General features: G+C 60.4%; 111 protein-coding genes and 1 tRNA gene (1 of these 112 cut by a window edge). 46 read left to right on the top strand and 66 right to left on the bottom strand.

The features are described 5' to 3' along the window. Both CKW21_RS18890 and CKW21_RS18885 read left to right on the top strand, forming a co-directional pair. Positions 1-156 carry the 3' end of a tripartite tricarboxylate transporter permease gene (locus CKW21_RS18890; protein WP_095195468.1) on the top strand. Its footprint begins 1,359 nt before the window's first position, so only the last 156 of its 1,515 coding nucleotides appear in the window; its start codon lies beyond the left edge, outside the window; the stop codon is at positions 154-156. Then, positions 149-1,189 carry an AbrB family transcriptional regulator gene (locus CKW21_RS18885; RefSeq protein ID WP_095195467.1) on the top strand — a complete coding sequence of 347 codons (1,041 nt, stop codon included), beginning with the start codon at positions 149-151 and terminating at the stop codon, positions 1,187-1,189. The genes CKW21_RS18890 and CKW21_RS18885 overlap by 8 nt, the downstream gene beginning before the upstream one ends. Before the next feature lie 113 nt (positions 1,190-1,302). Here CKW21_RS18885 and ung read toward each other — a convergent pair whose 3' ends face one another. Beyond that, on the bottom strand, positions 1,303-1,995 hold the full coding sequence (gene ung, locus CKW21_RS18880; RefSeq protein ID WP_095195466.1) for a uracil-DNA glycosylase: 693 nt from the start codon (positions 1,993-1,995) through the stop codon (positions 1,303-1,305). A 132-nt stretch (positions 1,996-2,127) separates the two neighbouring features. Between ung and CKW21_RS18875 the strand changes: the two genes are divergently transcribed. Then, the gene (locus CKW21_RS18875; RefSeq protein ID WP_095195465.1) at positions 2,128-3,243 is read left to right on the top strand and encodes an enoyl-CoA hydratase/isomerase family protein; all 1,116 of its coding nucleotides are present in this window, start codon (positions 2,128-2,130) and stop codon (positions 3,241-3,243) included. Between the two features lie 115 nt (positions 3,244-3,358). Here the strand turns inward: CKW21_RS18875 and CKW21_RS31645 are convergent, their stop codons facing one another. Together CKW21_RS31645 and CKW21_RS18865 are read right to left on the bottom strand one after the other, a co-directional pair. Next, the gene (locus CKW21_RS31645) at positions 3,359-3,808 is read right to left on the bottom strand and encodes a hypothetical protein (protein WP_095195464.1); all 450 of its coding nucleotides are present in this window, start codon (positions 3,806-3,808) and stop codon (positions 3,359-3,361) included. Between the two features lie 167 nt (positions 3,809-3,975). After that, positions 3,976-4,221, bottom strand: coding sequence for a hypothetical protein (locus tag CKW21_RS18865; protein ID WP_095195463.1), 246 nt, complete (start codon positions 4,219-4,221; stop codon positions 3,976-3,978). 331 nt (positions 4,222-4,552) lie between these two features. Here CKW21_RS18865 and CKW21_RS18860 point away from each other — a divergent pair, with 331 nt between their 5' ends. From CKW21_RS18860 to CKW21_RS18830, 7 genes are all read left to right on the top strand, one after another. Next, a complete protein-coding gene (locus CKW21_RS18860; protein ID WP_095195462.1) occupies positions 4,553-6,046 on the top strand; it encodes a sensor domain-containing diguanylate cyclase in 1,494 nt (497 codons plus the stop codon). Beyond that, positions 6,033-6,251, top strand: a complete 219-nt coding sequence (locus CKW21_RS18855) for a cysteine-rich CWC family protein (RefSeq protein ID WP_095195461.1) — start codon at positions 6,033-6,035, stop codon at positions 6,249-6,251. The genes CKW21_RS18860 and CKW21_RS18855 overlap by 14 nt, the downstream gene beginning before the upstream one ends. 34 nt (positions 6,252-6,285) lie before the next feature. Next, positions 6,286-6,978, top strand: coding sequence for a pseudouridine synthase (locus tag CKW21_RS18850; RefSeq protein WP_095195460.1), 693 nt, complete (start codon positions 6,286-6,288; stop codon positions 6,976-6,978). 312 nt (positions 6,979-7,290) lie between these two features. Then, positions 7,291-8,175, top strand: a complete 885-nt coding sequence (locus CKW21_RS18845) for an alpha/beta fold hydrolase (protein ID WP_095195459.1) — start codon at positions 7,291-7,293, stop codon at positions 8,173-8,175. A gap of 180 nt (positions 8,176-8,355) precedes the next feature. Further along, positions 8,356-8,429, top strand: a tRNA-Gly gene (locus tag CKW21_RS18840). Between the two features lie 432 nt (positions 8,430-8,861). Continuing rightward, positions 8,862-9,041, top strand: coding sequence for a type II toxin-antitoxin system HicA family toxin (locus CKW21_RS18835; protein ID WP_095195458.1), 180 nt, complete (start codon positions 8,862-8,864; stop codon positions 9,039-9,041). Positions 9,042-9,077: 36 nt separating this feature from the next. After that, positions 9,078-9,485 carry a type II toxin-antitoxin system HicB family antitoxin gene (locus CKW21_RS18830; protein ID WP_095195597.1) on the top strand — a complete coding sequence of 136 codons (408 nt, stop codon included), beginning with the start codon at positions 9,078-9,080 and terminating at the stop codon, positions 9,483-9,485. A gap of 322 nt (positions 9,486-9,807) precedes the next feature. Here the strand turns inward: CKW21_RS18830 and tam are convergent, their stop codons facing one another. Both tam and CKW21_RS18820 read right to left on the bottom strand, forming a co-directional pair. Further along, positions 9,808-10,578, bottom strand: coding sequence for a trans-aconitate 2-methyltransferase (gene tam, locus CKW21_RS18825; RefSeq protein WP_095195457.1), 771 nt, complete (start codon positions 10,576-10,578; stop codon positions 9,808-9,810). Between the two features lie 271 nt (positions 10,579-10,849). Beyond that, positions 10,850-11,935, bottom strand: coding sequence for a type I restriction endonuclease (locus CKW21_RS18820; RefSeq protein WP_095195456.1), 1,086 nt, complete (start codon positions 11,933-11,935; stop codon positions 10,850-10,852). A gap of 262 nt (positions 11,936-12,197) precedes the next feature. On the opposite strand from CKW21_RS18820, the gene CKW21_RS18815 reads away from it, so the two are divergent. Continuing rightward, on the top strand, positions 12,198-12,608 hold the full coding sequence (locus CKW21_RS18815; protein ID WP_095195455.1) for a low affinity iron permease family protein: 411 nt from the start codon (positions 12,198-12,200) through the stop codon (positions 12,606-12,608). Between the two features lie 45 nt (positions 12,609-12,653). Here CKW21_RS18815 and CKW21_RS18810 read toward each other — a convergent pair whose 3' ends face one another. From CKW21_RS18810 to CKW21_RS18775, 8 genes are all read right to left on the bottom strand, one after another. After that, positions 12,654-13,157, bottom strand: coding sequence for a DUF4142 domain-containing protein (locus CKW21_RS18810; protein ID WP_095195454.1), 504 nt, complete (start codon positions 13,155-13,157; stop codon positions 12,654-12,656). Between the two features lie 71 nt (positions 13,158-13,228). Beyond that, complete coding sequence (locus CKW21_RS18805; protein ID WP_095195453.1) at positions 13,229-13,396, bottom strand: KGG domain-containing protein; 168 nt, start codon at positions 13,394-13,396, stop codon at positions 13,229-13,231. A gap of 117 nt (positions 13,397-13,513) precedes the next feature. Continuing rightward, positions 13,514-14,860: a sensor domain-containing diguanylate cyclase gene (locus CKW21_RS18800; protein WP_095195452.1), complete on the bottom strand. Its 1,347-nt coding sequence runs from the start codon at positions 14,858-14,860 to the stop codon at positions 13,514-13,516. 87 nt (positions 14,861-14,947) lie between these two features. Then, complete coding sequence (locus CKW21_RS18795; protein WP_095195451.1) at positions 14,948-15,586, bottom strand: LysE family translocator; 639 nt, start codon at positions 15,584-15,586, stop codon at positions 14,948-14,950. 382 nt (positions 15,587-15,968) lie between these two features. After that, on the bottom strand, positions 15,969-17,300 hold the full coding sequence (locus CKW21_RS18790; protein ID WP_095195450.1) for an MFS transporter: 1,332 nt from the start codon (positions 17,298-17,300) through the stop codon (positions 15,969-15,971). Between the two features lie 183 nt (positions 17,301-17,483). After that, on the bottom strand, positions 17,484-18,410 hold the full coding sequence (locus CKW21_RS18785) for a hydroxymethylglutaryl-CoA lyase (protein ID WP_095195449.1): 927 nt from the start codon (positions 18,408-18,410) through the stop codon (positions 17,484-17,486). Then, the gene (locus CKW21_RS18780) at positions 18,407-19,600 is read right to left on the bottom strand and encodes a CaiB/BaiF CoA-transferase family protein (RefSeq protein ID WP_095195448.1); all 1,194 of its coding nucleotides are present in this window, start codon (positions 19,598-19,600) and stop codon (positions 18,407-18,409) included. The genes CKW21_RS18785 and CKW21_RS18780 overlap by 4 nt, the downstream gene beginning before the upstream one ends. A 237-nt stretch (positions 19,601-19,837) precedes the next feature. Further along, complete coding sequence (locus CKW21_RS18775; RefSeq protein ID WP_095195447.1) at positions 19,838-20,746, bottom strand: LysR family transcriptional regulator; 909 nt, start codon at positions 20,744-20,746, stop codon at positions 19,838-19,840. Positions 20,747-20,896: 150 nt separating this feature from the next. Between CKW21_RS18775 and CKW21_RS18770 the strand changes: the two genes are divergently transcribed. After that, a complete protein-coding gene (locus CKW21_RS18770; protein ID WP_095195596.1) occupies positions 20,897-21,916 on the top strand; it encodes a DUF4917 family protein in 1,020 nt (339 codons plus the stop codon). Between the two features lie 123 nt (positions 21,917-22,039). On the opposite strand, the gene CKW21_RS18765 is transcribed toward CKW21_RS18770, so the two are convergent. Further along, positions 22,040-22,582, bottom strand: coding sequence for a helix-turn-helix domain-containing protein (locus CKW21_RS18765; protein WP_095195446.1), 543 nt, complete (start codon positions 22,580-22,582; stop codon positions 22,040-22,042). Positions 22,583-22,693: 111 nt separating this feature from the next. Here CKW21_RS18765 and CKW21_RS18760 point away from each other — a divergent pair, with 111 nt between their 5' ends. Continuing rightward, positions 22,694-23,476 carry an aldolase gene (locus tag CKW21_RS18760; protein ID WP_095195445.1) on the top strand — a complete coding sequence of 261 codons (783 nt, stop codon included), beginning with the start codon at positions 22,694-22,696 and terminating at the stop codon, positions 23,474-23,476. A gap of 30 nt (positions 23,477-23,506) precedes the next feature. Then, positions 23,507-24,394 (top strand): dihydrodipicolinate synthase family protein, encoded by an 888-nt coding sequence (locus CKW21_RS18755; RefSeq protein WP_095195444.1) that lies wholly within the window; start codon positions 23,507-23,509, stop codon positions 24,392-24,394. A gap of 132 nt (positions 24,395-24,526) precedes the next feature. Here CKW21_RS18755 and CKW21_RS18750 read toward each other — a convergent pair whose 3' ends face one another. The 3 genes from CKW21_RS18750 to CKW21_RS18740 form a co-directional block, all read right to left on the bottom strand. Next, entirely contained in the window at positions 24,527-24,871 is a 345-nt protein-coding gene (locus tag CKW21_RS18750) for a YegP family protein (protein ID WP_095195443.1), read from the bottom strand. 171 nt (positions 24,872-25,042) lie between these two features. Next, positions 25,043-25,348 carry a ribbon-helix-helix domain-containing protein gene (locus CKW21_RS18745; RefSeq protein ID WP_095195442.1) on the bottom strand — a complete coding sequence of 102 codons (306 nt, stop codon included), beginning with the start codon at positions 25,346-25,348 and terminating at the stop codon, positions 25,043-25,045. 14 nt (positions 25,349-25,362) lie between these two features. Further along, a complete protein-coding gene (locus CKW21_RS18740; RefSeq protein ID WP_095195441.1) occupies positions 25,363-25,944 on the bottom strand; it encodes a DJ-1/PfpI family protein in 582 nt (193 codons plus the stop codon). A 303-nt stretch (positions 25,945-26,247) separates the two neighbouring features. Here CKW21_RS18740 and CKW21_RS18735 point away from each other — a divergent pair, with 303 nt between their 5' ends. After that, on the top strand, positions 26,248-27,153 hold the full coding sequence (locus CKW21_RS18735) for a DMT family transporter (protein WP_095195440.1): 906 nt from the start codon (positions 26,248-26,250) through the stop codon (positions 27,151-27,153). 73 nt (positions 27,154-27,226) lie between these two features. Here CKW21_RS18735 and CKW21_RS18730 read toward each other — a convergent pair whose 3' ends face one another. The 3 genes from CKW21_RS18730 to CKW21_RS18720 all read right to left on the bottom strand — a co-directional run bounded on the left by CKW21_RS18730 (position 27,227) and on the right by CKW21_RS18720 (position 29,217). Then, entirely contained in the window at positions 27,227-28,441 is a 1,215-nt protein-coding gene (locus CKW21_RS18730) for an SAM-dependent methyltransferase (protein WP_095195439.1), read from the bottom strand. Positions 28,442-28,573: 132 nt separating this feature from the next. Continuing rightward, the gene (locus CKW21_RS18725) at positions 28,574-28,936 is read right to left on the bottom strand and encodes a hypothetical protein (protein WP_095195438.1); all 363 of its coding nucleotides are present in this window, start codon (positions 28,934-28,936) and stop codon (positions 28,574-28,576) included. A 2-nt stretch (positions 28,937-28,938) separates the two neighbouring features. Next, positions 28,939-29,217 (bottom strand): ogr/Delta-like zinc finger family protein, encoded by a 279-nt coding sequence (locus CKW21_RS18720; RefSeq protein WP_095195437.1) that lies wholly within the window; start codon positions 29,215-29,217, stop codon positions 28,939-28,941. A 300-nt stretch (positions 29,218-29,517) separates the two neighbouring features. On the opposite strand from CKW21_RS18720, the gene CKW21_RS18715 reads away from it, so the two are divergent. Then, complete coding sequence (locus tag CKW21_RS18715; protein ID WP_095195436.1) at positions 29,518-29,943, top strand: helix-turn-helix domain-containing protein; 426 nt, start codon at positions 29,518-29,520, stop codon at positions 29,941-29,943. 24 nt (positions 29,944-29,967) lie between these two features. Here CKW21_RS18715 and CKW21_RS18710 read toward each other — a convergent pair whose 3' ends face one another. The 5 genes from CKW21_RS18710 to CKW21_RS18690 all read right to left on the bottom strand — a co-directional run bounded on the left by CKW21_RS18710 (position 29,968) and on the right by CKW21_RS18690 (position 32,777). Next, positions 29,968-30,324 carry a putative holin gene (locus CKW21_RS18710; protein ID WP_095195435.1) on the bottom strand — a complete coding sequence of 119 codons (357 nt, stop codon included), beginning with the start codon at positions 30,322-30,324 and terminating at the stop codon, positions 29,968-29,970. Beyond that, positions 30,311-30,613 carry a helix-turn-helix domain-containing protein gene (locus CKW21_RS18705; RefSeq protein ID WP_095195434.1) on the bottom strand — a complete coding sequence of 101 codons (303 nt, stop codon included), beginning with the start codon at positions 30,611-30,613 and terminating at the stop codon, positions 30,311-30,313. The genes CKW21_RS18710 and CKW21_RS18705 overlap by 14 nt, the downstream gene beginning before the upstream one ends. A 142-nt stretch (positions 30,614-30,755) precedes the next feature. Further along, a complete protein-coding gene (locus tag CKW21_RS18700) occupies positions 30,756-31,373 on the bottom strand; it encodes a TPM domain-containing protein (protein ID WP_095195433.1) in 618 nt (205 codons plus the stop codon). Between the two features lie 31 nt (positions 31,374-31,404). Further along, a complete protein-coding gene (locus CKW21_RS32085) occupies positions 31,405-32,163 on the bottom strand; it encodes a YgcG family protein (protein ID WP_095195432.1) in 759 nt (252 codons plus the stop codon). Positions 32,164-32,171: 8 nt separating this feature from the next. Next, entirely contained in the window at positions 32,172-32,777 is a 606-nt protein-coding gene (locus CKW21_RS18690; protein ID WP_095195431.1) for a LemA family protein, read from the bottom strand. Positions 32,778-33,023: 246 nt separating this feature from the next. On the opposite strand from CKW21_RS18690, the gene bglX reads away from it, so the two are divergent. Next, positions 33,024-35,315: a beta-glucosidase BglX gene (gene bglX / locus CKW21_RS18685; protein ID WP_095195430.1), complete on the top strand. Its 2,292-nt coding sequence runs from the start codon at positions 33,024-33,026 to the stop codon at positions 35,313-35,315. Between the two features lie 132 nt (positions 35,316-35,447). Here the strand turns inward: bglX and CKW21_RS18680 are convergent, their stop codons facing one another. The 9 genes from CKW21_RS18680 to CKW21_RS18640 all read right to left on the bottom strand — a co-directional run bounded on the left by CKW21_RS18680 (position 35,448) and on the right by CKW21_RS18640 (position 45,022). Then, on the bottom strand, positions 35,448-36,605 hold the full coding sequence (locus CKW21_RS18680) for a phosphatidylserine/phosphatidylglycerophosphate/cardiolipin synthase family protein (protein WP_095195429.1): 1,158 nt from the start codon (positions 36,603-36,605) through the stop codon (positions 35,448-35,450). A gap of 1 nt (position 36,606) precedes the next feature. Then, a complete protein-coding gene (locus CKW21_RS18675) occupies positions 36,607-37,197 on the bottom strand; it encodes a YceI family protein (protein WP_095195428.1) in 591 nt (196 codons plus the stop codon). Between the two features lie 243 nt (positions 37,198-37,440). Further along, positions 37,441-38,211 carry an IclR family transcriptional regulator gene (locus CKW21_RS18670; protein WP_095195427.1) on the bottom strand — a complete coding sequence of 257 codons (771 nt, stop codon included), beginning with the start codon at positions 38,209-38,211 and terminating at the stop codon, positions 37,441-37,443. A 71-nt stretch (positions 38,212-38,282) separates the two neighbouring features. Further along, positions 38,283-39,725, bottom strand: a complete 1,443-nt coding sequence (locus CKW21_RS18665) for an amidase (protein WP_170948695.1) — start codon at positions 39,723-39,725, stop codon at positions 38,283-38,285. Positions 39,726-39,727: 2 nt separating this feature from the next. Next, on the bottom strand, positions 39,728-41,038 hold the full coding sequence (locus tag CKW21_RS18660; RefSeq protein WP_095195425.1) for a citrate-proton symporter: 1,311 nt from the start codon (positions 41,036-41,038) through the stop codon (positions 39,728-39,730). Between the two features lie 78 nt (positions 41,039-41,116). Further along, the gene (locus CKW21_RS18655; RefSeq protein WP_095195424.1) at positions 41,117-42,292 is read right to left on the bottom strand and encodes a M20 aminoacylase family protein; all 1,176 of its coding nucleotides are present in this window, start codon (positions 42,290-42,292) and stop codon (positions 41,117-41,119) included. Between the two features lie 285 nt (positions 42,293-42,577). Next, the gene (locus CKW21_RS18650; protein WP_095195423.1) at positions 42,578-42,907 is read right to left on the bottom strand and encodes an amidase; all 330 of its coding nucleotides are present in this window, start codon (positions 42,905-42,907) and stop codon (positions 42,578-42,580) included. After that, complete coding sequence (locus tag CKW21_RS18645; protein WP_095195422.1) at positions 42,904-43,998, bottom strand: serine hydrolase; 1,095 nt, start codon at positions 43,996-43,998, stop codon at positions 42,904-42,906. Before CKW21_RS18645 ends, CKW21_RS18650 begins: the two co-directional genes overlap by 4 nt. A gap of 145 nt (positions 43,999-44,143) precedes the next feature. After that, positions 44,144-45,022, bottom strand: coding sequence for an acyl-CoA dehydrogenase family protein (locus tag CKW21_RS18640; protein ID WP_095195421.1), 879 nt, complete (start codon positions 45,020-45,022; stop codon positions 44,144-44,146). Between the two features lie 155 nt (positions 45,023-45,177). On the opposite strand from CKW21_RS18640, the gene olsB reads away from it, so the two are divergent. Together olsB and CKW21_RS18630 are read left to right on the top strand one after the other, a co-directional pair. Further along, the gene (gene olsB / locus CKW21_RS18635; RefSeq protein WP_095195420.1) at positions 45,178-45,933 is read left to right on the top strand and encodes an L-ornithine N(alpha)-acyltransferase; all 756 of its coding nucleotides are present in this window, start codon (positions 45,178-45,180) and stop codon (positions 45,931-45,933) included. Continuing rightward, positions 45,933-46,724: a lysophospholipid acyltransferase family protein gene (locus tag CKW21_RS18630; protein ID WP_095195419.1), complete on the top strand. Its 792-nt coding sequence runs from the start codon at positions 45,933-45,935 to the stop codon at positions 46,722-46,724. The genes olsB and CKW21_RS18630 overlap by 1 nt, the downstream gene beginning before the upstream one ends. 106 nt (positions 46,725-46,830) lie before the next feature. Here the strand turns inward: CKW21_RS18630 and CKW21_RS18625 are convergent, their stop codons facing one another. Further along, positions 46,831-47,409, bottom strand: coding sequence for an ACP phosphodiesterase (locus CKW21_RS18625; RefSeq protein ID WP_095195418.1), 579 nt, complete (start codon positions 47,407-47,409; stop codon positions 46,831-46,833). Between the two features lie 172 nt (positions 47,410-47,581). Here CKW21_RS18625 and CKW21_RS18620 point away from each other — a divergent pair, with 172 nt between their 5' ends. From CKW21_RS18620 to CKW21_RS18610, 3 genes are read left to right on the top strand one after another with little or no spacing between them, the layout of a single operon-like run. Next, entirely contained in the window at positions 47,582-47,884 is a 303-nt protein-coding gene (locus tag CKW21_RS18620; RefSeq protein WP_095195417.1) for a helix-turn-helix transcriptional regulator, read from the top strand. A 36-nt stretch (positions 47,885-47,920) separates the two neighbouring features. Further along, positions 47,921-49,087 carry an MFS transporter gene (locus CKW21_RS18615; protein ID WP_095195416.1) on the top strand — a complete coding sequence of 389 codons (1,167 nt, stop codon included), beginning with the start codon at positions 47,921-47,923 and terminating at the stop codon, positions 49,085-49,087. Positions 49,088-49,108: 21 nt separating this feature from the next. After that, the gene (locus CKW21_RS18610; protein ID WP_095195415.1) at positions 49,109-50,158 is read left to right on the top strand and encodes an alkene reductase; all 1,050 of its coding nucleotides are present in this window, start codon (positions 49,109-49,111) and stop codon (positions 50,156-50,158) included. Between the two features lie 1,280 nt (positions 50,159-51,438). Here CKW21_RS18610 and emhR read toward each other — a convergent pair. Next, a complete protein-coding gene (gene emhR, locus CKW21_RS18605) occupies positions 51,439-52,071 on the bottom strand; it encodes an efflux system transcriptional repressor EmhR (RefSeq protein ID WP_095195414.1) in 633 nt (210 codons plus the stop codon). Between the two features lie 267 nt (positions 52,072-52,338). Between emhR and emhA the strand changes: the two genes are divergently transcribed. From emhA to CKW21_RS18585, 4 genes are all read left to right on the top strand, one after another. Further along, a complete protein-coding gene (gene emhA / locus CKW21_RS18600) occupies positions 52,339-53,496 on the top strand; it encodes an efflux RND transporter periplasmic adaptor subunit EmhA (protein ID WP_095195413.1) in 1,158 nt (385 codons plus the stop codon). Positions 53,497-53,499: 3 nt separating this feature from the next. Further along, complete coding sequence (gene emhB, locus CKW21_RS18595; RefSeq protein WP_095195412.1) at positions 53,500-56,661, top strand: efflux RND transporter permease subunit EmhB; 3,162 nt, start codon at positions 53,500-53,502, stop codon at positions 56,659-56,661. Continuing rightward, the gene (gene emhC / locus CKW21_RS18590) at positions 56,661-58,121 is read left to right on the top strand and encodes an efflux RND transporter outer membrane subunit EmhC (protein ID WP_095195411.1); all 1,461 of its coding nucleotides are present in this window, start codon (positions 56,661-56,663) and stop codon (positions 58,119-58,121) included. The genes emhB and emhC overlap by 1 nt, the downstream gene beginning before the upstream one ends. 439 nt (positions 58,122-58,560) lie before the next feature. After that, complete coding sequence (locus CKW21_RS18585; protein WP_095195410.1) at positions 58,561-59,820, top strand: OprD family porin; 1,260 nt, start codon at positions 58,561-58,563, stop codon at positions 59,818-59,820. A 130-nt stretch (positions 59,821-59,950) separates the two neighbouring features. Here CKW21_RS18585 and pcaC read toward each other — a convergent pair whose 3' ends face one another. The 11 genes from pcaC to pcaR form a co-directional block, all read right to left on the bottom strand. Continuing rightward, entirely contained in the window at positions 59,951-60,343 is a 393-nt protein-coding gene (pcaC, locus tag CKW21_RS18580) for a 4-carboxymuconolactone decarboxylase (RefSeq protein WP_007976697.1), read from the bottom strand. Positions 60,344-60,353: 10 nt separating this feature from the next. Further along, on the bottom strand, positions 60,354-61,160 hold the full coding sequence (pcaD, locus tag CKW21_RS18575) for a 3-oxoadipate enol-lactonase (protein WP_095195409.1): 807 nt from the start codon (positions 61,158-61,160) through the stop codon (positions 60,354-60,356). Positions 61,161-61,171: 11 nt separating this feature from the next. Next, complete coding sequence (locus tag CKW21_RS18570; RefSeq protein WP_095195408.1) at positions 61,172-62,536, bottom strand: 3-carboxy-cis,cis-muconate cycloisomerase; 1,365 nt, start codon at positions 62,534-62,536, stop codon at positions 61,172-61,174. 45 nt (positions 62,537-62,581) lie between these two features. Next, positions 62,582-63,886 (bottom strand): MFS family transporter, encoded by a 1,305-nt coding sequence (locus tag CKW21_RS18565; RefSeq protein WP_095195407.1) that lies wholly within the window; start codon positions 63,884-63,886, stop codon positions 62,582-62,584. A gap of 190 nt (positions 63,887-64,076) precedes the next feature. Then, positions 64,077-64,643 carry a protocatechuate 3,4-dioxygenase subunit alpha gene (gene pcaG, locus CKW21_RS18560; protein ID WP_095195406.1) on the bottom strand — a complete coding sequence of 189 codons (567 nt, stop codon included), beginning with the start codon at positions 64,641-64,643 and terminating at the stop codon, positions 64,077-64,079. Position 64,644: 1 nt separating this feature from the next. Next, a complete protein-coding gene (pcaH, locus tag CKW21_RS18555) occupies positions 64,645-65,349 on the bottom strand; it encodes a protocatechuate 3,4-dioxygenase subunit beta (protein WP_095195405.1) in 705 nt (234 codons plus the stop codon). A gap of 37 nt (positions 65,350-65,386) precedes the next feature. Beyond that, positions 65,387-66,592 (bottom strand): 3-oxoadipyl-CoA thiolase, encoded by a 1,206-nt coding sequence (gene pcaF, locus CKW21_RS18550; RefSeq protein ID WP_170948691.1) that lies wholly within the window; start codon positions 66,590-66,592, stop codon positions 65,387-65,389. Further along, complete coding sequence (locus CKW21_RS18545) at positions 66,589-67,368, bottom strand: CoA-transferase subunit beta (protein WP_095195403.1); 780 nt, start codon at positions 67,366-67,368, stop codon at positions 66,589-66,591. The genes pcaF and CKW21_RS18545 overlap by 4 nt, the downstream gene beginning before the upstream one ends. Next, positions 67,368-68,225 (bottom strand): CoA transferase subunit A, encoded by an 858-nt coding sequence (locus CKW21_RS18540; RefSeq protein WP_084321749.1) that lies wholly within the window; start codon positions 68,223-68,225, stop codon positions 67,368-67,370. The genes CKW21_RS18545 and CKW21_RS18540 overlap by 1 nt, the downstream gene beginning before the upstream one ends. A gap of 270 nt (positions 68,226-68,495) precedes the next feature. After that, the gene (locus CKW21_RS18535) at positions 68,496-69,842 is read right to left on the bottom strand and encodes an MFS transporter (RefSeq protein ID WP_095195402.1); all 1,347 of its coding nucleotides are present in this window, start codon (positions 69,840-69,842) and stop codon (positions 68,496-68,498) included. A 123-nt stretch (positions 69,843-69,965) separates the two neighbouring features. Beyond that, positions 69,966-70,808 (bottom strand): pca regulon transcriptional regulator PcaR, encoded by an 843-nt coding sequence (gene pcaR / locus CKW21_RS18530; RefSeq protein WP_095195401.1) that lies wholly within the window; start codon positions 70,806-70,808, stop codon positions 69,966-69,968. Positions 70,809-71,496: 688 nt separating this feature from the next. On the opposite strand from pcaR, the gene CKW21_RS18525 reads away from it, so the two are divergent. After that, positions 71,497-71,697, top strand: a complete 201-nt coding sequence (locus CKW21_RS18525; protein WP_008056863.1) for a hypothetical protein — start codon at positions 71,497-71,499, stop codon at positions 71,695-71,697. A 376-nt stretch (positions 71,698-72,073) separates the two neighbouring features. Continuing rightward, positions 72,074-73,549: an inorganic phosphate transporter gene (locus tag CKW21_RS18520; RefSeq protein ID WP_095195400.1), complete on the top strand. Its 1,476-nt coding sequence runs from the start codon at positions 72,074-72,076 to the stop codon at positions 73,547-73,549. Between the two features lie 261 nt (positions 73,550-73,810). Here the strand turns inward: CKW21_RS18520 and ccoM are convergent, their stop codons facing one another. The 3 genes from ccoM to CKW21_RS18510 form a co-directional block, all read right to left on the bottom strand. Beyond that, positions 73,811-73,927, bottom strand: a complete 117-nt coding sequence (gene ccoM, locus CKW21_RS32080; RefSeq protein WP_008056860.1) for a cytochrome c oxidase subunit CcoM — start codon at positions 73,925-73,927, stop codon at positions 73,811-73,813. Positions 73,928-74,069: 142 nt separating this feature from the next. Then, entirely contained in the window at positions 74,070-74,243 is a 174-nt protein-coding gene (locus tag CKW21_RS31530; RefSeq protein WP_095195595.1) for a hypothetical protein, read from the bottom strand. A gap of 100 nt (positions 74,244-74,343) precedes the next feature. After that, a complete protein-coding gene (locus tag CKW21_RS18510; RefSeq protein WP_095195399.1) occupies positions 74,344-74,685 on the bottom strand; it encodes an aspartate-semialdehyde dehydrogenase in 342 nt (113 codons plus the stop codon). Positions 74,686-74,903: 218 nt separating this feature from the next. Between CKW21_RS18510 and rapA the strand changes: the two genes are divergently transcribed. Beyond that, positions 74,904-77,750 (top strand): RNA polymerase-associated protein RapA, encoded by a 2,847-nt coding sequence (gene rapA, locus CKW21_RS18505; RefSeq protein WP_095195398.1) that lies wholly within the window; start codon positions 74,904-74,906, stop codon positions 77,748-77,750. Positions 77,751-77,901: 151 nt separating this feature from the next. On the opposite strand, the gene CKW21_RS18500 is transcribed toward rapA, so the two are convergent. Next, positions 77,902-79,251, bottom strand: a complete 1,350-nt coding sequence (locus tag CKW21_RS18500; RefSeq protein ID WP_095195397.1) for an MFS transporter — start codon at positions 79,249-79,251, stop codon at positions 77,902-77,904. A gap of 290 nt (positions 79,252-79,541) precedes the next feature. Between CKW21_RS18500 and CKW21_RS18495 the strand changes: the two genes are divergently transcribed. Then, on the top strand, positions 79,542-81,758 hold the full coding sequence (locus CKW21_RS18495) for a bifunctional diguanylate cyclase/phosphodiesterase (protein ID WP_305885268.1): 2,217 nt from the start codon (positions 79,542-79,544) through the stop codon (positions 81,756-81,758). Here the strand turns inward: CKW21_RS18495 and CKW21_RS18490 are convergent. Continuing rightward, positions 81,715-82,611 (bottom strand): NAD(P)-dependent oxidoreductase, encoded by an 897-nt coding sequence (locus CKW21_RS18490; protein WP_170948690.1) that lies wholly within the window; start codon positions 82,609-82,611, stop codon positions 81,715-81,717. The genes CKW21_RS18495 and CKW21_RS18490 overlap by 44 nt on opposite strands. A gap of 197 nt (positions 82,612-82,808) precedes the next feature. Here CKW21_RS18490 and CKW21_RS18485 point away from each other — a divergent pair, with 197 nt between their 5' ends. Beyond that, the gene (locus CKW21_RS18485; protein ID WP_095195395.1) at positions 82,809-85,004 is read left to right on the top strand and encodes a hypothetical protein; all 2,196 of its coding nucleotides are present in this window, start codon (positions 82,809-82,811) and stop codon (positions 85,002-85,004) included. Between the two features lie 268 nt (positions 85,005-85,272). Here the strand turns inward: CKW21_RS18485 and CKW21_RS18480 are convergent, their stop codons facing one another. Then, the gene (locus tag CKW21_RS18480; RefSeq protein WP_095195394.1) at positions 85,273-85,578 is read right to left on the bottom strand and encodes a DUF2288 domain-containing protein; all 306 of its coding nucleotides are present in this window, start codon (positions 85,576-85,578) and stop codon (positions 85,273-85,275) included. Between the two features lie 349 nt (positions 85,579-85,927). Here CKW21_RS18480 and CKW21_RS18475 point away from each other — a divergent pair, with 349 nt between their 5' ends. The 5 genes from CKW21_RS18475 (at position 85,928) to CKW21_RS18450 (ending at position 90,930) form a co-directional block, all read left to right on the top strand. Next, complete coding sequence (locus CKW21_RS18475) at positions 85,928-87,055, top strand: branched-chain amino acid ABC transporter substrate-binding protein (protein ID WP_095195393.1); 1,128 nt, start codon at positions 85,928-85,930, stop codon at positions 87,053-87,055. 232 nt (positions 87,056-87,287) lie between these two features. Beyond that, entirely contained in the window at positions 87,288-88,211 is a 924-nt protein-coding gene (gene livH, locus CKW21_RS18465; protein WP_095195392.1) for a high-affinity branched-chain amino acid ABC transporter permease LivH, read from the top strand. After that, the gene (locus CKW21_RS18460) at positions 88,208-89,464 is read left to right on the top strand and encodes a high-affinity branched-chain amino acid ABC transporter permease LivM (protein ID WP_095195391.1); all 1,257 of its coding nucleotides are present in this window, start codon (positions 88,208-88,210) and stop codon (positions 89,462-89,464) included. Before livH ends, CKW21_RS18460 begins: the two co-directional genes overlap by 4 nt. Next, entirely contained in the window at positions 89,461-90,228 is a 768-nt protein-coding gene (gene livG, locus CKW21_RS18455; RefSeq protein ID WP_095195390.1) for a high-affinity branched-chain amino acid ABC transporter ATP-binding protein LivG, read from the top strand. Before CKW21_RS18460 ends, livG begins: the two co-directional genes overlap by 4 nt. Beyond that, the gene (locus CKW21_RS18450) at positions 90,229-90,930 is read left to right on the top strand and encodes an ABC transporter ATP-binding protein (protein WP_057716104.1); all 702 of its coding nucleotides are present in this window, start codon (positions 90,229-90,231) and stop codon (positions 90,928-90,930) included. A gap of 183 nt (positions 90,931-91,113) precedes the next feature. Here the strand turns inward: CKW21_RS18450 and CKW21_RS18445 are convergent, their stop codons facing one another. Then, a complete protein-coding gene (locus CKW21_RS18445; protein WP_095195389.1) occupies positions 91,114-92,022 on the bottom strand; it encodes a LysR family transcriptional regulator in 909 nt (302 codons plus the stop codon). Positions 92,023-92,127: 105 nt separating this feature from the next. Here CKW21_RS18445 and CKW21_RS18440 point away from each other — a divergent pair, with 105 nt between their 5' ends. The 3 genes from CKW21_RS18440 (at position 92,128) to CKW21_RS18430 (ending at position 95,296) form a co-directional block, all read left to right on the top strand. Beyond that, a complete protein-coding gene (locus tag CKW21_RS18440) occupies positions 92,128-92,727 on the top strand; it encodes a short chain dehydrogenase (protein ID WP_095195388.1) in 600 nt (199 codons plus the stop codon). 194 nt (positions 92,728-92,921) lie between these two features. Beyond that, positions 92,922-93,587, top strand: coding sequence for a COG3650 family protein (locus CKW21_RS18435; protein ID WP_095195387.1), 666 nt, complete (start codon positions 92,922-92,924; stop codon positions 93,585-93,587). A gap of 95 nt (positions 93,588-93,682) precedes the next feature. Next, positions 93,683-95,296 (top strand): NAD(P)/FAD-dependent oxidoreductase, encoded by a 1,614-nt coding sequence (locus CKW21_RS18430; RefSeq protein ID WP_095195386.1) that lies wholly within the window; start codon positions 93,683-93,685, stop codon positions 95,294-95,296. 118 nt (positions 95,297-95,414) lie between these two features. Here the strand turns inward: CKW21_RS18430 and CKW21_RS18420 are convergent, their stop codons facing one another. Continuing rightward, on the bottom strand, positions 95,415-96,509 hold the full coding sequence (locus CKW21_RS18420; protein WP_095195385.1) for a PLP-dependent cysteine synthase family protein: 1,095 nt from the start codon (positions 96,507-96,509) through the stop codon (positions 95,415-95,417). A gap of 238 nt (positions 96,510-96,747) precedes the next feature. Between CKW21_RS18420 and nhaA the strand changes: the two genes are divergently transcribed. Next, complete coding sequence (nhaA, locus tag CKW21_RS18415; protein ID WP_095195384.1) at positions 96,748-97,935, top strand: Na+/H+ antiporter NhaA; 1,188 nt, start codon at positions 96,748-96,750, stop codon at positions 97,933-97,935. An 85-nt stretch (positions 97,936-98,020) separates the two neighbouring features. Here nhaA and CKW21_RS18410 read toward each other — a convergent pair whose 3' ends face one another. Continuing rightward, a complete protein-coding gene (locus CKW21_RS18410) occupies positions 98,021-98,485 on the bottom strand; it encodes a glycine zipper 2TM domain-containing protein (RefSeq protein WP_095195383.1) in 465 nt (154 codons plus the stop codon). A 166-nt stretch (positions 98,486-98,651) separates the two neighbouring features. Between CKW21_RS18410 and CKW21_RS18405 the strand changes: the two genes are divergently transcribed. Next, the gene (locus CKW21_RS18405) at positions 98,652-98,888 is read left to right on the top strand and encodes a hypothetical protein (protein ID WP_095195382.1); all 237 of its coding nucleotides are present in this window, start codon (positions 98,652-98,654) and stop codon (positions 98,886-98,888) included. A 5-nt stretch (positions 98,889-98,893) separates the two neighbouring features. Here the strand turns inward: CKW21_RS18405 and pdxH are convergent, their stop codons facing one another. From pdxH to dinG, 5 genes are all read right to left on the bottom strand, one after another. Continuing rightward, positions 98,894-99,541, bottom strand: coding sequence for a pyridoxamine 5'-phosphate oxidase (gene pdxH / locus CKW21_RS18400; RefSeq protein WP_095195381.1), 648 nt, complete (start codon positions 99,539-99,541; stop codon positions 98,894-98,896). 24 nt (positions 99,542-99,565) lie between these two features. Then, positions 99,566-100,681, bottom strand: coding sequence for an OmpA family protein (locus CKW21_RS18395; RefSeq protein ID WP_095195380.1), 1,116 nt, complete (start codon positions 100,679-100,681; stop codon positions 99,566-99,568). A 115-nt stretch (positions 100,682-100,796) separates the two neighbouring features. Beyond that, positions 100,797-101,942 carry a serine hydrolase domain-containing protein gene (locus CKW21_RS18390; RefSeq protein WP_095195379.1) on the bottom strand — a complete coding sequence of 382 codons (1,146 nt, stop codon included), beginning with the start codon at positions 101,940-101,942 and terminating at the stop codon, positions 100,797-100,799. A 225-nt stretch (positions 101,943-102,167) separates the two neighbouring features. Further along, positions 102,168-104,675, bottom strand: coding sequence for a beta-galactosidase (locus CKW21_RS18385; protein ID WP_095195378.1), 2,508 nt, complete (start codon positions 104,673-104,675; stop codon positions 102,168-102,170). Between the two features lie 95 nt (positions 104,676-104,770). After that, on the bottom strand, positions 104,771-106,915 hold the full coding sequence (gene dinG, locus CKW21_RS18380) for an ATP-dependent DNA helicase DinG (protein ID WP_095195377.1): 2,145 nt from the start codon (positions 106,913-106,915) through the stop codon (positions 104,771-104,773). Between the two features lie 368 nt (positions 106,916-107,283). On the opposite strand from dinG, the gene CKW21_RS18375 reads away from it, so the two are divergent. After that, a complete protein-coding gene (locus CKW21_RS18375; protein ID WP_095195376.1) occupies positions 107,284-107,748 on the top strand; it encodes a CopD family protein in 465 nt (154 codons plus the stop codon). A 152-nt stretch (positions 107,749-107,900) separates the two neighbouring features. Here the strand turns inward: CKW21_RS18375 and CKW21_RS18370 are convergent, their stop codons facing one another. The 4 genes from CKW21_RS18370 to CKW21_RS18355 form a co-directional block, all read right to left on the bottom strand. Beyond that, positions 107,901-108,659 (bottom strand): collagen-like protein, encoded by a 759-nt coding sequence (locus tag CKW21_RS18370; RefSeq protein ID WP_095195375.1) that lies wholly within the window; start codon positions 108,657-108,659, stop codon positions 107,901-107,903. Then, complete coding sequence (locus CKW21_RS18365; protein WP_095195374.1) at positions 108,652-108,930, bottom strand: DUF1145 domain-containing protein; 279 nt, start codon at positions 108,928-108,930, stop codon at positions 108,652-108,654. Before CKW21_RS18365 ends, CKW21_RS18370 begins: the two co-directional genes overlap by 8 nt. Positions 108,931-109,077: 147 nt before the next feature. Next, positions 109,078-109,791: an OmpA family protein gene (locus tag CKW21_RS18360; RefSeq protein WP_095195373.1), complete on the bottom strand. Its 714-nt coding sequence runs from the start codon at positions 109,789-109,791 to the stop codon at positions 109,078-109,080. Between the two features lie 89 nt (positions 109,792-109,880). Continuing rightward, complete coding sequence (locus CKW21_RS18355; RefSeq protein WP_095195372.1) at positions 109,881-110,576, bottom strand: OmpA family protein; 696 nt, start codon at positions 110,574-110,576, stop codon at positions 109,881-109,883. A 190-nt stretch (positions 110,577-110,766) separates the two neighbouring features. Between CKW21_RS18355 and CKW21_RS18350 the strand changes: the two genes are divergently transcribed. The 4 genes from CKW21_RS18350 to CKW21_RS18335 all read left to right on the top strand — a co-directional run bounded on the left by CKW21_RS18350 (position 110,767) and on the right by CKW21_RS18335 (position 112,517). After that, the gene (locus CKW21_RS18350) at positions 110,767-111,264 is read left to right on the top strand and encodes a DUF6231 family protein (RefSeq protein ID WP_095195371.1); all 498 of its coding nucleotides are present in this window, start codon (positions 110,767-110,769) and stop codon (positions 111,262-111,264) included. A 4-nt stretch (positions 111,265-111,268) separates the two neighbouring features. Beyond that, on the top strand, positions 111,269-111,745 hold the full coding sequence (locus CKW21_RS18345; RefSeq protein ID WP_095195370.1) for a YchJ family protein: 477 nt from the start codon (positions 111,269-111,271) through the stop codon (positions 111,743-111,745). Between the two features lie 80 nt (positions 111,746-111,825). Continuing rightward, complete coding sequence (locus CKW21_RS18340; RefSeq protein ID WP_095195369.1) at positions 111,826-112,320, top strand: LEA type 2 family protein; 495 nt, start codon at positions 111,826-111,828, stop codon at positions 112,318-112,320. Continuing rightward, positions 112,317-112,517, top strand: a complete 201-nt coding sequence (locus CKW21_RS18335; protein ID WP_034146774.1) for an SEC-C metal-binding domain-containing protein — start codon at positions 112,317-112,319, stop codon at positions 112,515-112,517. Before CKW21_RS18340 ends, CKW21_RS18335 begins: the two co-directional genes overlap by 4 nt. 203 nt (positions 112,518-112,720) lie before the next feature. Here the strand turns inward: CKW21_RS18335 and CKW21_RS18330 are convergent, their stop codons facing one another. Then, entirely contained in the window at positions 112,721-113,275 is a 555-nt protein-coding gene (locus CKW21_RS18330; RefSeq protein WP_095195368.1) for a cysteine hydrolase family protein, read from the bottom strand. Between the last annotated feature and the right edge of the window lie 210 nt (positions 113,276-113,485).

The raw sequence follows: 113,485 nt of genomic DNA, 5'->3' as shown, positions 1-113,485 counted from the left end.
CGGGCTTTGTCGATTTCCAACGGTTCGCTGGATATTCTCTGGTCGAGCGGAATCACCATGGGTGTCTGGGGGTTGATCGTGGTCATGTTGCTGGTGCCGATTGTGCGCATCTGGCGCAAACGTTCGGTTGCCCGGCGCGTCATTGCCGATGTCTGACCGGACACCGTTCAAAGCGTGGTGGGGCACCCCACTGGTCGGCCTGCTGGGCGGTTACCTCGCCAGCCAGGTCGGCTGGCCGCTGCCATGGATGGTCGGCTCGTTGCTGGCGATCATCCTGGTTCGCTGCCTGACGCCCTGGCAACTGGCGGAAATCCCTGGCGGTCGCAAGTGCGGTCAGTGGATCGTCGGCATCGGTATTGGCCTGCACTTCACCCCGGTGGTGATGGAGCAGGTTTTGAGTCATTTCGGCCTGATCTTCTTCGGTGCGTTGGTCACCAGCCTGTCCGCGGTGGTCGGGGTCTGGCTGATGCGGCGCACCGGCGAAGACCGCGCCACGGCGTTCTTCTCCAGCATGCCCGGCGGCTCCGGGGAGATGGTCAACCTCGGCGCCCGCAACGGTGCGGTACTCAGCCGGGTCGCTGCCGGCCAGAGCTTGCGGGTGTTGGTGGTGGTGCTGTGTGTGCCGGCTGCATTCAAATATCTGTTGGGCGACGGCACGCCTATTTCCCACGCCGGCAGCATCGATTGGCGCTGGCTGGCGATCTTGTTTCCCGCAGGCGCATTGGTCGCCTGGATCTGGGAACGTTTGCGTCAACCCAACCCATGGCTGTTCGGGCCGCTGCTGGTGAGTGCAACGGTCAGCATCGGCTGGGACCTGCATATCGGATTGCCCGACGGCGGCAGCCAGATCGGTCAATGGCTGATCGGCAGCGGCCTGGGCTGTCATTTCAATCGGCAGTTTTTCCGTCGCGCGCCGTCGTTCATGGGCCGGACGTTGGTTGGCACGGTGTTGACCATGTTGATTGCGACCGCGGCGGCATTGGGTTTGAGTGCCCTGACCCACCTGGATTTGCGCTCTTTGACCCTGGGCATGATGCCCGGTGGCATTGCAGAGATGAGCCTGACGGCGGAGACCCTGCAACTGTCGGTTCCGCTGGTGACGGCGATGCAAGTGATGCGGCTGCTGTTTGTGTTGTTTCTGGCGGAGCCGTTGTTCAGGTATTGGAACCGCAACCCGGATTCTGTCTGAAAGACCGAGTTGCCCTCTTCGCGAGCAGGCTCGCTCCCACATAGGTGTTGTGAACACCGAAAACCCCATGTGGGAGCGAGCCTGCTCGCGAAGGGGCCATCACGGACACCACATCAAACCGGCGGCAACCGCCAATCGATCGGCGACTCGCCATTCTGCTCAAGGAACTTGTTGGTCCGGCTGAAGTGTCCGCAACCGAGGAAGCCGCGATAGGCCGACAGCGGTGACGGGTGCACAGACGTCAACACCAAATGTTTGGTGGCATCGATCAACTTCTGTTTGCTCTGGGCATGGGCGCCCCACAGCATAAACACCAGATGCGGTTGCTGTTGGCTGACCACTTCAATGATCCGATCCGTGAAAAACTGCCAGCCCTTGTCCTTATGCGCGTTGGCGTTGGCGCGCTCCACGGTCATGGTGGTGTTGAGCATCAGCACGCCCTGCTCGGCCCAGCTCTGCAGGTAGCCGTGGTTGGGGATGTCGATGTTCAGGTCGCGTTTCAACTCTTTATAGATGTTCACCAGCGACGGTGGCGCCGGCACGCCCGGTTGCACCGAGAAGCACAAGCCATGGGCCTGCCCCGGGCCGTGATACGGGTCCTGGCCGAGGATCACCACCTTGACCTTGTCCAGCGGCGTGGAATTGAGCGCGTTGAAGATCATCGGACCCGGTGGATAGATTTCCTTGCCGGCCGCCCGCTCCTGCTGCAGGAAATTTCGCAACTCTGCCATATAGGGCTGGTCGAATTCCGCACGCAGTGCCTCCTTCCAGCTCGGTTCGAGTTTGATACGGTCGTCAGCAGTCATGGTCATATCCGGCAAAAACAATGGGGCGAACCCTAAGAAGCCTCACCACGCTTGTCAATTGATCTGACGCAGATCCGGCACTTTCCCACACAGCGATCATACTTAACCCTCAAATTCCCGATCGAGGTCACGATGAATCTGCACTTCGAAGAACTCACCGGCACCGACGGCGCCCGCATTGGCGTTGCCACCCTCAACGCAGAAAAGTCGCTCAACGCCCTGTCCTTGCCGATGATCAATGCCCTGCGCGACCGACTGGACGCCTGGGCCAAGGAGCCGCAAATCGTCTGCGTCCTGCTGCGCGGCCACGGCGCCAAGGCCTTCTGCGCCGGCGGCGAAGTGCGCAGCCTGGTGGAGGCCTGTCGTGCCCATCCGGGTGAGGTGCCAACGCTGGCCGCGCATTTCTTCAATTCGGAATACCGCCTGGACTTCAGCCTGCACACTTACCCCAAACCGTTGATCTGCTGGGGGCACGGTTATGTACTCGGCGGCGGCATGGGCCTGCTGCAGGGGGCAAGCACTCGCATTGTCACGCCGAGCAGTCGATTGGCGATGCCGGAGATCAGTATCGGCCTGTATCCGGACGTCGGCGCCAGTTGGTTCCTGTCGCGCCTGCCCGGCAAGCTTGGCGTGTTCCTCGGCCTGACCGGCGCCCATATGAACGGTCGCGATGCGATCGATCTGGACCTGGCCGACCGCTTCCTGCTCGATGAGCAGCAGGAAGCGCTGATTGAAGGTTTGTTGCAGCTGAACTGGCAGGAACAGACGCCGATGCAGCTCAACAGTCTGCTCAAGGCCTTGCAGCAGGAAGCCGTCGACCAGATGCCCGAAGCCCAGTGGTTGCCGCGTCGCCAGCGTATCGATGAACTGCTGGATGTCAGCGATGTGCGTTGCGCCTGGAAAGCCATCAGCGGGCTACGCGATAGCACTGACCTGCTGCTCAGCCGCGCCGCGCGGACCATGAGCGAAGGCTCGCCGCTGACCGCTCATCTGGTGTGGGAACAAATCATCCGCGCCCGGCACATGTCGCTGGCGCAAGTCTTTCAGATGGAATACACCCTGAGCCTCAATTGCTGTCGGCATCCGGAGTTCAGCGAAGGTGTGCGAGCACGGCTGATCGACAAGGATCAGAAGCCGCATTGGCACTGGCCGGACATCAACAATGTGCCGGATGCGGTGGTGCAGGCGCATTTTCACAAGGTTTGGGAGGGGCGGCATCCGTTGGCAGACTTGTCGGAGTACCAATAAAAACTGTGGGAGCGAGCCTGCTCGCGAAGAGGGAGTGTCAGACGCCATAAAAGCTGTCTGACATGCCGCCTTCGCGAGCAGGCTCGCTCCCAAAGGGAATGGCGTTTACACCGGATTAGCGGTGATTACCCCGGCCGTCGTGATCGCCACGCCCATTGCGGCCGCCTCGACGATCGTGATTGTCGTTTCGTCCGCGACGATGATCATTGTCCCAGCCGCCACGGTTGCGACCGTCCCAACCATGGTTCTGATGCGCCCTGTAGTCCGGCCGTGACTGATAGTGACGCGGCGAGTGCTGGTAGTAGCGCGGTGCCGGTTGATAGACCCGCGGCTGATGATAATAGCGCGGCGTCGGCTGGTAATACCTGGCAGGCGGCGCGTAATACCGGCGCGGTGGTGTGTAATACCCACCGTTGTAATAGTAAGGCCCGCCGCTGGAGTAATAGGCCGGCGCCGGCGATGTATAGACTTCTGAACTGTAGTATCCGGCTCCTCCATCGGAATAAGGCACGCATCCACCCAAGGACAATCCCAACACAGCAATCAGTAGAAATCGTCGATACATAGCGGCCTCCTGGACCGCGAGTGAGCCACACCAGCGACGCGGGTGGGCGACAGCTGAATGTTCTGCAACTGTCGAAATATCTGACATCGATTTCGGAATCTGGTGCGACCCCGCAACAAGTTGAAACATGTCGCCGATGAAAGGTTTTTCATCTATTCACGCGCTGATTAGTGGCGTCCCCCGCGATATCCACCGCCGTAATAACGTGGCGCGTGGCCACCCCAGTAGTAATAGCGATAGCCACCGTAAAAGCGTGGGCCATGGTAGTAACGCGGGCCGTAATAGTAGGAATAAGGCGAATAACCGGGATAGTAATAAGGGGCGGGATACACGACGTCGTAGCCACCGGCGTAGTAATAACAACCGGACAATCCAAGACCCAACGCAGCACCGAGCAACAGTCGTCGAAACATGGCGGCCTCCTGAAAGACCCGCAGCCGGAACAGGCCGACTGGCTTCTGTTTTGACTCACAATCCCCTATCAAGTGCGCCGCCTGGCCAACCTTCGGATCAGTGGCCGAGACGTCCCATTGCGGTGCGCAGGCGCACCCGGTATCTGACAGAGCGGTGTTGAGCTCACGATTCACGGACGCTGAACCTGTAGGCGCGAGGCTTGCCCGCGAAGGCGTCAGTTAAGACAACGACGTCCCTGATCCTTGCCGATTCGCCCTGCAAATGCAGCAGTCTTTTCCCCGCCATTGCCACTAGAATGCTTGCCATCGGACAACTGTCAACGGAACTGCCATGCCGCTTCGATCGCCGCTGTACTCTCAACGCTCGTTGGTCCTCACGCTGGTCGCATTGTTGGGCGCAGGTTTCCTGGCCACCTCCTTCCTCAGTTACTACGCGTCGCGGGCATCGATCCGCGACAACATCGTCAACACCGAACTGCCACTGACCTCGGACACCGTCTACTCGGAAATCCAGAAAGACCTGGTCAGACCGATCCTGATTTCCTCGATGATGTCCCGCGATACCTTCATGCGTGACTGGGTGGTAAACGGCGAACGCGACACCGACCAAATGACCCGCTATCTCAATGAGGTCATGACCCACTACGGCGCCTACACCGCCTTTTTCGTCTCCAACACCAGCCTGACCTACTACCACGCCAAGGGCGTACTCAAGCAGGTCAAGGCCACTGAACCCCGCGATACCTGGTACTTCCGCGTGCGCGACATGAAAGATCCCTATGAGATCAACGTCGATCCGGATCTTGCCAACAGAGACAACCTGACCGTTTTCATCAACTACAAGGTCTATGACTACAACGACCGTTTCATCGGCGCGGCGGGTGTCGGGCTGACCGTCGATGCGGTGATCAAGCTGATCGACAAATACCAGCAGCGTTACCAGCGCAGCGTGTACTTCGTCGACACCTTCGGACGCCTGGTACTCACCGGCGCCGAGGGTGGTCCGGATGGCGCACGGGCCGGGCAGACCCTGGGTGAACTCGAGAGCATGAAAAATCTGATCACTCAGTTGCCCAAGCCTCACAGCGGCAGCTACGAGTATTCCGGCCAGGGCCAGGGACACTTCCTCAACGTGCGGTTCATTCCGGAACTGAACTGGTACTTGTTCGTCGACAAACGCGAAGACGGCGACCTCAGTGAGATCCGTCGCTCGCTGTACCTCAACCTGCTGATCTGCCTGGTGGTCACCCTGACCGTCCTCGCTCTGCTCAACCGGGTGATCAAGCGTTATCAGAGCAGGATTCACGCCCAGGCGACCCTCGACAGCCTGACAGAACTACCCAACCGCCGCGGCTTCGACCTGCTCGCTGCGCAAGCCATGCACGAAGCCCAGCGCGAGCCCAAGCCGCTGACGGCATTGCTGCTGGACCTGGACCACTTCAAGGCCCTGAACGATACCTACGGCCACCTGGCCGGCGATCAGGTGCTGATCGGCTTTGCCAGGGATCTGGAGAGCTGTCTGCGCCACTCCGATATCGTCTGCCGCTGGGGCGGCGAAGAGTTCATCGTGCTGCTCAAGGACACCGACGGTGAGACCGGTCTGATGATTGCCGAGAAAATTCGTCAGCACGTGGCGCAGCAGCTGTATGCCTACAACGGCAGCCGCTTGCATCTGACGGTCAGCATCGGCCTGACCACCCTGCAACCCGATGACACCTTGCATACACTGCTGTCGCGGGCCGATCATGCGATGTACCGGGCCAAGCAAAGTGGCCGCAACCGTACCTGTGTGGAAAAGCCTCACTCCAGCTATGAACCAGCCTGACCTCTGCCCCGCCTGCGGCGCCCCCAACGACTGCGCCCTGGCCGACCCGCGAACCGCCGATCGGGCGTGCTGGTGCTACGGCGTCAGCATCGACCCGGGGGTACTTGAAGCGCTGCCGGCAGAACTGCGCAACGCCTCTTGCCTGTGTCCGCGCTGCGCCGAAGTCGAGGCGCAGTTGCAGGCAGCGCCCCAGCTGATCAAGTAAGATGCGCGGCCCTGTCCTCACCGATCCTTGAGCCATGCGCGTCGACCGCTTCCTCAGCAACCTGCCCCGCTTCAACCGTAAGCAGGTGCGCCTGTTGCTGGTGGAAAAGCGCGTCAGCATCGACGGAACAGTCGTCAGCGACCCCCACGCCGAAGTCCGCGAGTTCAGCCGCGTCGAAGTCGATGATGAGGTCCTGCAAGCCGGCAAGCCGCTGCGTCACTTCATGCTGCACAAACCGGCCGGTTGCGTCAGCGCCACCCGTGACCCGCAGCACCCGACCGTACTCGACCTGATCCATGAACCGGACAAGGACGAACTGCACATCGCCGGTCGCCTGGATTTCAACACCACCGGCCTGATGCTGATCACCAACGACGGCAGTTGGTCTCGCCGCCTGACCCAGCCGCAGACCAAACTGCCGAAGGTCTATTACGTCGAAACCGAGCGAGACATAGGCCCTGAATACGCCCTCAAATTCACTGAAGGCCTGTACTTCGCCTTCGAAGACCTCACCACCCAACCGGCCGGGCTAGAGCTGTTGGGGCCGAAATCGGCACGCCTGAGCATCGTCGAAGGTCGTTACCATCAGGTGAAGCGGATGTTCGGCCACTTCGACAACAAGGTGATGCGCCTGCACCGCGAGCGTATGGGGCCGCTGGTACTCGACAGCACGTTGAAACCGGGCGAATACCGCCCACTCAGCGATGAAGAGATCGAATCGATCTAAGCAGCCTACCGCTCAGCAGAAGTTGTCGAACAATTTATCAAATGCACTTGCGCAATGATGTGACCCCTGCTTGAATCAGGACGTCGGCCGAAATGTGACCGATGAGTCACAAGATACATCCAAGAAACTTTTTGCCGGTAGGAACCCATGGGTTCCGGCCTCATCCGGCAGACTGCCCGCCAATAACAATACCCGTCGACCGGACTGCATTGGATCGACATGGGCTAGCAAATTCCAAGGCATATGCCTACCTGTCACAAAGCTCGTGCAATCTCTTTTGCGCGCATACCCGCTTGCCAGGAGTCTTATGACATGAGGCCAGAAATCGCTGTGCTGGATATACAGGGTCAGTATCGGGTTTACACGGAGTTCTATCGCGCAGACGCCGCAGAGAAGACCATCATTTTGGTCAACGGCTCGATGGCCACGACTGCGTCGTTTGCACAAACCGTGAAAAACCTTTATCCGCATTTCAATGTGGTCTGCTACGACCAGCCCTACGCGGGCAAGTCAAAAGCCCACAACCTGCATGAGAAAATGCTGACCAAGGAAATCGAAGGGCAGATCCTCCTCGAGCTGATCGACCACTTCGCCGCCGAACACGTGCTGTCGTTTTCCTTTGGTGGCGCCGCGACCATGGTCGCGCTGTCCCAACGGCCACGGCGCATCGAAAAAGCCGTGATCAGCTCGTTCTCCCCGGTGGTCAACGCCCACATGCTCGACTATCTCGAACGCGGCGTCGATTACCTCGGCAGCCGGGATGGCGACCGGGTCGGCAACCTGGTGAACAGCACCATCGGCAAACACTTGCCGTCGCTGTTCAAGCGCTTCAACTACAAGCATGTCAGCTCTTTGGCTGAGCATGAGTACGGGCAGATGCACTTTCACATCAGCGATGTGCTCAACAGCGATCGGCAGTGCTACCTGAACGCGGCGAAGAAAATCAACGTACCGGTGCTGTTCATGAACGGCGAATGGGATGAGTACACCGCCGCGGAAGACGCCCGACTGTTCGCCGGCCACGTGCAACACAGCACGTTCAGCACCCTGCAGGCCACCGGCCACTTTCTCGACATGGAACACAAATCCGCTTGCCGAGACAGCCGCAACGCACTGATGGGTTTCCTGAAGCCGGCGCAGCATGAAAGCCGACCGCGTTTCCACTACGTCCAGGACCACCATGCATTGGCCATCTGAAACAGCGTCATCGCGAGCAAGCCCCGCTCTGCAGCCTTAACGCACTCCTGCAGGAACGAGGCTTGCCCGCGAACGACCGCCATGCAGTTTTCTGGCGTGTTTCACTTGTGCCAAAGCCATGCAGCGCAAAGAAAAACTTCATTTCCATGCGCACATCTGGTACAAAGTCAGCCGCTCCGAGCGGGTGTCGTATAATGGCATTACTCCAGCTTCCCAAGCTGATAACGAGGGTTCGATTCCCTTCACCCGCTCCAATCGAATTTCAGTCTCACGTTGGTTTTTGACGGGGGATGCAGGTAAAGAAAAAACCGGCCTTGATGGCCGGTTTTTTTGTGTCTGGGGTTTGACTCCTTGGGCGCTAATGCCTTCCTGAAGTTCGTTAGCGTTTTTTTCGAAAACCACGGATTTATTATCAAATTTGTTCCCGCATTAGCATTTTCATGCCTGCCGATGCGAGAAAGTGTTGGCCATCTTCGGCTGAGATTTGAGCGTGTTGCCCTATCAGTAAAATCTGGCAATACACAAAGCACTTCAATTGAGCCTTGCGTGAAGCCATCGCCGTAGTGCCCTCTAGACTCGATCCCTAGCACCCTCTGTCATCGAAGCCAGGACGGTTTCGGTGGTTATAGTGTTGATTCAAAAAATCAGTAGGTATAATAACCACAAGCACACCACAAGGAGGTGATGTGAATAGCCGATTTTCGATTAGCCAACTCGTTGCGGACGGCTGGTATCTGGTACGTATCAGAGGCAGCCACCATCACTTCAAGCATCCGACCAAGCCGGGGCTGGTGACGGTCCCTCATCCCAAAAAAGATCTGCTCAAGAAAACGGCCATCAGTATTTTGCAACAGGCGCTGCTTTAACGAGCCGATGCGCCCAGTCCTCGGAGGACAATGAACATGCTTTACCCAATTGCGATTTCAATGGGCGATGACGAACACGCCTGGGGCGTGGAGATCCCGGACATTCCGGGATGCTTTTCCGCTGGCGAAGATCTGGATGACGCCATGGCCATGGCCCGGGAAGCCATTGAAGGTCACTTCGAGATACTGGCCGAAGACGGGTCGCCAATTCCGCCCGCGAATAAAGTGACTTTGCACGCTGCCAATCCAAAGTACGCAGGGTGTGCGTGGGCACTGGTGGATATCGACGTAACCAAATATCTGGGCAAGGCCCAGAAACTGAACATCACACTGCCTGGCTACCTGCTCAACCGGATTGATGAGTACGTGCTGCACCACCCGGAAGAGAAAAGCCGTTCGGGCTTTCTGGCTTCGGCAGCACTGAAGGTGTTGCAGCAGAGCTGATGAAAGAACCGGAGCGACCGATGATGAGACTGGTCAGCGCTCAGCGCCGAGTGTTTCTTGCAGGTACTCGTATAGTTTGCGTATGGATCTCCACCCGCTCGTAAAGACTCCGTAGAGCCGCGGTGAGCCCGACGACAGATGCCTTACTCTGCCCGCTCACCATTCGCCAAGAGGTCAGCATGGACAGTTCAGAGTTGGGGATCATGATCATTTCAATGATCGGGTTGTTCGGCTTTGCTTCGTTTATCTTCGAATACTTGAGTGCCAGGCGTTCAAAGAAAAGGGGCGGATGACACGATCGTCATCCGGCCCTTTTTTCGCATCAGCGAGTCGCCACCAGAAACAACCGCGGAAACGGCAGCAACACCGAACCATCGGCCAGCGCCGGATAGGCCTGCTCAATGGCGGCCAGATACTGCTTCAGGTACTGCGCCCGCTCCGTCTCATCCAGCGGATCGAGAAACGGCCGCAGACCGCTACCCTTGAACCACTCGACCACACCCGACGCACCGCCTGCGAGTGGATGATGGTAGGTGGTGCGCCACACATCGACGCGGGTGCAGCAGGCTTTGAGGATTGAGTAATAGCCACTGGCATCGGCCATTTCCGTGCGTTGCACGGCGGCACCGGCAAGCTTGCTCGCCCAGGGACCGTCAGCCGCCACTTCGCGCATTAACCGATGCGAAGGCTCATTGAGGTTATCCGGCATCTGAATCGCCAGACTGCCACCGGGGGCGAGCCTGTTCACCAGCGAAGGCAACAACGTGGCGTGATCGGGCACCCACTGCAACACCGCATTGGCAAAAATCACATCGAACGGGCCACTGTCGTTCCAGGTATCGATATCAGCAATGTCGAACTGCACCTGCGGCAAGCGCTTGCGCGCCGCTTCGATCATGTCGGTCGAACTGTCCAGCCCGCGCACTGAAGCACCGGGAAAGCGCTCCACCAGCAATTCGGTCGAGTTACCGGGACCGCAACCGATGTCGATGGCCGAGCGCACGTCTGCGGCGGGTATCGCCGCCAACAGGTCACGGGCGGGACGGGTGCGTTCATCTTCAAAAGCGACGTATTGTTTGGCGGACCAACTCATTGCGTTCTCCTGTCGGTGCGTTGTCCAACCCGAAGGTCAACAACCGGTCCGTTACGATACATCGACTCATAGGCTCGGCTCTATTCCCCCTTCGGCAGGAAACATCATTGGGCTCTTTCAACAAAACTGGCAGTGAGAAGCGGTCGGACACACTGTAGGAGCGAGCTTGCTCGCGATGGTCGTGAACGAAAACGCGTGTAACCAGATGCCAGCGATGCACCTGGTTTTTTCGCAAGCAAGCTCGCTCCTACAGTTTCCTTGCCAAGCGACCTTAATCGTAATACCCGACAGTCTTCTTCAAATGATCCGAATACTCGTAAATGTCATCAATGGAATTGATTGCATGCCGGGTTTCGTTTTTCTCTTCGTCAAATATGCCGATGTACTTCTGCGAGCGGTTGAAGTGCAGACGGCAGATCGGCTTGCGGTTGTTGTCGTCGAGCAGGATGCCGAAGTAACTCTGGGTATCGCGCTGAACGATTCGCTTGGCATCGACGACCGATCGAACTACCGCCTTGACGATGTGATATCCCTCCAACTCTTCCAATGTCGTCAGAACCTTGTCTTCTGACTCGTCCCGCACGTCTGTTTGTTCAACACTACTGGAAGAGACTGGCAGTGAGGCCAACGCCGGCTGAATAGCACCACTCATGGCTGATTTGAGCCGTTCATTGATCTGATCGTTGAGAAATTGCACGACGGCCTTTCGGGTCAGCTCATGAAACTGCTCCCGGACTTTCTGCGTGATCACGCCGTCGTAAACCCGCGATGCGAAGACTTTCACAAAGTCGTCGTCAGGTTTGCTGACCTGGGAAGCGATAACTTTTTTGATTTGGCTGACGTACTTCAATTCGCCCGCGGCGCTGATGATCGACTCAACATCGAACGCTGATTTGGTGAGTTTGATCAATTCGGGGACGGAATACTCGTCGATATCCAGAAGGTCGAGCTCAAGAAATGGCTTCTCGTCCATTTTGTTGGGCGCATCCAGATCAGTGAAAAATTTGTAGACCTGGCCGTTGGTGAGAATGGAGATTCGAGCGCTAGTGACATGAAAGTAGCGAAACAGCTGAGAGGCATGATTGATATGTAGCGGCTCACCTATTTTTTTGCACTCGATCAGGATCTGAACCTCTCCCCCTTTCATGATTGCGTAATCAATTTTCTCCCCTTTTTTTGTGCCTACATCGCAAACAAACTCCGGTGTCACTTCGGTTGGATCGAAGACATCGTAGCCCAGTACCGTGCTGATGAAGGGCATGACAAAAGCATTCTTAGTCGCCTCTTCCGTTTGAATTGCAGCGCCCTGCAAACGAACTTTGGCAGCGAGACTTGCGAGCTTTTCGAAAAATTCCATGAGTGGCCTCTTATCCGATTTCGATCCGTGTGTCTGATACTGGCAAATTGATTGCCATTGATACTAGACACAAACCGGCACAAAGGAAGATTCCGACCAAGAATTAAGATTTTGCCCACCAACGACGAAACCAGAGCGTCATCAATGCCTCTTTGCCAACGTGTTCCAAACCGACTTTTCAGTCCCATAGCAACATCAGCCGAATTTTCATCTCGCCCTCACTGTCAGAAAAAACAGGTGCATCCCCATAAGGAAAACGGCCATGAAATTCGCAAAAATCGCACAGAAACTCGCCCTATGGGCCGGTAGCCCCAAGACGTTCCTGGGGGCGATCCTGTTGATTTTCCTGTGGGGGTTGAGCGGGCCGATTTTCAAGTTCAACGACACCTGGCAACTGATCATCAATACCTCGACCACCATCATCACCTTCCTGATGGTGTTCCTGATCCAGAACACGCAGAACCGCGACACGGACATTTTGCATTTGAAGGTCGATGAGTTGCTGCGGGTGACCAAGGACGCGCAGAACGCGATGCTCGGACTCGAGGCGTTGGACCTGAAAGAGCTGGAGGCGTTGAGAAAGCACTATCGCAGCCTGGGCGAGGGCCAGACCATTTCCATTGACGGCACGGTCGTTGAGGAGAAAGGCAAACAGGATCTGAATGAGTGTTGATCGACATTGCGCGAGTGGCCCGAGGTCACCCGCGCACGGGAATGACTAGAGACTGGCCTGTAGAGCCCGGGCCATTTGCAGGTGATTTTGCAGTTTGGGCAGGGTTTCCTCAGCGAATGCCTTGATCTGTGGCACGTCTGTGGTTTGCGCCGTTTGCTCAAGCTGCTCGATGGCTTCCTGAGTGGTTTTGACTTGGTTGGCGGCGTAGGCCTCATCAAAATTCGCGCCCTCCATGACTTCAGGCATCAAGGCCTTGGCCTTATCCACCACCTCTTCACGCGGGGCTACCGGCAGGTCCAGCTGCTTGGCGATTTTCGCCAGATGCTGATTGGCGGTGGTGCGGTCGTTGATCACAACAATGGTGTAGTCCTTGACCTCTTTGGATTCGGATTTCTGGTGCGCCAGGCGACTGGCTTCGATGTCGGCCATGCCTTTGGCGGAGGCATCGTTGATGAATTCGGCAGGGGTCTGGGCGAAGGCACTGCTGGCGCACAGGCCCAGTAACGCGGCAAAACCGCAATTGCGTAATCGGGTGGCCATCCGGTTCATGGTCGCGCCCTCCTCTAAAAATTCAAACGGGAGCTTTCGCCCCCGCTTCTCAATCAAAACCACCTTATCCACTAGCGGGATTTTTGCCCGCCTTGTCCGCCTTTACGGCCCATGTCGGGTTTCGCAGGCTCTTTATCGACCGTCGTGGTAGTGGTTTTCCCACCTTTGCGACCGGCTTCAGACGCCTTGGTTCGATCGTTGGCGAAGTTTCCCGAGTTCGAGTTTCTTGAGTTAGGCATGATTCTCTACCTCTTGGTGATGTTCGCGGCGAGCTGTAGCCCGCATAGAATCTGAATTTATGCGGGCCAAAAGGTTTAGAAAAATCCGTTCATGCCGCGACGAACGGCGACCGATATTCAGACGAGCCGCAGGTGATGCTCGCGCTTGGCGCTGTACATCGCTTCATCGGCGTGCCGGAACAACTGTGCTTCTTCCGTGCCGTTTTCAGGGTATTGCGCCACGCCGATACTCGGATGGATGTGCAGGCTGTGGCCATCCAGGCGCAGCGGCTGGTCCAGGACCTGACGGATTTTCCCGGCCACGCAGTCGGCATCGCCCGAGGCGTGGATGCTGTGCAACAACACGACGAATTCGTCACCGCCAATGCGCGCCACGGTGTCGGTTTCGCGTACGCAGCCCTTGAGCCGATTGGCGACGGTCTGCAACAACATGTCGCCCACCGCATGGCCATGGGTGTCGTTGACTTGTTTGAAACGGTCGAGGTCGACATACAGCAGCGCCATGCGCCCACGGTCGTCACGCGCCGCTGCCAATGACGCCTTGAGCCGGTCACGCAACAGTTCGCGGTTGGGCAGCTGGGTCAACTGGTCGTACTGGGCCATGCGTTGCAATCGCGCGTGCAACTGCTTGCGCTCGATCGCTGTTGCGACCTGGGCACAGACATACTGCAACAATTCTTTATCCTGCTCGGTATAGCGCTCGCCGCCGGGGATGCTTTTGACGATCAGTGCGCCGATGGTGCCGTTTTGCGAGTTCAGCGGCACACCTAGCCAACAGGGTGAATGTTGCCCGGACACCAGCGCTTCGAAACCGACGTGTGGCGTCTGCTGATCCGGGGTCAGCAAAATCGGCAGGCCGGTGCGGATAACCTCGGCACACAGGCGCCCGGTGATCGTACCGGGTTGCTCGGGCTGCGGCTCGTGGTCGTCGACGTGGTAGGGAAAATTCAACTGCGCACAGTGTTCGTCATACAACGCCACGGAAAAATTCAGCGCCGGCAGCCATTCACCGATGATCAGATGGATGCGCTTGAACAGCGCCAACAGGTCTTCTGCCGCATGCGCCGCTTCGGAAATCGCGTATAGCGCCGCCTGTCGGGACTCGGCCTGCTTGCGCTCAGTGATGTCACGGGCCACGGCGATGCGCAGTTGATCGACCTCCGACCAGCGCGCCGACCACAGGATGTTCACCACCCGGCCATCCTTGCGCAGGTAACGGTTCTCGAAGTTCAGCTTGGGATCGCCGCCCATGATTTCTCGTGCGGCATCGAGGGTGCGCTGGCGGTCGGCCGGGTGCACCAGATCAATCATCTGCCGCCCGATCAACTCCTCCGGGGTGTAGCCAAAAATGCGCTCGCAGGCCGCACTGACAAATACGAAGCGACCTTGTTTGTCGACCGCGCAAACGGCGTCCAGCAAGAGGTCGATGTAGCTCGCCAACGGAGCGGAATTTCTGGTGGTCATGGTGCCGAGAGCGTGTCCGAACGATGCAGCAAGAAGAAACCATCCCTGACCAGTACGTGTGCCACTGATGCAACCCTGCAATCAGCGTCAAGCCTTGTTCGTCACCAGCCCCGGCAATGCATGCGCCAGGGCGTTGATGGCGAAACCGATGAACATCACCCCGCACAGGCGGGTAATCGCCAGCTCATGGCGTTGATACAAGGTGCGCACCCGGCGCGCCCCGACAATGCCGATGAGGATAGCGTAGGCGAAAAGGCCACCGACGAAGCTGAGGAAGATCAGCCACGGCAACATCGACCAGGTCAGCAACTCGGCGCGGCTTGAAAGCAAGGCAGTGAATGTCGCCACCGCCACCGGGTAAGCCTTCGGATTGGTCAGGCCAAACAGGATGCCATGCCAGAACGGTTGCCGCGCCGGCCCCTGGGGCGCTTCGCCAGCGCTGCGACGTGCCCGCACCGCACGCCAGCCGAGCCAGAACAGATAAAGGCCGCTGAGTACGCCCAGCACATCAAACGCGGTGCTGCCGATTTCCCGCGCACCGACAATCGCCACCAGCGCGGTGCTGCACCAGATCACATCGCCCAGCAAATGCCCGCAGAGAAACCCCGCCCCCGCCCGCCGGCCATGCGCCGCACCAATCCCAAACACCGCCAGCACACCCGGCCCCGGGGTAATGCCATAAATGAAGCCCGAGGCAAGAACGGCCATTAGCAGCGATGGGGTCATGGGAAGTCCTTTTGAACTGTTTGGTGAATGGTCGCCAGTCTATATCAGGTCATTGCAGGCCGAATGACTGATCGTCGAAGAACTTCATCACCGACTTGGGCTTAGAACATCGAGGATTCAGGGAAAGACACTGCCGGAGGCCCGGGAGTGAGAGGAAGGCGCCCGCTTGCAGTGGCGGCGGGTCAAGGGAATGGTCGATAGTACGATGGCGACTGTCCGTCAGTCTTCGCGAGCAGGCTCGCTCTCACAGGGGTAATGCAATCCACTGTGGGAGCGAGCCTGCTCGCGAAAGCGATCTGTCGGCACCGTAATGGATCGCAGGCTGCGCTAGCTCCTGCAGGAATGCGTGGTCCCCGCACGAGCCGGCGCGACTTGCGAACTCTTAAAACTTGTCCAGCGTACGCAGCTTCTGCGGCAGCCCCCACAGCAACAACGCCACCGCAATCAGCGCGCAGACGCCAATGACATACAACGCCGGTGTGGTGCTGCCGGTCAGGTCCTTGATCCGCCCGACCATGACCGGGCTGACGATGCCGCCGAACTGGCCCAGGGTGTTGATCACCGCGATCCCGCCCGCAGCCCCTGCGCCGGCGCCGGCCAGCAGTTTTGGCGGCAGAGTCCAGAAGCTCGGGATCGAGGCGATGATGCCGGCACCGAGCAAGCCCAGGGCGACGATCAGGAACGTCGTGTGATGGGCGAAGATCCCCGCGCTGAAGAAGCCGATCGCACCGACCGCGACCAGTCCTGCGACAAACTTGCGTCGCTCGCCGGAGGCATCCGACAAGCGTCCGATCACCACCATGCTGATGGCGCCACAGATGTACGGGATCGCCGTCAGCAGACCGATCATCACCGGGCTCTCGGTACCGGCGCTGCGGATCAGTTGCGGTGCCCAGAAATTCAAGCCGTAGGATGCCACCTGAATCAGGAAGTAGATCAGGCCGAGGGTCAGGAAGCCCGGAATACGCAGCGCCGCGAGCAGCGACCCGCCACTTTTGTGCGGTTCATGGTGAGCGATGCGACTGGCCAGCAACGTCTTCTCCGAGGGCGTCAGCCAGTGGGCGTCTTCGATGCGATCCTTAAGCAGGGTCAGCACCAGCAAACCGAGGCCGATGCATGGCACACCGCCGAGCAGGAACAACCAGTGCCAGCCACGCATGTCCATGAAGCCGTCGAGGTGTTGCAACACCAGCCCGGAGAACGGCGCGCCCACCAACCCGGCGAAGGCCGATGACAGAAACAGCATCGAGGTGATGCGTCCGCGATAGTGCTGCGGGAACCACAGCGTCAGGTAATACAACACGCCCGGCGCAAAACCCGCCTCCATGGCACCGATCAAGAATCGGAGTACATAGAACTGCCATTCGCTGTTGACGAAGACCATCAGCGCGGTGGCCAGTCCCCAGGACATCATGATCCGGGCAATCCAGCGACGGGCGCCGACCTTGTACAGCATCATGTTGCTGGGCACTTCGAAAATCACGTAACCGACCACAAACAACCCGGCGCCGAGACCGTAAGCGGTGTCGCTCAGGCTCAGATCGGCCTGCAACTGGAACTTGGCGAAGCTGATGTTGATGCGGTCGAAGAACGCGAACAGGTAGCAGACCATGATCAGCGGCATCAATCGCCAGGCGACCTTGCTGACCAGGGCTTTTTCTTCGTCGTGGCTAACAGCCGGGCTCGCGCCGGCCTCCAATGCATTAAGGCTCATTGCGTTTCTCCAGGCGGACTTCCCGAAGGTGTCCGATTGTTTTTGTTGTCTGGTGTGCTCTGTGTGGGAGCTTTTACTGTGGGAGCGAGCCTGCTCGCGAATACGGTCTGACATTCAACGATGATGTCGACTGATACTCCGCTTTCGCGAGCAGGCGCGCTCCCACAGGGGGTATCGGGTGGGTCAGGAAGGCACGGGGTGCAGGTCGCAGTTGCGGCCGGCCTTGGCCAGTTGACCGGGCACTTCGTGGCCGAGCAGCGTCGGCAATCCACGCGACAATGTCAGCAACAGCGGCAGATCGATGCCGGTGTGAATGCCGACTTCATCGCACAGGTTCACCAGGTCTTCCGTGCAGATGTTGCCCGAGGCGCCCGGTGCAAACGGACAACCGCCGAGGCCGCCGAGGGCCGCGTCGAAACGCCGGGCACCGGCCTCGTAGGCGGCCAGAACGTTGCACAAACCAAGGCCACGGGTGTTGTGGAAATGCAGGGTCAGGTCCGCTGGCGATACCCGTTGCAACACGCGCCGCACCAGGCGGTCGACCTGACGCGGGTTGGCCATGCCGGTGGTGTCGGCCAGGGTGATGCCCTGAATGCCGAGTTCCTGATAGGCCTCGACAATCTGCAGCACCCGGTCTTCATCGATCTTGCCCTCGAACGGGCAACCGAAGGTGGTGGCGATGCTGGCGTTGAGTCGCACCGGCGAGCCGCCCACAAACTGGACGATCTCGCCAAACGCGGCCAATGAGTCTTCACAACGCATGCGCATGTTCGCCAGGTTATGGGTCTGACTGGCAGACATCACCAGGTTCAGCTCATCGGCGCTGCAGGCCAGCGCCCGTTGCGCGCCTTTGAGGTTGGGGATCAACGCGACGTAGATCACCCCCGGCTGGCGGGTAATGCCCTTGAACACCAACTCGCCGTCACGCAAAGCGGGAATGGCCTTGGGCGACACGAACGAGCCGCCTTCGATACGGCTGAATCCGGCCAGGGACAACTGATCGATCAGGGCGATCTTGTCGACGGTTTCGACCCAGGTCGGCTCGATCTGCAGGCCGTCACGCGGAGAGACTTCCTGCACGATGAGGCTATCGGAATAGTCAGTGATCATTGCACCACTCCTTCGACTTTCAGGCGTTCGATGTCCGCCGGTGTCAGACCAAGCTGCGCGAGAATGCCGTCGGTGTGCTGGCCCAGTCCGGGACCCGACCAGTTCACGCCACCGGGTGTTTCCGAGAGTTTCGGTACGATGCCCGGCATTTTCACCGTGGCGCCGCCGGGCAGCTCGGCATTGAGCAGCATGTCCCGCGCCTGGTAGTGCGGATCGGCAACAATGTCGGCCACCGAATAGATGCGCCCGGCCGGAACTTCGGCGGCTTCCAGCGCCGCCAGCACGTCGTCGATCGGCAGGCTGCTGGTCCAGTGGGTGATGGCGGCATCGAGCAGATTGCTTTTTGCTGCGCGCCCATCGTTATGGGCGAATTCGGGTGCTTCGGCCAGATCCACGCGGCCGATGGTGTGCATCAGGCGACGGTAGATCGGGTCGCTGTTGCCGGCGATGACCACGTAAGCGCCATCGCCCGTCAGGTAAGTGTTGGAAGGCGCGATGCCCGGCAAGGCACCGCCGCTGCGCTCACGTACATGGCCGAGCATGTCGTATTCCGGCACCAGGCTTTCCATGACGTTGAACACGCTTTCGGCCAGGGACACATCGACGATTTGCCCGCCGCCCTGCCCAGTCTTGACCCGCAGCAACGACATCAATGCGCCGATCACTGCGTGCAGCGAAGCCAGCGAGTCGCCGAGGCTGACTCCAACCCGCGCCGGAGGCGAACCGGGGGTGCCGGTGGTGTAGCGGATGCCGCCCATGGCTTCGCCGATGGCACCGAACCCCGGACGATCTCGGTACGGACCGGTCTGGCCATAACCGGAAATCCGCACCAGGGTCAGGTTGGGGTTAAGGGCATGCAGCACGTCCCAGCCCAGGCCAAGTTTTTCCAGGGCGCCGGGGCGCAGGTTTTCGATCAACACGTCGGCGCTGGTCGCCAGTTGCTTGACCAGTTCAATGCCTTCGGCGGATTTCAGATTCAGCGCCAGGGATTTCTTGTTGCGCGATTGCAGGTACCACCACAGCGAGGTGCCTTCATGCAGCTTGCGCCATTTGCGCAGGGGATCGCCCTGCCCCATGGCTTCGATCTTGATCACTTCGGCGCCGAACTCGGCCAGCATGCGCGCGGCAAACGGCGCGGCGATCAGCGTGCCGATCTCGATCACTTTGATTGCACTCAGGGGGGCAGTCATCGCGGGGTACCTCTTGTTCTTGGAATATGTGCCAAGGCTAGAGGACCGATGCCCAAGGAATCCAACCTTCAGTTGGCAAGGGGCGTTCGCGAAACGCGAACGCCCTGCCGGGAAATCGCCGCGGCCTCAGATATGCCTTCGCGAGCAGGCTCGCTCCCACAGTTGATCTGTGGTGTTCACCAATCCCCTGTGGGAGCGAGCCTGCTCGCGAAGGGGCCGGTCTGATCCATAAATAACTCAGGCCTGTCCACGCAAATGCTCAAACAACATCCGGCTCACCGGCGACAGCAGCGCCTCATCGCGCACCACCAGGATCAACGCCCGATCCGACCAGTCATCGGTCAACGGCACCGCATGCAACCCCAACGCCCGACCAAACAGTTCATAAGCTCGCTGCGGCAGCACGCCAATGCCCATGTTGGCCTGGATCATGCGACACATGGCGTCGAAGCCCGGCACATGGATGCGCACCCGCAAGACCCGGCCCGCCTGACGCGCCGCGGCATGGGTACGCATGTTGATCGAACTGGCCGCATGCAGCCCGACATAATCGCTGTCCAGCGTATCGGCAAATGCCACGTTCGGACGGTTGGCCAACGGGTGATCCGGCAACATCAGCACCATCAGTTTGTCCTGACGGTACAGCACGCTGTGCAAGCCCTTGATGTCGCTGTCGATGGAGCAGATCCCGAGGTCGGCCACACCATCGAGCACCCCTTGAATCACCCCGGCGCTGGGTCGTTCTTCAAGATCGGTCTTGACCTGGGGATGCTGCTCGGAAAAGTCGCGCAAGTCTTCGGGCAGGAACTGGATGATTGCCGACAGGTTCGCGAGCATTCGCACATAACCGCGCACACCGTGACTGTGCTCGCCCAGTTCCAGGCCCATTTTCTCGACGTTGAACAACATCTGCCGGGCATGGTGCAGTAGCGTTTCACCGGCCGGCGTCAACGTCATGCCTTTGGCCTGGCGCACAAACAGACTGATACCCAGCGCCTCCTCCAACTCCATCAGGCGCTTGCTCGCCGCCGACACCGCAATCGCTTCGCGTGCGGCGGCACGGGTCAGGGTGCCCTCTTCATGGACGGCGACGAACAGTTGCAGGGTGATCAGGTCGAGGCGGCGGATCAGGCTTTTCTGCAGCATCAGGGACTCGGCAATGTCGGTTCAGGCGAAGTCGCAGCATAACGTTCTTCATCCGCGTCGTGGCGCTTGCAACGCGCGGCGGAAAATCTCGATGCCCTCCGTGATAAAGTCGCCGCCCATCAGACCTTTTGCTTTGAGACTTTGATCGCAATGACCGATTTCCAGGATGTCGACGCCCAACTTGAAGACTGGAATGCCCTGCGCGCCAGCACTGCGTTCGGCGGCTTGCTGGTGGGCAACGGCGCCAGCCGCGCGGTGTGGGACGACTTCGGCTACGACTCGCTGTTCGAAAACGCCCGTACCGTCGAAGAAAAGCCCCTGAGCCCCTCCGAGCTGAGCGTATTCGATGCGATGCAGACGCGCAGTTTCGAGCAGGTGTTGAGCGCGCTCAAGACCACCAGCCGGGTCAACAAGGCTCTGGCCGTCAGCTCCGCCGCGCCGCGCAATCGTTACTACGCAATCAAGGAAGCGCTGATCAACACCGTGCACGCGGTGCATATCCCATGGCGATTGGTCGAAGCTTCGACACTGGCGACGATCAATCAGGAACTGACCAGCTACCGCACAGTGTTCACCACCAATTACGACTTGCTCAATTACTGGGCGATCCAGCAGCAACCGGACGCGATCACCGACCTGTTCCAGGGGGACGAACCCGCTTTCGACCTGAGCACCACCGCCACCGACAAGACCCGTTTGCTGTACCTGCACGGCGGCCTGCACCTGGTGCGCAATCAGGACGGTACGGCGCGCAAACTGATGTCGACCGAAGGCACGTTGCTGGGCAATTTCGCCATCAACAACACGATCAAGACCCTCGACGACGTGCCGCTGTTCGTCAACGAAGGACCCAGCGCGGACAAGCTCAAGACCATTCGCAGCTCGGACTATCTATCGTTCTGCTACGAGCAGTTACTCGGCCACAACGATGGCTTGTGCCTTTTCGGCCATGCACTGGGCGAGCAGGACAGCCATATCGTTCATGCCTTGCGCCAGGCGAAACCGAAGGTTGTGGCGATCTCGATTTACCCGCGCAGCAAGGCGTTCATCCAGCATCAGAAGCGGCATTACGCGAAGGTGTTCGAGGGGACCGGGGTTGAGTTGCGGTTTTTTGATTCGAAGACGCATGCGCTGGGGAGTTCGAAGCTCGCGGTGCCCGTCGAGGTCTAAGGCGTACGTCAAACCTGTGGCGAGGGAGCTTGCTCCCGCTGGGCTGCGAAGCGGCCCCAAGGATTTTGTGAGCGCTACGCGCTCAAGCGGGAGCAAGCTCCCTCGCCACAAAAGCCCAATCACTCATTCCTCAGTGCTATGCACCACCACCAGCAACTGCGCCTGCACCTCGCCCACCGAGCGGATCCGATGCGGTTTCTGTGAGTTGAAGTGCAACGCATCTCCTCGGCTGAGCAGAACACGCTCATTGACGAAATCCACCTCGACCTGCCCCTCGTGGACGAACAGAAACTCCTCGCCCAAGTGTTCCTTGAAGGCTTTGTCGGTGAATTCCGTCGGCGGGTAAATGATGAACGGCAACAGACTTCGTTCACTCACCTGGTGGGCCAGCACCGCGTAACCCGGATTGTCGTCGCTGGCGCCCAATGGCTGGCGCTCGTGGCTGCGCACCAGGCTGTAGCTGTCGAGGCTGACCTTGTCTTCAGAAAACAGCTCCTCGACGTTAACGTTCAAGGCCTTGGCCAGTTTCAGCGCAGCCGCAATCGACGGCGTGTTCAGCCCGCGCTCGACCTTTGACAGGTAACTCTTGGTCATGCCGGATTTTTCGGCCAAGGCCTCCAGCGTCACGCCAAGTTTTTTTCTCAATAATTTCAAACGGATAGACATTTAGAACGATTAATCCATCAAGGAGGCGACGAATTGTCCTTGCTCATGACACAAAGTGTCATATAGCATCTTTCGTGTCATCTGCATGACCCACCCAAAGAGGACACCGATATGGCCAAGACATTAGCACTGCCCAAAGATCAACTGGTCAAGCAAGCGCTGAGCCAGATGCAAAACACCCTCGCGGATAATACGTGGACCGACCGGCAAAAGCTGGCCCTGACCTGCCGCATTCTGTTCGAGAATGGTCACGACTCAGGTCTGGCCGGGCAAATCACCGCCCGTGGCCCGCAGCCGGGCACCTATTACACTCAACAACTGGGCCTGGGTTTCGACGAAATCACCGCGAGCAACCTGCTGCTGGTCAACGAAGACCTGGAAGTGCTCGAAGGCCACGGCATGCCGAATCCGGCCAACCGTTTCCACAGCTGGGTGTACCGCGCCCGGCCGGATGTGAACTGCATCATTCACACCCACCCGACCCACGTCGCGGCATTGTCGATGCTGGAGGTGCCGCTGCAGATTTCCCACATGGACCTCTGCCCGCTCTACGAAGACTGTGCGTTTCTTGAAGGCTGGCCAGGAGTACCGGTGGGTAACGAGGAAGGTGATCTGATTGCCGGCGCCCTGGGCGACAAACGGGCAGTCCTGCTTTCTCACCACGGCCAGTTGTCCACCGGCACCACCATCGAGGAGGCCTGTGTGATTGCTCAACTGATCGAACGCGCCGCCAAGTTGCAGCTGCTGGCGATGAGCGCCGGGACCATCAAGCCGATCATTCCCGAGCTGGGCCGCGAAGCCCATGACTGGATCGCCCGGCCAAAACGTCACGCCGCCGCTTTCAACTACTACGCCCGGCAGAACCTGCGTCAACACGCCGATTGCCTGAACTGAACCCAGCCCCTTTTCGTACGGAGAGACACCATGTCCAGCCCCAACATTCACGGCATCATCGGCTACACCATCACTCCCTTCACCGCCAACGGCGAAGGCGTGGACCTCAACGCCCTCGGGCGTTCCATCGACCGTCTGATTGAAGGCGGCGTGCACTCCATCGCCCCCTTGGGCAGCACCGGTGAAGGCGCTTACCTGAGCGATGCGGAGTGGGATCAGGTCGCCGAATTCAGCATCAAGCACGTGGCCAAACGGGTGCCGACCATCGTCAGCGTGTCCGACCTGACCACCGCCAAAGCGGTACGTCGCGCCCGTTTCGCCGAAGCCCACGGCGCCGACGTGGTGATGGTGCTGCCGACCTCGTACTGGAAACTCAGCGAAGCGGAAATCCTCGCCCACTACCGTGCCATCGGCGACAGCATCGGCGTGCCGATCATGCTCTACAACAACCCGGCCACCAGCGGCACCGATATGTCGGTGGATCTGATCCTGCGCATCGTCAAGGGTGTGGAAAACGTGACCATGGTCAAGGAAAGCACCGGCGACATCCAGCGCATGCATCAACTGCAACGCCTGGGCGAAGGCCAGGTACCGTTCTATAACGGCTGCAACCCGCTGGCGCTGGAAGCCTTCGCGGCCGGGGCCAAAGGCTGGTGCACGGCGGCGCCGAACCTGATCCCGCAGCTCAACCTGGACTTGTATGAAGCGGTGTTGGCCAACGATCTGGGCAAGGCGCGCGAACTGTTCTATCGCCAGTTGCCGCTGCTGGATTTCATCCTCAAGGGCGGCTTGCCGGCGACGATCAAGGCGGGCTTGCGCGAAACCGGGCTGGAGGTGGGAGATCCGCGGTTGCCGGTATTTCCACTGGGTGAGGCGGGACTTGGTCAGCTGCAAGGCCTGCTGAAAGCCCTGGGCTGATCTCAAGACACAGATGTAACCCATGTGGGAGCGAGCCTGCTCGCGAAGGCGGTTTGACATTCAACACAGAGGTTGACTGATCAATCGCATTCGCGAGCAGGCTCGCTCCCACATGGGGATTTGCATTGTGTTTCAGAGGACAGGAAGGGTCTTGTCCTTGATCACCTTGGTCGGCCCGTTGGCCTTCACACTGGCTATGCCCTTTTCCATGGCCGCCGCCGAAGCATAGGACTCGCTGCTGCCGATGATTTCGTGGTTAGCGGCCTTGAGGTTGAAGTAGGGATGGCCATCCTTGGTGGTTTTTTTCTCGTAGCGCTCATCCAGCGGGCTGTTGGCCTGGACCGATGCGATACCTTTATCGGCCGCGGCGCGGGTGGTGTACAGCTCACTGGTCAGAATGGTTTCGGCGTTCGCCGCCTTCAGCACAAACCTGAACTGACCGCTGCTGCTTTTACTCACTTCGTACCATCCGGACATGCTCTTTCTCCTTGGCGAATGAGAGGTTGCGCGCTTCAGAGTAAAGACCAGCCCGGGATTTTTGTCGCCTGTACCGGCCCCTTCGCGAGCAGGCTCGCTCCCACATTGAAATTGCGTACACCGATCCATTGTGGGAGCGAGCCTGCTCGCGAAAGGGCCGCCAAGGTCACCCTACTTCCCCAATGTCCGCACTATCGAAAGCTCAGGCACCTGACCCCGCCGCTGACTCAGATACCGCGTACAACTGACCCGCAAAAACGAAGCGAAATTCACCACCTCGCCGCGGTAGTCCATCACCTCTTCATACAGCTTGGCGATCAACTGATTGGTGGTCATGCCATCGACCTCGGCGATTTCGCTGAGGATGTCCCAGAACTGGTTCTCCAGCCGCAGGGTGGTGACGACCCCGCAGATACGCAGCGAGCGGGAGCGCGATTCGTAGAGAATCGGGTCGGCTTTGACGTAGAGCTCGCACATGGACAGGTTCCTCGTTACAGCGTGATTTTCGTGCCCAGTAACCCGAGGAAACCCGCGAGCCAGTTCGGGTGGGCAGGCCAGGCCGGCGCCGTGGCCAGATTGCCTTGAACATGACCGTCCGTCACCGGAATATCGATAAACGTCCCGCCAGCCAGGCGTACTTCCGGTGCACAGGCCGGGTAGGCGCTGCACTCGCGCCCTTCGAGAACCCCTGCCGCCGCCAGCAGTTGCGCACCGTGGCACACGGCAGCGATCGGCTTGCCAGCCTTGTCGAAATCCCGCACCAGCTCCAGGACTTTTTCGTTCAGGCGCAGGTACTCCGGCGCACGACCGCCGGGTATCAGCACGGCGTCGTAGTCCGCAGCCTTGACCTTGGCAAAATCGAAATTGAGGGCAAACAGGTGTCCGGGTTTTTCACTGTAGGTCTGGTCGCCTTCAAAGTCGTGAATGGCCGTGCGTACGGTCTGGCCGGCGGCCTTGTCCGGGCAAACGGCATGCACGGTATGGCCGACCATCAACAGGGCCTGGAACGGCACCATCACTTCATAGTCTTCGACGTAATCGCCGACCAGCATCAGAATTTTTTTAGCCGCCATGGGGAGGACTCCTCTGGAAAATGCGTGGGCATGCAGGAGTATTCAAGGTAGTCCTTATCCGATGAGTCGGGTAACAACCGGCTACTACCTGACGGACCGAGTAATCGTTCATCGCGGGCAAGCCACGCTCCCACAGGTCCTGTGTCGTTCTTGTGGCCAATGCGATACCTGTGGGAGCGGGCTTGCCCGCGATGGCGTCCTTGAACTGTACGGATAACTCCGCGTCTATCTGTAGCAGCGTGAAACCCACAGTTTATGGCTAGATGTAGGCACTTCCCCTCACCCAGGATTCTGGTTGCCATCATGTCCTCCCGCGAAAACACCGGCATGGCCCTGGGCTTGCTCGGCGTCGTCATTTTCAGCCTCACCCTGCCCTTCACACGGATCGTCGTGCAGGAACTTCATCCGCTGCTCAATGGCCTGGGTCGTGCGTTGTTCGCGGCGGTGCCTGCGGCAGTGCTGTTGCTGTGGCACCGTGAAAAATGGCCGACCTGGAAACAGGTCAAAGGCCTGATGCTGGTGTCGGCCGGGGTGATTCTCGGCTTTCCGGTATTGTCGGCCTGGGCGATGCAGACCTTGCCGGCGTCCCATGGTGCACTGGTCAATGGCCTGCAACCGTTGTGCGTGGCGCTGTACGCCGCGTGGCTGTCCCATGAACGTCCGTCGAAAGCCTTCTGGGCCTGCGCAGCGCTGGGCAGTGCGCTGGTGCTCGGCTATGCATTGATCAGCGGCGCCGGCAGCATTCAGGCCGGTGACTTGCTGATGCTCGGGGCTATCGCGGTGGGTGGTCTGGGCTATGCCGAAGGCGGCCGGTTGGCCAAGGAGATGGGCGGCTGGCAGGTAATCTGTTGGGCATTGGTACTGTCGACACCGCTGCTGATCGGTCCGGTGGTCTATCTGGCGCTGCAACACCAGGGCGAGATTTCGAGCAAGACCTGGTGGGCCTTCGGTTACGTCTCGCTGTTTTCGCAGTTCATCGGTTTCTTCGCCTGGTATGCCGGGCTGGCCATGGGCGGCATTGCCCGGGTCAGTCAGATCCAGTTGCTGCAGATCTTCTTCACCATCGCTTTTTCAGCGTTGTTTTTCGGCGAACATGTGGAGCCGATTACCTGGTTGTTTGCGGCCGGGGTGATTGTGACCGTGATGCTGGGCAGAAAAACGGCGATCAAACCCCATGTGGGAGCGAGCCTGCTCGCGAAAGGGCCGTGACAGTCAACATCGCAGTTGACTGTCAGTCCGCCTTCGTCGGCACGCCGCCCGGAGCCGACTCGCTCCCACTGGGTCAGAGGTAGCCGTCGGTCCGCAGCAAAGTTTCCAGGCAATGTTCAGTGATGTGATAGAAATCCTTCAGTTCCTGGATTTTCGCCAACAGCTGAGCCGGGGCAACCGGTTCGGCGCGTTTGACCGCCAGAATCATCTTGTTCTTGTTGGTGTGGTCCAGTGAGATAAACTCGAACACCTTGGTTTCATAGCCGCAAGCCTCGAGGAACAGCGCACGCAAGCTGTCGGTGACCATTTCCGCCTGCTGGCCCAGGTGCAAGCCGTATTGCAGCATGGGCTTGAGCAGCGCCGGGCTCTGGATTTGCAGGCGTATCTGCTTGTGGCAGCACGGCGAACACATGATGATCGACGCCCCGGAACGGATGCCGGTATGAATTGCGTAGTCGGTGGCGATGTCACAGGCGTGCAGCGCGATCATCACGTCCAGCTCGCTCGGCGCCACACTGCGCACGTCACCGCACTTGAACACCAGCCCGGGATGCTCAAGCTTGGTCGCCGCGGCGTTGCACAGGGTGACCATGTCTTCACGCAACTCGACACCCGTCACTTCGCCTTCGGCCTTCAAGGTATTGCGCAAGTAGTCGTGGATGGCGAAGGTCAGGTAGCCCTTGCCCGATCCGAAGTCCGCCACTCGCACCGGTTTGTCCAGGGCCAGCGGCGAGGACGTCAGCGCATGGCTGAAGACTTCGATGAACTTGTTGATCTGCTTCCACTTGCGCGACATCGCCGGAATCAGCTCATGCTGCTTGTTGGTCACGCCAAGGTCGGCGAGAAACGGTCGACTCAGGTCGAGGAATCGGTTTTTTTCGCGGTTGTGCTCGGCAGACGGCACTTCGCGCAATTGCTGGGGTTTGCTTTTGAACAGCGAACTCTTGCCCTTTTTGCTGTATTCAAGCTGGGCTTCGTCAGTCAGCGACAACAAGTGCGCATTTTTGAACGCTGCCGGTAAAAGATCGGCAATGGTCGCGACGCTTTCGGCCAGAGGCAGGTTCTTGGTGATGTCTCGGGTCTTGTAGCGATAGACGAAGGACAGGCAAGGCTGCGACTTGACCGTCACCGGTTTGATGATGATCCGCTGCAGGTCCGTTTCATCGCCAACGTACTTGGCCAGCACCAGTTTGATGAAGGCATTTTCATCGAGACTGGTTTGCAGCAGGTCGATGAATTGGGCGTGATGATCCGGCGCGAGGCGGGCGGGAGTAGCGGTGACAGACATGGAAAAACGGCCTCGGGCGGTGCGAGTCGGGGAATGCCCGGTATTTTAGGGCGGACGAGGCGTTTGGGCACGGAGTTATTTTGTGGCAGGTCCTGGTCAGGCAGCCCAAGACCTGAATAAACCCATTGGAATCTAGGGCTCCACCAGCCGAAGTTTACGATTGGTCGGCGAGTTGATGATGTATTTGACAATCAACCCTACCGGTACTGCCCAAGTCAGGCCGTTGGCCGGATCGGTGACCACAGCGACGGTTTCGGAACTCGCGGCGATATCCAGACGCCGACGATCATTGGTGGATTTGATTAATCCGTAGGCATGGCTGACCAACTTCTCTGCCAGGTGCATCGGCACATCGATACCTTGCAGATGTTTGACGGCACGACAGAACAGCACCTGGTCATCGCTCAATCCATCGCTTTCATGACGGGCCAGGAACGCCTGGGCGATGGCCAACAGTTCCTCGTTCACTTCTCCATTCTCATCAATGCCCTCCATGCCTACGACTCCAGTTGTGTTTCCGTCGACGTGGCACTTTTGGCAACAGGCCTGGCATCGCGACGCAAGTCGGGGCTGGCGCTCGGCAAACGTACGGAGGGATTGGGCATTCCACTGGGCGACAGTTCGTGGGTCATTTCGAACTCGGCCCGAACCGACCAGCCACAAGCCTCGGAAGTACATTGCAAATAGGCCACCCGCAGAAAAATATGACGGCCCTCGCTGGTGCGGATGCGCATCTTGCTCAGGCAGTGAGGACACACCATTTTGTAAGTGCTCATGCTTGTTTCCCGGCGGTCATCTGGTGGTAATCGACTTGATCAGACGCAATACTGTTTGGCGCGTTGATCGCTGCGGTCCGCCCTTGCGAAAAACGTCTGCCGGACAAAAGGAAATGCAACGGGCAGCCGCGTAATGGGTTAGAGCCAAGCTCGTAGGAAATCACCCTGATACCATTAGGAAGTTTCGACATCGTATTCTTCTGATTCGTAGTTGATGATTGATTACTTACAAAAAAATAAGTACTCATTGCGCATACGCTAAGCACTCAAAAAGCATATGTCAAAGGGAAGAGGCTCAAATTGCGTAGCAAAAAATCACAAGCTGTCCTGGCTCGCCTGAAGCAAATCACCGGCACTAAAACCGATGCATCATTGTCTTCCGCGCTGCAGATCAGCCCGCAAACCCTTAGCAGCTGGAAAGGTCGCGACAGCACGCCATACTCATTATGCGTAGACATCGCGCAAACACGAGGCATCTCTCTTGATTGGTTACTGCTCGGTGAAGGTCCGATTTTGCGGCAGGCACCCAGCAACCCCGTCGAGGGCTCTCAAGAAAGTACGGCCCGGGAAAACACAATTCTCGCGTTGTGGCGATTGCTGGACGAAGAGGATCGCTGTGCCATACAAAACGCGCTGGAGGAAAAGAGACGCCTGCGTGACATGGAACTCAAACTGTCTGAAATGGCCACCCTCCTCTCGTCACTCGAACGAAATTTGAAGTCATAGCCATCCAACGTTCATCACTGCCCATCACCCGCGCCCTCTGAAGTGACGGATGATTTCGCCAAGACCGGCACCATCGATCCATTGCATGACCTTGATACTGATGGGAATGACGATCAGCGCGCAGAAAAATGCCGTCACCCCCGCTGTCAGGAACGGGGTCATCTGCAGTGCGACCGGGGTAAATAGATAGCCGACGCCCGCCGACAGCAACCAGGAGCCGATTCGCTGCCAGGCTTTGAAGTTGATGCGGGTGGTGGTGACCAGCCAGGCACCCAGCGACGCACCGAACAGCGCCTCGCCATCAATCGCAGGCAGTGTCGCGACACCCAATCCCAACAGGAGCCCACTGATACTGTTGTAGACCGAATCAGTCAGATTCATGGGCACCTCTCTCACCAGTCTCATCAATCCTGATGACTCCCGATTCAATGGCTTTGAGCAACGCGGCGCTACGGGAACTGACGGCGAACTTGCGGCGGATATTGGAGAAATGAAAGTTGACCGTGGCTTCCGAGCAATTCTGAATCCGGGCAATCTCCCAGGATGTCTTGCCTTTGAAGCACCACATTAAGGTTTGCTTCTCTTTCGCGGTCAGCCGCGCTGGCGGGGCGTTCCCACCGCCATCGGGTGCAGCCCCCGCAATAGAGTCGAGCGATTGATGCGTTGACATAAGAACTCCCTCTACGTCAGAACGCCCGTGGCAGGGCGCTTGCTGTTGGAGGGATGTTGAAGTCAAGCCTGGCGCCGGACAACACGCGGCAGTTGTACCGTGGAGCGCTACAAACTCTCTGGAGCAACGTTGCGGGTCAGGGTTAACCGAGCACCACCAAACGATTGGGCAGCTCGTTACGTACGTGCGTCACAGGAACGTGCACCTTGAGCAACTCGCCGCACGCCTCGATGCAACTGACAAAGCCCTGCAACGTCTGCCCTTGCCGCACTTGCTGCGTGAACGCGGCAACAATCGCGTCCCAGTTCTTGTTGTCCAGCCGACTGGAGATCCCCTCGTCCACCAGGATTTCCACATAACGCTCGGCCTCGGAGACGAAAATCAACATGCCGGTGCTGCCCACGGTGTGGTGCAGGTTTTGTTCCAGGAACTGCCGACGCGCCAGGTTCGAGGCGCGCCAGTGACGCACCGAACGCGGGATCAGGCGGGTGGTGATTTTCGGTACCCGGAACACCAGGCACAGGATGATGAAGGTGACCCATTGCACCAGCAACAAGCTGTGCATGGTCAACCAGCCTGTCAGGTAATGCACGATACCCGGCACCACCAGCGCCAGCAGGCTGGCCCAGAGCAGCGGGATGTACGCATAGTCGTCGGCGCGGGCCGCGAGTACGGTCACCAGCTCCGCATCGGTGTCACGCTCGACCCGGGCAATCGCCTCGGCGACTTTGCGTTGTTCGTGTTCCGTCAGTAATGCCATGTCTTGAAATGCCCGATCATTATTGTTTTATTCACCAGCCGCCCGACGAACCACCGCCCCCGAAACTGCCCCCGCCGCCACTGAAGCCTCCGCCTCCGCCGCCGCCAAAACCGCCACCGCCGAAACCGCCTGAGCCGCCAGAACCGCCAGAACCGCCGCGGCCGGCGGGAAGGATACCGAGCATCTGGCCTACAAAAAAAGTGAGGATGAACAACAACACCAAAAACACGAACAGCCCCGGATGCCGCGAAACGAAATCGTCTTGCGGGTCACCGCTGGATTCATACACCGTCGACGGTTCGTCCAGCGGGTTCCCGCCCAGCACCACCAGCATCGCCGCCACGCCGTCGCTGATGCCTTTGCTGAAATTGCCGGCCTTGAACGCCGGGGTGATGACCTGATTAATGATCACCGAACTCTGCGCATCGGTCAGGCGCTCTTCCAGGCCATAGCCGACTTCGATGCGCAGTTTGCGCTCATCACGGGCGACGATCAGCAAGGCACCGTTGTTTTTGTCTTTCTGACCGATGCCCCAGTAGCGGCCCAGTTGATAACCGAAGTCGGCAATGTCGGTGCCCTGCAAGTCCGGCAAGGTCACCACTACCAGCTGTTCACCGGTGACTTTCTCATGGGCCTGAAGCTGTTGCGTCAGCTGGTCGCGCACCGATGGCTCGATCATCCGGGCGTTGTCCACCACCCGCCCGGTGAGCTCCGGAAACTTCAATTCGGCCTGGGCCGCCAGGGTAAACACCCACAGCAACAGCACCAGGCCCGCTTTCAACACGCGCATGGGCAACCTCAAAATTTGACTTCAGGCGGCTTCTCCGAACCCGGCGTAGCCTCGAAGGTCTCGCGAACCGGCAGGTTGCTGTACATCACGCTGTGCCACAGGCGACCAGGGAACGTGCGGATCTCGGTGTTGTACTTCTGCACCGCCAGGATGAAATCACGCCGCGCCACGCTGATGCGGTTTTCGGTGCCTTCAAGCTGAGATTGCAGGGCCAGGAAGTTTTGATTGGCCTTCAGATCCGGATAGCGCTCGGATACCACCATCAGTCGGCTCAAGGCGCCGCTGAGTTGGTCCTGGGCCTGCTGGTACTGCTTGAGTTTCTCCGGGTTGTCCAACGTGGAGGCGTCGACCTGGATCGAGGTGGCCTTGGCCCGGGCCTCGATGACGGCAGTCAGGGTCTCTTTTTCATGGGCGGCGTAGCCCTTGACGGTTTCCACCAGGTTGGGGATCAGGTCGGCGCGGCGCTGATACTGGTTCTGCACCTGGCCCCAGGCGGCCTTGGCCTGCTCATCGAGGGTCGGGATATTGTTGATGCCGCAGGCGGTCAGCAACGTGGCCAACACCAGTAATGTGGCGATTTGCAGGTTCGACCGAGTGGCGAGTCGTACATTCATCAGAGTGATGCTCCCTTCACATTTCATGGAAAAAACAACCAACGACCCTCTCGGCCGGCTCTTGGGGCATAATCGGCCGCGCTACTGGATCGCATCGGGGCAATGGGCTAAAAAATGCCCTGCGCAAAAAACACATCCGGACTTCGGCTGTCGTTTTTCAATCAGCCCTCGAACAACAATAGACGCTCCCTAAATTTTGGCTGACCGGCGTATAGATCGCCGTTTGGGCCCTTGAGAAAACAATTCATGAAGAAGCTGTGTTTGCTGGGCCTGTTCGTCAGCCTGGCCAGTCATAACGTATTGGCCGCCACGACGCCTGCACCTCTGGAAAACAAGGACGCGTTCGTCAGCAACCTGATGAAGCAAATGACCCTCGATGAAAAAATCGGCCAGTTGCGCCTGATCAGCATCGGCCCGGAAATGCCCCGGGAGCTGATCCGCAAGGAAATCGCAGCCGGCAACATCGGCGGTACGTTCAACTCGATCACCCGTCCGGAAAACCGTCCGATGCAGGACGCGGCCATGCGCAGCCGGTTGAAGATCCCGATGTTCTTCGCTTACGACGTGATCCACGGCCACCGCACCATTTTCCCGATCCCGCTGGCCCTGGCGTCGAGCTGGGACATGGACGCCATTGGCCTGTCCGGGCGCATTGCCGCCAAGGAAGCCGCGGCGGACAGCCTCGACATCACCTTCGCGCCGATGGTCGACATTTCCCGCGACCCGCGCTGGGGCCGGACCTCCGAAGGCTTCGGTGAAGACACCTACCTGGTGTCGCGCATTGCCGGCGTGATGGTCAAGGCGTTCCAGGGTGTCGGCGCCAACGCCGCCGACAGCATCATGGCCAGCGTCAAGCACTTCGCCCTGTATGGCGCGGTCGAGGGCGGTCGCGACTACAACGTCGTCGACATGAGCCCGGTCAAGATGTACCAGGACTATTTGCCACCGTATCGCGCAGCGATTGACGCCGGTGCCGGCGGGGTGATGGTCGCGCTGAACTCGATCAACGGCGTACCGGCCACCGCCAACACCTGGCTGATGAACGACCTGTTGCGCAAGGAATGGGGCTTCAAGGGCCTGGCGGTCAGCGACCACGGGGCGATTTTCGAGCTGATCAAGCACGGCGTCGCCGCCGACGGTCGCGAAGCGGCGAAGCTGGCGATCAAGGCCGGCATCCACATGAGCATGAACGACACCTTGTACGGCAAGGAACTGCCGGGGCTGTTGAAGTCCGGCGAGATCCAGCAGAGCGACATCGACAACGCCGTGCGTGCGGTACTGGACGCCAAGTACGACATGGGCCTGTTCAAGGACCCGTACCTGCGCATCGGCAAGGCCGAGGATGATCCGGCCGACACCTATGCCGACAGTCGCCTGCACCGCGCCGAAGCCCGTGACGTGGCGCGTCGCAGCCTGGTGCTGCTGAAAAACCAGGGCGAAACCCTGCCGCTGAAGAAAACCGCGAAAATCGCCCTGGTCGGTCCGCTGGCCAAGGCGCCGATCGACATGATGGGCAGCTGGGCCGCCGCCGGTCGCCCTGCGCAATCGGTGACCCTGTTCGATGGCATGAGCAATGTCATCGGTGACAAATCGACGCTGATCTACGCCCGTGGCGCCAACATCACCAGCGACAAGAAAATCCTCGACTACCTGAACTTCCTCAACTTCGATGCGCCGGAAGTGGTCGATGACCCGCGTCCGGCCAACGTGTTGATCGACGAAGCGGTGAAAGCTGCCAAGGATGCCGACGTGGTGGTCGCCGCTGTGGGCGAATCCCGTGGCATGTCCCACGAATCGTCGAGCCGTACCGACCTGAACATCCCGGAAAACCAGCGCGCGCTGATCCGTGCCCTGAAAGCCACCGGCAAACCGCTGGTGCTGGTGCTGATGAACGGCCGTCCGCTGTCGATTCTCGAAGAGAACGAACAGGCTGACGCGATCCTGGAAACCTGGTTCAGCGGCACCGAGGGCGGCAACGCCATCGCCGACGTGCTGTTTGGCGACTACAACCCGTCGGGCAAACTGCCGATCACCTTCCCGCGTTCGGTGGGCCAGATTCCGACCTACTACAACCACCTGAGCATCGGCCGGCCATTCACCCCGGGCAAACCGGGCAACTACACCTCGCAGTATTTCGATGACACCACCGGTCCCCTGTACCCGTTCGGCTACGGCCTGAGCTACACCGACTTCAACCTGAGCAACATGACCCTGTCATCGACCACGCTGAACAAGACCGGCAAGCTCGACGCCAGCGTCACCGTGAAGAACACCGGCAAGCGTGACGGCGAAACCGTGGTCCAGCTGTACATCCAGGACGTGACCGGCTCGATGATTCGTCCGCTCAAGGAACTGAAGAACTTCCAGAAAGTGATGCTCAAGGCCGGCGAACAGAAAGTCGTGCACTTCACCATCACCGAGGATGACCTGAAGTTCTACAACACCCAGCTCAAGTACGCCGCGGAGCCGGGCAAGTTCAACGTGCAGATCGGCCTGGATTCCAAGGACGTGACGCAGCAGAGCTTTGAATTGCTTTAACTCCTGACACACCGAAGTAACCCTGTGGGAGCGAGCCTGCTCGCGATGAGGCCATAACATTCAACATCTCTGTTGACTGTTACGCCGCCATCGCGAGCAGGCTCGCTCCCACAGTGGTTTGTGGGGTGGCGACTATCCCCGCCGATCCAGCAGATTCACCACCACCCGATCCACCCACCCCCACACCCGCTGCTTGACCCGTCGCCACAGCGGTCGGCGTTGCCATGCCTCCAGGCTGACTTCCTGGCTCAGGGCAAAGTCCCTTTCGAAACTCGCCGCCACCGCCCGGGTCAGTCCGGGGTCCAGGGCTTCAAGATTGGCTTCGAGGTTGAAGCGCAGATTCCAGTGATCGAAATTGCACGAACCGATGCTCACCCAATCATCGATCAGGACCATTTTCAGATGCAGGAAACACGGCTGGTACTCGAAAATCTGCACGCCGGACTTGAGCAGTCGCGGGTAGTAACGATGCCCGGCGTAGCGTACTGACGGGTGATCGGTGCGCGGGCCGGTCAGCAGCAGGCGTACGTCGACGCCACGGGAGGCCGCACGGCGCAGGGAGCGACGGACTTTCCAGGTCGGCAGAAAGTACGGCGTGGCCAGCCAGATCCGCCGCTGGCCGCTGTTCAGCGCACGAATCAGCGATTGCAGGATGTCGCGGTGCTGGCGGGCGTCGGCGTAGGCAACCCGGCCCATGCCCTCGCCCATGGACGGCACGCGGGGCAGACGTGGCAGGCCGAAATGCGCGGCAGGTTTCCAGGCGCGACGATGACGGTTGGCGATCCATTGGCGGTCGAACAGCAGCTGCCAGTCGATCACCAGCGGGCCAGTGATTTCCACCATCACTTCATGCCATTCGCTGACGTCTTCCCCCGGCGTCCAGAACTCATCGGTGACGCCGGTGCCACCGACCACGGCCATCGTTTGATCCACCAACAACAGCTTGCGGTGATCACGGTAGAAGTTGCCGAGCCAACGCCGCCAGCTCAGGCGATTGTAGAAACGCAGCTCGACCCCGGCAGCCATCAGGCGCTGGCGCAAGGTCAGGGTGAAGGCGAGGCTGCCGTAATCGTCGAACAGGCAACGCACCCGCACGCCGCGCTCGGCCGCCTGGACCAATGCCTGCACCATGGCCTCGGCGCAAGCGCCCGCCTCCACCAGGTACAGTTCCAGTTCGACCTGTTCTTCGGCCCGGGCAATCGCCACCAGCATGCGCGGAAAAAACTGCGGGCCGTCGATCAGCAGTTCGAAGTGGTTGCCTTCACGCCAGGGAAAGATTGCGCCGGCCATGTCAGCGCGCCGTGAAGATCAGTACAGCGCCCACCGGCACCGACAGGCTGATGGCCGACAGCCCGGCGACCTTGCGCAGGGTTTCCAGGCCGGGCGCCAGATCGAAATCTTCGGCATTGATCACCAGCGGTTCCAGGGTCACCACCTGGAAACGCCGGTCATCGAGGCGCGTGGCCAGCAGTTCGGCGTTGTAGGTGTGTTGTTTGCCGTGCAAATTGACGGTCAGCGGCAGACGCAATTCCAGTTGCGCACCGGAGGCGAGGTCGTTGATCGGGCGCAAGTCGATTTGCGTGGTGATCAACGCTTCGGGAAAGGTCTGAATCTCGAACAAGTCCTTGCGCATGCGTTCGTCGCGCAATGGAATGCCGCTGTTGATCGAGTCGAGCTCGACTTCCACCTGCGCCAGGCCCTTGGGATCGACCTTGCCGTGCAGCACCAGAAAGCGCTGCACTTCGGAAACATTGGTGTTTTTGGTGCTGACGAACGACAGCCGCGAGGATTCGCCGTCCAGATACCAATTGGCCCGGGCAGACAGCGAAGCGCCGGCCAGCAGCAGGATGGCGAGGGTTTGGGTGACAGACCGCATGAACATAGAGACTCGTGGGGGCAGATAAACCTGTGCTGAACCTTAACTGGCCTGACACAGGTTGCAAACTTTCTGTTACTCCCAACCTGCCTTTGTGGCGAGGGAGCTTGCTCCCGCTGGAGTGCGAAGCGCTCCCAAAACCGATAATGGGTTACTTCAGATAGACCGAATACACAGGTTTTGCGACCGCTGCGCAGCCGAGCGGGAGCAAGCTCCCTCGCCACAAAAGCCTCCCTTCACAGGAATGAATCAGGCCATCGCCTGCTGCACATCGCCAATGGTCGCCGCCAGGCTATTGAGGTGCAGGCTCAGCACCCGCTCCACCGGCGCCTGATCCATCGGCCAGTGCAACGCCATGCTGCCGACCAGGCGACCCTCGGTATGAATCGGCAAGGCCACCGCGCGGATCAGGAACGGCAGGCGCACCGGGTATTCCCAGTAGCCTTCGGTACGCTGGCCGAAGCCCTGATGCAGCGCCTCTTGGGTGGTGTTGTACAAGGATTCGTCGTTCAGCCGCTCGCGCTCGGCCAGGCGTTCCACCTCATGGCTTTGCAGTTCGCCCAGGCAAGCGCGGCCCATCGCCGAATGAAACAGGCTGGCGTGCTGGCCGACGATCTGGCAGTTGTTCGGATAGCGTTTGCGCAACACCGTGGGGATCGCGCTTTCCATGACCTCCACCCGCTCGCCATCAAAACACGACAAGTCCGCCACCAGCCCGGTGCGCTCGCTCAATTCCACCAACAACGGCGCGGCGTTTTCCACCAGGCGCCGCTTGAAGCGCTGCCGGCTGTCACCGAACAGGCGCTTGGCGCACAGGCGATAACGCCGATCGCTCAAGCCGCGATAGACCCAGCCCTGCTCCTGCAAGGTCAGCAACATGCGCGACACCGTGGCCTTGGGCAGGGTCGTCAGGTAGTGCAACTCCTCAAGGCCCAACGCCTGATGCTCGCCCAGCAACTCGACGATCGCCAAGGCGCGCTCGACCGAACGTACGCTGCCGGTTTCTGCCTTGCTGTCCATGGAATCGACCTCCGTATGCCCAAAATGGATGATCGTTAACGTACAGCAAATTACGCGCCCATCCGCAGTACTCAGGCATTTTGCAGACAACCGGGTGGCCGCCGTTTGACCCATTGCGTCAGTTGTTCATGGGCATAGGCCAGTTGCAGCACCGCACGGTCGGCCTGGGCCGGGCCAATGATTTGCAGGCCCATCGGCAATCCCGCCGGGTTGAAACCCACCGGCACGTTCATGCTCGGCAGACCGGCCAGGGTCGGCCCGATCACCACTTCCATCCAGCGGTGATAAGTGTCCATGGCCTGCCCGCCGACGACGCGCGGCCAAGGGGTCTGTGCATCAAAAGGGAATACTTGGGCGGTGGGCAGCAACAGGAAATCGTAGCGTTCGAACAACTCGCTCAAGGCTCGATACCATTCGCTGCGGCTGATCGACGCCTGATAGACATCCGCCGCGGTCAGGCGCCGGCCGCCCTCGATCTCCCATCGGGCTTCGGCTTTGAGTTGCTCGCGCTGGTGCGGATCGGCATACATCGCGCCGAGGCCGCCTTGCACCAGCCAGTGGCGGTGCACCAGCCAGGCTTGCCACAAACGCTCCATGGAAAAGTCCGGCTGGCAGGCCTCGACCTTGCAGCCCAGCGCTTCGAAGTCCGGCATCGCCGACTCGCACAGGCTCATCACCCCCGGGTCCATCGGCAGGTAGCCGTTGTAGTCGCCCAGCCAACCGAGCCGGACATCGCTGAAATCCTGCACCAGCGACTGATGGAAAATCTCCGGGTCCTGCGTCAGCGACAACGGCACACGCGGGTCGTAACCGGCCTGGGTGCCGAGCAAACGAGCGACATCGGTGACCGTTCGGCCCATCGGTCCTTCGGTGGCCAGTTGCTGGACGAACACTTCCGGCGCCGGGCCATGGGGCACGCGGCCCTGGGATGGGCGCAAACCGAAGACGTTGTTGAACGCCGCCGGGTTGCGCAGCGAGCCCATCATGTCGCTGCCGTCGGCCACCGGCAGCATGCGCAAGGCCAGCGCCACTGCCGCCCCGCCGCTGCTGCCACCGGCGACCAGTGTCGGGTCGTAGGCGTTGGTGGTGGTACCGAAAACGCTGTTGTAGGTCTGCGAGCCGAGGCCGAATTCCGGGACGTTGGTCTTGCCGATGATGATCGCCCCGGCATTGCGCACCCGCGCCACGCTGATCGCATCCTGTTGCGGGACTTGCTCGGCGAACAGCGGCGAGCCCATGGTCGTGCGCAACCCGGCGGTCGCCGCCAGGTCCTTGATCGCTTGCGGCATGCCGTGCATCCAGCCTCGGGATTGGCCCTGGTCCAGTTGTCGGTCACAGGCGTCGGCTTCAGCCAGCAGCTCTTCAGGCGGGCGCAGCGATACCAGCGCATTCACCTGCGGATTGAAACGCTCGATCTGCGCCAGATAGGCCTGCATCACTTCGCGACAGGACACCTGGCGTTCGTGGATGGCCCGGGACAGCGCATCGGCGTCCAGTTCGACAATCGGATGGATGCTCAAGGTTTCACTCCAAGGTCAAGTTCAACGGATTGCCTGGCGCGCGGTGCTTCATGCATGCAGTAAGTACCCAGCAGCGTCAGTACACAAGCGAACAGCACATAGAAGGATGGCGCCACCGGCGTGGCCAGCGCCTTGCTCAGCCAGGTGACGATCAGCGGGGCAAAACCGCCGAACACCATGACCGCCACGTTGTAGGCCACCGAGACGCCGGTAGATCGCACTTCAATCGGAAATTGCTCGGCCAGCGCCGTCGGGGCCGGGCCGAAGAAACCGCCAATCGCACTGCACAACAACAGTTGCATCACCAGCAAACGCTCCACCGACGGCGCCGCCGCCACCCAGACATACAGCGGATACACCATCAGGAAAAACGCCAGGGTGAAGGCCATCAACACCGGACGCCGGCCAAGGCGGTCCGACAGCGCACCGGACAACGGAATCACCACGGTCATCAGCGCCACCGCGAGCATCTGCACCAGCAGCACCTGATCCAGTGGCAGGCCCAGGTTCTTGTGGGCAAAGGTCGGCATGTTCACCAGCACCACGTAGAACGACACGGTCGCACCACAGGCCAGGCCCATCGAGACCAGAATGCTGCGCCGATGTTCGCGGATCACTTGCAACAATCCCGGATTTTCGCCCTTGGCCTGTTTCCGCGCCTCGAGGAACTCCTCCGGTTCCTCCATGTGTTTGCGAATCCACAACCCCACCGGGCCGATCAGCAGACCGATGACGAACGGAATCCGCCAGCCCCAGCTGTCCAGCGCCTCGGGCGACAGCAGATGCGTGAACAACGCCACCATGCCCGCGCCGGAGAATACCGCCAGGCATTGCCCGACCAATTGCCACGAGCCGTACAGCCCTTTGCGGTGCGCCGGTGCGCTTTCCACCAGGAAGGCCGTGGCACTGGCGTATTCGCCGCCCGTGGCGAAACCTTGCAGCATCCGCGCGACCACGATCAACAGCGGCGCGCCCATGCCGATGGCGGCGTAGTTCGGCGCGAAGGCAATCAGCGCGATGGACACGGTCATCAGACGGATGATCATCTGCATCGCTGCCTTGCGCCCTTTGCGGTCCGAATACATGCCCAGCAAAATGCCGCCCACCGGGCGCATGAAAAAGCCGACGCCGAAGGTCGCCAGCGCCATCAGCAACGATGCGTATTCATCCTCGGAGGGGAAGAACTGCCGGGCGATGATGCTCGCCAGAAAGCCATAGACGATGAAGTCATACCATTCCAGCGCGTTGCCGATGACGGCGGCGACCACCTGCCGGGTACGCGAAACGCCAGTACTCGAAGTCTGCATGGGGAACTCTCCAAACCTGTTGGGTGATGCCGGGCGCGACGTAACGCGCCCGGTCCAGCGGCAGTAGAAAGTGAAAGCTCAGGCCGGCTTGAGCCAGCTCTCGGTCAGCGCGCCCCAGTACGCCGCACCGGTCAGCAGGATGTCATCGTTAAAGTCATAGGCCGGGTTGTGCACCATCGGTCGCGATACACCGTTGCCGATGAACAGGTAGGCGCCGGGGCAGCGTTGCAGCATCCAGGCGAAGTCTTCGCTGCCCATCAGTTTGGCGGTGTGGCCATCGACGGCGTCGGCACCGAGCAACTCGACGCCGACTTGCCGGGCGCACTCGGTTTCTGCCGCATGGTTGACCAATACCGGGTAGGCAGGACGGTGTTCGAGGGTCGAGGTGCAGCCGAAGCTGCGGGCCTGGGCTTCGATGATCGCGCTTACCCGCTCCAGGGTTTGTTCGCGGACCTGGGCGTTCAGCGCACGCAGACTCAGGCGCAGGATCGCCTGTTGCGGAATGACGTTGGCTGCTTCCCCGGCCTGCAATGCACCGACCGTCACCACCGCCGCCTGCTGCGCATCGATATTGCGCGCGACCACGGTTTGCAGGGCCATGACCACGCTGGCCGCCGCCACCAGCGGGTCCACCGCCAGATGTGGCATCGAGCCGTGGCCGCCGACGCCTTCAATCGTCACCGTCAGCAGATCCTGCGAGGCCATCATCGGCCCTTCGCGAAAGCCCAGATGCCCGGCTGGCAGGCCCGGCATGTTGTGCATGCCGAACAGGGCGTCGCAGGGAAAACGTTCGAGCAAGCCATCGGCGAGCATCGCTTCGGCGCCGCCCTGGCCTTCTTCGGCGGGCTGGAAAATCAGGGTCAGGGTGCCGTCGAACTGGCGAGTCGCCGCCAGGTAGCGCGCCGCACCCAGCAACATGGTGGTGTGGCCGTCGTGCCCACAGGCGTGCATGCAGCCCTGATGCCGGCTGCTGTAGGCCGCACCGGTGTTCTCGATGATCGGCAACGCGTCCATGTCGGCCCGAATCCCGAGCTTGCGCGGGCTGCTGCCGTTGCGCAGGACACCGACCACGCCGGTCTTGCCGATGCCGGTGTGCACCTCATAACCCCACTCTTTCAAGGATTGGGCGACCAGCGCCGAGGTGCGGTTTTCCTCGAAACCGAGTTCAGGGTGGGCGTGGATGTCCTGGCGGATGGCGTGCAGGTCGCTGGCCACGTCGTTGAGCCAGGCAAGGATGTGCTGATGTCGGGTCATGACGATTGTCCTCGGGCCGGGTGTATTCCCGTTCTTTTTGTTCGCGGTGATTTCGCGACACATCAAGGCAGGTCGCGCTCACCGCCAGATAACCGCGAGTCGCGCGCGAGGACAATCGAATGTGGTTCCACGGTGTGGAACCTGAGGAGCCGATCAATTGAAACTCACATAAAACCCTGTGGGAGCGAGCCTGCTCGCGAATGCACTTGCAGCCTCACTACTTGTGTCGCGCCTGCCGACGCTTTCGCGAGCAGGCTCGCTCCCACAGGTGTTGTGTGTATGGCGTCAGGGGGCCAAGCGACAGCCCTGACGCTCGCCGATCCAGGTCGCGCTGTTGCTGCGCCCCAACCCGCTGACGGTGATGCGTTTGGTCGTGGCGTCATCGTTAAAGCCGCTGGTCGGCAGCCACTGTTTCACATAGCTACGGCAATACGCCGAGTCATTGTTCATCACATACCGACACGAGCAATATTCCTTGGCGGTGTAGGCGCTGATGATGTCCGGGAATGCCCAGAACGCCACGCGCTCCTGCCAGGCCCATCCGAGCAAGGCGAGCAGCAGAATCAACAACACCGTGCTGAACGGTAGCCGACGTACAAATGAACGACGGCTCATGGCTGTACCTTCCCGGCAAAGGCCTTGAGCGCGAGTTTGAGCAGTTCGTTGTGCCGGTAACTTCCATCACGGTCATCGCCGTAGCGCACGATGACCAGGTTTTTGCTGGGGATCACGTACATCGCCTGCCCCCAATGGCCCAGCGCGGCGAAGGTATCGGCGGGGGCATCGGGCCAGGGTTGCGCCGCGCTATTCACCGCACGGTTCAGCCACCAGTGGCCGCCAGGCACCGCATCATCCTGATTGGCGTGATAGTGGACGAACGGTTCACGGTTGAATGCGACCCAATCCTCGGGCAGCAATTGCCGATCGCCCCAGCGACCGTCGCGGGCCATCAACAAGCCGATGCGGGCCAGGTCGCGAGCGGTGAGGTAGGCGTAGGACGAGGCGACGAATGTGCCCGTGGCATCGGTTTCCCAAACGGCATGACGAATGCCCAGCGGCTCGAACAATGCAGTCCACGGAAAGTTCGCATAGCGGTCCGGGCCGACGATGGTTTTCAGCGCGGCGGACAACAGGTTGCTGTCACCGCTGGAATAGCGAAACGCCTGCCCCGGTGCGGCATAGGTGTCGTGATCGGCGGTGAACGCGGCCATGTCCGGGTGGCCGCGGGTGTAGAGCATGGCGACCACCGAGGACTTCAACGGTGCGTATTCATAGTCTTCCTGCCAGTCGAGTCCGGATGCCCAATGCAGCAGGTCGGCCATGGTCATCTCAGGGTATTTTTTTAGCGGCGGATAGAATTGGGCAACCGGGTCCTGCAATTTGAACCGGCCTTCGCCATAGGCCACGCCGAGGACCGTGGCCATCAGGCTCTTGCTGATCGACCAGGTCAGGTGCGGGGTGTCGGCGGTGGTCGGGCCAGCGTAGCGTTCGTAGATCAACTGGCCGTCGCGGATCACCAGCAAGGCGTCGGTGCGGATGCCTTGGTGGGTGGTGTCATCGCGGGGTGGGAAGGCGTATGCCTCAAGTGCCTGAAGCGCCGGGCCGGTGATGGTGGGGCCGGCGGACCATTGCTCAGTGGGCCAGTTTTCAGCGTGGGCTGTGAGGCTGAGCAAGAGGATGAAAAATAAGGGCAAGCCTTTGAACATGACGAGGGCTCAGGGTGAATAACCTGCTGAGCCTAGTCGAGGTTGATGACAGTTCCGGGATTTGTATCGTCTGTAGTATCGCCTTCGCGAGCAGGCTCGCTCCCACAGGGGAATGCATTTCAAACTGTGCTCGCGAAGGGGCCCGTCAATACGCCGCCAACGCCTTGGCCAACCGCTTCACCCGCGCTCCCGCAGCCAGATCCATCACCGCTTGATCGCGCTGCCACATCGCCGCCCACTCCGGCGGCCCTTCGACCAACGCCTTATTCACTTCAGCCTTGAGCCCCTCGAACTGTGCAAACAATCCACCCAGCAATACATGTCCAGCTTGATTGCCGGGCGCCTGGCGGCTGACTTCGGCACAACCGGCCAGCAACGCCAGTAACCGCAGTTGCAGGGATTGCGGCCAGTCGCTGTCCTGGCCGACGCCATACAGCCATGCCGTCATCGCGCTCAGCACATAAATGTCTTCCAGGGTGCGAAACGGTTTGACGTAGGCATCCCACCCATCCCCTGCCAGCAATTCGCACAGCGCGTTATCCAAAAACAACCGACCGTGGCTGATGTCCGGCATCAACGGGATCGCCGGGAGTTTCTCCACCCGCACCCCCGGTTCATCGGGATAGACCACGGCCAGGCTCAGGCGCGGATTTTCGCCGGGTTGTTCGCAACGCGCAGCGACCAGCAACCAGTCGGCGGCGTCGCCCGCGGTGACGAAATCCTTTTGCCCGCTCAAGCGCAAATCCCTCAAGCGAGTCTGCATGCTCGCCACCCGCAGGCTGCGCTGTTCGGTGGCGCACAGCGCGCCAAGGCTGGGCGGCGCGCTCGGCCAGAGCATGCGCAACGCCGCCTGATACCCCACCAGAAACGCCAGTCCCGGTGTCGCCATCATGCGTCCACCGACCACCGCCAGTTCAAACGGGGTGACGTTGCCCAGCTGCTGCAACAGCGTCACGAAACCCTCGCCCAGGTCCGGGTAGGCGGGCAAGCGATCGCGGCGATTCAACAGGGTTTGCCAGGGCATAAGAGGCTCCTTGTGGGCTGTCATATAAGCATCACCAAAGCTTAATGGCGATGACACCGGGGCTACATAGCCTGACTTTGCACAACAAGGCTGGATAAAGAAAGTCGATCCGCTGTAACCCAAAGACGGGTGAGCAGCCCGCACGGAGATTCGCCATGACTCAGATCGCCCGCATCAGCGACACCGGCAACGAACGCCGCCTGCAAGCCGAACGCCTGGTGGGCGCCGAGGCTTTGCAAGAGGCACAGGCTTTGCGCTTCAACGTGTTCAGCGGCGAGTTCAATGCCAAGCTGAAAGGCGCGGAGCAGGGTCTGGACATGGACGACTACGATGTTCATTGCGCCCATATCGGTGTGCGCGACTTGAACACCGGGCGCCTGGTGGCGACCACCCGTTTGCTCGACCACACGGCTGCCAGCAGCCTGGGTAAATTCTACAGCGAAGAAGAATTCAGCCTGCATGGCCTGGTCCATCTGCAAGGCCCCATCCTGGAAATCGGCCGTACCTGCGTCGACCCGGCCTACCGCAACGGCGGCACCATCGCCGTGCTCTGGGGTGAACTGGCCGAAGTGCTGAACCAGGGCGGCTACAGCTATCTGATGGGTTGCGCGAGCATCCCGATGCAGGACGGCGGCATCCAGGCCCATGCGATCATGCAGCGTCTGCGCGAACGTTACCTGTGCACCGAACACCTGCGGGCCGAGCCGAAAAAACCGCTGCCGACCCTGGATATCCCATCGAACGTCATCGCGGAAATGCCGCCACTGCTCAAGGCCTACATGCGCCTGGGGGCGAAGATTTGCGGCGAGCCGTGCTGGGACGAAGACTTCCAGGTCGCCGACGTGTTCATCCTGCTCAAGCGCGACGAACTCTGCCCGCGCTACGCCAAACACTTCAAGGCGGCGGTGTAATGCGTCGGTTGCGCGTGTACGCGCGAATCGCACGAGTGCTGCTGGTGGTTGCGCTCGGCCTGAGCATGGCCACTGTGTTCGGCGTGTTCGAACGCCTGGGCCTGGCTCACTCGATGGTCCGCCGCCAGCGCTGGTCGCGGTTTTTCATGGCGCGCCTGAGCAACGCCCTGCCCTTCGATGTGACCGTGCACGGTGAGTTGCCGAAGACCCCGATGCTCTGGGTCAGCAACCACGTGTCCTGGACCGACATCCCGTTGCTGGGGATGCTCACGCCGCTGTCGTTCCTGTCCAAGGCCGAAGTGCGCACCTGGCCGGTGGCGGGCTGGTTGGCGGCCAAGGCCGGCAGCCTGTTTATCCGTCGCGGTTCAGGCGACAGCCAGTTGATCCGCAAACAGATGACCCGCCACCTGCAACAGGCACACCCGCTGCTGATGTTCCCCGAAGGCACCACCACCGATGGCCGTTCGCTGCGCACTTTCCACGGTCGCTTGCTGTCGGCGGCGATCGATTCCGAGGTGAAGCTGCAGCCGGTGGCGATTCGTTATGTTCGCAACGGTGAGCCCGATACGCTGGCGCCGTTCATTGGCGATGATGATTTGCTCTCGCACCTGATGCGCTTGTTTGCCAATGACCGCGGCGCGGCGGAGATTCACCTGCTCAAGCCGATCCCTTGCGAAGGCCGCGAACGTGCCGCACTGGCGTTCGAAGCGCAGCAGGCGGTGCAGAAGGCGTTGTTTGGAGCCGTGGTCGAGCCTCAACAAGCCCCGATGCGTCCTGCGATTGCAGCCTGAACACATTTCCCTGTGGGAGCGGGCTTGCCCGCGATGAGGCCGGATCATCCGATGCATGTGTTAACTGACACATCGCCATCGCGGGCAAGCCCGCCCCCACAGTGATCTATGTTGCCGGTCGGTTTTGGGCAAATGCCTGCAACTGCGGGTAAAACAACCGGAAATCCTCGCTCAACGGCTCATACAACACCCGCAATTCCTGCATCGCGGCGGCCAGCTCTTCGGGCCGGGTCAAGCGCCGAGAAATCCCCCGCAATACCTGTTCCAGCACTTCAAACTCCTGATACGAACCCAACCAGTCATTGGCGACCATGTGCGGCGCGATCCGCGCCAGGCGCTCCGGCAGTTGCGGCTGGCTGGACAGCACCCGGTACACGTCGGAGGTGAACAACTCCAGCGGCCGGTCCGCGTACAGCGTCCAGTCCCGTGCCAGGCAGTGATCAAAAAATACGTCGAGAACGATCCCGGCATAACGCCGGCGGGTCAGGGAAAAACGCGACAACGAGGCATCCACCAACGGATGGCGGTCGGTGAACACGTCGATGCTGCGATGCAGCTGGATGGCCGCCTCGATCTCCGGGTCGAACTGCCCTTGCAGCCGTCCCTTGACGAAATCGCCATAGAGACTGCCGAGCAATTGACCGGGACGCTGGCCACCGAGGTGAAGATGTGCGAGATAGTTCATGGGCGCAGCTTAGCACTGGCGCCCTTGTGCCTATACAATCCCCGTATCGTTATAACCCGATATATCGATTTACGCGGTCGTCAGATCGAAATCATATTGGAATATCGCGAAATACCGATTTAAAGTTCGCTTCATCGCGATATAGCGTTTTACTAATCACGAGCCCCCGATCATGAACATTGACCTCGACGAAATAATAAAAGCCCTGGCGCACCCGGTACGGCGAGACATCCTGCACTGGCTAAAAGACCCGACCGTCGAATTCCCCGATCAGTCTCACAGCAACGAGCACGGCGTTTGCGCCGGGCAGATCGATCAACGTTGCGGGTTGTCGCAGTCCACGGTGTCCGCACACCTGGCGACCCTGCAACGTGCCGGCCTGATCAGCAGCCGCAAAGTCGGCCAGTGGCACTTTTTCAAACGTAACGAGGAAACCATCCAGGAGTTCCTCAAAGTCTTCAGCAAAGAGCTCTGACCCTTAACGTCAGTAAGCCAAAAAAGGTATTACCCCATGCCCCTCTCGCTACTCATATTGGCCTTGAGCGCCTTCGCCATCGGCACCACCGAATTCGTCATCATGGGCCTGTTGCCCAACGTGGCGGCCGACCTCGGTGTGTCGATCCCCGGCGCCGGCTGGCTGGTGACCGGTTACGCCCTGGGCGTGGCCATCGGTGCGCCGTTCATGGCGCTGGCCACCGCCAGGCTGCCGCGCAAGGCCGCCCTGGTAACGTTGATGGGCATCTTCATTGTCGGCAACCTGCTCTGTGCGGTGGCCAGTGACTACAACGTGCTGATGTTCGCCCGTGTCGTCACCGCCCTGTGCCACGGAGCTTTCTTCGGTATCGGTTCGGTCGTAGCGGCGGGCCTGGTGCCGGCCAACAAACGCGCCTCGGCCGTAGCGCTGATGTTCACCGGCCTGACCCTGGCCAACGTCCTCGGCGTGCCGCTGGGCACGGCGCTCGGTCAGGAAGCCGGCTGGCGCTCGACCTTCTGGGCGGTCACCGTGATCGGCGTCATTGCATTGATCGGCTTGATTCGCTTCCTGCCGGCCAAGCGCGACGAAGAAAAACTCGACATGCGTGCCGAACTGCGTGCCCTCAAAGGCGCCGGTATCTGGTTGTCCCTGAGCATGACCGCGCTGTTCGCCGCTTCGGTGTTCACCCTGTTCACTTATGTGGCGCCACTGTTGGGCGAAGTCACCGGCGTCTCGCCCCGTGGCGTGACCTGGACCCTGATGCTCATCGGCCTGGGCCTGACCGTCGGCAACATCATCGGCGGCAAACTGGCTGACAAGGGCCTGGCCGCAACGCTGATCGGCGTCTTCATCTCGATGGCCGTGGTGTCCACGGTGCTGACCTGGACCAGCGTCGCGCTGATTCCGACCGAGATCACCCTGTTCCTCTGGGCCACCGCGTGTTTCGCCGCCGTGCCTGCCCTGCAAGTCAACGTGGTGACCTACGGCAAGGCGGCACCCAACCTGGTCTCGACCTTGAACATCGGCGCCTTCAACGTCGGCAACGCCTTGGGTGCCTGGGTCGGTGGCAGCGTCATCGCCCACGGTTTCGGCCTGACCAGCGTGCCCCTGGCGGCTGCGGCCCTGGCGGTACTCGCCCTGCTGGCGACCCTGATCACTTTCCGTCAGAGCGGTAATCCCGAGCTGGCCCCTGTTACCAACTGATCTTCATAAGAGAGCAATTTCATGACGACTATTTTCGATCCGATCAAACTGGGCGACATCGAGCTGGCCAACCGCATCATCATGGCCCCGCTGACCCGCTGCCGCGCCGACGAAGGTCGGGTGCCCAACGCGCTGATGGCCGAGTACTACGTTCAACGCGCCTCGGCCGGCCTGATCCTCAGCGAAGCCACCTCGGTTACCCCGATGGGCGTCGGCTACCCGGACACCCCGGGCATCTGGTCCAACGACCAGGTACGCGGCTGGTCCAACGTGACCAAGGCGATCCACGGCGCCGGCGGCAAGATTTTCCTGCAACTGTGGCACGTGGGCCGGGTCTCCCACGAGTCGTACCTCAACGGCGAAGCCCCGGTCGCTCCGAGTGCCATCCAGCCCAAAGGCCACGTCAGCCTGGTTCGCCCTTTGTCCGACTACCCGACGCCGCGCGCGCTGGAAACCGCTGAGATCGCCGACATTGTCGACGCTTACCGCGTCGGTGCCGAAAACGCCAAGGCTGCCGGGTTCGATGGCGTGGAAATCCACGGCGCCAACGGCTACCTGCTCGACCAGTTCCTGCAAAGCAGCACCAACCAGCGCACCGACCACTACGGCGGCTCCCTGGAAAACCGTGCCCGCCTGCTGCTGGAAGTGACCGATGCCGCGATCGAAGTCTGGGGTGCAGGCCGAGTCGGCGTACACCTGGCACCGCGCGCCGACGCCCATGACATGGGTGACGACAACCTGGCCGAAACCTTCACCTACGTCGCTCGCGAACTGGGCAAACGTGGCATCGCCTTCATCTGCTCCCGCGAAAAAGAAGCCGACGACAGCCTCGGCCCACTGATCAAGGAAGCCTTCGGCGGCCCGTACATCATCAACGAACGCTTCACCAAGGACAGCGCCAACGCCTGGCTGACCGCCGGCAAGGCCGACGCCGTTGCCTTCGGCATCCCGTTCATCGCCAACCCGGACTTGCCGGCTCGCCTGAAAGCCGATGCACCGCTGAACGAGCCACGTCCGGAACTGTTCTATGGCAAGGGGCCGGTTGGTTACATCGACTACCCGACGTTGTAATCGTTCTCCTGCGAAACACAAAAGCCCCGACTCGAAAGAGCTGGGGCTTTTTTAATTACTGAAGGTTTATCTTGGGTTGACTCTATCCACTGTGGGAGCGAGCCTGCTCGCGAAAAACCCACGGGCACCGCTAAGCATCTGGCTTGACGCGTTATCGTTCACGACCTTCGCGAGCAGGCTCCGCTCCCACAGGGGATTGGGTAAACCCGCGAGAATCAGATCGGCTGCCAGGCCGCCATCGCTGCGATACGGCGACCCGACAAGCCAGCTCCCACAGGGCACGGCGTACACCCACCAAGCAGGTCGAGTGTCAGCTCGCCTGCTTTTGATTTTGATCCACCCGCCCCATCGGCAGGCTGAGTGGAGGTGTTCATCCGGGGAGTGGCGCGTAGCGCCGTTCGACGTAGTCGAACACGCTGCATGTAGGTGCAGCGAAGCCAACCGGAGGGCAGTGTCCCCGGATGAATGCCGGAGCGAAGAAACGCCGAGCCTTGGCGAGGGGCCGGGCGCCGGGGCGAGACCTTTGGTTCCTTTGGGCTGGGCCGGCACTCCGGCGTTTGCCAAAGGGACTCGCCGTAAGGGCGAAACCATAGGTGGCCGTTACCGCAGCAATGGATATGTACTCAACAAAAGACAGGTCGGCTGTCAGGCCGCCTTCGCGAGCAGGCTCGCTCCCACAAGGGATTGGTGCATCCGCCAAAATCAGGTCGACTGTCAGGCCGCCTTCGCTGCGATGCGGCGACCCGACAAGCCAGCTCCCACAGGGGATTGGTGCATCCGCCAAAGTCAGGTCGGCTGTCAGGCCGCCTTCGCTGGCAAGCCAGCTCCCACAGGGGATTGGGTGCATCCGCCAAAATCAGGTCGGCTGTCAGGCCGCCTTCGCTGCGATGCGGCGACCCGACAAGCCAGCTCCCACAGGGGATTGGGTGCATCCGCCAAAATCAGGTCGGCTGTCAGGCCGCCTTCGCTGCGATGCGGCGACCCGACAAGCCAGCTCCCACAGGGGATTGGTGCATCCGCCAAAATCAGGTCGGCTGTCAGGCCGCCTTCGCTGCGATGCGACGACCCGGCAAGCCTGCTCCCACAGGGATCGATTCAGCACTCGGCATTCACGTTTCCTCACAAACGCGACACAAAATCCCTACAAAATACTGAGCTTGCTACCTGTCAACCTGCCGAACAGGCGTATATAAAAGCACCCTTCTGTCGTAGCGCACGTGAAGAACCGTTCATCTTCGGCCTCTACGGTTGACCACGAGAAGCCGATTACGCATGTTGTTTCATTTACGCAGGCTGGGGCTGAAACGCAGCATGTCCAGCCCGGTATCGACCCAACGCTCAGCCTCGGTGTGCAGCTGGAAACTGTCCGGCGCGAGCAACCATTGGTACAGCAGGCCGTCTATATAAGCATGAATGCTGATGGCGGCGCGGGCGGTGTCGAGTTCTTCCGGCAGCTGCCCGCGGTTCACGGCATTACGCAGGGTCAGGCCGATGCGCATGTTGCAGTCCAGGCTGGCGGTCCGGCGCTGCTGGCGCAGATCGCACATTTCATCGGTGAATTCGCACTTATGAAACAGAATCTCGTTGATGCGCCGGGTCTTGGGATCCAGCGCAACTTCATGAAACAAATGAATCAGCAGCCGGCGCATGCAGCCCAGCGGGTCGAGTTCGTCTTCGCTCTCCGCGGCCTTGGCCAGTTCATCAAGGGGTTCATGCAAGCTGTCGAGCATGGCCTGCACCAGATCGGCCTTGTTGCTGAAATGCCAATAGATGGCGCCACGGGTGACGCCGGCCAGGGTCGCGATGTCCGCCAGCGTCGTGCGGGCCACGCCCCGCTCGAAAAAGGCTTTTTCGGCCGCCTCGAGTATCTGGCTGCGGGTTTCTTGAGCTTCCTCTTTGGTGCGACGGACCATGGCAGTACAACCTCAATCAGGGTGCTTCAGCGATGTCTGAATATCAGCTGAATAAAAGTGGGGCGAGCGTTCTTGGGCATCGTCCCCGGGCCTACAATTCGAACCTTGCGACGGCTTCTGTAACAGCGAGGGTACACAGCCAAGGTATTTACAAACAACCGTGAATGTAAGTATATTCCTTAGCAAGCTACTTATCCACCCGGTACCCCATTTTTAACGTTCCATCTTTTCTTGTGCGTTTTTTGCGCGCCTGACCCGAGGATTTTCATGCAATTCAAGCCAGCTGTTACCGCTCTGGTCGCCGCCGTCGCCCTTGCATCGCTGCTCAGTGGATGCAAAAAGGAAGAAGCGGCACCCGCCGCACCACCGCCTCAGGTCGGCGTCGTCACCCTGCAGCCGCAAACGTTTACGTTGACTTCCGAACTGCCGGGCCGCACCAGCGCGTTCCGCATCGCCGAAGTGCGTCCGCAGGTCAATGGCATCATTCTCAAGCGTCTGTTCAAGGAAGGCGGCGATGTCAAAGCCGGCCAGCAGCTGTACCAGATCGATCCGGCGGTCTATGAAGCGACCCTGAAAAGCGCCGAGGCCAACCTGCGCTCGACCAAGTCGATCTCCGACCGCTACCAGCAACTGGTCAACGAGCAGGCCGTGAGCCGTCAGGAATACGACACCGCCGTGGCCAACCGTCTGCAGTCGGAAGCCGCGCTGCAATCGGCCCAGATCAACGTGCGCTACACCAAGGTCTACGCACCGCTGACCGGCCGTATCGGTCGTTCTTCGGTGACCGAGGGCGCGCTGGTCAGCAACGGCCAGACCGAAGCGATGGCGGTCATTCAGCAACTCGACCCGATTTACGTCGATGTCACCCAATCCTCGGTCGAACTGCTGCAATTGCGCCGCGAATTGGAAAGCGGCCGCCTGCAGAAGGCCGGCGACAATGCAGCAAAGGTCAAGCTGACCCTTGAGGACGGCAGCCATTACCAGCAGGAAGGCAAGCTGGAGTTCTCCGAAGTCTCGGTTGACCAGACCACCGGCTCCGTGACCCTGCGTGCCGTATTCCCGAATCCTGATCACACCCTGCTGCCAGGCATGTTCGTGCACGCCCAGTTGCAGGCCGGTGTGAACAGCGCGGCGATTCTGGCCCCGCAGCAAGGCGTGACCCGCGACCTCAAAGGTTCCCCGACCGCGCTGGTCGTCGGTCCCGACAACAAGGTCGAACTGCGTCAGCTCAAGGCCAGCCGCACCGTGGGCAACCAATGGCTGATCGAAGACGGCCTGAAGGCCGGCGATCGCCTGATCACCGAAGGACTGCAATTCGTCAAACCTGGCATCGAAGTCAAGGCCAGTGAGGCGACCAACGTTGGCGCAAGGAACCCGGCCCCCGCGAAAGCAGCTGAACAGGCTTCCGTCGGCAAAGGGGAGTAAACCATGTCGAAATTTTTTATCGACCGTCCGATTTTTGCCTGGGTAATTGCCCTGGTGATCATGCTGGTCGGGGCACTATCGATCCTCAAACTGCCGATCAACCAATACCCGAGCATTGCGCCGCCCGCGATCGCCATCTCCGTGACCTACCCGGGCGCTTCCGCGCAAACCGTGCAGGACACCGTGGTGCAGGTGATCGAACAGCAGCTCAACGGTATCGACAACCTGCGTTATGTGTCCTCGGAAAGTAACTCCGACGGCACCATGACCATCACCGCGACCTTCGAGCAAGGCACCAACTCCGACACCGCGCAGGTTCAGGTCCAGAACAAACTGAACCTGGCCACCCCGCTGCTGCCGCAAGAAGTGCAGCAGCAGGGTATCCGCGTGACCAAGGCAGTGAAAAACTTCCTGTTGGTGATCGGCGTGGTTTCCCGTGACGGCAGCATGACCAAGGACGACCTGTCCAACTACATCGTGTCCAACATGCAGGACCCGATCTCGCGGACGGCCGGCGTCGGTGACTTCCAGGTATTCGGCTCCCAATACGCCATGCGTATCTGGCTCGATCCGGCCAAGTTGAACAACTACAACCTGACCCCGATTGACGTCAAAACCGCCATCGCCGCACAAAACGTCCAGGTGTCGTCCGGTCAGCTCGGCGGCTTGCCTGCCCTGCCCGGCACGCAGCTGAACGCGACGATCATCGGCAAGACCCGCCTGCAGACCGCTGAGCAGTTCGAAAAGATCCTGCTCAAGGTCAACAAGGACGGTTCCCAGGTTCGCCTGAAAGATGTCGCCGACGTCGGTCTGGGGGGTGAAAACTACAGCATCAACGCCCAGTTCAACGGCGCTCCGGCGTCGGGCCTGGCGGTGAAACTGGCCACCGGTGCCAACGCCCTCGACACGGCGAAAGCACTGCGCAAGACCATCGATAACCTCAAGCCGTTCTTCCCGCAAGGGATGGAAGTGGTGTTCCCGTACGACACCACCCCGGTGGTGACCGAATCGATCAAGGGCGTGGTTCACACCCTGGTTGAAGCGGTCGCGCTGGTGTTCCTGGTGATGTTCCTGTTCCTGCAAAACTTCCGCGCCACGGTCATCACCACAATGACCGTGCCGGTGGTATTGCTCGGTACGTTCGGCATCCTCGCCGCCGCCGGTTTCAGCATCAACACCCTGACCATGTTCGGTATGGTGCTGGCCATCGGCTTGCTGGTGGATGACGCCATCGTCGTGGTGGAAAACGTCGAACGGGTGATGAGCGAAGAAGGCCTGTCACCCAAGGAAGCTACCAAGAAATCCATGGGGCAGATCCAGGGCGCCCTGGTCGGTATCGCCCTGGTGCTGTCGGCGGTACTGCTGCCGATGGCGTTCTTCAGCGGTTCCACCGGTGTGATCTACAAGCAGTTCTCGATCACCATCGTCTCGGCCATGGCCCTGTCGGTACTGGTTGCGCTGATCTTCACCCCGGCGCTGTGCGCCACCATGCTCAAGCCGATTCCGAAAGGCGAGCACGGCACGCCCAAACGCGGCTTCTTCGGCTGGTTCAACCGTAACTTCGACCGTGGCGTTCGCAGCTACGAGCGCGGCGTGGGCAACATGCTGGCGCAAAAAGCCCCCTACCTGCTGGCCTACATCCTCATCGTGGTCGGCATGATCTGGCTGTTCACCCGGATTCCGACGGCGTTCCTGCCGGAAGAAGACCAGGGCGTACTGTTCGCCCAGGTGCAGACCCCGGCCGGTTCGACGTCCCAGCGTACCCAGGTGGTGGTGGACGAGATGCGTGAGTTCTTGTTGCGTCCAGGCAACGAAGGCGGTGAAGGCGATGCGGTGAACTCGGTGTTTACCGTGACCGGCTTCAACTTCGCCGGCCGTGGCCAGAGTTCGGGCATGGCGTTCATCATGCTCAAGCCGTGGGATGAACGTAACGCCGACAACAGCGTGTTCAAGGTCGCAGCCCGTGCGCAGCAGCACTTCTTCACCTTCCGTGACGCCATGGTGTTCGCCTTTGCGCCACCGGCGGTACTGGAACTGGGTAACGCCACTGGTTTCGACGTGTTCCTGCAAGACCGCGCCGGTATCGGTCACGACAAGCTGATGGAGGCCCGCAACCAGTTCCTCGGCATGGCGGCGCAGAGCAAAGTGCTGACGCAAGTGCGTCCGAACGGCCTGAACGACGAACCGCAATACCAACTGGAAATCGATGACGAGAAGGCCAGTGCCCTGGGCATTACCATCGCCGACATCAACAACACCCTGTCGATTGCCCTGGGCAGTAGCTACGTCAATGACTTCATCGACCGCGGTCGGGTGAAGAAGGTGTACGTACAAGGCCGTCCCGGTGCCCGCATGAGCCCTGAAGACCTGCAGAAGTGGTACGTGCGCAACAGCGTCGGCACCATGGTTCCGTTCTCGGCGTTCGCCAAGGGCGAGTGGATCTACGGTTCGCCGAAACTGGCCCGTTACAACGGCGTGGAAGCGATGGAAATCCTCGGTGCCCCGGCCCCCGGTTACTCCACCGGTGAAGCCATGGCCGAAGTCGAAGCCCTGGCCCAGAAACTACCGGCCGGTGTCGGTATTTCCTGGACCGGTCTGTCCTACGAGGAACGTTTGTCCGGCTCCCAGGCGCCTGCGTTGTATGCCCTGTCGCTGCTGATGGTGTTCCTGTGTCTGGCGGCGCTGTATGAAAGCTGGTCGATTCCGATCGCGGTGATGTTGGTGGTACCGTTGGGGATCATCGGTGCGCTGATGGCCACCAGCCTGCGCGGTTTGTCCAACGACGTGTACTTCCAGGTGGGCCTGTTGACGACCATCGGCCTGGCGGCGAAAAACGCCATTCTGATCGTCGAGTTCGCCAAGGAACTGCACGAGCAAGGGCGCAGCCTGCGCGATGCGGCGATCGAAGCCTCCCGCATGCGTCTGCGGCCGATCATCATGACCTCGCTCGCGTTCGTCCTCGGTGTGGTACCACTGGCTATTTCCACGGGCGCAGGCTCCGGTAGCCAGCATGCCATCGGTACCGGTGTGATTGGCGGTATGATCACCGCCACCGTACTGGCGATCTTCTGGGTACCATTGTTCTTCGTCACCGTATCGTCCTTGGGCCAGCGCAAAGTCGCCGACCAGGACGCTGCCATTGAACCTTCTAAAGAGGCTGGCTAATGAGCAAGTCGCTACTCTCCCTGGCAGTCGCCGCCTTCGTGCTCGGTGGCTGCTCGCTGATACCTGATTATCAGCAGCCGGATGCTCCGGTGGCAGGTCAGTACCCGCAAGGTCCGGCGTACTCGCCGGCCCAGGCGCCTGCGCAGGCGGCTGCCGAGCAAGGCTGGAAGCAGTTTTTCCATGACCCGGCGCTGCAGCAGCTGATCCAGGTGGCCCTGGAAAACAACCGTGACCTGCGTGTCGCGGCCCTGAACATCGACGCCTTTGCGGCTCAATACCGCATCTCCCGCGCCGATCTGTTCCCGGCTGTTTCGGCCAACGGCACCGGCAGCCGCCAGCGTGTTCCGGCCAATGCTTCGCAAACCGGCGAGGCGGACATCACCAGTTCCTACTCGGCCACCGTCGGTATCAGCGCCTATGAACTCGACCTGTTCGGCCGGATTCGCAGCCTGAACGAAGAAGCGCTGCAGAAGTACTTCGCCACCGAAGAAGGCCGGCGCAGCACCCAGATCAGCCTGGTGGCCAGTGTGGCCAATGCCTACCTGACCTGGCAGGCCGACAAGGAGCTGTACAAGCTGACCCAGGACACCCTGGCCGCGTTCGAGGAGAGCTACAAGCTCACCGCCCGCAGCAACGAAGTGGGGGTCGCCTCGGCCCTGGACCTGGCGCAGTCGCGGACCTCGGTGGAAAACGCCCGTGCGCAACTGGCCCGTTACACCCGCCAGGTCGCCCAGGATGAAAACAGCCTGGTGCTGCTGCTCGGCACCGGCATCCCGGCCAACCTGCAAGCGGCCAGACCGCTTAACGACGATTTGCTGAGCGACGTACCGCCCGGTCTGCCGTCGGACCTGCTGCAACGTCGTCCGGACATCCTGCAAGCCGAGTACAACCTCAAGGCCGCCAACGCCAACATCGGCGCGGCGCGGGCCGCGTTCTTCCCGAGCATCAGCCTGACCGCCAATGCCGGGACCCTGAGTCCGGACCTGTCCGGGCTGTTCAAGGGCGGTTCGGGCACCTGGCTGTTCCAGCCGCAGATCAACCTGCCGATCTTCAACGCCGGCAGCCTGCGCGCCAGCCTGGACTACTCGAAAATCCAGAAAGACATTGGCGTGGCGAACTACGAGAAGTCCATTCAAACGGCCTTCCAGGAAGTCGCCGACGGCCTGGCCGCCCGTGAGACCTACACCCATCAGTTGCAGGCGCAGCGTGACTTCGTCACCGCCAACCAGGATTACTACCGCCTGGCCGAGCGTCGCTACCGCATCGGTGTCGACAGCAACCTGACCTTCCTCGATGCCCAGCGCCAGCTGTTCAGTGCCCAACAGGCGCTGATCACCGACCGTCTGGCGCAACTGGTCAGCGCGGTCAACCTGTACAAGGCATTGGGCGGTGGCTGGAACGAACAGACGGCGAAGAACGAGCCGTTGAAAGAAGAAGCGCCGAAGCTGAAGTTGTTCTGATAGCGCTGTGAACACAGGAAGCCCACCTCTTGGTGGGCTTTTTGTTGGCTGCGGGAAAAAGTGTGCTGGCCGTACTGGCCTCATCGCTGGCAAGCCAGCTCCCACAGGTTCTCAAAGGTCCACAAAATTTGTTTACGACACGGACACTGTGGGAGCTGGCTTGCCAGCGATGAGGCCCACAAGAACAGCACAAACTCCAGATCAATCTTATGTTCGATAATCGCCCAGAACCTTCTTTCACAGATTGAACCATCCAGTACATTCACATCACCATTCGAATCACAAAACCAATAACAACAGGTTCGACACCATGCCCCCGCGCCCCGCCCTGTCCGGTTGATCCCCCAGGCTTCACCCCAGCATGTCGACTTCATGTCTGCACCGTCCCGGATGCGGCATTACCCCGTTTCATCCCCAAGAATTAGAGAGACCCGAACCCATGACGCCTTCCACCGCGCAGTACTTCGTTCCCAGCCTGATTGCCGCTGCCCTGGCCAGCGCTGCCCTGCCCGCCCAGGCCGAGGAGCCGGGCTTTGTCGAAGGCGCCAAGGTCAACCTGAACCTGCGCAACTTCTACATCAACCGCAACTTCACCAACCCGACCAAGGCGCAGGGCAAGGCTGAGGAATGGACACAGAGTTTCATCCTCGACGCCAAGTCCGGTTTTACTCAGGGTACCGTCGGGTTCGGCCTGGATGTGCTGGGGCTGTACTCGGTGAAACTCGATGGCGGCAAAGGCACCGGCGGTACGCAACTGCTGCCGTTGGATAGCGATGGGCGCCCGGCGGACAACTTCGGCCGTACCAACGTGGCGTTCAAGGCCAAACTGTCGCAGACCGAAGTGAAGGTGGGCGAATGGATGCCGGTGTTGCCGATCCTGCGTTCGGACGATGGTCGCTCGCTGCCGCAAACCTTCCGTGGCGGCCAGATCACCTCAAAGGAAATCAATGGCCTGACGCTCTACGGCGGTCAGTTCCGCCAGAACAGCCCGCGCGACGACAGCAGCATGGATGACATGTCGATGACCGGCAAAGCCGCGTTCACCTCGGACCGGTTCAATTTCCAGGGCGGCGAATACCTGTTCAACGAAAAGCGCACCCAGATCGGTGTGTGGAACGCCGAACTCAAGGACATCTACAGCCAGCAATTCATCAACCTGACCCACAGCCAACCCGTCGGCGACTGGACCCTGGGCGCCAACCTGGGTTTCTTCTACGGCAAGGATGACGGCAGCGCCCGCGCCGGCGAGTTGGACAACAAGACGATGTACGGTCTGTTCTCGGCCAAATACGGTGGAAACACCTTTTATGTGGGTCTGCAAAAACTCACCGGCGACAGCCCGTGGATGCGGGTCAACGGCACCAGCGGCGGCACACTGGCCAATGACAGCTACAACTCCAGCTACGACAACGCCCGGGAAAAATCCTGGCAAGTGCGCCACGACTACAACTTCGTCGCCCTCGGCGTGCCAGGCCTGACCCTGATGAACCGCTACATCAGTGGCGATAACGTACACACCGGCACGATCACCGATGGCAAGGAATGGGGGCGCGAAAGTGAACTGGGCTATACCGTGCAAAGCGGCGCGCTGAAAGACCTGAACGTGAAATGGCGCAACTCGACCATGCGCCGCGACTACAGCAACAACGAGTTCGACGAGAACCGGGTGATCATCAGCTATCCGATCAGCCTGTTGTAAATCTCAAGTACGTCTTCGCGAGCAGGCTCGCTCCCACAGTTAACCGAGTTTTCCCTGAAGGAATGCGGTCGTCTGTGGGAGCGAGCCTGCTCGCGATGGCGTCAGATCTGGCGGCACAAATCGCCGGGAATCACTCCCGCGATTCAACCCCCAACTCATCCCACACCGACTCCGCCAGGTGGAACGTGGCATTGGCCGCCGGGATGCCGCAGTAGATCGCACTCTGCATGATCACTTCCTTGATCTCGCCGCGGCTGACGCCATTGTTGGCGGCCGCGCGCAGGTGCAGTTTGAGCTCACCCTCGCGGTTCATGCCGATCAGCATGGCGATGGTGATCAGGCTGCGGGTGTGGCGCGGCAGGCCCGGGCGGGTCCAGATGTCGCCCCAGGCATGGCGGGTGATCATCTCCTGAAACTCCGAGTTGAACTCGGTCAGGGTGGTCAGGCTGCGGTCAACGTGAGCATCGCCCAGAACGGCGCGACGGACCTTCATGCCTTCGTCGTAACGTTGTTTCTCGTCCACGGATTTTCCCTCAACGAGCCTGCAGAAAGGCCAGTACGCGATCGCTGAAATCCGCGCCGGCCTGAACGTTGGACAAGTGCGCGGCATAGAACTCGGCGTACTCGGCACCCGGCACGTGTTCCTGAATGAAATGCCCGCCGGACGGCGGCGTGACCGCATCCTGGGTGCCGGCAATCACCAGCAGCGGCGCCTTGATCGAGGACAATTGATCGCGGAAATCGGCATCGCGCACTGCCGCGCAATTGGCCGCATAGCCTTGCGGTGAAGTGGCCGCCAGCATGTCGGTGATTTGCTTGGCCGCTGCCGGGTTAGCCTCGGAGAAGTCCGGGGTGAACCAGCGGGCAATCGACGCATCGCGCAAGGCGACCATGGCCGCGGCACCGTCGCGCAGTACGGTTTCGATGCGCGGGTTCCACACCGACGGATCGCCGATTTTCGCCGCGGTGTTGCACACGATCAGTTTGTTCAGGCGCTCGCCGGCGTTGATGCCCAGCCATTGCCCGATCAGCCCGCCCATGGACAGCCCACAGAAATGTGCGCGTTCGATGTGCAGCGCATCCAGCAGCGCCAAAACGTCATGGCCCAGTTGTTCGATGCTGTACGGCCCTGGTGTCACCAGGGATTGGCCGTGACCACGGGTGTCGAAGCGCAGCACACGGAAATGCTCGCTGAACGCGGGGATTTGCGCGTCCCACATGTGCAGGTCGGTGCCCAGGGAGTTGGACAGCACCAGTACCGGCGCATCCACCGAGCCATCGAGTTGCGGCCCTTGAATTTGGTAGTGCAGTTCGCCATCGGCGAGTTGAACGAAAGCCACAGCAATCTCCTTCAGGCAGTCAATGCAGAATGTTCAGCCACCGCTCGCTCGACCCAGGTGCGGGCCTGTCCGAGGTAGTGGGCGGGGTCCAGCAGATGATCGAGTTCTTCAGCCGACAGCTCGGCAGTCACTTGCGGCTCGTCGCCAAGCACCGCGCGCAGATGACGTTGTTCGGCCACGGCGCGTTTGCAACATTGCTCCAACAGGTGATGCGCGGCGTCGCGCCCGACCCGTTGCGCCAGGACGATGCTCACCGCTTCGGCCAGCACCAGGCCTTGGGTCAGATCGAGGTTGCGGAGCATGCGCCCGGCGTCCACTTCCAGCCCCTGCGTCACCAACAGCGCTTGCTTCAGGCTGCCGGACACCAGGCAGCAAATCTCCGGCAGGGTTTCCCACTCGGCATGCCACAGGCCGAGACTGCGCTCGTGTTCCTGCGGCATGGCGCTGAATAATGTCGAGAGCAGACCGGGTACGCGGGTTGCCGCGCCGATCAACACCGCCGCGCCCACCGGGTTGCGTTTGTGCGGCATGGTCGAAGAACCGCCCTTGCCCGGCGCCGACGGTTCGAACACTTCGCCCGCTTCGGTCTGCATCAACAGGCTGATGTCGCGACCGAGTTTGCCGAGGCTGCCGGCGATCAACCCGAGTACCGAGCCGAACTCCACCAGGCGATCACGCTGGGTGTGCCAGGGCTGATCGGGCAAGCCCAGTTGCAGCTCCTCGGCCAGAGCCTGGGCAATCGGCATCGCCTGCTCACCAAGCGCCGCGAGGGTGCCGGAAGCGCCACCGAATTGCAGCACCAGCAAACGCGGCTTGAGCTCTTGCAGACGCTGACGACTGCGGGTGACAGACCCCAGCCAGCCGGCGATCTTCATGCCGAGGGTGACCGGCGTCGCATGTTGCAACCAGGTACGTCCGGCCAACGGCGTGGCCACATAACGTTGGGCCTGGGTGGCGAGGGTTTGCCCCAGCTGCGCCAAATCGCTGTCGATCAGCTCCAGCGCCCGACGCAGTTGCAGCACCAGACCGCTGTCCATCACATCCTGACTGGTCGCGCCCAGATGCACATAACGTTCGGCCTCGGCATCCTGCGTTGCGATCTGCTTGCCCAATGCCTTGACCAACGGAATCGCCGAATTGCCGGCGCTGGCAATCGCTTCGCCGAGGGCGGCAAAGTCGAAATGCCCGGCCTGGCACGCGGCTTCGATCGGTGCCACTGCGGTTTGCGGTATCAGACCGACCCGCGCTTCGGCGCGGGCCAGCGCGGCTTCGAAGTCGAGCATGGCCTGGACCCGGCCCTGATCGCAGAACACGTCGCGCATATCGCGTGCAGTGAAATAGGCATCAAACAATTGATTGCCCGGTCGCTGGTTCATAAACAGTCCCTGCAAGTGCGGGCCGGTCAGGCCCGCGGGTATGAATCAAAGGTCGTGGTGCAAATACTTCGCTTGCTTGGGCAGACGCAGGCTGAACAGGAACGCGATCGCCATCATCACCGTCACGTACCAGTAGAAGGAGTTCTCCATGCCCACAGCTTTGAGGCTCAGAGCTACATACTCCGCCGATCCGCCGAAGATCGCATTCGCAACTGCATACGCCAGGCCGACGCCCAGTGCACGCACTTGCGGCGGGAACATTTCGGCTTTCACCAGGCCGCTGATCGAGGTGTAGAAACTGACGATAGCCAAGGCCAGGGTGATCAGCACAAAGGCCATGAACGGGCTGCTGACACTTTTCAGGCTCAGCAGAATCGGCACGGTGCACAGCGTACCCAAGGCACCAAACCACAGCATCGAACTGCGTCGGCCGATCTTGTCGGCGAGCATGCCGAACAACGGTTGCATGCACATATAAAGGAAGAGCGCGCCAGTCATGATGTAACTGGCGGTCTTGGGGTGCATGCCGGCGGTATTCACCAGGTACTTCTGCATGTAGGTGGTGAACGTGTAGAAAATCAGCGAGCCACCGGCGGTGTAGCCCAGCACGGTGATAAACGCGGCTTTATGGTCGCGGAACAACGCACGGATGCTGCCGGCGTCCTTGTTTTCGCGCATTTCCTTGCTGGTGGTTTCTTTCAGCGACCGACGCAGATACAGGGAAACCAGTGCCGCCATGGCACCCACCACGAACGGAATCCGCCAGCCGTAGGCCCGCAAATCTTCTTCTGTCAGGAACTGTTGCAGAATCACCACCAGCGACACCGCCAGTAATTGTCCGCCGATCAGCGTGACGTACTGGAACGACGCAAAGAAACCGCGCTGCCCCTTGAGCGCAACTTCGCTCATGTAGGTGGCGGTAGTGCCGTACTCACCGCCCACCGACAGGCCCTGGAGCAAACGGGCGAACAGCAGCAGGATCGGCGCCCAGACCCCGATGCTGGCGTAGGTCGGCAGACACGCGATGAGCAACGAGCCGAAACACATCATCAGAATCGAGATCAACATCGAATTCTTGCGCCCGTGCTTGTCCGCGACACGGCCGAAGATCCAGCCGCCGATCGGTCGCATCAGGAACCCGGCGGCAAACACGCCCGCGGTATTGACCAACTGCACCGTGGGGTTGTCGGAGGGAAAGAAGGCAGGCGCGAAATAGATCGCACAGAAGGCGTAGACGTAGAAGTCGAACCATTCGACGAGGTTGCCGGACGAAGCGCCGACAATGGCGAAGATCCGTTTGCTGCGCTCTTCGCCGGTGTAGAGACCGATGGTAGCTGTAGGGGTTGTCATTGTTTTTTCACTCAATGGGGACCGTGAGAGTCTAGACACATTTTGCAACAGTCCCGTTCCGCAAGATCAGCAACATGAATTCCCTGTGGGAGCGAGCCTGCTCGCGAAAGCGGTGTGTCATTCAGCATTGATGGCATTGACACGACGTCTTCGCGAGCAGGCTCGCTCCCACAGGTATTGTTGTGCTCGATCAATAATCGAAGAACACCGTCTCCGCATCAGTGCCCTGCAGAATCACATTCCACTGGTAAACACCGCTCGCATCCTGCTTCGCCAACAAGGTGCCGCGACGTTCGGCCGGCACGCATTCCAGCAGTGGATCGTTCACGTTGGCCGGTTCGCCCTCAAAGTAAATCCGCGTCAGCAAGTGCTTGACCAGGCCACGGGCAAACACCAGCACCACCAGATGCGGCGCCTGGGTCGTGCCTTTGAGGCCTTCGACCGTGCCCGGTTTGATCGTGGTGAAACGGAAACGCCCTTCGGCATCCACCGGCACCCGACCAAAGCCTTCAAAGTTCGGGTCCAGGGGCTTGTCCTGGTCGTCCTCCGGGTGGTCGTATTTGCCGGCGGCGTTGGCCTGCCAGACTTCCAGCATCGCGTCGTTGACGATATCGCCATTGCCATCGACCACTTGCCCGGTGATCGCCACGCGCTCGCCCAGGGTTTGTTCGACGGTCAGGTTTTCGCGGTTCAGCCAGGTCAGGCCGATGTGGTAGTACGGCCCGACGGTGTGGGACGTGGTCGCAGTCAGCGTCATCTTATTTCTCCATCGGCGTGGCATCGCGGCCGCGCAATACGATGTCCCAGCGATAGCCGAGGGCATAGGAAGGGATGGTTTTTTCCAGATCGAAACTGGCGATCAGGCGCTCTTTGGCGCTGGTATCGGGCACGCAGTTGTAGATCGGGTCGTACGCCAGCAGCGGGTCGCCCGGGAAATACATCTGGGTGACCAGACGCGTCAGGATGCTCGGCCCGAACAGCGAGAAATGGATGTGCGCCGGGCGCCAGGCGTTGTGGTGGTTACCCCACGGATAGGCACCGGGCTTGATGGTCTGGAACTGGTACCAGCCATCGGCGTCGGTCACGGTGCGGCCGGTGCCGGTGAAGTTCGGGTCCAGCGGCGCGTCGTGCAGGTCGCGGGCATGGGCGTAACGACCGGCGGCGTTGGCCTGCCAGATCTCCACCAGAATCCCCGGTACCGGCAGACCGTTCTCGTCCAGCACACGGCCGTGAATGATGATCCGCTCACCCAGTGGTTCACCCTGGTGCTGGGCGGTCAGGTCGTTGTCCTTCTCATTGACGCGCTCGGCGCCAATGGTCGGCCCGGTGATTTCCGACAACGAATGCGGCAGGAACACCAACGGCTTGGACGGCGAGCGCAGGTTGGTGGATTGGTAGGTCGGGTGCAGGTAAGGCGGCTGGGTGCCTTCCTGCGGGCGACGGTAACCAGGCTTGTCAGTCATGAAACATTCCTCAGTTCTTATCAGTCTTCAGAGCGCGTCAGACGCGTTCGATCGCCAAGGCCAGACCCTGGCCAACACCGACGCACATGGTCGCCAGACCTTTCTTGCCACCGGTTTTTTCCAGCTGATGCAGCGCAGTCAGCACCAACCGTGCACCACTCATGCCCAATGGATGGCCCAAGGCAATGGCGCCACCGTTGGGGTTGACCTGAGGCGCGTCGTCCGCCAGGCCCAGTTCACGCAGCACCGCCAGGCCTTGGCTGGCGAAGGCTTCGTTCAGTTCGATCACGTCGAAATCACTGACCGCCACGCCCAGGCGCTCAGTCAGTTTGCGCACCGCCGGCACCGGGCCAATGCCCATCACTCGCGGAGCGACACCGGCGCTGGACATGCCCAGCACTTTGGCGCGAGCGGTCAGGCCGTGTTTTTTCACTGCTTCGGCCGAGGCCAGGATCAACGCCGCCGCGCCGTCGTTCACGCCCGACGCGTTGCCGGCGGTGACGGTTTTGTCAGGGCCATTGACCGGTTTCAACCTGGTCAGCGCTTCCAGCGTGGTGTCGGCGCGAGGATGTTCGTCCTGGCTGACCACGGTTTCACCTTTCTTGTGGGCAATGCGCACTTCGACGATTTCTTCGGCGAAATAGCCGGCAGCTTGCGCAGCGGCGGTGCGTTGCTGACTGCGCAGGGCAAAAAGGTCCTGATCTTCGCGAGACACTTCGTAGTCGTCGGCGACGTTGTCCGCCGTTTGTGGCATCGCATCCACACCGTACTGGGCTTTCATCAACGGGTTGATGAAACGCCAGCCGATGGTGGTGTCTTCAAGTTTCATGTTGCGCGAAAACGCCGCGTCGGCCTTGCCCATCACGAACGGTGCGCGGGACATCGACTCCACACCGCCGGCAATCGCCAGCTCCATCTCGCCACTGGCGATCGCACGGAATGCGGTGCCGATGGCGTCCATGCCCGACGCGCAGAGGCGATTGAGGGTGACGCCGGGAATGGTTTCCGGCAGCCCGGCCAGCAGCAGCGCCATGCGTGCCACGTTGCGGTTGTCTTCGCCGGCCTGGTTGGCGCAACCGAGGAACACCTCGTCCACTGCCGTCCAGTCCACCGATGGGTTGCGCTCCATCAGCGCCTTGATTGGCACAGCGGCCAGGTCGTCGGCACGAACCGTCGACAGGCCTCCGCCGAAACGGCCGATGGGGGTGCGAATGGCGTCGCAGATATAAACGTCACGCATCACGCTTCTCCGGGTGCTTGGCCGTGGGCCGCTGCGGTACGGGCTTCCAGATCGCGCAGAGCGGTCAGTTCGACCTCGGTCGGCTCGGCAGTGGTGTCGACGCTGTCGGCAAAACGGATCGGCCAACCGGTGGCGGCCGTCACTTGCTCGCGGGTCACACCCGGGTGCAGCGCGGTGACCACGAACTCATGAGTGCCCTCCTCGGGCTCCATGATGCACAGGTCGGTGATGATGCCGACAGGACCGGCGCCCGGCAGACCGAGGCGTTTACGCGAATCGCCGCCCTCACCGTGACCGACCGAGGTAATGAAGTCGAGCTTATCGACGAAAGAACGCGCTGATTGTTTGAGGATAATCAACACGCTCTTGGCGGAACCGGCAATTTCCGGCGCGCCGCCGGCACCCGGCAGACGGACCTTCGGTGCGTGGTAATCGCCGACCACGGTGGTGTTGATGTTGCCGAAGCGGTCAACCTGCGCCGCGCCGAGGAAACCGACGTCAATCCGGCCACCCTGCAGCCAGTAGCGAAAAATCTCGCCGGTCGGCACCACGGTGTCAGCGGTTTCCGCCAGTTCGCCATCACCGATCGACAGTGGCAGCACGCTTGGCTTGGCACCGATCGGGCCTGATTCGTAGATCAGTACCACATCCGGCGAAGACGTCAGGCGCGCCAGGTTGGCCGCTTTCGAGGGCAGGCCGATGCCCACGAAGCACACCGAGCCGTTCTTCAGGCGACGGGCAGCGGCAACGGTCATCATTTCATTGGTGGTGTAAGTCATTACTTAGCCTCCGAAGCGGCGGCCAGTTTGGCCTGGAACTCGCTGAAGTCAGCGCTGCCGTGGATGTACTCGTTGATCCACGCGGTGAAGGTGTCACGGTCGCGGGCAATCGGGTCCCAGGCCTGGTAGAAACGGTTGTCACGTTCGTTGTAACCGTGGGCGTAGGACGGATGCGCGCCCCCCGGTACGTGGCAGACGGCACTCAAGGCCCAGGTCGGCAGCACACAGGAGTTCATCGGCGCGTTGAGATCGTCGACGATTTCTTCCACGGTGACGATGCAACGCTTGGCAGCCAATGCGGCCTCTTTCTGCACGCCGAGAATGCCCCACAACAGCACGTTGCCCTTGCGGTCGGCTTTCTGCGCGTGAATCACGGTGATATCCGGACGCACCGAAGGCACTGCGGCGAGTACTTCACCGGTGAACGGGCAGGTCACGGACTTGATCAGCGGGTTGACCTTCGGCAAATCGGAACCGGCGTAGGCACGCAGCACCGCGAACGGCAGGCCGGATGCTCCCGCGACGTAGGCGTTGGCCAGGTCGGCGTGGCTGTGTTCTTCGATTTCCAGCGCATGGGGCCACTGTTTCTCGACCGCATCGCGCAGACGGTGCAGCGAACCGACACCCGGGTTACCGCCCCAGGAGAAAATCAGCTTGCGGGCACAACCGGCACCGATCAATTGGTCGTAGATCAGGTCAGGGGTCATCCGCACCAGGGTCAGGTCTTTCTTGCCCTGGCGAATGATTTCGTGACCGGCGGCCGTCGGGATCAGGTGAGTGAAGCCTTCGAGCGCAACGGTATCGCCGTCGTTTACGAATTGCTTCACTGCGTCATGCAGCGAAAGAATTTCAGCCATTGGGGCAGGCTCCCATTTGTTATTAACCAACAGTGGTCGAAAAAGGCGCCGATGCGCAGCGCCGGAATGACTTGAAGATTAAGCCTGTGAAAAACCTCAAACAATCCGATAATCGACTGAGTGTTCGTTTATCGAACACATTGTTGCATGCCTACCGATCCCAAAAGCTTCGCGAGCACGCTCGCTCCCACAAGGAAACGCGATCAACTGTGGGAGCGAGCCTGCTCGCGAAGAGGCCATCAAAATCACCCGAGATTCTTGATCAGCACCTCAAGTCGCATCCGCATGACTGACCACGCCCTTGATCACCACCGCCGCCGTCGCCAGCGCCGCCGGAATCACTAACGCCGTCAGCACTTGCTCGAAGTTCCAGCCCAGCCCCAGCAGCGTGGCGCCCATCCAGGCCCCGAGAATCGCGCCGAAACGGCCAATGCCGAGCATCCACGACACGCCGGTGGCGCGCCCCTGGGTCGGATAAAAACGCGCGGCCAGCGATGGCATCGCCGATTGCGCACCGTTGACACACATACCCGCCACCAGCACCAGAGTCGCCAACAGCGTGATACTGCCCAGGCTCTGCCCCACCGCGTAGGCAAACACCCCGGCCAGCAGGTAGAAAATGCCGATGACCTTGTGCGGATTGAACCGGTCCATCGCCCAACCCACGCCCACTGCGCTAAGCACACCACCGAACTGGAACAATGCACCGATGAACGCCGCTTGCTCCATGCTTGCGCCGCTGTCGCGCATCAGGGTCGGCAACCAGCTGGTCAGCAGATAAACGATCACCAACCCCATGAAATAGGTCAGCCACAACAACAAGGTGCCGACGCTGTAGGTGCCTGAGAAGATCACCGCAAACACGTTGCGCGCCTTCACGGTTTTCTGTTCCGGCACGCTGAAGCTCGCGGCCTGGGCGACCACCGCCGGGTCGATGGGCGCCAGCGTCTTGCGCACTTTGTCGGTGCCGCGGTTACGGACGACAAGGTAGCGCGCCGATTCCGGCAGCCAGAACAGCAAAACGACGGCAAGGATCAGTGGCAGAATCCCACCGATCAACAGCAGGCTATGCCAGCCGAACGCCGGAATCAGCTTGGCCGAAATGAATCCGCCACCGGCCATGCCGAGGTTGAAGCCACAGAACATGCTGGTCACCAGCAGGGATTTCTTGCGCTCCGGGGTGTATTCCGAGAGCAGTGTGGTGGCGTTCGGCATCCCGGCCCCCAACCCAAGGCCGGTGAGGAAGCGCAGCACCAACAATTGATCGACATTGGTGCTGTAAGCCGAAGCCAGGCTGAACGCTCCGAACAACAACACGGCGCCCACCAGTACGACTTTTCGTCCGAAACGGTCAGCCAATGGGCCGGAGCCCAGTGCGCCGAAAACCATGCCGATCAATGCCGCACTCATCACCGGGCCGAGGCTGGCGCGGTCGATGCCCCAGTCCTGAGACAGGGCCGGCGCGATGAAACCCATGGCCGCGGTGTCGAGGCCATCGAGAAAGACAATCAGGAAACACAGGATCACCACGCGCCACTGGTAGCGCGAAATGGGTTGAGCATTGATGAAGGACTGCACGTCGAGGCAGTTTCCTACAGCAGACTGAGGCTGGTTCATTATTTTTATTCCATGGATCGCAGTCGAACGGGGCCAGCCGACGCTGGCGCAGCCGCGACAGTAATAATCCAGGGGAAACAGCGTCAATTCAGTAAACGCGACTCTGTGCGTTTATCGAACAGCTTAGGCAAACAGTTGGGCGCTCAGATCGCGGCTTGCGCTTAACAAACCGGGGAGAAACCGCTGCTCCAGTTCGTTACGGCTGACCCGCCCTGCATGAGTGCTGACGTTGAGGGCCGCGACCACCTGACCGGAAGCGTCGTACACCGGAACGGCAATCGAACGCAGACCCTGCTCAAGTTCCTGGTCGACGATGCACCAACCTTGTTGCCGTACCTCCTGCAAACATTCGAGCAATGCTTCGGGGGTATGAATGGTGCGGCTGGTCTTGGCCTGCAGGTCGGCGTGGTCGAGGTACTCCCCCAGCGACGTGTCGTCCAGGGCGGCCAGCAGGATCCTGCCCATCGACGTGCAATACGCCGGCAGCCGACCGCCCACCGAGAGGTCCACAGAAATCAGACGCTGGGTGGTCGCCGAGCGGGCTATATAGAGAATGTCATCACCTTCCAGGGTGGCCATGTTGCAGGCCTCATGCAATTGCTCGCTCATGCGGTCCAGGTACGGCTGGGCAGAAACTGCCAGCGGCGTCGAGGAAACATAGGCATGGCCCAGGGTCAGCACCTTGGGCAGCAATGAGTAAGTGCGGCCGTCGGTGGTGGCGTAGCCGAGTTTGATCAGGGTATGCAGGCAACGTCTTACCGCGGCGCGGGGAATTTCCGTGCGGTGGCTGATCTGGGCAATGGTCAGGTGCCGTTTGCGCTCCTGGAACGCCTGCACGACTGCCAGCCCACGGGCCAGGGAGGTCATGAAATCCGGGTCACCGGTCAGGGCCTGGATCCGTTTGGCTGGCGATGCGACGATCGGCGGTGCCACTGAAGCGAAGGAATTGCGCAGTTGATCGTTCATATAAGGTCCTTTTCCCACACGGATCAGCGACTATTACAAGCGGCATGGGCCCGGCAAACAAGCCCGGCCAACCAAGATTGGGCGATTATCGAACCATCGACCGATAATCGCAATCGACTCCCACTACCTCCCAGCCTGCCAACGAGCCGGAATACGCACCTTTGCGTATGTTTTCGCGCAAACCTGAAGGCCGATTTAAAGGTGCATATAATTGCCCTAAGTTGTTCGACTTAATGGCGCCAGAAAGGCAGCGTTGCACACTGACATCAGCCAACGCACTAGTTGCCGGTAAAAGTTGCGGCCAACCAAAACAATCACACATCAAGATCTACTTTTAACTCTTTGGCGATAGTGTTCTGTGAATCGCTCGCTATAATGCAAATCAGTAGCCAGGCGACTTTTTACTCGCCGATCCCGCTACCCGGTGGCGCGATGTTCCATCGCTGCTGCCCCCGGCAAGCGTCCGACGCTGACTGCACCCGCATCGCCAACGCGCTCGCCGAAACAGGAAACTGATGCTACGTCAGCTATTTATCTCTGGTGCCGTGGCCGCCTGCAACATGGACGTACTGATCACCCTGCCGTAAAAACGATGCCTTTGTGGGCGTTGTCCTTCCGACGAGTGTGGTCAATACATTGAACGCAGCGCGTTTCACCAGAATTCATCTCAACTCAATCAGGTAGCACTGTGACGAAAGACGAACTGCGCGCGGAACTTGAGCGCCAGGAACAACGTTACAAGGAAGTTTACGGCGGGGAAGTCACCACCTACGCCGCCCAGCCCGAACCGGAACGCAAACCCTGGCGTAAACGCGCCACCGTTCAGGATCAGGTATTCAAGCAAGAACTGGAAAAAATGGAAAAGGAACTCAAAGCCGAAGAGCCATGAGCACCTCGGCTTGAATCCTTCCAGGGTCTGCGTTTGCTCCCGTTAAAAGCGGGATGTATTGATGTTGCCTTTTGCGCCCGCTACGAGCGGGCCGCGGCTACCTTGCCCATCTGACAGGGTAAAAGGCTCATATCTGACTCTCTCTTCAGAAATTTCACACAAGCGTTCAAATCCCTCCTTCACACGAGTAAAACCCTTGTGGCGACGGCGTTTCCAAAGAAATTCAACGACTTGCAAGCCCCGAAAAATCACCGGGGCTCAGGGCGCGGCTGCAAAATAATTCGTTGAAGAATGTTACCGATGAGCAGCTAGTGCATCGATTGACAGTCTTTTCTGGCATAATCGCGCCCCCTTATGACCGGGTCAGAAAACCTTCATGATCGATTTATTCAGCGGACTGGATGCTTGGGTGCTTGTGAGCCTCTTGCTCGCCCTGGCTTTTGTCCTCGCCTTCGAGTTCATCAATGGATTTCATGACACCGCTAACGCGGTAGCCACTGTTATCTACACCAAAGCGATGCCGCCTCATCTGGCGGTGTTCTTTTCCGGTGTGTTCAATTTCCTCGGCGTGTTGCTGGGCGGCGTTGGCGTGGCGTATGCCATCGTTCACCTGCTGCCGGTGGAGCTGCTGATCAACGTGAATACCGGCCATGGCCTGGCGATGGTGTTCTCGTTGCTCGCCGCAGCCATCACCTGGAACCTGGGCACCTGGTACTTCGGTATCCCCGCCTCCAGCTCCCATACGTTGATCGGCTCGATCCTCGGCGTGGGCCTGGCCAACGCCCTGATCAACGATATTCCGCTGGCCGACGGGGTGAACTGGCAAAAGGCGATCGATATCGCGATGTCGCTGGTGTTCTCGCCAATGGCAGGTTTCCTGATCGCCGCGCTGGTACTGATCGGTCTCAAATGGTGGCGTCCGCTGTCGAAGATGCACAAGACGCCGGAACAGCGCCGCAAGATCGACGACAAGAAACACCCGCCGTTCTGGAACCGCCTGGTGCTGGTGATCTCGGCCATGGCCGTGAGCTTCGTGCACGGTTCCAACGATGGTCAGAAAGGTATCGGCCTGATCATGCTGGTGCTGATCGGTATCGTGCCGGCGCAGTTCGTTCTTGACCTGAACAGCACCACCTACCAGATCGAGCGTACCCGCGACGCCACCTTGCACTTGAGCCAGTTCTACAAGCGCAATGCCGACTCCCTGGGCGAGTTCCTGGCCCTGGGCAAAAGCGTTTCAGGCGATCTGCCGGAGAAATTCCGCTGCAACCCGCAACAGACAGAACCCACCATTGACGCCCTTCTGGGTACCCTCAAGGGTGTAGCTGACTACCACTCGCTGTCGTCGGAAAGCCGCATCGAAGTACGTCGCTACCTGCTGTGCCTGGACGATACCGCGAAGAAAGTCGCCAAGTTGCCTGGCCTCGCCCCCCGTGAAAAGGCTGACCTGGACAAACTGCGCAAAGACCTGACCACCACCACCGAATACGCCCCGTTCTGGGTGATTCTGGCGGTTGCCCTGGCCTTGGGCCTGGGTACCATGGTTGGCTGGAAGCGCGTGGTATTGACCATCGGCGAGAAAATCGGCAAGCAAGGCATGACCTACGCCCAGGGCATGTCGGCGCAGATCACCGCCGCGTGCATGATCGGCATGGCCAACATCTTCAGCCTGCCGGTGTCCACCACCCACGTCCTGTCCTCGGGCGTCGCCGGGACCATGGTCGCCAACAAAAGCGGCCTGCAAGGCGGCACCGTCAGAACCATCCTGCTGGCCTGGGTACTGACCCTGCCGGCCACGGTCGCCCTGTCGGCCGGCCTGTTCTGGCTGGCTTCAAAGGCACTGGGTAGCTGATACGCAGTTGTACGAAAAAGGCGCGCTCCGTGAGGACCGCGCCTTTTTTATTGCTGTCTGTCACCACGAAACAACTGTGAGAGCGAGCCTGCTCACGAAAGCGGTCAAACAGACACCATTTTCATTGCGACGACTTCCGTCTTCGCGAGCAGGCTCACTCCCACAGTGAACTCTGCGAAGGCCGATTGATTTTCGCAGGCAAAAAAAAGGGCAACCGAAGTTGCCCAAAATGCCTTGCGTGCTCATTGCATCCAGAAAGACCTACGGTTTTTTCCGCTTGTGCGAATCCTTCCAGATAAAAAATCCGAACCCTGCAAAAAACACCAGCATGAGGCTGACGGTCAGCACTCCGGCGATCACCACGTTGTCGAAAAACATGACGCGTCTCCTGCAGTTGCCCTGTTGCGATGGGGTTAAGTTAACCAATCGGGCAGGAGAGAATATTGACCGGGATCAATGTTGCCCGGGACCGGGCATATAAGGAGGGAAAAACTGACCTGCATCAATCGATGCCGGGGGTTCAACGCTTTTTCGGCTTGTTCTTCGATTTGGTTTTTGGGCTTTTCTTCGCTTTCCCCAACGGCATGGCCTGTTCGAACGCCTGGCGCACTTCATTCAGGCGTTTGTCGTTAAGGTCATGGACACGCTTGGCGCGTTCGGCGTTGAGGTCGATCAGCTTGTCGTCTTGGCTCATGGCGTTCAGTGCATCGCTGGAAATGAAATTCAGCTGCCGCATCGTTCGGCAGGGTTGCGCCAATAATGAGGTCTGGCGACGGCGCTGACCAGCCACACCCTCAAATCTCGATATCGACCCACAAGCCCTGGCGCGGCTGGTCTTCCATCAGCGGCGCCACCGGTACGGTATTGTCGGCATTGAGTTCGTCACCGGGGATCGCCAAGTGCGCTTCTGGATCATCATCAGCTTCACGCCGGCGCCGCTCGCGCTCCTGCTGTCGACGCTGTTCCTCGCGCAATAACAGAACGGCTTCTTCGCGGTCGCGGTTTTTCAGGTCGATGGTGCTGTCGGTGGAACTCTCCTGCATGGGCACCACAGGCGCGATGTCCGGGCGCGGGCGAACCGGGTCGTGCTGGGAAGTGATCGGCACGGCACTCAGGGGGAGCATCGGTGGCAGCATATAAATGGGTCTCCTGTCAGCAGGCTGTCGGCTGCGGGAATGGCGACTTGAGCCATCGGTCGCAAACTGTGACCCAATTGGCACTCGTGGGTGCCGTAGTCCACGCACCGCCTGTAAGTGGGCTAACGTAAACCCGAGAGTTTTTCTGAGAGTCCTTTGGCCCTCAAGCCCTCATTCCGTTAAGATAGCCCGCTTTTTCAAGGTGGGAGTCAGGCAGCATGGCGCAGCAGTATCAACCGGGGCAACGCTGGATTAGTGACAGCGAAGCCGAGCTGGGTTTGGGCACCGTTCTGGCACAGGACGGCCGCTTGCTGACCGTGCTCTATCCGGCCACTGGCGACACCCGCCAGTACGCGCTACGGAATGCGCCTCTCACTCGTGTAAGGTTTTCGCCGGGTGACAGCATCACTCACTTCGAAGGCTGGAAACTGACCGTTCGCGAAGTTGACGACATGGACGGCCTGCTGGTCTACCACGGTCTCAACGCCCAGAACGAAGTGGTCACCCTGCCGGAAACCCAACTGTCGAACTTCATTCAGTTCCGCCTGGCCAGCGACCGCCTGTTCGCCGGGCAGATCGACCCGCTGGCCTGGTTCTCCCTGCGCTACCACACCCTCGAACACACCAGCCGCCAGTTGCAGTCCTCGCTGTGGGGCCTGGGCGGCGTGCGTGCGCAACCGATCGCGCACCAGTTGCACATCGCCCGTGAAGTCGCCGACCGTATCGCGCCACGGGTTCTGCTGGCAGACGAAGTGGGCCTGGGCAAAACCATCGAAGCCGGCCTGGTGATCCATCGCCAACTGCTTTCGGGGCGCGCCAATCGCGTGCTGATCCTGGTGCCGGAAAACCTTCAGCACCAGTGGCTGGTGGAGATGCGCCGCCGTTTCAACCTGCAGGTCGCGTTGTTCGACGAAGAACGCTTCATCGAAAGCGATGCCTCCAACCCGTTCGAAGACACCCAGCTCGCGCTGGTTGCACTGGAATGGCTGGTGGACGACGAGAAGGCCCAGGACGCGCTGTTCGCCGCCGGCTGGGACTTGCTGGTAGTCGACGAAGCGCACCACCTGGTGTGGCACGAAGATCAGGTCAGCCCTGAATATTCGCTGGTCGAGCAACTCGCCGAAACCATTCCCGGCGTGCTGCTGTTGACCGCAACCCCGGAACAACTGGGCCAGGACAGCCACTTTGCCCGTCTGCGCCTGCTCGACCCGAACCGTTTCCATGACCTGCACGCCTTCCGCGCCGAGAGCGAAAACTATCGTCCGGTCGCCGAAGCCGTTCAGGAGTTGCTGGACAAGGGACGTCTGTCACCGCAGGCGCACGAGACCATCCACGGCTTCCTCGGCAACGAAGGCGAAGCGTTGCTGACCGCGGTCAACGATGGCGACACCGAAGCCAGCGCCCGCCTTGTGCGCGAGTTGCTGGATCGCCACGGCACCGGCCGCGTGCTGTTCCGTAATACCCGTGCCGCGGTGCAGGGTTTCCCGGAGCGCAAACTGCACCCGTATCCGCTGCCGTGCCCGGACGAATACCTCGAACTGCCACTGGGCGATCACGCCGAACTGTATCCGGAAGTCAGCTTCCAGGCCCAGCCGGACGCCAACGAAGAAGAACGCTGGTGGAAATTCGACCCGCGTGTCGAGTGGCTGATCGACCAGTTGAAAATGCTCAAGCGCACCAAGGTCCTGGTGATCTGCGCCCACGCCGAAACCGCCATGGACCTGGAGGACGCCCTGCGCGTGCGCTCCGGTATTCCGGCCACGGTCTTCCACGAGGGCATGAACATCCTCGAGCGTGACCGCGCCGCCGCTTACTTCGCCGACGAAGAATTCGGCGCGCAAGTGCTGATCTGCTCGGAAATCGGCAGTGAAGGCCGCAACTTCCAGTTCTCCCATCACCTGGTGCTGTTCGACCTGCCGTCCCACCCGGACTTGCTGGAACAGCGGATCGGTCGTCTGGACCGCATCGGTCAGAAGCACACCATCGAACTGCACGTGCCGTACCTGGAAACCAGCCCGCAAGAGCGCCTGTTCCAGTGGTACCACGAAGCGTTGAACGCGTTCCTCAATACCTGCCCGACCGGCAACGCCTTGCAGCATCAGTTCGGCCCGCGCCTGCTGCCGCTGCTGGAAGAGGCCGACGATGGCGAATGGCAAACACTGATCGACGAAGCCCGTACCGAGCGTGAGCGCCTGGAAGCCGAACTGCACACCGGCCGTGACCGCTTGCTGGAGCTCAATTCCGGCGGTGCCGGTGAAGGAGAGTCGCTGGTTGAAGCGATTCTTGAGCAGGACGACCAGTTCGCCCTGCCGATCTACATGGAAACCCTGTTCGACGCTTTCGGCATCGACAGCGAGGACCATTCGGAAAACGCCCTGATCCTCAAGCCGAGCGAAAAAATGCTCGATGCCAGCTTCCCGCTGGGCGACGACGAAGGCGTGACCATCACTTACGACCGCAACCAGGCGCTGTCCCGCGAAGACATGCAGTTCATCACCTGGGAACACCCGATGGTGCAAGGCGGCATGGATCTGGTGTTGTCCGGTTCCATGGGCAACACCGCCGTTGCGCTGATCAAGAACAAGGCGCTGAAACCCGGCACCGTATTGCTGGAACTGCTCTACGTCAGTGAAGTGGTTGCCCCACGCTCGCTGCAACTGGGCCGCTACCTGCCGCCGGCCGCATTGCGCTGCCTGCTCGATGCCAACGGCAATGACCTGTCGGCCCGGGTGTCGTTCGAGACCCTGAACGATCAACTCGAAAGCGTACCGCGCGCCAGCGCCAACAAGTTCATCCAGGCCCAGCGCGATCAGTTGACGCCACGGATCAACGCCGGCGAAGACAAGATCTACCCGCGTCACGCCGAACGAGTGGCGGAGGCGCAACGTCGCCTGGCGGCTGATACCGATGAAGAACTGGCACGCTTGACCGCATTGCAAGCGGTCAACCCGACCGTACGCGACAGCGAACTGGTTGCCCTGCGCAAACAACGCGAGCAAGGCCTGGCCATGCTCGACAAGGCTGCGCTGCGACTGGAAGCGATCCGGGTGTTGGTGGCGGGTTAACCCCCCTGCTCCACCGGCAAACAAGAAGGCCCGCAGCGATGCGGGCCTTTTTTTGTACATGACTTTTGTGATGTTTGTGATGGCCCCTTCGCGAGCAGGCTCGCTCCACAAGTCATTCCCCCTGTGGGAGCGAGCCTGCTCGCGAAAGCGATTACGCGGTCGCCGCAGAACCTTCAGGCTCAACCACAGCGACCAACCCCTCTTTCATCCGTTTGGCATCCCTTACAAAACACCGCGAAGCCAACACCAGAAACACCATGGTGAAAAACAGTGCCACCGGAATCAGGTACATCGCATCATGCAGACCGACCGCCTTGAACCCCTCGGTCATCTGCTCGGCACCCGCCGATAACATGGCCGTGTGCGCAAAGTGATCGGACAAGGCGCCGACCACCACCGGTCCCAAACCACCTCCCAACAGATACAACCCGGCGAAGAACAGCGCCATGGCAGTAGCCCGCAGACGCGGCTCCACCACGTCCTGGATCGCCGTGTAAACGCAGGTGTAGAAGTTATAGGCGAACAACCAGCCCACACTGAAAACGGCCACGAACACCCCGATCTCGATTCGCCCCGAATGCAGTGCCCACGCCGTGCACAAGGTAGAAATAATCAGACTGAACGCGGCGAACAGCAGACGACCATTGGCCACCCGCTGGTGGATCTTGTCCGCGATCCAGCCACCCAGGGTCAGGCCGACCAGTCCGGTTACGCCGACAATGACCCCGGTCGCCACTGCCGCTTCCTGCAATGGCATCAGGAAATAGCGCTGCAGCATCGGCACCAGAAACGAGTTACAGGCATAAGTCGCGAAGTTGAAGCACAGGCCGGCCAGCACCAGCCACAGGAAGGTCGGCACCGCCAGGACACGACGAATCGGCCGGTCAACCTTCTCTTGCGACACCTGCACGCTTTCGGCGGCACCGCGCTTGGGCTCCTTGATGTAGAACATGAAGACCGCCAGGATCAACCCCGGCACCGCGGCGATGAAGAACGGCGCACGCCAGCTGTCGAACGCCTTGACCATCGCGCCGATGGTGAAGAATGCCAGCAACAGCCCCAACGGCAGCCCCAGCATGAAAATCCCCATGGCCCGCGCCCGGCGATGAGCCGGAAACAAGTCGCCGATCAGCGAGTTGGCAGCCGGCGCATAGCTGGCTTCACCGATGCCGATGCCCATGCGCACGATCAGGAAGCTCCAGAAGCTGCCGACCATGCCATTGACCGCCGTCAGTCCGCTCCATGCGGCCAGGCCCCACCCCATCAGTTTGCTGCGCGAACCGGTGTCGGCCATCCGCCCCAGGGGCAGACCGGCAATGGCATAAACGATGGTGAACGCCGTACCGATGATCCCCAGTTGAAAATCGCTGAGGTGCCATTCCATGCGGATCGGTTCGATGATGATGGCCGGGATGGTGCGGTCGAAAAAGTTGAACAGGTTGGCCAGGAACAGCAGGAACAGAATGCGCCAGGCATTCGCCGCTTGGGTCGAGTTCTGCATGGGTCCGTCTCTTTTATTGTTATGGGGCTTCACTGCCAGCGCATCCGAGCCCGGAACCTGCAATCTAGTCAGGCCTGCCAACGCTGTCTGTAATTATTCGTAAAGCTGATACCTGTCCATGGCGCCCGGAGCTGCTCATGCAACGACTTATTTCCAAACGCTCTAACGTTCATTCCAAAATGGTAGACGCCAATTTGCCACTACCGCTTGCGATCCGTACCTGACCTCTATACTTCAGGACATTCGCCGGCGTTGCTTGCACCGGTCAGGGAATCAACATGGGGCATGCTATGGAGTGGCTTGGTCTGCATTTCATTACCGAGCTGCCAGAGAGCGGGCAGGTCATACTCAATTGCATACATGACCCTTTTCTGGTGCTACTGGCTTATCTGGTCGCCTGTGCCGGCAGCTTTGCCACGCTGGACATGGCCGAGCGCGTCGCCCATGCGGAAAAACCCGCCTCCCGACGCCTATGGCGCTGGGTCGGTGCCGGGTGCCTGGCCGGCGGAATCTGGGCCATGCACTTCATCGGTATGCTGGCGTTCCAGGCGCCGGTCAATGTGCATTACCATCTACCCATCACCCTTGCCTCCCTGTTGATCGCCCTGCTGGCTTCATGGCTGGCGATGCACACGCTCAGCCGCCCGGCCTTGAACTTCTGGCAATGCCTCAAAGCTTCGATCTGGATCGGCCTGGGCATTGCCACCATGCATTACGTAGGCATGTCCGCCCTGCGCTCGCCGGCGATGACCTACTATCAACCGACCTTGTTCGCCCTCTCCATCGTGGTGGCGATTGGCGCCAGCCTCGCGGCATTGCTGCTGGCGAACTACTTGCGCAACGGCGCCGGGATGTTCCATCAGTTGCTCAAATACAGCGCCAGCCTGGTACTCGGGACAGGCATCATCAGCATGCATTTCACCGGCATGGCCGCCTTCAATCTGGTACTGCCCACCGGTAGCCTCGTGATCCAACCCGGGGAAAACAACCATCTGCAGTTGGGCCTGACGGTCGCGGTGATGACGCTGCTGATCATCGGCAGCAGCGTCAGTGCGGCGCTGGCGGACAAGAAGCTGCAACACAAGGAGCATGACCTGCAGCGGGTCAACTCACTGCTCACCCAACTGGATCAGGCCCGCATGTCGCTGCAACAGGTGGCGCACTACGACCCTTTGACCAACCTGATCAACCGCCGCGGTTTCAACCAGCTGTTCGCCGAGAAACTCATCGAGAAAACCCATGGGGGCGGCATGCTCGCCGTGTTGTTCCTCGACATCGACCATTTCAAGCGCATCAACGACAGCCTCGGTCACGACGCCGGCGACGAGTTGCTCAAAGTGATCGCCAGCCACATCAAAGGCTCGGTGCGCAGCCATGAAGACGTGGTGGCGCGCTTTGGTGGCGACGAGTTCTGCATGCTCATCAACCTGCATGATCGCGAAGAAGCGCGGCACATGGCGCAGCGGATCATGTTGAAAATGAAGGAGCCCATTGAGTTGGCCGGGCGGCGCATGGTCATGACCACCAGCATCGGCATCAGCCTGTTTCCCGATGACGGCAAGACCTGCGACGAGCTGCTGAAAAACGCCGACCTGGCGCTGTACCAATCCAAGGGCAGTGGGCGCAATGGCCTGAATTTCTTCAGTGCCAACCTCAAGGCACGGGCCACACTGGAGCTGCAACTGGAGGAAGAGCTTCGCCATGCCCTGCGCGAGGACACCGGCCTGATGCTCTATTACCAACCGATCTACGACTTGAAAACCGGCCAGGTGAGCAAGCTTGAAGCATTGATTCGCTGGCAACACCCGGTCCACGGATTCCTCGCACCCGACCGCTTCATCCCCCTCGCCGAGGCCAACGGCCTGATCACCGAACTGGACAACTGGGTGCTGCGCAAAGCCTGTGAAGACCTCGGTGAGTTGTCGCGCCAGGGATGCGAAGCCCTGAAGATCGCCGTGAACTGCTCGCCCCTGAGCCTGGCGCGCGAGGAACTGGCGGGGCAAATCGAACAGGCATTGCGCAGCGCGGGAGTCGCGCCGCAACGACTGGAGCTGGAGGTGACCGAAAATGCCCTGATGGGCAATATCGCCGACACCCTGGTACTGCTGCGACAGATCCGCGCCTTGGGCGTGTCGCTGTCGATCGATGATTTCGGCACCGGATACTCGTCCCTGGCCTATCTCAAGCGCTTGCCGCTGAACACGCTGAAAATCGACCGTTCGTTCATTCAGGACATTCCCAAGTCGACCCAGGACATGGAAATCGTCCAGGCGATTATCGCCATGGCCCACACTCTGCATCTGGACGTGGTCACCGAAGGCGTCGAAACCTTCGAGCAATACCAGTTTCTCGAATGCCACGATTGCGACTTCGTTCAGGGTTACCTGCTCAGCCGGCCGGTGCCGCTGGCTGAATTATGTCCGGTACTGAACGAAATCAACCAGCGCAGGCACACCTACACCCTTACCTCATTGAATCTGCTGCACGGTACATCTGCACTAATGTAGACGGGTCTTTTTCCAGGAACCCCTGCCCGCCATGCAGTCGCATCAGCTGCGCCGCCAGGCCGCTGATCGGTGTCGCCGAACCCTGCTCGCGGGAAAACTTCACCGCCGTGTCCAGATCCTTGAGCAAGGTCCGCACATGCCATTTCACCGGCTCGAAACGGCTCTCGGCCATTTGCGGGGCGAGGATCTGCAAAGGTTTCGAATCGGCAAAACCACCGGCCAGCGCCTCGGCGATCAGGCTCGCATCGACACCGGAACGCTCCGCCAGCGCCACCACTTCGGCAATCACCAGCGCATTGCAGGCGACGATCATCTGGTTGCAGGCCTTGGTCACCTGCCCGGCTCCGACAGCGCCCATGTGGGTCACGCGCTGGCCCAGATTCAACAACACGGGTTTGATGCGTTCGAGATTCGCCGCGTCGCCACCGACCATGATCGCCAGGCTCCCCGCCTCGGCACCGACCACGCCACCGGACACCGGCGCATCAAGCCAGCCCATGCCGGTCCGGCTGGCAAGCTCTGTTGCCATTTCCCGCGTCGCGGTGGGTTCCAGGCTGGAGAAATCCACCAGCAACTGGCCGTTTTTCGCGCCTTCGACCACCCCGGTCGCGCCAAACACCACTTCACGCACCACCGAGGTATCCGCCAGGCACAACATCACCAAGTCCGCGTGCCGGCACAACTCAGCCGGTGTCGCGACCTGGCGGGCACCCGCCTCGACCAGCGGCGCGCATTTGGCCGGATTGCGGTTCCACACCGTCAGCGGATAACCCGCCGCCAGCAGGCGCCGACACATCGGCAGCCCCATCAGACCGATTCCGGCAAAACCCAACGAAGGTAGTGTTGACATCATTTTGCCTCTTTTTGATTAAAGATCGCCGAATATCGGCCGATTCATCATGACTCAGGAAAGGATTCCCCCGAGCGACGCTCAGGCCACGGCTCTGACGCTTGGGCCAAATACGCGCTGATAAAAGACGCGAGTTCTCATCCGTGACGGTTCGACGACAGCGTGTCGCCCGACCAACCAGCCCAGGTACATGGCGAACAATGACTTCCAAAAACAATCCGGCCACTGCGGTATCCGACCTGACCTTGAGCCCCGCGGCGAACAGCCCTTCATCGTCGAAGCCATTGCTCCCGTCACGCCCGCTGGCGACCCAGCAATACCTGTACTTCACCGAAACCAACACCGACCGCATCCTCGACAACCTCGACGGCCTGCGCGACATGGTGTTCCCGCGTCCACCGCACCTGGAAGGCGACAACGAACAGCACAGCGACCAGGAATTCCCGTCAGTGTGCCTGATCGGCCTGGGCCGTTGCGGTTCGAACATCGCGCTGGATGTCGCGGAGCTGGTATACAACGCCCGCAAGTTCTACCTCAACGAATTCAACAGTGAAGACCGCCTGTCGGCGGACAAGCGCTATGCCGAAAAAGGCTACAGCCCGGCCCAATGGATTCGCACCAACCTGCGCCTGATGCCGAACAAGGCGACCAAACCGGTGTTCCTGGTAGAGCCGCTGGTGATGCTCGGCGACCTCGACAAAGACATCGCCGGTCGCATCCGTTTCTCGCGCAAGGGTGAAAAAAGCGGTTTCCTGCGCGACTACAGCAAAATGAAAATCATGGACTTGTCGGAAGTCCACGCCGGTGGCGCCGGTAACGCGCCGATCCTCGGCCAATACCTGGCCAAGATCATCCTGAACAAGGACACCCAGCGCTTCTCCAGCCCTGACTGGAAGATGATTCACTCGTACCTGATCGACAGCTGCGGCATCAAGGCCAACCAATCGCGCCTGTACTTCTCGATCTTCAGTGCCGGTGGCGGTACGGGGTCGGGCATGGCTTCGGAATTCGGCCTGGCCCAGCAACACTCGTACATGAACAAGACCTTCGACACCAAGCCGATGGATGAGCACGACAGCAAGAGCGGTCACTCCTTCGTCTTCGAGCCGATTTTCACCAGCGGCATCTGTGTGCTGCCGAACATTTCCGATCACCGCAGTGAAATGTCCGAAGCGCTGCACATCAACGCCGGTCGGCTGCTGTGTAAATACCTGTCGGAAGAGTGGGACTTCTCCTACAACTTCGCCAACGAAGACAGCAGCGAAGCCAGCGTCATGGGCCGTATCCGCCCGTGGAACGCGATGATGCTGATTTCCAACGACATCATGCGTTACGCCGAAGAAAGCGACGACGGCAACATCCAGAACATTGATGTCAATGCCATGGAGAAGCACGCCAACCAGTACATCTCGCAGCAGATCTTCAACATTCTGACGGCGCAAGCGGTAACGACCGACTACGACCAGAACTATTTCCGTCGCGCCGGCATCGACATCGGCGAAACCATTCGCCTGGACGCCAACGACCTGTTCATGAGCCTGGCCGGCCCGGTGGCGATTGCCTACGCCGAGTCCGTGGTCCCGGAAACCCCGGCGCCTACCAGCGACAAGTTCAAGGTGTTCGAGAAAGAGCCGCAGCGCCTGAACATCGACGATCTGTTCTTCCGCTCCATCGACCTGCCGCACTTCAACAAGGTCACCCAGGCCATCGAAGGCATCAGCCTGCTGCCGATCGAGTCCAAGCGCTATCGTGCGTCGCTGGAGCAGTACAAGAATTCCGGCTACGACGCGGCGGCCCTGCACGACCTGCACTTCTTCAAGAACTGCTCGTCGGTGGTGTCGATCGTTTCGCTGCCGAAGGACTACAAGCTGTCCTACATGGACCTGAACCGGTTGAAGACCCATCTCAACAACCTGTTCCCCAATACCACGCTCAAACGCTACGCACTGGTAATCGGTGCCTCGGCCAACCTGTCGCTGACCACCCTGATCGCCAAGAGCCCGTGCCTGTCGGACGACTTCCTGACGCTGATCGTGGCCTTCATCAAACGTTGCTTCGCACGCAGTCCGTACCGTTTCGACGAAACCCTGGATAACTCGATGCTGGACTTCATCGTCAACGAAGAGTTCGACGAAGCGCGGATTGATGACTTGCTCAACGAGTTCGAGAACCCGGCGAAGATCCTCGATACCAACTGGTACGCGATCAAACCGATGTACGAGAAGAAATACCGCGAGCTGATCAACGACAAGGACAAGTTTGTCTCGATCAACGACATTCGTTTGTCGCGCGATTGCGTGAAGAAAGCGATCAAATACCTGCGTGAGATCTACCGTCACCGCATCGGCAAGACCAAGGTTATTTCGCTGAATAACCACACAGGCAAAACCTTCTAAACCGCGTCGTTCCCTTCGCGAGAAGGCTCGCTCCCACAGGATTCAGTGATGATCTTGGGAGAGCGAGCCTGCTCGCGAAGACCTCCTCGGATTCACGCAATCCCAACATCCAGAAACAATTGAGCAGCCCTCAGGCTGCCCGCTCAACTGTTCCCGTTACGTTTACGTCACCGTGAAGCTGTGGCTTTTCTCTACGGCAACGTGCCATCACGCTACTCGGCTACACACTTTTGGTCAGCGGCGACGCGCACCAAACAAGTGCATGCATTCAGGCCTTTGCTCTTTCCTGGATCAGGATCCACGGCGAAACCACCACTGCCCACAACTGCGGATCCCGTTCGAAAAGATCCAGCGCCCGCGTTTCAGACAGCTTGGCGACCTTGTCGCAGGCCAGCCAGGCAGCGACTTTCTCACCTTCGTCGGTGGCCACGGCCTCGGCGGCAGCGATCAAATCCAGGCCGGGGTCGACCCACAATAGGGCACCCTTGGCAAAGAACGGCTCCAACTCCTTCCAGGTAATAGATGCGGTTTCACCAAGCAGCTTGGCATAGAGGGTGCTAGGTTCTTCAGTCATGGGTCCGGTCCGGAAAAGAAATTGACGCAATGATAACGTCGGTGGTCTGGCAGAAAAACCCAGAAGCAATTTGCATCACTGAATGAAAAGAGCAGGAAAGCCAAGGAATGCACGGAATCTGGCTATAAGCCCGTCAACGCCCCGCCGCAATTCTGACTTTTTCTTTCAAAAAAGCGACACCCCCAAGTTTTGCCCCCTGGCGCCAGCTTCCCAGGCTGACAATCGGCGCTCTACACTGTACCGGTACAGTTGCCGAGGGGCTTTTCCGGGGAATGTCGTAGATACTGACCCGGTTCTGCTGCCGACGGCGCCAGGACTATAAAAACTACAACAGTAAGAGTGGAGCACTATGACTAAGGCTACTAAGCAGATTTCCAAACTGTTTGCCGCTATGGTTCTGGCCGGGGTTGCCAGCCATTCGTTCGCAGCTGACACCATCAAGATCGGCATCGCCGGCCCTAAAACCGGCCCTGTAGCCCAATACGGCGACATGCAGTTCAGTGGCGCCAAAATGGCCATCGAACAGATCAACGCCAAAGGCGGCGTAGACGGCAAGAAACTCGAAGCCGTTGAATACGATGACGCCTGTGATCCAAAACAAGCGGTAGCGGTCGCGAACAAAGTCGTCAACGACGGCGTTAAATTCGTGGTCGGCCACCTGTGCTCCAGCTCCACTCAACCGGCTTCGGACATCTACGAAGACGAAGGCGTGATCATGATCACCCCGGCTGCCACCAGCCCGGACATCACCACCCGTGGTTACAAAATGGTGTTCCGCACCATCGGTCTGGACAGCGCCCAGGGCCCTGCCGCCGGTAACTACATCGCCGATTTCGTAAAACCGAAAATCGTTGCTGTCCTGCACGACAAACAGCAATACGGTGAAGGCATCGCCACTGCCGTCAAACAAACCCTCGAGAAGAAAGGCACCAAGGTTGCCGTGTTCGAAGGCATCAACGCCGGCGACAAAGACTTCTCCTCGATCATCGCCAAGCTCAAGCAAGCCAACGTCGACTTCGTCTACTACGGCGGCTACCACCCGGAGCTGGGTCTGATCCTGCGTCAAGCGGATGAAAAAGGCCTGAAAGCCAAGTTCATGGGTCCGGAAGGCGTGGGTAACGATTCGATCTCGCAGATCGCCCAGAAGTCCTCCGAAGGCCTGCTGGTGACCCTGCCGAAATCCTTCGACCAGGATCCGGCCAACGTCGCCCTGGCTGACGCGTTCAAAGCCAAGAAAGAAGACCCGAGCGGTCCGTTCGTGTTCCCGGCCTACTCGGCTGTGACCGTGATCGCCGACGGCATCAAGGCTGCCAAGTCCGAAGACTCCGCCAAAGTGGCTGAAGCCATCCACGCCGGCACCTTCAAGACGCCTACCGGCGACCTGAGCTTCGACGAGAAAGGCGACCTGAAAGACTTCAAATTCGTGGTTTACGAGTGGCACTTCGGCAAACCAAAAACTGAAGCCAAGCCTCAGTAAGGCCTTGCCTGACTGACTGCCAATAAAGCCCACGGCGTGCCGTGGGCTTTGTTTTACGAACGTACCTGGGCCGCGCTGGCGTGATCCGCTAGTCTCCCCACCTGAAAATCTCAAAACCGTCATCAGCGGTTCGCTGGCAAACCCCGAGTCCGAAGTGGATGCAGATCCACGGGATCGGGCGGGAAAATGACTCCACCAGTGAAATGCGTATCAGGTTTTTAGGAGCGCTGTAATGCCTGACATCTATCACTTCTTCCAACAGCTGGTTAATGGTTTGACCATTGGCAGCACGTATGCCCTGATCGCCATCGGCTATACGATGGTTTACGGCATCATTGGAATGATCAACTTCGCCCACGGCGAGGTGTACATGATCGGATCCTACGTGGCGTTCATCGCCATCGCCGGGCTGGCCATGATGGGACTCGACAGTGTTCCGCTGTTGATGACCGCCGCTTTCCTGGCGACCATCGTTGTCACCAGTGCCTACGGCTACAGCATCGAACGGATCGCCTACCGCCCCTTGCGCGGCAGCAACCGTCTGATCCCGCTGATCTCCGCCATCGGCATGTCGATCTTCCTGCAGAACACGGTTCTGCTGGCGCAAGACTCCAAGGACAAATCCATTCCCAACCTGATTCCGGGCAACTTTGCCTTCGGGCCAGGTGGCGCACATGAAGTGCTGATTTCCTACATGCAAATCGTGGTGTTCGTGGTGACCCTGATCGCCATGCTCGGCCTGACGCTGTTCATCTCCCGCTCTCGCCTGGGTCGCGCCTGCCGCGCCTGTGCCGAAGACATCAAGATGGCCAACCTGCTGGGTATCAACACCAACAACATCATCGCCCTGACCTTCGTCATCGGTGCCGCGCTGGCGGCCATCGCGGCCGTGCTGCTGAGCATGCAATACGGCGTGATCAACCCGAACGCCGGTTTCCTGGTCGGCCTCAAGGCCTTCACCGCCGCGGTACTGGGCGGTATCGGCAGCATTCCGGGCGCCATGCTCGGCGGGCTGGTACTGGGTGTGGCAGAAGCTTTCGGTGCCGATATCTTCGGCGACCAGTACAAGGACGTCGTAGCCTTCGGTCTCTTGGTTTTGGTGTTGTTGTTCCGGCCAACCGGCCTGCTGGGCCGTCCGGAGGTTGAGAAAGTATGACTAGGAATCTTAAACAGGCGTTTTTCAGCGCCTTGCTGGTGTGGGCCGTGGCCTACCCGGTACTGGGTCTGAAGCTGACCATCGTCGGTATCCACCTCGAAGTCCACGGCACCAGCACCGCCACGCTGATCACCATCGCCGTGTGCTCGGTGCTGATGTTCCTGCGTGTCTTGTTCGACCAGCAGATCAGCTCGGCCTGGCGCTCCTCGCCAGGCATGCCGCTGATCCCGGCCAAGGCCACCAACTTCCTGACCCTGCCGAGCACCCAACGCTGGTTCATCATTGCGTTGATCGCCGGTGCGCTGATCTGGCCGTTCTTCGGCTCTCGCGGCGCGGTGGACATCGCGACACTGGTGCTGATCTACGTGATGCTCGGCCTGGGCCTGAACATCGTGGTCGGCCTGGCCGGCCTGCTCGACCTCGGTTACGTCGGCTTCTACGCCGTCGGCGCCTACAGCTATGCGCTGCTGTCGCACTACTACGGCCTGAGCTTCTGGATCTGCCTGCCGATTGCCGGCCTGATGGCGGCCACCTTCGGCTTCCTGCTCGGTTTCCCGGTGCTGCGTCTGCGCGGCGACTACCTGGCGATCGTGACCCTGGGCTTCGGTGAAATCATCCGACTGTTCCTGCGTAACCTGACCGGCCTCACGGGCGGTCCGAACGGCATCAGCAACATCGAGAAACCGACGTTCTTCGGCCTGACCTTCGAACGTAAAGCCGCCGAAGGCATGCAGACTTTCCACGAGTACTTCGGCCTGGCATACAACTCGATCAACAAGGTGATCTTCCTTTACCTGGTTGCGCTGCTCCTGGCACTGGCTGCGCTGTTCGTCATCAACCGCCTGCTGCGCATGCCGCTGGGCCGCGCCTGGGAAGCACTGCGCGAGGACGAGATCGCCTGCCGTGCACTGGGTCTCAACCCTACCGTGATCAAACTGTCGGCCTTTACCCTGGGCGCCAGTTTCGCCGGTTTCGCCGGTAGCTTTTTCGCTGCCCGTCAAGGCCTGATCACGCCGGAGTCCTTCACCTTCATCGAGTCGGCGATCATCCTCGCCATCGTGGTACTGGGTGGCATGGGCTCGCAGCTGGGTGTGATCCTGGCCGCCGTGGTGATGATCCTGTTGCCGGAAATGATGCGTGAGTTCAGTGAGTACCGCATGTTGATGTTCGGTGCCTTGATGGTACTGATGATGATCTGGCGCCCTCAGGGTCTGCTGCCCATGCAACGTCCTCACATGGAGCTGCGCAAATGAGCCGCGAGATCCTTAAAGTAGAAAACCTGAGCATGCGCTTCGGCGGCTTGCTGGCGGTCAACGGCGTTGCCTTGAGCGTGAAAGAGAAACAAGTGGTTGCACTGATCGGCCCCAACGGCGCCGGCAAGACCACCGTGTTCAACTGCCTGACCGGCTTCTACAAGCCGAGCGGCGGCAGCATCCTGCTGGACGGCGAGCAGATCGAAGGCCTGCCGGGCCACAAGATCGCTCTCAAAGGCGTGGTGCGTACCTTCCAGAACGTGCGGCTGTTCAAGGACATGACCGCGGTCGAGAACCTCTTGATCGCCCAGCATCGTCACCTGAACACCAACTTCCTGTCCGGCCTGTTCAAGACCCCGTCGTTCCGCAGAAGCGAGCGCGAGGCCATGGAATATGCCGAGTACTGGCTGGACAAGGTCAACCTGCGTGAATTCGCCAACCGTCCGGCCGGCACCCTGGCCTACGGTCAGCAACGTCGCCTGGAAATCGCCCGCTGCATGATGACCCGTCCGCGGATCCTGATGCTCGACGAACCGGCCGCCGGCCTGAACCCGAAGGAAACCGAAGATCTGAAGGCGCTGATCAGCGTGTTGCGTGAAGAGCACAATGTCACCGTGCTGCTGATCGAACACGACATGAAACTGGTCATGAGCATTTCCGACCATATCGTCGTGATCAACCAGGGCACGCCTCTGGCCAACGGTACGCCGGATGAGATCCGCGACAATCCTGAAGTGATCAAAGCCTACCTGGGGGAAGCGTAAATGCTGCAGTTCGAAAACGTTTCCACCTTCTACGGCAAGATCCAGGCCCTGCACAGCGTCAACGTCGAAGTCCGCCAGGGCGAAATCGTGACCCTGATCGGCGCCAACGGTGCCGGCAAGTCCACGCTGCTGATGACCCTGTGCGGTTCGCCTCGGGCCCACAGCGGCAGCATCCGCTACATGGGTGAAGAACTGGTCGGCCAGGACTCCTCGCAGATCATGCGCAAGAGCATCGCCGTGGTTCCGGAAGGTCGTCGGGTGTTTTCCCGCCTGACCGTGGAAGAGAACCTGTCCATGGGCGGTTTCTTCACGGCCAAGGGCGACTATCAGGAACAAATGGACAAGGTCCTCGGACTTTTCCCTCGCCTGAAAGAGCGCTTCAACCAGCGCGGCGGCACCATGTCCGGCGGCGAACAGCAGATGCTCGCCATCGGCCGTGCACTGATGAGCAAGCCCAAGCTGTTGCTGCTCGACGAACCGTCGCTGGGCCTGGCTCCGATCATCATCCAGCAGATCTTCGACATCATCGAACAACTGCGCAAGGACGGTGTGACGGTGTTCCTGGTCGAGCAGAACGCCAACCAGGCGCTGAAAATCGCTGACCGTGCCTACGTGCTGGAAAACGGCCGGGTGGTGATGACCGGCACCGGTGAAGCGCTGCTGACCGATCCGAAAGTGCGTGACGCCTACCTCGGTGGCTGAGCCTTTGCGGTAAACAAAAAAACGGCCTTCGCGGGCCGTTTTTTTTGCGCCAATCTCAACAGCGACGTTGCCCCCCTGTGGGAGCGAGCCTGCTCGCGAAAGCGGTGGGACATTCAACATTGATGTATCTGACACGCCCCCATTCGCGAGCAGGCTCGCTCCCACAGGATGTGCGCTTGCGGTTTATAGCCGATCCAGCGCTTCCCCACTGCGCTTGAACCACCCCATCAAATAATCCGCCAGCACCTGCGTGCGTTTCGGCAAGCCGCCTTGATACGGATGCACCAGGTACATCGGCATGCTTCGGGTCTGATAGTCACGTAACAGCCAGCGCAAACGTCCGTCAGCCAATTCCGCCGGCAGCAGGTAAGACGGCAAACGGGCAATACCGGCGCCGGCCAGGGCAGCTTTCTTCAGCAGGTTGTAATGGTTGCTGGCGAACGGCCCGGAGACCCGTACCCGCAGCAGTTCGTGTTGCTGGTGATACAGCCACTCCTCTCGACCGCTGTAATGACTGTTGAGCAGGCATCGGTGTTCGGCCAACGCTTGGGGTGTCTGCGGTTCACCGTATTGCTCCAGATAGGCCGGGCTCGCGCAGGTCATCTCGTGCCAGGCCAGCAGCGGACGCGCCACCAGTCGCTGGTCATTGGCCACGTCAGAGCGGATCGCCAGATCGAAGCCGTCGCGCGCCAGTTCGCGGTAACTGTTGTTGAGCTCCAGTTCGATCTGCACCTCGGGGTACTTGGCCGAGAATTCCAGCAGCAGGCCATCAAAGAAGGTTTCTCCCAGCGACACCGGAACTGTCATACGGACCGGACCGGCCATATCGTCCTTCAATCGCGCCAGGGCCTGACGCGCCCTTTCCACTTGTAGTACAAGCGCCTGGGCTTGTGGCAACAACGCCGCACCGGCTGCCGTCAGGCTCAGGCGTCGTGTGGTGCGTTGCAACAACACCACGGCAAATTGCGTTTCCAGTTGGCTGATACGCTTGGACAGCTGCCCCTTGCTGCAACCGAGCTGCTGGGCGGCCAAGGTAAAACTGCCCGCTTCGACCAATACGGCGAACGCCGCCAGATCATCCATTTCACTCATGGATTGTTTCCATTTGAAAACCAAAGGTTGCCTATTAGCGCGCTTATCAGCAGAAAAAACCACCCTAAACTGAAGCCACATTCAATCCAGTGGAGGAACGGCAACATGAAAATTCTTTTGATCGGCGCAGGCGGCACCATTGGTTCGGCCATCGACAAGGAACTGTCTCAACGCCACGAAATCGTACGCATCAACCGCAACAGCGGCGACTTTCAGGTGGACATCAGCGACAGCGCCTCGATTCGCAAACTGTTCGAGCAAACCGGCAAGTTCGACGCGTTGATCAGCGCCGCCGGCAACGTGACCTTCGCCCCGTTGGATGAGATGACCGAAGAGAGTTTTGCCCTGGGCCTGAAAGACAAGCTGATGGGCCAGGTCAATCTGTTGCTGATCGGCCGCGAGTTTGCCAATGACGGCGCGTCGTTCACCTTCACCACCGGTGTGCTCAGCCACGACCCGATCCGCAGTGGTGCCTCGGCAGCGCTGGTCAACGGCGCGCTGGACAGCTTCGTCCGTGCCGCCGCCATCGAACTGCCACGCGGCCTGCGGGTCAACTCGATCAGCCCGAACGTGCTGGTCGAAGCCATGGGTAAATACGCCCCGTACTTCCGCGGCTTTAAACCGGTTCCTGCGGCGGATGTGGCATTGGCCTACGCCAAGAGTGTCGAAGGCTTGCTGACCGGCCAGACCTTTCACGTCGGCTAACACAACACCCTCCCTGTAGGAGCGAGCTTGCTCGCGATGGGCGTTAACGATGGCGAGGACTATCTGAATGAACGCGGCGCCTTCATGTTTTTCGCGAGCAAGCTCGCTCCTACAGGGTGATTGATACCCATCGCCAGGGTTGTGATGGAGGATCAGGCTGAGTAACGTGGCGGCACTTGTCAGGAGACCCCAAGATGCATGTTGCCCGTTCCTTAGTCCTTGTTGCCCTGCTCCCCTTGTTCGCAGCCTGTCAGTTGCTCGACGGCTCGCGTGAAAGCGCCTCTCACGTGGGCCAGACCCGCATGCAAGGCCAGTTGAGCGCCGCCGACGGCAAACTGTTGTTCCAGCCCTGCGGCGAGCAACGTCGTTATGCCGTCAACGACACGGGCGGCACCAGTGTCCTGCAACAGGCCGCGAGCCTGGCCGATGCCCAGGGCAAGTTGTTTGCCGATGTGCGTGGGCGGATCGTTGCCGGTTCCGGCGACGGTCAACTCGACATTGAACAGCTGTATCGCATCGAGCAGACAGGTCACGCCTGTGACGATCCCGACTTCAAAAAGCTGATCCTGCGCGCGACTGGCCATGAGCCCGAGTGGAGTGTGAGAGTCAGCGGTAAAGGCATGATCATCGACCGCGTCGCCCAACCACCCTTGGCCGTCCCCTACGTCGAAGAGCAACTGGGCGATGGCCGCTTCAATCTCAGTACCGAAGCCAATAATCAACACATCGAACTGTGGGTCGCGCCGCAACGCTGCGTCGACAGCAGCAGCGGCAGCGTCCTGCACATGAGTGCCGAGCTGCGGATCGACGGCCAGGTGCAACGCGGTTGCGGGTATTTCGGCGGATCGCGCGACGACTGATCGTTTAAGCCTCACGGGACCCGGTCTTTGCGGCTTATAATCGCCGCCTTCAAACGCCCTGGCGCAGTTGTGCGCCCCGCGAACCGGATCCCGTCATGTTACGAATCACTGAACTCAAGCTGCCGATCGACCATCCCGATGAAGACCTGCGCCCTGCCATCGTGCAACGCCTGGGCATCGCCAGCGATGATCTGCTCGACTTCACCTTGTTCAAGCGCAGCTACGATGCGCGCAAAAAATCCTCCGAGCTGTGCTTCATCTACACCATCGACCTCAACGTTCGCGATGAGGCTGCGGTGCTGCACAAGTTCGCCGATGACCGTAACGTCAACGTGGCACCGGATGTCAGCTACAAAATGGTTGGCCAGGCGCCGACCGACCTGAGCGCGCGTCCGATCGTCGTCGGCTTCGGACCCTGCGGCATTTTCGCCGGGCTGCTGCTGGCGCAGATGGGCTTCAAGCCGATCATCCTCGAGCGCGGCCCCGATGTTCGCCAGCGCACCAAGGATACCTGGGGCCTGTGGCGCAAAAGCGTACTCAACCCCGAATCCAACGTGCAGTTCGGCGAAGGCGGTGCGGGGACGTTCTCCGACGGCAAGCTCTACAGCCAGATCAAGGACCCGAAATTCCTTGGCCGCAAAGTCCTGCACGAGTTCGTCAAGGCCGGTGCGCCGGAAGAAATCCTCTACGTCAGCAAACCGCACATTGGTACGTTCCGTCTGACCGGCGTCGTGGAAAACATGCGTGAAGAGATCCGCGCCCTCGGCGGTGAAGTGCGCTTTCAGCAGCGGGTCACCGACGTGCTGATCGAAGACGGGCAACTGGTCGGCGTCGAACTCCACGGCGGCGAGCAGATTCATTCGAAACACGTGATCCTGGCCCTCGGCCACAGCGCCCGGGACACGTTCCGCATGCTCCACGGCCGCGGCGTGTACATGGAAGCCAAGCCGTTCTCGGTCGGTTTCCGTATCGAGCACCCGCAGTCGCTGATCGACCGCGCGCGCCTGGGCAAATACGCCGGTCACCCGAAACTGGGCGCCGCCGACTACAAACTGGTACACCACGCCAAAAACGGTCGCTCGGTCTACAGCTTCTGCATGTGCCCGGGCGGCACCGTGGTGGCGGCGACCTCCGAGCCGAACCGCGTGGTCACCAACGGCATGAGCCAATACTCGCGTAACGAGCGCAACGCCAACTCCGGGATCGTCGTCGGGATTACCCCGGAAGTCGACTATCCGGGCGGTCCGCTGGCCGGTATCGAGCTGCAGGAACGCCTGGAGTCCCACGCCTACGTGCTGGGCGGCAGCAACTACGAAGCACCGGCGCAACTGGTCGGCGACTTCATCGCGGGCAAGCCGTCCACCGAACTGGGCAGCGTTGAACCGTCCTACAAACCTGGCGTTGCCTTGGGTGACTTGGCGCTGGCCCTGCCAGCCTTCGCCATCGAAGCCATTCGCGAAGCCTTGCCGGCATTCGAGAAGCAGATTCGCGGTTACTCGTTGCACGACGCGGTCTTGACCGGAATCGAGACCCGCACCTCGTCGCCACTGCGGATCACCCGTAACGAGTCGATGCAGAGCCTGAACGTGAAGGGCTTGTTCCCGGCCGGTGAAGGCGCGGGTTATGCGGGGGGGATTCTGTCGGCGGGTGTGGATGGGATTCGGATTGCGGAAGCAGTTGCCCGAGACATTCTCGGCATCGAGGCCTGATACAAATCCCCTGTGGGAGCGGGCTTGCTCGCGAAATCGGAGGATCAGTCAACATCGGCGTTGAATGACACTCCGTCTTCGCGAGCAGGCTCGCTCCCACAATGGTTCTTCAGCGTTCTCAGATATTGGCGCGCAACACGCTGGCCGGCAGCGCCACGCCCTGTTCGACGCTCGCCGCTACCACTGCCATCAACCCGCTCAACTCATACCCCTCGGCCTTGAGCCATTTCTGGTCGTAGTAAGTCGTGGCATAGCGTTCGCCGCTGTCGCACAAAATCGCCACGATCGACCCCGTCTCCCCTGCTGCCGCCATTTGCTGCGCCGCCATCAGTGCGCCGATCAGGTTGGTTCCGCTCGATCCGCCGACATGTCGGCCCAACCGCTCGGCCAGGTAATGCATGGCCGCCAGTGACAACGCGTCCGGCACCTTGACCATCGCGTCGATCACCCTGGGCAGGAACGACGCTTCCACCCGTGGCCGGCCAATGCCTTCGATTCGCGAACCGTGATCCAGGCGCAGGCTGGCATCGCCGGTCAGGTAGTAATCGAAAAACACCGAACGCTCGGCATCGGCACACAGCACGCGCGTGCAATGTTGGCGATAGCGCACGTAGCGCCCCAGGGTGGCCGTGGTGCCGCCGGTGCCGGGGCTGGAAATCAACCAGCTCGGCTCCGGATGCTTTTCGAAACGCATCTGCTGGAAGATCGATTCGGCAATGTTGTTGTTCGCCCGCCAGTCGGTGGCGCGCTCGGCATAGGTGAACTGGTCGATGAAATGCCCATCGTGTTCCCGCGCCAGGCGCTCGGACTCCGCGTAAATCTGTGTCGGATCGGCAACCAGGTGAGTCTGGCCACCGTAGAAAGCAATCTGCGCGATCTTCTCTTTGGACGTGCTGGCCGGCACCACCGCAATGAACGGCACCCCCAGCAAACGGGCGAAATACGCCTCGGAAATCGCCGTCGAGCCACTGGACGCTTCAATCACCGGCGCGCCGGGCTTGAGCCAGCCGTTACACAACGCATAGAGAAACAATGACCGGGCCAGGCGGTGTTTGAGACTGCCAGTGGGATGGCTGGATTCGTCCTTGAAATACAACTCGATGCCCGGAAAACCCGGCAGCGGCAAAGGAATCAGGTGGGTGTCGGCGCTGCGCTGGAAGTCGGCTTCGATGATCCGGATGGCTTCGCGGGCCCACTGTCGGTTGTCGCTCATGTTGGTTTTCTCGTTGGCTCGGGCAGGAGTCTGGCTCAATCACCAAGCTTAGGAAAAATCCTACATCCCGCACAGGTACAGCTGAAGTTCAATACGCCTGGCAACTGCTAGGCTCAGCTGCGTTGGAGAAAGGCTGCTTGTAACGACATATAACAAAAAAGAATATAACTTTTGTTTTAACTTCTAAGGGCACGGGTTAGGGTGTTCGACCTTTTGAATCGATTAATGGAGAGCGACTTTGCCTCTGCGTAGCACTTTCACGCGTTTCTTTCAGTTGGAAGCTGCCAGCGGTCTTCTGTTGATCGCCGCAGCCATTCTGGCTTTGATCATCAACAATTCCTCGCTGTCGTGGCTGTACAACGGTTTGCTGGATACGCCCGTGGTGGCCCAGGTCGGTGCGCTGAAGATCGCCAAACCGCTGCTGCTGTGGATCAACGACGGCCTGATGGCCCTGTTCTTCCTGCTGATCGGCCTGGAAGTGAAGCGCGAAGTCCTCGACGGGCAACTGTCCAAGCCGTCGCAAATCGTCCTGCCCGGCGCGGCCGCCATCGGTGGCATGGTGGTACCGGCGCTGATCTACTGGTTCCTCAACCGTGACAACCCGCCGGCCCTGAGTGGCTGGGCGATCCCGACTGCCACAGACATCGCTTTCGCCCTTGGCGTGCTGGCGCTGTTGGGCAAACGGGTTCCGGTATCGTTGAAGCTGTTCCTGATGACCCTGGCGATCATCGACGACCTCGGCGCAATCATCATCATTGCGATCTTCTATTCCGGTGCGCTGTCGACCCTGTCCCTGGCGCTGGCCGCGGCCTGCATCGTGGCGCTGATCGGCATGAATCGGTTCGGTGTGGTCAAGCTTGGGCCGTACATGATCATCGGCCTGATCCTCTGGGTATGTGTACTCAAGAGCGGTGTGCACGCCACACTGGCCGGTGTGACCCTGGCTTTCTGCATTCCGCTACGCACGAAAAACGCCGAACCCTCGCCACTGCTGACCCTGGAGCACGCCCTGCATCCATGGGTGGCCTACGGCATCCTGCCGCTGTTCGCCTTCGCCAACGCCGGCCTGTCCCTGAGCGGCGTGACCGTCGAAAGCTTCACCCATCACGTGCCAATGGGCATTGCGGTCGGCCTGCTGCTGGGCAAAACCCTCGGCGTGTTCGGCCTGACCTGGCTGGCGGTGAAATCCGGCATCGCCGCCCTGCCCCAAGGCGCCAACTGGGGCCAGGTGCTGGGCGTGGCGATCCTCTGTGGCATCGGCTTCACTATGAGCCTGTTCGTCGGCTCCCTGGCCTTCGTACCCGGCGCCAGCGAATACGCCGGGATGGATCGGATGGGGATTCTGACCGGTTCGATACTGGCGGCGTTGATCGGTTATGCGGTGACGGCGGCGGCGAGTCGCAAGAACGCGCTACAACAGGTTTAGCCAAAGACACCACCATCCCTCGCCACAGGCAAAAAAAACCCCGACCAGTCACCCGGTCGGGGTTTTCTTTTACCTGTATTCCCGCTTAGTGCGTAACGCGGCTTGTACCGTCAACCGTGGCAATACGCACACGCTCGCCAACACGGAACACTTCGTTTTCCTGCACCTGCTGCACGTAGGCGCGCATGCTGCCGTCGTCTTCGCGCACGGTGATTTCAACACCTTGAGTACGGGTCAGGCCTTCTTCGGCCGCCGAGCCCACCAGGCCGCCGGCCACTGCGCCGATGACCGCAGCCACGATGCTGCCTTTGCCGCCACCGATGGCGCTACCACCGACACCACCGACCGCCGCCCCCGCCAAGCCGCCGATCGGGGTTTTGGTGCCTTCGATTTTCACCGGGCGCAATGCTTCGATGGTGCCCATGCGAACCGTCTGCACGCGACGCGCTTCGTCACGGGAGTAGGAGTCACCGGTCAAGCTCGATTGGCAGCCAGTGAGCAACATCGCCATCGTGGAAAAGGAAGCAACCAGCAGAACAGACTTACGCATAGCATCAACTCCAAAGGACAGGTAACCATTAAACTCCGCAGCTTGACGCCTGTCACGGCATCGCCCGGATAAAATTGTTTCGATTCAGGCCTTGTACAGGCACTTAAACGAATTCATCACACGGTAGCGGCAAATTTCGCAATTTGCGCTGCGGCACAGGATTTTCATGGATTACTTTATCATTGTCGTCACCACCGCCACCGGTCTGTATTTCCACTGGTGGCTTTACGTGCGGATCAAACGCTGGATGGACCGCGACCTGGCGTTAGCGCTGGCCGGAGGCGACGAACGCAAAAAAGCGTTCATGCTCCAGCAACTGGCGAACGCTCAAGCGCAAAAGATCAAGCGTCGAGACCTGCCGCAATGGCTGGAAGCCGCTGCGGAAGGCTATCCCGACCGGTAGACTGCTCAGGGTGCCAGACGTTCAAGAATCCAGTCAGCGCCTTGAGAGCGATAGTTGAGGCGATCATGCAGGCGGCTCGAACGGCCTTGCCAGAACTCGATGCGCTCCGGCAGCAAACGATAACCGCCCCAGTGTTCGGGGCAGTGAGGCTGGCTGTCGCTGAAACGTTGCTCGGTGTCCTTGAGCAGTGCTTCGAGCTCGGCGCGACCGGCAATCACCCGGCTTTGCGGTGAAGCCCAGGCACCGAGGCGACTGCCCAGCGGGCGAACCTGATAGTAAGCATCAGACTCTTCAGGCGTGACCTTCACCACCCGCCCTTCGATGCGCACCTGACGCTCCAGGGTCGGCCAGAAAAAGGTCATCGCCGCGAACGGGTTCGCAGCCAGTTGCTGGCCCTTGGCGCTGTCATAGTTGGTAAAGAAGGTGAAGCCCTGGGCATCCAGGCCCTTGAGCAACAGGATGCGGCAATGCGGCCGACCGTCCTGATCGACAGTGGCCAAGGTCATGGCGTTGGCTTCCACCGGTGCCTGCTCGGTTTTCACCGCGTCGGCGAACCATTGGTGGAACAGCGCGAACGGCTCGGCCGGGGCTTGCGCCTCGGTCAGGCCATCACGGGTGTAATCGCGGCGCATATCAGCCAGGGCCTTGGTCATGGCGCATTCCTTTTGGTTAACAAATCACTTCTTTGTGGTATCGGCGGCGGCGACTTTTTTCGTATCAGCTGCGGCTTTGGCGGGTGCAGTCTTCTTCGCCGGGGTCGCGGTTTTAGCCGGTGCCTTTTTTGCCGGGGCCTTGGCGGCTTTCTTGGCTGGCGCTTTTTTCGCCACGGGTGCAGCCGCTTTCTTCGCATCGGCGGGCGCTGGACTCACAGGCTTGGCAACCGGCTTGACGTCCTGGGCAGCCACCATGCGCACAGGTGCCGGGGCAGGCATGTTGTACTTGCTGAGCAAGGCGACCATGGTGTTTTGCGGAGTCACCAGCAGCTCCACGCGGCGGTTCAGGGCACGCCCTTCAACGCTGTCGTTGGCGGCACGCGGGGCTTCACTGCCCATGCCGCGCAGCATCAGACGATCGCGCTGCAGGCCGCTGAGACGGAAAATCGCTGCGACCGACTGGGCGCGCTCCTGGCTCAGCTTGACGTTGGCCGGTGCGGCACCCGAGGTATCGCTGTGGCCGAGCACCAGAACGGCCGTTTTAGGGTCGGCTTCAAGGATTTTCGCCACGCGGGTGAACGGACCCAGGGTGACCGGCAACAACATGGCCGGGCGGTCCGGGTTGAACGAGCCTTCGACCGGCGCCGTCACCACCAGCACGTTTTCACGGCGTTCCAGTTGCAGGTTGCTGTCCTTGATCGCTGTACGCAGACGTGGCTCATAGTCGTCGAGCCAGGCCTGGGTGACTTTCGGATCCGGCATAGGTACGGCTTTGACTGTGGTTTTTTCTTTGCCGCCGAACGGCCACCACCAACTACCGCCCGACTCGGCATCCGCCTTGGCCACTTCAACCGGTTTGGCTTCAGGCTTCACTTGCGGCTTGGCTGCAGCCTTGTCGGCGAGCTTGTCGGTTTTGTCATCGGAGCCGAACGGCCAGTACCAGGGGCTGCTGCTTTCTGTCTTGGCCACCGGGGCGCTCGCCGCAGGCTTCAACGGTGCGGGAGCCGATTCTTTGGCCGCGACCTTGTCTGAGGAACCGAACGGCCACCAGCTGCCGCCGTCCGCATCACTTTTCGGATTCTGTGCGCAACCGGTAATAGCGAAGCACAGTGCCAAGGCGAGGGTTGGTTTGGTTGACATTGGATATCCACAAAAATGAAGTCAAAAAATGATCAGGCCGATTCGGCCTGCATAAACAAATGATTTGAAACTGAAAAGGCTTTCCGGTTCCGGACCTGGGACCTTCCAGCGGGATTTACAGACAAGTGGCCAGTACTCGCACAAGCTTTTGTGCGCGCGGATCCATCAAGACGTACGGCCCCAGTGTATTTGTCACAAAACCGAATGCCACATCGTGCTCCGGATCAGCAAAACCGATTGAACCGCCAGCACCCGGATGCCCGAACGCTCGCCGGCCAAGGCCGAAGGTGGCATTGGGCACATCGGGTTGATCAAGCATGCAGCCCAGGCCGAAACGGGTCCGGGTCAGCAGAGTCTTGTCCTCGCCGATGCTGTGTTCGCGGGTCAATTCGTCGAGCATTTCGCCTTCCAGCAGGCTGCCATCGAGCAAGCCGGCATAAAACCCGGCCAGGCTGCGGGCATTACCGTGGCCATTGGCCGCCGGTTGCTGCATGCGCCGCCATTCCGGCTTGTTGGTGCTGGTCAACACCGACGGCGGGTTGGTGAAGGCCCGGGTGGTCATGGCGGTCGGTTCGCGCATGGTCACTTGCAGCAGGCGCTGGGCCGCGGCATCGCCGACGTTACCCTTGCCACGGGCGATGTGCGCCACACGATGAAACTCTTCATCGGCCAGGCCGACGTGGAAGTCCAGCCCCAGCGGCTTGGCCACCCGGGCCACGATGGATTCACCCGGCCCGCGTCCGTCGGCACGCCGCAGTAATTCGCCGATCAGCCAGCCATAGGTGATTGCCGCATAGCCGTGCCCCTCGCCCGGTGTCCACCAGGGCGCTTCGGCAGCCAGGGCGCCGACCATGGTTTGCCAGTCGTAAAGCGCTTCGGGGGCCAGCAACTCGCGCAGCGCCGGTAGACCGGCCTGATGGCACAGCAGTTGGCGCAGGGTCACGGACTCTTTACCGGCCGCGGCAAACTCGGGCCAGTAGCGGGCAACCGGTGCATCCAGTTGCAGCTTGCCTTCGGCCACCAGTTGCAGGGCGGTGACGGCAGTGAAGGTTTTGGTGCAGGAGAACAGGTTGGCGATGGTATCGCTGTGCCAGGCCTCGGCGCCGTCCTTGTCGGCGGTGCCGGACCACAGGTCGAGAACGGTTTCGCCGCCGATGCGGATGCACAACGCCGCGCCACGTTCCTGAGGATCGTCGAACAGCGCCGCAAACGCCTCACGCACTGCCTCGAACTTAAGCTCGTAATGACCCTGAATCTGCACCCGCAACTCCCCGGTAATCGCTTTACAAAGTGGCCCGCATTGTTCCAGCCCTTGAGGGTTTTGGGAACAGGGGCGGGCCGGGCGGTCAATCGCCCTCAGAAATGATCGGAAATTTTTGTCGTCTGTTCAGATGCCTTCGCGAGCAGGCTCGCTCCCACAATGGCTCAACGCGAACCCTGTAGGAGCGAGGCTTGCCCGCGAAGAACGATAACGCGGTCTCAGGTGTTAATGACCACTACCGGAATGCCCACCCGCATGCCCGGCGCCCTTCCCCGGACCTTTGCCGGCTTCGGCCTTGCGCCCGCCTTCGGCGTCATGACGGGCTTTATCCGCGTCGGCGCTGGCCTTCTGCGCCTCTTTGCCCAACTGATCGATGGCCGCCAGGTTGCTTTTGCGCACGCTGTCGACAAAGCCCTGGAATGGCAGATCGGTAATGCCCACCAGACCGAAATGCCCGTTTTCGCCATCCAGCAGGCGCCCGGTCACAGGTTGGTCGAAATACTGGAACCAGTGCACACCGACAATCGACGGCTCGCTCAGCGCCTGTTTGAGGAAGTTCGCATAGGCCGGGCCGCGGTCTTCCTCCTTCGGCAATTGCGTCACGCCACCCCAGAACGGACCGCGATCAGTCGAGCCGAAGTTGAACTCGGTGATCAGCACCGGTTTGTCGAGGCTGCGCAATTTGGCGAAGTCGTAACCGTCCTGGGGTTGCAGGGTGTACATGTTGAAGCTCAATACATCGCAATACTGCGCGCAGGATTCAACGGCCTCCGGGGTGCTGATGGCAAAGCGGCCACCGAGCAACATCTGGTTCGGTGCGTGCCATTTGAGCGAGTCGGAAATGGTCTTGAAGTAAGTGTCGGCGAAGACCTTCTGGAAGTATTTGAAGTCGGCCTCGATTTCCGGGTGTTCGGCACTCGGCAGGGGCGGCACGAAACCAGGGTCCTCCATCAACTCCCAGGCCGGCAGATCGATACCCCAGGCTTTGGAAAGACCCGCCTGGTTACGGTACTTGTCGCGCAGTTGCTTGAGGAACGCGCGTTTGGCCGGTACGTCGGTGGTCATTTTCAACGTGCCGTAGGCCAGCGCGTAACGGGCTTTCGGGTCGTCACCAGGACCGGCCCAGGCCAGTTCGTTGTCGGCGAAATACCCGATCAGCCAAGGATCGTCGCGATGGTCGCGGGCGGCGATGGCCACGGCGCGTTCGGTGGCCATGGCGAAACGCGGGTCAAACGGGTCAGGCATGCCGCCCCACCAGTCGTTGCCAGTACTGATGCTGGCGTAATCGCCGACGATCGACAGCGGCAGGGTGTATGGGACGCGTTCAGCGTCACCCAGCGCTGGTGCGCTCCAGTTGCCAACGGTGTTGAAGCCCCAGGCCTGCAGGCGATCAAGGGTCTGGCCGGCCCAGCGCTTTTCGTCGAGAGCCACTTTGCACGGTTCGGCCGGCGCGGGCTCGGCCGCTTTCGCCGCCGTCGCCTCCACGGCATCAGCCTTGGCGGCTTCGGCGACACCGGATTCGGTCGACGCAACAACCGGCTTCTCGGCGGCCTTCTCTGCCACTGCCTCTACCGCATCGGCCTTGGCAGCCTCGGCAACCCCGGCCTTGGTATCGCTGCCCAGTGCACAAGGGTCGCCGTACAGGCGTTGCAGATTGGCGCCATAGAAGTCGTACCAGCGGCCGAAATTGAAACCTCGGCCCTGATCGACACCGTTGCCACCACGGTTATCGCCCTCACCGAAATGATTGGCCAGCGGCTCGTCAGCCTTGGGCAGGGATTCGAACATCCCTTCGCGACCGGCAATGTAGGTCTGGTTGACGTCCGCTGCGACGGTGTTGACGCCCAGCGAATAGAACGGATACCCCAGCGGAGTTACCAGATACCAGCGGCCATCGCGCTTTTCGCTGCGAAAAAAACCGCTGCCCTTGAATGCCGGGCCCTGGGTCCAGCCTCCGAACTTGTCCAGCGATGCCTTATTGCGCTCGGCCAGCCAGGTTTTCAGTTGTTGCTGTTCCTTGGCGGCGGCGTTTTTCAGTTGCTCATCACTGCTGACTTTTTCCGGCCATTTGGCCCGGGTCGATTGGCCGTAGGCGTCCACCAGCCCACCGTAAACGGCTTGGGTGACCGCTTCGCCATCCTGTACGCCGAAGCGTTCAAGCAAAATGCTTTGAGCCGCTTTCGGTTGATCCATCGACAGGCTGACCGACACCACCTGGCTGCGATTGAGATCACCGCTGCTGCTGGCCAGCAATACACGCTGCCCATCCACCGTCGTCGGCATCGGTGGCCCGGCCTTCATGCCCTGGCTCAGCGGCGAAGTCGGCACCAGTGGCACCAACAATGTCTGCGCCGGACCTGCCGGCAGGTCGATGCGGCTGACCAGGGTCTTGCCGTCGTTGCTCTGGATTTGCACATAGAGGGTGATCGGCCAGTTCATCGCGCTCTGGATGCGAAGGCTCATCACCCCCGATTGCGACCAGTCCCAGGCGCCGGCCTGCGGGGCCAGGCGCAAGGTCGGCCGGGCGACCGGGTTGAACGTCACCCGACGCAACACTTCGCCTTCGGCGGTTTGTTCGGCGTTGGCTTGCGGCAGGTCGGCGTTCTCGGTCGAGACGCGCACCACATCCGCGGGGCGAACAAAGTTGAACAGGGTCTGCTGACCGGCAGGCGCCGCCAACAATGGGCCAGCGAAGATCAAGGCAAAAACGGCAGGCAGCGAACGGCGAATCATGAGAAGGAAATTCTCCCTAACGACCTCGATGGGCCAGTGGAAAAGCGATGACAGAGAGATAGACAACGCGGCGGGCAGAATTGCCCACCGGCGTATCAGGAAATTTCACGACGGAAGGGAGGCAACGCATTGAGGATCGCCTTGCCGTAGCGCTGGGTGACCAGGCGTCGGTCGAGCAAGGTGATGGTGCCGCGATCTTCTTCGGTACGCAGCAAGCGCCCGCAGGCCTGGACCAGTTTCAGCGAGGCGTCCGGTACGGAGATTTCCATGAACGGATTGCCACCGCGCGCCTCGATCCACTCGGCCAGCGCCGCTTCGACCGGATCATCGGGCACCGAGAACGGAATCTTGGCGATCACCACGTGTTCGCAATACGCACCGGGCAAGTCGACCCCTTCGGCGAAACTTGCCAGGCCGAACAGCACGCTCGAATCCCCACCATCGACCCGCGCCTTGTGCTTGTTCAGGGTTTCCTGTTTCGACAGGTTGCCCTGGATGAACACCTGCTTGCGCCAGTCGCGATCGAGACCGTCGAACACATCCTGCATCTGTTTACGCGAAGAGAACAGCACCAGCGTGCCCCGTGAGCCTTCGACCAGTTCCGGCAGATCACGGATGATCGCCGCGGTATGCGCGGCCGCATCCCGGGGATCGGCATTGAGGTTCGGCACCCGCAACACACCGGCGTCGGCGTGATGGAACGGGCTCGGCACCACGGCGGTCACGGCTTTTTTCGGCAGGCCGGCGCGCATGCGGAAGCGGTCGAAGGTGCCGAGTGCGGTCAATGTTGCCGAGGTCACCAATGCGCCGTAGGCCACGTTCCACAAATTGCGCCGAAGCATTTCCGCCGCCAGGATGGGACTTGCGTTGACCTCGATGTCGAACAGCGAACCGCTTTCGGCCAGGGTCAGCCAGCGCGCCATGGGCGGGTTGTCTTCCGGGTCTTCGACGGTGAACGCGGTCCACAACTCCCAGTTGCCCGAAGAACGGGACAGCAGGCTGCCGAACAGCGGATACCACTCCTCGGCCTGATTGCTGGCGATACCGATATTGACCTCGCCGTCCATGCCTTCCTTGAGCAAATCGGTGAGGCGGGTGAACAGGTCGGTCAGGCGGGCAAAGCCTTTCTTCAATTCGATGCCCATCTCGCGCATGTGCTCGGGAATCACCCCGCCGACGAATCGGTGACGCGGTCGCTCGCGCCCCTCGACGTCTTCGCCGGGCTTGAAATCGGCGATCTGCTCGCAAGCGGTGAACATGAACTGCTGCTGGGTCTTGATCTCCCGCGCCAGCTCCGGCACCTGCTCGATCAGCTTGCCCAGATCCCCTGGCAGTGGGTGTTGGGCCAGCAGCTTGGTGAGGTTCTTGGCCGTGGTTTCCAGCCAGTCGGCGGTGGAGCGCAGGCGCGTGTAATGGGCGAAGTGGCCGATGGCCTTGTCCGGCAGGTGATGGCCTTCGTCGAACACATAGAGGGTGTCGCGCGGGTCCGGCAGCACTGCACCGCCACCCAACGCCAGGTCGGCCAGCACCATGTCGTGGTTGGTGACGATGACGTCGACCTTGCCCATGCCTTCGCGTGCCTTGTAGAAGGCGCACTGGCCGAAGTTCGGGCAATGCCGGTTGGTGCACTGGCTGTGATCGGTGGTCAGGCGCGCCCAGTCGGCATCTTCCAGGGCGGTGGACCAACTGTCGCGGTCACCGTCCCATTTATTACCGGCCAGCTTTTCGATCATGCTGGTAAACAGCTTCTGGCTGGCCTCATCCACCTCGATCTTGAAGCCTTCCTCTTCGAACAGCTGCGCCGTGGAGGTTTGCGCATGGCCTTCCTGAAGCAGCATGTCGAGCTTGGACAGGCACATGTAGCGCCCGCGCCCCTTGGCCAGGGCGAAACTGAAGTTCAGACCGCTGTTGCGCATCAGGTCGGGCAGATCCTTGTAGACGATCTGCTCTTGCAGGGCGACGGTGGCCGTGGCGATCACCAGGCGTTTGCCGGCGGCCTTGGCGGTGGGAATGGCCGCCAGGCTGTAGGCCACGGTCTTGCCGGTACCGGTGCCGGCTTCCACCGCGACAATCGCGGGCTCGCCACTGCGCCGGCCTTCGTCGTCGGTGTCGATGTCCCCGAGAACCTTGGCGACTTCAGCGATCATCAGGCGTTGGCCGTAGCGCGGCTTGAGGCTCTTGGCTTCGAGAAAACGCGAATAGGCGCCCTGGATCGTGGTTTTGAGTTCAGTGCTGATCATGGATTGTCGGGCGCAAAAAACGCTGGATAAATTTTCAGTAGTTTCGGGGGGCGTTCTCACTTAGTTTTCCCGCCGCGTTGTCGCCTTAAAGCGGGCCAGGCAAGGCGCAGGCCGCTGGGAATGGTTGTTCCCTTTCCAAGGCCTGCAACGCAGCATGGCCCGCTTTAAGGCACAACCCGAAGGGCCGGGCCTGCTGTTGTGCAGGGCTGCGTTACTCGAAGCTTATTTGGAATGACCAAACCACGCTTCTCGCGCCTTGCCCTGCACAACAGCAGACCCGGCGCGGCGGGAAAACTAAGTGAGAACGCCCCCCAAATGGGTCGCTATCATACCCCGCTAATTAATCCCGCGCAGAACGGAGTACCCGAATGACCGCTTTTAGCCTTCTTTATAGCCTGCATGTCCTCGCCGCGCTGGTGTGGGTGGGCGGGATGTTTTTCGCCTGGATGGTCTTGCGCCCCGCGGCGTTCAAGGCGCTGGAGGGTCCCGCCAGGCTGAAGCTGTGGCTGGAAGTGTTTCAAGGTTTTTTCCGCTGGGTCTGGGTGGCGGTGGTGCTGTTGCCCGTCAGCGGCGTGGGCTTGCTGAATCTGCACTTCAACGGTTTTGAACTGGCCCCGCGTTATGTGCAGGTGATGATGGGGTTGTACGTGGTGATGACGGCACTGTTCATCCGGATTCAGGCGTTGATGCTGCCGGAGCTGCGCGCTGCCGTGGAGGCGCAGGATTGGCCGGTTGGGGCGGCGGTGTTGGGGCGGATTCGTCGGGTCGTGGGGATTAATCTGATAGTCGGGCTGGTTGTGGTGGCGATTGCTGCGGCGCGACCGATGTTCTGAAGTGTCATCCCTCCTGTGGCGAGGGAGCTTGCTCCCGCTCGGCTGCGCAGCAGTCGTAAAACCAGGCATCGCGTTTTGTCAGGGCTATGGGTTTTAGGGCCGCTTCGCGACCCAGCGTGAGCAAGCTCCCTCGCCACAGGTGAGCGCCAGACTTACAACCGCTGCACCGTCACCGCCCCCGCCGCTCCCGCCGGCCCCGGATGCCCATCAGCGCCAGGCTTGCCGCTCTTGCCACCATCGGTTTTATAGATGACACAGCCCTTGGCCTTGCCGCCCGCCCCCGGCTTGCCGCCAGGCCCGGCCAGGCCACCGGCACCGCCAGCCACCTGGACTTTGATCAGGTCTGCCGGGTAATCGCTTGGCACTGCCAGTTTGACCAACGCCCCCGGCGCTCCTGGCTGACCGTCACTGCCGTCACTGCCATCGGCACCGCGACCCGCCTGGCCCCAGGCGCAACCCGGCGCCTGGCCATTGGCCCCGTCGAGTCCGACGAACCCAGGCGCACCCGCACCGCCGCGAGCATCCACCAACAACTGCGGCGCATTCAAAGCCTTGATCTGCAGATTCAGATTGCGCCCTGAACGGGCAGCTTTCTGGTAAGTGCCTGGCGCACCGCGAGCGGTGATCTGGCTGCCCTCGGACAACTGGGCACGGCTGACCTTCAGTTCCAGCGCCTGTTCACTGGGCACGATCGCGATCCGCGCATCACGCCCCAGGTGCAATTCGCCGACGGTGACTTCGGTGACGTTGGAGGGAATGAGCAATGTGCCGTAGTCGGCCACTTCCAGGCGTTCCAGCTTCAAGGTGCTGGCGGTGTTGGGCAGGCGCATCAGCGAGTTGGTTTCGACGCTCACCACCTGGGCGCAGGCCAATGGGCTGATGAGTGCGGCGAGCAGACAGAGTTTACGCATGGGAAGCCTTAGGTGCGGTGGGAGCGGGAATGGTTTGCAGGTGAAAAACGCCGAAAATGATGATTTTCAGGCGATCGCGCCATGGGTGAGCGCGCCCCCTGAGGCTGCGAAAGCACAACAGCGCTTCAAGCAGATGGAGAGTCGCCAACAGGCCACCGGCCAGGTTGACCAGCGAGTGCAGCGGATGGATAAACGGCGTGAGCAGATTGACCAGCACCACCGACCAGAACAGCAGGGTCAACAGCTTCCCCAGCCCCCATAGCACCTTCATACGCCCCCCGATGAGAATTATTCTTTGCGCGCACAGTAACGGCTTCCACGCGGGATAAGCCAGAGGGCAAACGAAAATTCTTCATGAAGGCCGCCGAATGGCCGTCGCAGTGATGCGATTTTTCACCCGACGGCTCTATTTCGCGGTTCAGCGATTGATGTGCAACTCCACGCGACGGTTTTTCGCACGGCCTTCTTCTGTCTCGTTATCGGCCACCGGCTGACTTTCACCCTTGCCTTCGCTGGTGAGCTTGCCCGGCGTCACGCCCTGGCTCAACAGGTACTGCGCAACGCTGCTGGCACGTCGTTCCGAGAGGGCCTGATTGTAGGCATCGGCCCCGACGCTATCGGTATGCCCCACCACCTTGATACTCACCACGTCGGCGTCCAGCAGTTTGCTCATGATCGAATCGAGCTGGCTCTGCGCGTAGGGGGTCAGGTCGGATTGATTGAAGCCGAAAAACACGTCATTGCTCAACGTGATGACTTCAGGCTGTGCGGGCTCCGCTGGTTTCTCGCTGACCGGGTATTGCGGCAGCGGGCAACCGTGATGTTCTACAGGGGTATTGGCCGGGGTGTCGGGGCAGCGATCGCGTCGATCGAAAACGCCATCGTCATCTTCGTCGCCGTCCTGGGCATAACAGATCAAACCACCGCTCAAGATACCGAGCGCCGCTCCACCGGCCGCCCAACCGCTACTTCCAATAGCGCCCAGGCCTCCGCCGACCAGCCCGCCAATGACGCTGCAGATCGGCCAGGTACGTTGATTGAGGGGGGCGGTGCCATCACTGTGAGTAGCGCAACCGGTCAACAGGCTGCCAAGCAGCAGAACCGGCAAGACGGTCCGTGTGAGATTGGTCATTTTGAAAGCTCCTGTGTCACCGGCCAATGCCGGTCACACAGGAGTAAAGACCCGCATCCGCGACTGCACAAGCCGCGGATGCGAGGGACCTAACGCTCGATTTTGATTTCCGTGCGACGGTTCTGTGCACGGCCGTCGGCGGTTTTGTTATCGGCAACCGGCTGACTTTCACCGGCACCGGCAACCGACACGAAGTTGCTGCGCGGCACGCCTTGCTCGATGAGGTACTCAACCACCGAGTGCGCGCGTTTATCCGACAGTTTCTGGTTGTAGGTATCGCTGCCCACGCTGTCGGTATGGCCGGTAACGGTCAACCGGGCTGTAGGGGCCTCCGCTTTCAAACGAGTGGCGATCTTGTCGAGTACCAGTTTGTCAGACGGAGTGAGTGTGGCTTTGTCGAACTGGAAGTGAACATCGCGGATGACGATGGTTTCTTCCTTGACTACGACGACCTCTTCAACCACTGGAGCTGGAACTGGTGGAGGGCAACCATCGGCATCGACCTTCACGCCTCGAGGCGTACCTGGGCACTTGTCGCGACTATCCGGCACGCCATCGCCGTCTTCGTCGCCATCACCGTGAACCCAGCAATAGGCCGCCGCTGTACCGCCGACCACCAATGCTCCCCAACCAGCCCATGACGAACTTTCGATCGCACCAAGGCCCGCACCCGCGACACCACCGACTGCCGCACAGATCGGCCAGTCGGTTTTCTGCAAACCTGCACAACCAGTCAACACACTGGTTAGCAGAACCAGGGGTAACGCTGTCCGAACTATGCTCATCTAGTTTTCTCCTGAAGGATCGGCTTAGAACCGATTCAGGGAGTAAAGACCGGAGTTTAAAACTCCGCCAGCAATAGGCCATTGCTGTTTTGTCCCGTATTCACGGGGGAACGACACTTTTACGGCAAACCCGCTCTAGGCTCGAACTGGCGGGCAGGCTAGTCTTGGCAGATCTGAGTGAGGATCTTCGATGATTGCAGGTATTTCTTCGCGTACGCCGCAACAGGCGCTGGCCGCTTTGCTGGATCGTTACGCCCCTTCGCGCCTGTTGCTGATTGGCGCCAGCGAGTTCCCCGCCCTTGAAGCCTTCAAGCTCGCGCACCCGGACAGCTGTGTGGCGCACGCGGCACCCGGGGCGTTGCCTGCCGAACTGGCGGCGCGCCGGTTTGACCTGGCGCTGGTGGTCGACTGCCTCGAACACCTGCCCAAACGCGCTGGTCTGAATTTGCTCGGCGGCATCCGCAACCTCAATGCCAGCCGCATCGCGGTACTGGCCGACTTGCCGGCCAGCGGCTGGCAGGAAACGGATTTTTTCTCCCTGGCCCTTCAAGCCAGTGAACGCTTCCAGCGCGACGATCAGGTACTGACCCTGTTCACCTATGATCTGCTTGATTACAAACAAGTGCCCGACTGGCTCAACTCGCGGTTCTGGGCCAATCCGGAAAACTTCGGGAAATATTGGTGGTAACGCAATGAGTACATCCATTTGCCCTTGCGGCAGCGGCACCCTGCTCGACGCCTGCTGCGGTCATTACCATGCCGGCCATCCGGCCCCTTGCGCCGAAGCCTTGATGCGTTCGCGTTACAGCGCCTATGTGCTTGGCCTGATCGATTATCTCGTGGCCACCACCCTGCCCGCCCAGCAGGCCGGGCTCGATCGGCAATCGATCAGTGACTGGAGCGCCCAAAGCACCTGGCTGGGCCTCGAAGTGGAAAGCTCCGAAGTGCTCGGCGGCCAGCCGGAACACGCTTTCGTCACTTTCACCGCACGCTGGCACGATGGCAGCGGTGAACACAGTCATCGCGAACGCTCGTCGTTCGTACAGAACGCCGGCCGCTGGTACTTCATCGACCCCACCGTCCCACTCGACATCGGGCGCAACGACGCCTGCCCTTGCGCCAGCGGGCAGAAGTTCAAGAAGTGCTGTTCGGGGTATTTCGGCGCATGAGGTGATGCGCTTGAAAGATCGCGGCCAAAGGCTGCGATCTTTTAACGACTAGACTGGGGATCAAGGAGGACAACACCACCATGATCACCCGACGACTCACACACTATCTGCTCACCCTGACCTTTTGCCTGGGGCTCGGCGGCTGCGCCTCCTGGTTCAGCACCGATGAACCGGACCCCGAGGTGCATCTGGTCAAGGTTGAAGTGGTGCGGGCCAAGCTCATGGAGCAGAAATTCGTACTGCACTTTCGCATCGACAACCGCCGAGACAGCGAGCTGACCGTGCGCGGCCTGGAGTATCGCATTCACCTGGCTGATATTCTGCTGGCCGAAGGCGAACATGAACACTGGATCACCGTCGGCCCCAAGGCCAGTCGTTTCTATAAGGTGCCGATCCGCACCAACCTGTGGCCCAAGGTCAGAGACCTGGTCAAACAACTGAAAAGTCCCGAGCAGGCCATTCCCTATCGTCTGGAAGGTGAGATGGAAACCGGTTTATTCATCGCCCACTACGTGCACCTGACGCGTAATGGCGTAATAATCCCCGCCGATCTAATTCCGGAGCAACCCCGATGACCCAGCAACCCCATGTCCATGGCCCTGACTGCAACCACGATCATGACCACCATGATCACGACCATGGCCATGTCCACGGCCCGAACTGCGGCCACGCCCACCAGGAACCGGTGCGCAACGCCCTGAAAGACGTCGGTCGCAACGACCCTTGCCCATGCGGCAACGGCAAGAAATTCAAGAAGTGTCACGGCGCCTGATGCTTCGGGCGAAGAGTTTCTTCGCCTGTTGAATCGCTTTCGCGAGCAGGCTCGCTCCCACAGTGGATCTGTGCCAGACACACATTTTGTGTAGGCGAGCAGATTTAATGTGGGAGCGAGCCTGCTCGCGAAGAACTAGAAAACGCCGCGTTGAACCTGTAAGCACGCGTTATCGTTATCGACCATCGCGAGCAAGCTCGCTCCTACAACGTCAGGATCTGCACGCTGCTGACCACGGTCGCGTACTCCCCATGCAGATTCCCCAGCGACATCCCATGCACCTCCTCGGCTGACCGGGCATGACCGAAGAAATCGGTCTTGTCGAAGGTAAAGCACGCATCCTCCACCACCCACGTATCAAACCCCAGATTGCCCGCCGTTCGCGCCGTGGATTCCACCGAGTTGTGGGTCGCCACGCCCACGATGACCAACTGCCCGATCCCCGCTTCGCGCAACCCTGCCTCCAGTGCCGTCGAACAAAACGCATCCGGCACCTGCTTCTGAATCAGTTGCTCGCCAGACAATGGCCGAAACCGCTCCTGAAACTCCACACCTGATTGCTGTGGCCAGAACACCGAGTCTTTCGAGCGGGACAAGTGCTGCACGTGAACGATCGGTCGCTCGCTGCGGCGCCAATAGCCCAACAGATCCAGGATGCGCTCCTCGGCTTGAGGATTATTCCGGCGACCCAGTCTGGGATGGAGGATGCCTTTCTGTTGATCGATGATGATCAGTGCTGCGTTTGTCTTGAGCTCCATGCTTGTTTCTCCACCACTATTGCTTGAATAGTCGAAAAGATCGCAGCCTTCGGCAGCTCCTACAAGATGTCCGCCAATCATTGTAGATACCGTCTTGTCCCTCATCGGGCAAGCGCAAAATTCGGGTCAAATGGCTGGCCCGATTTAAGAACGGCGTAGACAAAATGTAGGAGCTTGCGCATTGCTGCACAGATGATCTGTTTGGGGGCC

The organism is Pseudomonas sp. Irchel 3A7, from assembly GCF_900187565.1.
Classification (GTDB): Bacteria; Pseudomonadota; Gammaproteobacteria; order Pseudomonadales; family Pseudomonadaceae; genus Aquipseudomonas.
The sequence above is the reverse complement of the archived record's forward strand: the minus strand, read 5'-3'. Positions and strand labels throughout refer to the sequence as shown.

Bases quoted from the DNA above. Each gene is read 5' to 3' on its own strand.
- CKW21_RS18885 (WP_095195467.1), top strand. From the start codon at position 149: ATGTCTGACCGGACACCGTTCAAAGCGTGGTGGGGCACCCCACTGGTC.
- ung (WP_095195466.1), bottom strand. From the start codon at position 1,995: ATGACTGCTGACGACCGTATCAAACTCGAACCGAGCTGGAAGGAGGCA.
- CKW21_RS18875 (WP_095195465.1), top strand. From the start codon at position 2,128: ATGAATCTGCACTTCGAAGAACTCACCGGCACCGACGGCGCCCGCATT.
- CKW21_RS31645 (WP_095195464.1), bottom strand. From the start codon at position 3,808: ATGTATCGACGATTTCTACTGATTGCTGTGTTGGGATTGTCCTTGGGT.
- CKW21_RS18865 (WP_095195463.1), bottom strand. From the start codon at position 4,221: ATGTTTCGACGACTGTTGCTCGGTGCTGCGTTGGGTCTTGGATTGTCC.
- CKW21_RS18860 (WP_095195462.1), top strand. From the start codon at position 4,553: ATGCCGCTTCGATCGCCGCTGTACTCTCAACGCTCGTTGGTCCTCACG.
- CKW21_RS18855 (WP_095195461.1), top strand. From the start codon at position 6,033: ATGAACCAGCCTGACCTCTGCCCCGCCTGCGGCGCCCCCAACGACTGC.
- CKW21_RS18850 (WP_095195460.1), top strand. From the start codon at position 6,286: ATGCGCGTCGACCGCTTCCTCAGCAACCTGCCCCGCTTCAACCGTAAG.
- CKW21_RS18845 (WP_095195459.1), top strand. From the start codon at position 7,291: ATGAGGCCAGAAATCGCTGTGCTGGATATACAGGGTCAGTATCGGGTT.
- CKW21_RS18830 (WP_095195597.1), top strand. From the start codon at position 9,078: ATGCTTTACCCAATTGCGATTTCAATGGGCGATGACGAACACGCCTGG.
- tam (WP_095195457.1), bottom strand. From the start codon at position 10,578: ATGAGTTGGTCCGCCAAACAATACGTCGCTTTTGAAGATGAACGCACC.
- CKW21_RS18820 (WP_095195456.1), bottom strand. From the start codon at position 11,935: ATGGAATTTTTCGAAAAGCTCGCAAGTCTCGCTGCCAAAGTTCGTTTG.
- CKW21_RS18815 (WP_095195455.1), top strand. From the start codon at position 12,198: ATGAAATTCGCAAAAATCGCACAGAAACTCGCCCTATGGGCCGGTAGC.
- CKW21_RS18810 (WP_095195454.1), bottom strand. From the start codon at position 13,157: ATGAACCGGATGGCCACCCGATTACGCAATTGCGGTTTTGCCGCGTTA.
- CKW21_RS18805 (WP_095195453.1), bottom strand. From the start codon at position 13,396: ATGCCTAACTCAAGAAACTCGAACTCGGGAAACTTCGCCAACGATCGA.
- CKW21_RS18800 (WP_095195452.1), bottom strand. From the start codon at position 14,860: ATGACCACCAGAAATTCCGCTCCGTTGGCGAGCTACATCGACCTCTTG.
- CKW21_RS18795 (WP_095195451.1), bottom strand. From the start codon at position 15,586: ATGACCCCATCGCTGCTAATGGCCGTTCTTGCCTCGGGCTTCATTTAT.
- CKW21_RS18790 (WP_095195450.1), bottom strand. From the start codon at position 17,300: ATGAGCCTTAATGCATTGGAGGCCGGCGCGAGCCCGGCTGTTAGCCAC.
- CKW21_RS18785 (WP_095195449.1), bottom strand. From the start codon at position 18,410: ATGATCACTGACTATTCCGATAGCCTCATCGTGCAGGAAGTCTCTCCG.
- CKW21_RS18780 (WP_095195448.1), bottom strand. From the start codon at position 19,600: ATGACTGCCCCCCTGAGTGCAATCAAAGTGATCGAGATCGGCACGCTG.
- CKW21_RS18775 (WP_095195447.1), bottom strand. From the start codon at position 20,746: ATGCTGCAGAAAAGCCTGATCCGCCGCCTCGACCTGATCACCCTGCAA.
- CKW21_RS18770 (WP_095195596.1), top strand. From the start codon at position 20,897: ATGACCGATTTCCAGGATGTCGACGCCCAACTTGAAGACTGGAATGCC.
- CKW21_RS18765 (WP_095195446.1), bottom strand. From the start codon at position 22,582: ATGTCTATCCGTTTGAAATTATTGAGAAAAAAACTTGGCGTGACGCTG.
- CKW21_RS18760 (WP_095195445.1), top strand. From the start codon at position 22,694: ATGGCCAAGACATTAGCACTGCCCAAAGATCAACTGGTCAAGCAAGCG.
- CKW21_RS18755 (WP_095195444.1), top strand. From the start codon at position 23,507: ATGTCCAGCCCCAACATTCACGGCATCATCGGCTACACCATCACTCCC.
- CKW21_RS18750 (WP_095195443.1), bottom strand. From the start codon at position 24,871: ATGTCCGGATGGTACGAAGTGAGTAAAAGCAGCAGCGGTCAGTTCAGG.
- CKW21_RS18745 (WP_095195442.1), bottom strand. From the start codon at position 25,348: ATGTGCGAGCTCTACGTCAAAGCCGACCCGATTCTCTACGAATCGCGC.
- CKW21_RS18740 (WP_095195441.1), bottom strand. From the start codon at position 25,944: ATGGCGGCTAAAAAAATTCTGATGCTGGTCGGCGATTACGTCGAAGAC.
- CKW21_RS18735 (WP_095195440.1), top strand. From the start codon at position 26,248: ATGTCCTCCCGCGAAAACACCGGCATGGCCCTGGGCTTGCTCGGCGTC.
- CKW21_RS18730 (WP_095195439.1), bottom strand. From the start codon at position 28,441: ATGTCTGTCACCGCTACTCCCGCCCGCCTCGCGCCGGATCATCACGCC.
- CKW21_RS18725 (WP_095195438.1), bottom strand. From the start codon at position 28,936: ATGGAGGGCATTGATGAGAATGGAGAAGTGAACGAGGAACTGTTGGCC.
- CKW21_RS18720 (WP_095195437.1), bottom strand. From the start codon at position 29,217: ATGAGCACTTACAAAATGGTGTGTCCTCACTGCCTGAGCAAGATGCGC.
- CKW21_RS18710 (WP_095195435.1), bottom strand. From the start codon at position 30,324: ATGAATCTGACTGATTCGGTCTACAACAGTATCAGTGGGCTCCTGTTG.
- CKW21_RS18705 (WP_095195434.1), bottom strand. From the start codon at position 30,613: ATGTCAACGCATCAATCGCTCGACTCTATTGCGGGGGCTGCACCCGAT.
- CKW21_RS18700 (WP_095195433.1), bottom strand. From the start codon at position 31,373: ATGGCATTACTGACGGAACACGAACAACGCAAAGTCGCCGAGGCGATT.
- CKW21_RS32085 (WP_095195432.1), bottom strand. From the start codon at position 32,163: ATGCGCGTGTTGAAAGCGGGCCTGGTGCTGTTGCTGTGGGTGTTTACC.
- CKW21_RS18690 (WP_095195431.1), bottom strand. From the start codon at position 32,777: ATGAATGTACGACTCGCCACTCGGTCGAACCTGCAAATCGCCACATTA.
- bglX (WP_095195430.1), top strand. From the start codon at position 33,024: ATGAAGAAGCTGTGTTTGCTGGGCCTGTTCGTCAGCCTGGCCAGTCAT.
- CKW21_RS18680 (WP_095195429.1), bottom strand. From the start codon at position 36,605: ATGGCCGGCGCAATCTTTCCCTGGCGTGAAGGCAACCACTTCGAACTG.
- CKW21_RS18675 (WP_095195428.1), bottom strand. From the start codon at position 37,197: ATGTTCATGCGGTCTGTCACCCAAACCCTCGCCATCCTGCTGCTGGCC.
- CKW21_RS18670 (WP_095195427.1), bottom strand. From the start codon at position 38,211: ATGGACAGCAAGGCAGAAACCGGCAGCGTACGTTCGGTCGAGCGCGCC.
- CKW21_RS18660 (WP_095195425.1), bottom strand. From the start codon at position 41,038: ATGCAGACTTCGAGTACTGGCGTTTCGCGTACCCGGCAGGTGGTCGCC.
- CKW21_RS18655 (WP_095195424.1), bottom strand. From the start codon at position 42,292: ATGACCCGACATCAGCACATCCTTGCCTGGCTCAACGACGTGGCCAGC.
- CKW21_RS18650 (WP_095195423.1), bottom strand. From the start codon at position 42,907: ATGAGCCGTCGTTCATTTGTACGTCGGCTACCGTTCAGCACGGTGTTG.
- CKW21_RS18645 (WP_095195422.1), bottom strand. From the start codon at position 43,998: ATGTTCAAAGGCTTGCCCTTATTTTTCATCCTCTTGCTCAGCCTCACA.
- CKW21_RS18640 (WP_095195421.1), bottom strand. From the start codon at position 45,022: ATGCCCTGGCAAACCCTGTTGAATCGCCGCGATCGCTTGCCCGCCTAC.
- olsB (WP_095195420.1), top strand. From the start codon at position 45,178: ATGACTCAGATCGCCCGCATCAGCGACACCGGCAACGAACGCCGCCTG.
- CKW21_RS18630 (WP_095195419.1), top strand. From the start codon at position 45,933: ATGCGTCGGTTGCGCGTGTACGCGCGAATCGCACGAGTGCTGCTGGTG.
- CKW21_RS18625 (WP_095195418.1), bottom strand. From the start codon at position 47,409: ATGAACTATCTCGCACATCTTCACCTCGGTGGCCAGCGTCCCGGTCAA.
- CKW21_RS18620 (WP_095195417.1), top strand. From the start codon at position 47,582: ATGAACATTGACCTCGACGAAATAATAAAAGCCCTGGCGCACCCGGTA.
- CKW21_RS18615 (WP_095195416.1), top strand. From the start codon at position 47,921: ATGCCCCTCTCGCTACTCATATTGGCCTTGAGCGCCTTCGCCATCGGC.
- CKW21_RS18610 (WP_095195415.1), top strand. From the start codon at position 49,109: ATGACGACTATTTTCGATCCGATCAAACTGGGCGACATCGAGCTGGCC.
- emhR (WP_095195414.1), bottom strand. From the start codon at position 52,071: ATGGTCCGTCGCACCAAAGAGGAAGCTCAAGAAACCCGCAGCCAGATA.
- emhA (WP_095195413.1), top strand. From the start codon at position 52,339: ATGCAATTCAAGCCAGCTGTTACCGCTCTGGTCGCCGCCGTCGCCCTT.
- emhB (WP_095195412.1), top strand. From the start codon at position 53,500: ATGTCGAAATTTTTTATCGACCGTCCGATTTTTGCCTGGGTAATTGCC.
- emhC (WP_095195411.1), top strand. From the start codon at position 56,661: ATGAGCAAGTCGCTACTCTCCCTGGCAGTCGCCGCCTTCGTGCTCGGT.
- CKW21_RS18585 (WP_095195410.1), top strand. From the start codon at position 58,561: ATGACGCCTTCCACCGCGCAGTACTTCGTTCCCAGCCTGATTGCCGCT.
- CKW21_RS18570 (WP_095195408.1), bottom strand. From the start codon at position 62,536: ATGAACCAGCGACCGGGCAATCAATTGTTTGATGCCTATTTCACTGCA.
- CKW21_RS18565 (WP_095195407.1), bottom strand. From the start codon at position 63,886: ATGACAACCCCTACAGCTACCATCGGTCTCTACACCGGCGAAGAGCGC.
- pcaG (WP_095195406.1), bottom strand. From the start codon at position 64,643: ATGACGCTGACTGCGACCACGTCCCACACCGTCGGGCCGTACTACCAC.
- pcaH (WP_095195405.1), bottom strand. From the start codon at position 65,349: ATGACTGACAAGCCTGGTTACCGTCGCCCGCAGGAAGGCACCCAGCCG.
- CKW21_RS18545 (WP_095195403.1), bottom strand. From the start codon at position 67,368: ATGACTTACACCACCAATGAAATGATGACCGTTGCCGCTGCCCGTCGC.
- CKW21_RS18540 (WP_084321749.1), bottom strand. From the start codon at position 68,225: ATGGCTGAAATTCTTTCGCTGCATGACGCAGTGAAGCAATTCGTAAAC.
- CKW21_RS18535 (WP_095195402.1), bottom strand. From the start codon at position 69,842: ATGAACCAGCCTCAGTCTGCTGTAGGAAACTGCCTCGACGTGCAGTCC.
- pcaR (WP_095195401.1), bottom strand. From the start codon at position 70,808: ATGAACGATCAACTGCGCAATTCCTTCGCTTCAGTGGCACCGCCGATC.
- CKW21_RS18520 (WP_095195400.1), top strand. From the start codon at position 72,074: ATGATCGATTTATTCAGCGGACTGGATGCTTGGGTGCTTGTGAGCCTC.
- ccoM (WP_008056860.1), bottom strand. From the start codon at position 73,927: ATGTTTTTCGACAACGTGGTGATCGCCGGAGTGCTGACCGTCAGCCTC.
- CKW21_RS31530 (WP_095195595.1), bottom strand. From the start codon at position 74,243: ATGAGCCAAGACGACAAGCTGATCGACCTCAACGCCGAACGCGCCAAG.
- CKW21_RS18510 (WP_095195399.1), bottom strand. From the start codon at position 74,685: ATGCTGCCACCGATGCTCCCCCTGAGTGCCGTGCCGATCACTTCCCAG.
- rapA (WP_095195398.1), top strand. From the start codon at position 74,904: ATGGCGCAGCAGTATCAACCGGGGCAACGCTGGATTAGTGACAGCGAA.
- CKW21_RS18500 (WP_095195397.1), bottom strand. From the start codon at position 79,251: ATGCAGAACTCGACCCAAGCGGCGAATGCCTGGCGCATTCTGTTCCTG.
- CKW21_RS18495 (WP_305885268.1), top strand. From the start codon at position 79,542: ATGGAGTGGCTTGGTCTGCATTTCATTACCGAGCTGCCAGAGAGCGGG.
- CKW21_RS18490 (WP_170948690.1), bottom strand. From the start codon at position 82,611: ATGATGTCAACACTACCTTCGTTGGGTTTTGCCGGAATCGGTCTGATG.
- CKW21_RS18485 (WP_095195395.1), top strand. From the start codon at position 82,809: ATGACTTCCAAAAACAATCCGGCCACTGCGGTATCCGACCTGACCTTG.
- CKW21_RS18480 (WP_095195394.1), bottom strand. From the start codon at position 85,578: ATGACTGAAGAACCTAGCACCCTCTATGCCAAGCTGCTTGGTGAAACC.
- CKW21_RS18475 (WP_095195393.1), top strand. From the start codon at position 85,928: ATGACTAAGGCTACTAAGCAGATTTCCAAACTGTTTGCCGCTATGGTT.
- livH (WP_095195392.1), top strand. From the start codon at position 87,288: ATGCCTGACATCTATCACTTCTTCCAACAGCTGGTTAATGGTTTGACC.
- CKW21_RS18460 (WP_095195391.1), top strand. From the start codon at position 88,208: ATGACTAGGAATCTTAAACAGGCGTTTTTCAGCGCCTTGCTGGTGTGG.
- livG (WP_095195390.1), top strand. From the start codon at position 89,461: ATGAGCCGCGAGATCCTTAAAGTAGAAAACCTGAGCATGCGCTTCGGC.
- CKW21_RS18450 (WP_057716104.1), top strand. From the start codon at position 90,229: ATGCTGCAGTTCGAAAACGTTTCCACCTTCTACGGCAAGATCCAGGCC.
- CKW21_RS18445 (WP_095195389.1), bottom strand. From the start codon at position 92,022: ATGAGTGAAATGGATGATCTGGCGGCGTTCGCCGTATTGGTCGAAGCG.
- CKW21_RS18440 (WP_095195388.1), top strand. From the start codon at position 92,128: ATGAAAATTCTTTTGATCGGCGCAGGCGGCACCATTGGTTCGGCCATC.
- CKW21_RS18435 (WP_095195387.1), top strand. From the start codon at position 92,922: ATGCATGTTGCCCGTTCCTTAGTCCTTGTTGCCCTGCTCCCCTTGTTC.
- CKW21_RS18430 (WP_095195386.1), top strand. From the start codon at position 93,683: ATGTTACGAATCACTGAACTCAAGCTGCCGATCGACCATCCCGATGAA.
- CKW21_RS18420 (WP_095195385.1), bottom strand. From the start codon at position 96,509: ATGAGCGACAACCGACAGTGGGCCCGCGAAGCCATCCGGATCATCGAA.
- CKW21_RS18410 (WP_095195383.1), bottom strand. From the start codon at position 98,485: ATGCGTAAGTCTGTTCTGCTGGTTGCTTCCTTTTCCACGATGGCGATG.
- CKW21_RS18405 (WP_095195382.1), top strand. From the start codon at position 98,652: ATGGATTACTTTATCATTGTCGTCACCACCGCCACCGGTCTGTATTTC.
- pdxH (WP_095195381.1), bottom strand. From the start codon at position 99,541: ATGACCAAGGCCCTGGCTGATATGCGCCGCGATTACACCCGTGATGGC.
- CKW21_RS18395 (WP_095195380.1), bottom strand. From the start codon at position 100,681: ATGTCAACCAAACCAACCCTCGCCTTGGCACTGTGCTTCGCTATTACC.
- CKW21_RS18385 (WP_095195378.1), bottom strand. From the start codon at position 104,675: ATGATTCGCCGTTCGCTGCCTGCCGTTTTTGCCTTGATCTTCGCTGGC.
- dinG (WP_095195377.1), bottom strand. From the start codon at position 106,915: ATGATCAGCACTGAACTCAAAACCACGATCCAGGGCGCCTATTCGCGT.
- CKW21_RS18375 (WP_095195376.1), top strand. From the start codon at position 107,284: ATGACCGCTTTTAGCCTTCTTTATAGCCTGCATGTCCTCGCCGCGCTG.
- CKW21_RS18370 (WP_095195375.1), bottom strand. From the start codon at position 108,659: ATGCGTAAACTCTGTCTGCTCGCCGCACTCATCAGCCCATTGGCCTGC.
- CKW21_RS18365 (WP_095195374.1), bottom strand. From the start codon at position 108,930: ATGAAGGTGCTATGGGGGCTGGGGAAGCTGTTGACCCTGCTGTTCTGG.
- CKW21_RS18360 (WP_095195373.1), bottom strand. From the start codon at position 109,791: ATGACCAATCTCACACGGACCGTCTTGCCGGTTCTGCTGCTTGGCAGC.
- CKW21_RS18355 (WP_095195372.1), bottom strand. From the start codon at position 110,576: ATGAGCATAGTTCGGACAGCGTTACCCCTGGTTCTGCTAACCAGTGTG.
- CKW21_RS18350 (WP_095195371.1), top strand. From the start codon at position 110,767: ATGATTGCAGGTATTTCTTCGCGTACGCCGCAACAGGCGCTGGCCGCT.
- CKW21_RS18345 (WP_095195370.1), top strand. From the start codon at position 111,269: ATGAGTACATCCATTTGCCCTTGCGGCAGCGGCACCCTGCTCGACGCC.
- CKW21_RS18340 (WP_095195369.1), top strand. From the start codon at position 111,826: ATGATCACCCGACGACTCACACACTATCTGCTCACCCTGACCTTTTGC.
- CKW21_RS18335 (WP_034146774.1), top strand. From the start codon at position 112,317: ATGACCCAGCAACCCCATGTCCATGGCCCTGACTGCAACCACGATCAT.
- CKW21_RS18330 (WP_095195368.1), bottom strand. From the start codon at position 113,275: ATGGAGCTCAAGACAAACGCAGCACTGATCATCATCGATCAACAGAAA.